Source organism: Chryseobacterium sp. NFX27, assembly GCF_049887855.1.
In the GTDB taxonomy this organism is placed as follows: domain Bacteria; phylum Bacteroidota; class Bacteroidia; order Flavobacteriales; family Weeksellaceae; genus Chryseobacterium.
This window is the reverse complement of the sequence record NZ_JAGEKK010000010.1, coordinates 57,672-163,183: the sequence shown is the minus strand read 5'-3', so window position 1 is coordinate 163,183 and position 105,512 is coordinate 57,672. Positions and strand designations below refer to the sequence as shown.

Here is a 105,512-nt window from a genome sequence, read left to right as displayed (position 1 = left end):
GGATTATAAAACTATATTCGGGGTGACTAAACCCCCCCCCGATTCTCTGATATATTTTATTCTTTAATTATTGATTCTGATCTTACGTGAATAAGTCTTTTTGTCTTTCGTTTCTACGGTCAGGATATAAACTCCTTCAGGCTGTGGAGAAGATAACTCAAAGGTTTTGGAGCGAAGGGTAGATCTGTGTACCTCTTTGCCGGAAGTATTTCTTAGGGTAACTTCAGACCCCTCGAATGGAACAGTGCCTCCCAAAGTAATTTGTCCGCCTTTACTGTAAGCCATAATGGTGGAAAGAGGATCCTGGTATGCATAATACACTCTGAATCCGCCACCCAGACTCAGTACGCCACCACTCAGCCTTATTTTAACTGCGTCATATGAGCTGACAGGAACAAATTCAATAGTTGCCCTGGCAGGATTGTCTGAAAGCTTCAGCAAGTTGCCGGTTACCATTTGGCTGTCATTATTGGCTGTTGTTCCGCTTAGTGTTTCTATATATACGCCGCTTAAGAGCTGAACAGTCAGAGGAATGTTATTGGTACCGATGCCGATAACCAATTTAGTATTAAGCCTCACTTCAGGAAATCTCAGCGTCTGTTCAACGCCTCCCAATAAAACGGTACCCATGACCATGGTAGAATAGTTATCTTCGTTATCTCCCAGGGCATTTAAAGGATTCTGTACGGCACAGCCCAGGCATACTCCATACACATTGGAGAGCTGATCATGGGCATAGATCCTGTTTTGGGCCTGTGTATTACCCGATTGAAATAGAAAGGTTAAAAATAATGCGGCCTGAAAAAAACGACCCTTTGAAAATAGAATAGATTTCATGCTGTAGAGTTTTTTGGTTAATGTTCAACCCAAATTTAAGCATAAAAGTGTATATGAGCAATATTATTTCTATTTAATGTGAATTACAAATTGTTATGTAATCTTTAAATATCTCACAAAGATTTATCAGATACTCTCTCTGTTAGCTCATCAGGTTTTCATGAAACCCTTCTTTCAAAGAAATTATTTTTTTCGTCCCTTAATATTAGGAAGAAAAGCAGTTATTATCCCCATTAGAGGCAAAAAGGCACAGATTTTAAATACATATTCAATGCTTGTATCATCGGCTAAAGCACCCAATACCGCAGAACCGATTCCACCCATTCCAAACATAAAACCAAAAAACAATCCCGCTACCAATCCAATTTTGTTGGGTAAAAGGTCTGTGGCATATACCAAAATAGCAGAAAATGCTGAAGCGATAATTAAGCCGATTATAACCGCACATACCACGGTCCATAATAAGGGAAGATAGGGAAGGCAAAGAGTGAAAGGAGCTGCTCCAAGTATGGAAACCCAGATGATTTTCTTTCTACCGTATTTATCACCAAGTCTTCCACCTAAAATTGTTCCGACAGCAACCGCTGCAAGAAACATAAACAAGTACAACTGAGAATCTTTTACTGAAATATGAAATTTATCAATGAGAAAGAACGTAAAATAATTAGTCATTGATGCTAAATAAATATATTTGGAAAATACCAGTGCCAGCAGAACTGTAATAGAAAATATAACTTTTTTGCGGGATAGTTCTACGGTTATAATATTACTGGAATGCTGAGCTGTTTTTTTTAGAGACAACTTTTCGGCATACCAATTCCCAATTCTCCATAATACTATAATTCCTATAAAAGCAGCAATAGCAAAAAGACTCACATAGCCCTGCCCCAATGGGAGTACAACTAAAGCAACCAATAGAGGGCCGATAGCACTTCCTGAATTTCCTCCTACCTGAAAAATGGATTGGGCAAGTCCTTTTTGTCCACCGGACGCCAATTGTGCAACCCTGGAAGCCTCAGGATGAAAAATGGAAGATCCCATCCCGATTAATGCAACTGAAATCAGGATCATATAATATTGATGTGCTGCTGCCAAAAGTAATAGTCCGGCCATGGATAATCCCATTCCTACTGCCAGAGATCTTGGATTGGGCCTTTTATCAGTATAAATCCCAACAAACGGCTGTAAAATAGATGCTGTAAGCTGAAACACTAGTGTAATGATGCCTATCTGAGCAAAAGACAGGCTGAATTCGCCTTTTAGAATAGGATACAATGATGGGATAGTAGATTGTATCAGATCATTTAAAAAGTGAGAAAAACTGATCATAAACAAGATAGGGTAAACAATTTTGTTGGTATCAATGCTCTGCGTTTGTGGATTTTTCATGAATTGTAATTTTAAATTCATCATGTCATCTGATGAATTTTGTTAAAAATTTATTTTAGTATACCCTGTCCACGATAAGTTGGGCAATACGGGCTGCATTTTCAGGATCTTTATTCTCAATAGAACTGTAAAGATCGGCATGTATTTTTTGTGAAAGTTTAAAAGAGTCTGTATTGTTGTTGTGACTGATTTCAAAAGTTCTGAGAATGTGTTTACTTGCGATTTTGTAAATTTCTTTTAAAAGGTTATTACCACAGGCCTCAGCAATAGATATATGAAAGCTGATATCAGCCTGATAGCATTCCAATGCCTGATTTTCTTCTGCAGACTTATTCCTGAGATCCAGATACATTTTAATGGTCTTCAGTTCCTTTTCGCTGCGGTGAACTGCTGCTCTTGCTGCTATCTTTGAGTCTAAGAGAGAACGTACTTCATATACTTCATTGAATTCAGCTTTGTTGATCTGGGTTTCCAGTGATTCCTGGATATTCTTGGACGTAACAAATGTACCCACACCTTGCTGTACACTCAGGACTCCTTTTATCGATAAAATTTTTATGGCTTCGCGGATGCTCGACCGTCCTACGCCATATATTTTCATCAGTTCAGGCTCAGTCGGAAGTTTATCTCCCACTGCATATTCTTCATCGGTAATTCCCTGAATTAATCTTTCTGCGACCTCCTGAGCTAATGTTTTTCTTTGAATCTGCATATACATCTTATCATCTGATGATTGCAAAGGTATAACTTTTTTCATAAATATCTTACCTATTTCCGAATCATATTAAAATATAGAAAAAATTCGAAATTGAATAAGTTCCGAAGTTATATCTGGAAGCTCATCCCTAGGAAAGGGGCTGTCGTAATGGAGAGACAGCCCCGTTAATTGATGTAAATTAAACTAGTTTATTTTTTTAAATTCAATATTTAAGATATTTGCTCCCGATAGCATAAATTGGGTGACTTTATTGTTTTTATCAAACTTAAAATCCAGTCTCCCGAAGTACTCTGTCGTTGAATAGAAGCTTGTAGGATTGAATGGATACAATTCAATGTCACCGTTCAAGGGATGCTTTGCAATAAGCTTATTATTTTCAATAGCTAGCTGGTAGATTGTATTGAATTCACTATTCCTGTAGAAACCTGCGAACTGTTTCAAATCTGTTTTCTCAACTTTAGGAAGATGTAGAATTACCTTTTTGGCGGTGTAGGTAAAATCAGCAATTCTAAAAGTAACTGACTTGCTATGGAAAGTTAAGGTTGCTGTAGGAATAGACATAATCTTAAATTGACTATGCCCGATGAGCTGCAGAGGCTCCTTGTCTTTCTGGTTATAGGTCCCCACATAAAGATCTTTTCCTTTTGTCGATATTTCAAGATAATTTCCGGGATTAAGTTCGTAAACTCCCTCAAATTCCCTGAGTTCAGATAGAGTATAAGCAGTTTTTTGCGGCAGCCCGGGACTTCTCTGTTGATTGGCGAGAAAAAAGTCTACCAACTGATAGGCAATCTGCAAACCTTCAAAACCCTGTTTGTTCCCAAGGAATACAATAGAAAACTGTTCAGAAGGAACATGAAGGATATAGGCACGATATCCAACGGTACCGCCACCATGAAAAACAATATCCAGACCTTTATATCTTTCAGTTTGTAATCCCAGCCCATATTCTATAATTTTGCCTGCATTAAGCACTGTATTCTTTTGCATTTTATCATAAATTTCGCGGTTTCCCTGAGCAGGATTCTGAAAATTGGCTGCCCACTTAGACAGGTCATCCAGTGTTGTATAAATATTGGATGAGCCATCTACCATTTGTGCGATAGGAAACTTCAAAAAAGAGTTACCTTTTAGCCGGTAGGATTCGGCTGTGTTCGGTATGATGGTATCGGGATCATCTATTACCATAGTATTTTTCATTTGCAATGGATCAAAAATAGATTCCTTTGCGATTTGCTTAAAATCCTTTTTATAAACCCTGTGAAGAATTTCAGCAAGTAATGTAAAACCCGTATTGTTATATTGGTAGTTTTCCCCTGGAGAGAAGTTGATGCTTTTAATATTTAGAATCGTCTGGACTCCTTCGTCGTTGGTTAGCTTAAATTCATCTCCAAATCCCTGTAGTTTTTTTATCTCTGTAAAATTGGGTAATCCGTGGGTGTGATTGGCCAATTGACGGACGGTAATTTTATGAGGAAGATGGCTCAGTTCCGGCAGATAGGTTTTAATGTCGTCATCTAATGATAACTTTCCTTCCTGTTCAGCCAAAAGGGCAATGAATGCAGTGAACTGCTTGGAAACCGATGCAATATTAAAGGCTGTGGAATCTGTTACCGGAGTTTTATTTTCCAGGTTAGCCAGTCCATAGGTTTTCTTATAGATTACTTTCCCGTTTTTTATGATGGCAACGGCCATCCCCGGAGCATTTACCTGTTTATAGGTATTTAATAGAGAGTCCGTCCTTCTGATCGGATCTTTTTGTTGGGATTGGGCAGAGTATAGTCCGGAATTCAGCATGGAAAAAAAGAACAGCGCCCATTTGATTGATAGCTTCATGATTACTTTTTAAATGATGAAGCAAATCTGGAAATTTAGAATAGAATAAATATCCGATTATCGGAAGCCGGACTGATTTTGCATCATAAAAACAGTCCGATTTTAAAATCAGACACTGTCTAAAATATTGATTTTCTGTAGTCTGTAGGTGTTAGCTTGGTTTCCTTCTTAAATGCGGTATAAAATGAAGATTTTGAGTTGAAGCCCACTTCATACAGGACTTCCAGTACAGTTAGCTTAGACTGTTCCTTGAGAAGAGTTTTGGCATCATTAATTCTAAATTCATTGATAAAGTCGAAAAAATGCCTGCCGGTATGCTGATTGATTAACGCTGATAATTGCTTTTCAGGTAAATTGATTTGTTCGGCCAGTTTCTGCAAGGTCAGCTTATCATCTAAATAAGGCTTTTCTGTTTCCATAAACTGGAGAAGGTTTTTCAATTGTTCCGGTTCCTGCCTCACTTCACTTTTCTGTTTTACAGTAGTCAGATCCTTATTGATTCCTGCAAACAGATTAGGCCGGTATAAGGCGTTCAGTACAAACCGGGTGATCACAAATAAGACAAACAGGGATGTGAAGGTCAATAAATAGTTATAAACAGTACTATCATTCTCTACAAAACCTCTGATAAGAACGAAGATGTTTCCAATCACAAAAAGTAGAGTGGTTTGCATCAGCCATTTGTAAGTAAGGTGATGATTACTGGAATAATTATCCTGATATAATTGTCTGAAGTTCCTCAACAACAAAAATACAGCAATGATGTAGCAGTAATATTGAATGACAGCTATGACATCAAATACCTGATAGCCTTGTTTTGAAATTCCTGTAATACTGAAGAAACAAAAAAAGAATAAGAACGGGAGTCCGTGCAAAAGATGCTTTTTATGAAGTTTGAAATTATAATAACAGGCTGAGTTGACATATAAATAATAGAGAGGCATCTGCAGCAGAACGCTGGCCAGTTTCCCGCTTTTGATTATTTTAAAGTCTGGTGGTGATATGAAAAGACCGGAAAAATCTATCACAGATATCAGGAGAAAAGCAGCAAATAAATAATAGGGTAATTTTCTTTCGGATTTTGCGGTAATGAGAAAGGCACTCAACAATAAAAACAAAAAAACAATAATCTTACCTAAATCGTTAATAAATGCCATATTTTTTATTTTTGAATAATACAAAACTACAAATTATAGTTTCCCTGCAGAAAATTAATGTACAGATCTGTGACTTTACCGTAATTCTTAATCCAGATCCATATTTATTGAAATGATGACTGAAGCTGAAACAGGTTGAATTTAAAAATGTAAATAGATTTTGGACAGCATCGTATAAGAAGAATTCAAGAACCCCGAAATATTAACAGCAAAAAAACTCTGATAAATATACCAGAGTTTTTGTTTTTAAGTAGCCCGTAGGGGAATCGAACCCCTCTTACCAGAATGAAAATCTGAGGTCCTAACCGATAGACGAACGGGCCATCTATCTAACACTAATAAATTAGCGGGTTAGATTTTTTGTTTTTATAAGTTTCAACTCTTATTAACCACCCGGTTAGCGGTGATTAAGTTTTGTAGCCCGTAGGGGAATCGAACCCCTCTTACCAGAATGAAAATCTGAGGTCCTAACCGATAGACGAACGGGCCTACTATACTTTTACGCTAATTTATTAACGTGCTTTGTTAATTTGCTTTTCAAGTTAGCCGCTTTGTTCTTGTGGATAATATTTCTTTTAGCTAATTTATCCAATAAAGCGATAACTTTTGGCAGTTGCTCTGTAGCAGCAACTTTGTTCTCTTCATTTCTTAAGACTTTAAGAGCAGTTCTAGCAGTCTTGTGATAATATCTGTTACGAACTTTTCTAACTTCGTTTTGTCTGATTCTTTTTAATGCTGATTTATGATTTGCCATATCGTTCAAATGTGAGTGCAAAACTATAAACTTTTTTTTAATCTGCCAAATTATTTTTTAAAATTTTTCAATTTTCTTCTGACAGGTATTTTCTGAGTTTATCTATTGCTTGTTCTATTTTTAAATTCTCTTGTTCTCGTTCTATTTTCTTGATCGTGCTGCTTAGCATGATCATCGCATTGTTCCATTCCCCAGTGGTATTGGTAAAGGAAAGTCCGTCAATTGTTACTTCAAAGGCAACCCTTTCTCCCGTCCTGTAAAGTCTGAAACTTATCTTATCATCTCTGCCTGTAATCCCCTCTTCATTGATTTGTAAATCATAACTTTTTGGGTTAGAGTGGATTTTCTTAAAAAGAAGTTTTGCTTCCTGTATTTTTAAATCCGGCATGATATCAAATTTGGTAGCCTATAGGGGAATCGAACCCCTGTTGCAAGAATGAAAATCTTGAGTCCTAACCACTAGACGAATAGGCCAAATTTTGAGGTTGCAAAAGTAATGATTAACTTTTTAACTTCAAAATTATTTTTTACGTTATTTAAAAACTTTTTGGATAATCGTATTCTTGATTCCCTTGGATTCAAGGTCTTTTTGAAGCTTAACAGCATCTTCTAAAGTAAATACTTTACCATACGTGTAATAAAACACTCCATTGTTTTTATTTCTCTCCACATCTTTCAGTGTCTGAAGAATAAACGAATTGCCATTCAGTTTATCGCCTGTATAGACCTCAATGGTATAATAGCCTGTCAGCAGTTTTTGATTAGGCATAAATCCTACTGCATAAGCATTCCTAAATCCTGCATCTTTGGCTGTTTTAAGGTTGATATCTCTAATCGAAGCCATATTTGTAACCCCGTAGTAATATTTGTACTGTCCGTTATCTTTAATAGGAAGAATATAGTTTAAGCCTTTTAAAGCAGGGTCTCCGTCATTGTACTTGACTGGCGAACTCAGTAATAAAATTCTGAAATCATTTTTTAAAGGAGATTCAGCAGGCTTTTCAGGTTCAGGCTTTCTGGTGGTAATAGAAGATCCGCCAGTTTTTCTGTCAATTGCTTTTTTATAATCGATGATCGCATTATAGATGCTTTCCGAAATTTCGGTTTGTCCCTTGTCAGAAGCTAGATAGTGGCTTTCTTCGGGATGGTTGATAAATCCTGTTTCTATCAGAACAGAAGGCATCGCATTCATACGCAAGACGTGAAGGTTCTTCTGGAAAACGCCTCTTGAAAACCTTTTATCCTTGTTTACAAAATTACCTTCCACCAGTCCGCCAAGGAGCAAACTTGATTCAAGGTATTTATTTTGCTGAAGTTTTAAAGCAATAAGAGATTCCGGAGAACTTGGATTGTAAGATCCGAAGGTCTGTCTGTCTTTTTCATCAAGAAAGATCACATCGTTCTCTCTTTTTGCAACTTCCAGGTTTTCATCATTCTGGTTGGGTCCCTGTACATAAGTTTCAGTTCCGTAGGCTGTAGGTCTCTGTGAAGAATTACAGTGTATAGAGACAAAAAGATCCGCCTTGCTCCTGTTGGCCAGATTGGTTCTGTCCGAAAGAGAAGGGTATTCGTCAAATTTACGGGTATATATAACTTTGAAATCTCTGTTTTTTTCCAACATGGCTCCTACTTTGAGAGTAACGGCAAGTGTTACGTCTTTTTCTGCAACCCTTCCGATATCTGCATAAGTTCTGTTCGCTCCATGGTCACTTCCCCCATGACCAGCATCTAAAACGATAGTAAATTTCTTTTGTGAAAAAATTAAAATGCCCGAAAGAAGAAGGAGAAATGATAAAATTATTTTAAATTTTTGTTTGTACATCTTACAGTTTTAAAAATTATACTAATTTTGAGCCTTAATTAAAGAATAAAATTGGCCAAAACCGTCCTCAAAAATATATTACAAATTTTAATTATCCTAATTTTTAACAATTTTTTAGCACAGAAAACCCCTGAAAAATTGCCTAAAAATGTGGTTAATGATACTATTCCCAAAAAGGATACCATTGTTGTAAAAAAAGAAGCTTTAGATGATGTTCTTCATACAAAAGCAGATGATCAGCGAAGAGATGTTCCGAAAAAAATGACATTTCTGAATAAAAATGCCCAGGTAAAATACCAGGACATGCAGATTGATGCAGATTATATCTCTATCGATGACAACAAAAATCTGATTTACGCCCGCGGAAAACAGGATTCTTTAGGGAAGATTATAGAACCTGTAATTACCACTCAGGCTGGTAAGAAGTATGAGACCAACGAGTTCAGCTACAATACCAAGACCAAGCAGGCCATTGCTTTTAATGCAAGAACAGAAGAAAGTGAAGGGGTGATCACAGCACAGAAAACCAAAAAGTATAATGATTCTGTTTTTGCCATGAGAAATGCAGATTATACAACAGATGAATATTATATCAAGAAAAAAGATACGGCAGCGGATTACTTTATGCGGGCTTCCAATATCAAGCTGATCAAGACCAAAAATAAATCACAGATTGTTACGGGCCCTATCCAGATGTATATAGAACAGGTGCCGACTCCTCTTATTATGCCGTTTGCTATTCTTCCGTTTTCAGATAAAAGGGCAGCCGGTATCCTGATCCCAAGTTTTGGGGAAAGGGAAGATGTGGGTTTTTTCCTTAACGGACTGGGCTATTACCAGCCGATAGGAGAGCATTTTGACCTTAAAGTACTTGCCGATATTTATACCAAAGGAAGCTGGAATTTAAGGCCGCAGATGAATTATCTGAAGAAATACAGGTATTCCGGAACTTTTACAGCGGATGTGGGAACCATGGTGAGGGGAATTAAAGGTTTGGATGATTATACAAAAAACAGTACATACAGAATAGCATGGACGCATACGCAGGACACGAAGGCGAATCCTTTCCTGACCTTCAGTGCATCTGTAGATATTGTTAGTACCAAGTTTTATAACAATTCGCTGAATAACAACTATATTTTCAATCAGAACGTCCTGAATACACAGCAGAGTTCAGCAGTAACCGTTACCAAAAGATTCCTAAAGCTGCCTGCAACTATTACCGGAACAGCATCATATTCTCAAAACTTTGCAACCGGACTGGCAGATCTTCGTCTTCCTCAGATGAATGTGGCGATCAATCAGTTTTATCTGTTTGGTTCGAAAACAGGAGTAAGACAGGGACTTCTTGAAAATATTACGGTAAACACAGGTTTTAACCTGACCAACTTTGTAAGTACGCAGGAAAATGAGCTGTTTACAAAAGCAATGTGGGATAAGATGCAGACGGGTCTGAAAAATAATATTGCATTGGGTACCAATACAACGGTAGCGAAATATTTTACATTCAGCTTAAGTGCGAATATTGATAACGCTTTAACGACGAAAACACTTAAAAAATATTATGATCCTTTAAAGAATGCAGATGTGGACGAAATACAGAAAAATGTTGCCGGATATTCTACATTTTCTTCATCTGCCAGTCTTCAGACCACTCTTTATGGAATGCTGAAGTTTAAAAAAGGTTCTGCGGTAGAGGCGGTAAGACATATGATGACGCCAAGTCTTAGCTTCACGTATTCACCGGATTTCTCAAGTCCCGGGTTCGGATATTATAAAAACTATTATAATGCAGAAGGAGCTTTAACCCCTTATTCTATTTTTGAAAAAGGAATTGTGGGAAGCCCGTCAAGTGGGGTGGTAGGTGCCTTAGGTTTTAATATTGGAAACAATATTGAAATGAAAGTGAAGTCTAAAACAGATTCTACCGGTGTAAAAAAAGTAAAGATCTTTGAATCTCTTAACCTTTCGGGGAATTACAATTTTGCAGCAAAAGATCATCCATGGTCTGTATTCAGCATCAACGGACAGTCTTCTTTCTTCAATAATAAATTAAATGTGAATACCAGTCTTTCACTGGAGCCTTATAAGATCGTCTATGCTCCGGGGGCAACACAGGGGGTAAGAACGGAACAGTTTGGGCATTTCAGTGTACAGGGTTTCAACGTGCAGCTATCATATCCTTTGAGCAGCGAACTCTTTGGCGAAAAAACGGATTATGCTAAAAAATATCCGGCAAAAGGGGAAGTAAGAAATGAAAATTATTACTTTGATGATGATAACTATGCCCATTTTGATCAGGCATGGACTTTAAATATCAATGCCAACTATGCTTATTCAAAAGGACTGTCGGCCCTTGGTACCAAGATTGCTTCGGTAGGTCTGGACGGCAGCATCAAGCTTACCCCGTACTGGAATATCAACGGAAGTACGCACTTTGATCTTGTAACGAAAGATCTTGCCTATACAAGAATAGGGTTTTCCAGAGATCAGCGAAGCTTCACGATCAACTTCAACTGGGTTCCTTTCGGGCAGTATAAGGTATATGACTTCTTTATCGGGATCAAAGCCAATATCTTAAGTGATGCGCTGAAGTACAAAGACAGAAGTTTTACAGAGCCTAGCGCACCTTTCTAATATCAGATTGACAATTGTAAATATAAATTTTATATTTGCAACCAAAATAAATTCTAATGAAATCACTGTTAACTAAATTTGTTGACAAACGAATACATGAAATGGTGATTATAATGACCTTGAAAAAATAAGTATCACATATGAAACAAATAATCAACACAGTTAATGCACCTGCAGCAATCGGGCCTTACTCACAAGCTAATATGGCCAACGGAGTGTTATATATCTCCGGACAGATTCCTGTAGATCCTGCTACTGGTAAGCTGGTAGAGGGAATTGAGAAGGAAACGCATCAGGTAATGAAAAACCTTGAGGCTATTCTTACTGAAGCAGGAATGACGTTTAAAAACGTAGTGAAAGCTACGATCTTCCTTAAAAGTATGGACGATTTTGCAGTAATGAATGATATTTATGCTTCGTATCTTGATGCAGACAGCTATCCGGCCCGTGAAACTGTACAGGTTTCTTGCCTGCCTAAGAATGTTGATATTGAAATTTCTATGATTGCACATCAGGATTAATGAATTTTATAAGAAATACAATTGCGGTTCTTGTAGGCCTTGGAATAGCCGGGCTTATTATTACTCTTGGGATAAGGGTTTTTCCGCAATGGGTCACTTTCGAAGCTTTTGCTCCTTTTGAGCATTGGCAGAGATTTCTTTACAGTATGAGAGGCGATAATGCTTTTTTCGGATTTCTGCTGTTTATTTCAGGGCTGGGGACAACGATAGGAGGAGTTGCTACTGCGCTTATTGTAAAGTATGCCAAGGTGGCATATGCTATCCTTATCGGCTTCATTATGCTGTTCATAGCCATGCTGGATGTTATTGTATTTCCATACCATCCTACATTTTATAAGATCTCTATTTTCCTTACATTTTTCCCGTTTTCGTGGATTGGAGGAAAGATTGTAGAGATTATTTATGAACGGAATAAGAAAAAGAAGATCGCTGATAAAATGAACAAAACCAAATAAAAAAACGCTGCAGATTTGCAGCGTTTTTACTTAGGATATATAGCTGCCTTATCCAATTCAATAGGATTGTTAAATGATCTTATTTTCATTCTTTCACTTTTTTCTGCTGGTTTTAATTGTTCTTTTGTCAAGATTGTGCCATCTTCTAATTGTAACTTTTTTCCTTCGGGAATACTAAGTTTCCCATTTAGAATATATTTGAAAGGGCTTTGGTAAAGCTCTAGTTTCAAATTATTTAATTTTTTATAATTTGTTTTTATCGCTCTGGATTTGAAGCCGTCTAAAGTATAGCTTTGATAATCTTGGGGAATTTTTTCACTTTTTATAAGCTTAAAAATGTAATCTTTTTGAGTGTCGTAAATTTCAATAATAAGCCCTGGAAGACCATTAAATTTATAAGGCCCATACGATAACGGAATTTCTTGAGTGAACCAAGCAATCCATTTTCTTCCTCCAAAATTTGTTTCCGCCCTTTGTACTTTTAATTCATTTATGGTTTTTATACTATCTGAAATTTTCCAGTTGAAAGTTTCAGAGTCGTCTATTTTATAAAAATTAACATCGCCAATATATTCATAACATTCATAAAAAGGTTTTTTAACTTCTTTTGATAAAAACGAAGTTAACTTAAATCCTTCAAAACCATATTTTTTTACATTGGCGAATATAGAATCATTAATGTAATAAAGTCTATTGTAATAATTAATATCATCCTGTGTTATATCTAAATTATAATTTTCTTTTGTAATCTCATAGGTTGTTGAATCCTTCTTAAATTTAATTTCATAGATAAATCGATCATTTTGAGAGTACAATAAAAAAGTATGTAAGCATAGTATTAATGTAGCAAATTGTTTCATAATTGCAATTTAAAAATTTTAATTATCATCTATAATTTCAGATATAAAATATTCAATATCTGATCTTTCATATTCTGAAGGATATTCTAAGTTATTAATGAAAATATTTGGTGTATAATATATTTCATTTTCGTTAAGCAATTTTCTTTGATATTTTAAAATAGAAATTGCTTTGTCTTCATGCTTGAAATATTTAGAATATTGTTTATACCAATTTTCTTTTTTGTTAGTGGCATTATGCAAAATATACCATCCGCCTAAGGCGTTTAAAAACTCATTTTTATCTTCTGCATTATCATAAATTTGGGCTAATTCTATATAAGCTTGATTAATTTCTTTGGGCTGTTTTTCAAAATCTACATCTAATAATATATTAATACTTATTTTTTCTGATAAATGATTAATTATTCTCATAAAATATGGATAAAACAATTTACAATGCTTACAATAAGGATTAGTGACTAGTGTCAAATTGATATTAGAGTTTCTATTTCCATATTTAAATGCTTTTGAAAAATCTTTATTTATTAACTCTTTCTGAATAGATAAGTTGTTTTTAAAAAAAGTAAAATTTTTTCTAAACTTTATATAATTTTTATTTTCATCTTCCAATTTTTGAAATGCTGTAAATTTATTTTTCAAATAATAAAGACCAATAGAAATTGATACAAAGCCTGATAAATAGAATAAAATGGCTATACTATTAAAATTTTTGTAAGAAAATAAAATATATAATGCCAATAACTGAATAGCTATACAACAAATTATGGCAAGACAAATCGGACAAAGTTTTTTAACGATAAAAATTTGATAATACATTGATAAACATGCAGTAGGAATAAAAAGTAAAAGCCCGATTTTATAAATACTAAAAAATGTTTCAGCTTGCTGAAGTAGTGACATCAGAAATAAACAAAAGATTTGGGTAGCAAAAAAAATAATGGAAACTTCTGACAGATCAATGTGTTTTAAAATATTCCATCTTTTCGCGTTGAAAACAAAATCGCAATCAGTTTTTAAAACCTTGTTTTGGCAAACTCCTACAGGTATAATTGTTCCTTTTCCATGTGTTTTCTTATAGGCCTCAAATGCTAAAATTAATCCGATAGTTGTTGTAGAAAAAAATATTGTTTTCAAAACAAGATTGGTTGAATCTAACTTAAAAAGCAACAGAATAGACAAAATAAATATTGTTGAAACTATTTCTATTAGGGGAAGTTTAGGTTTACCTTTAAGTTTTTCTTCAACTCTATTTATTATTAGAACAATATGATCCCAATCCGAAAAGAAGTTATTACTTTCTTTATTTTCGATAAATCTGAATTCACCATTAGCTAACGCAATAAATTTTTCTGGTAACAAATTGATTTCATTATTTGTTACTTGATATGATTTATTTTCAATATTAAAAAATCTTAATGTATCAGAATATGACAATAAAGTAGGAAAGTCTGGATGACCTTGAAGCTGTAATTTAAATTCCTCATCGTCAATATTTATTTTATTGTAACTCAAATATTTTAATAGTGTTTTATAATTTTTATCATTCATCTTTGTTTGTTTTTAATAAAAAAACAGCAACATGTAATAATGTTGCTGTCAGTTTTAAGATTTAATTAGCAGCAATTACTTGCGCTACAATATTTGCTTCCGTCTTTGTTACTATCTGTTACACAAAATGCGGCTACGCAACCACAACCAACGTCTCCTTCTTCAAAAGCAGATTCGTTAGGATTTAATTGAGCTCCAGTTAAAGATTTCATTTCTTTTCTTGAAAGTTGTTTCAAATTTTTCATTTTTAACGATTTTAAAGTTTTTAATAATTAATTTTATCAGACAATTCCCGACATGGAACTGTTGCAGATCTACAATTTATTTTTGTTGTGCGCACAAACAAAACATCACTTGCGTTTCTCATGCAAACATAAATTCTCTAACTATTAAAACTTTAATTTTTTACCCTTAAACTCTTCCTTAAATTACTAAGGGTTAATACTAAGGGTTTGAAATGTGTTGATTTATAGTTTTTAATCTGTAATCGTGTTTTTGTAAATCTTGCTGAGTTCGTGTATTTCTTTTTTACTTTTTATTTCAATTTTCTTATAAATATTAGATAAATGGGTTGATAAAGTTTTTTCAGAGATATTTAACATCTTACTGATTTCAGAATATTTCAAATTTGGATCTTCTAAAAGCAATTTTAGAATTTCTGTTTCTCTTATTGATAGCTTTTCGAAAGGAATTATTTTTTTGATTTCTTTTTTACGAAAAGAATATAAAAAATAATCTACAGCAATAATGAAAAAACCTATACTAAAAAATGTTTGTTCAATGAATTGATTATCTCCAAATAATAATATTGTAAAAGGCAAGGTTATTAATCCGAGAAAACTTAATATTCCCATAAAATCATGGATTTTAAATATAATTTTATTTTGAGCCCTAGCTTTTTTAGTTTGCTGTTTAATAATAATTATAATAGCCACCATTGATATAGCCAAAATAAAACTTAGAAAATATGTTCTTGAAGTTTTCAATGAACCTGTAATTGTATAGGGAAGTATGAATAAAAATATTAAAGCTAGTGTAGCAAACATTCCAATCCCACTCAATGAGACCCTTTTGAAAAAGATTAAATCATATTCACTTTTTATGTAAATAAAATAGTGAACAGCGACTCCTAGACCTATAAGCCATGCAAAAATATTTTGGGAAATAATATTAATCCTAAAGTCTTTGTCTGGAAGTATGCCTTCAATAACATTATAAATTAAACCTGAAACAATTAAAAATAAAAATTTTAAATAGTAATTTCTATCTCTTCTTTTCCAAACGAGAATTAATTGAACAGAAACTATAATAACTAATAATATAAATATCAAAATACAGATAAATGTACTAATGCAAATTTCTGTATTAAACATATTTCAAAAAATAAAGAGGATAATCTAGCTCAAATGTTTCATGAAAAATTTCAAAGCCATTTTGCTTATAAAAATAACAATTTTCGAGTGTTGTCGTTTCAACATATATAAGCTCTTTATGGTAAATCTCTAAAAATTCTTTTAAAAGTTTTGTGCCTATTCCATTCCCTTGTTGGTCCGGAACAACAGCCATTAACCATAAGTGAATAAATTTTTCTTTTGGATGAAAACTTTTCAGAAGTTTTTCGCGTTTTAATATTTTTAGAATATTGTCTAAACCAATACACGTAAATAATAATTTTGCTTCCAGTAAAATATTTTTTATTCCTGAGCCTTCTCTATCCAGATATAAAATACAACCTTTATTATCATTACTGAGGAAAATATTTCCATACAACATTGATTTGTCAAACTGAAATTCCATTAAAGATTTCAGTCTTGTATATCTATTTCCGGAATTTTTAACAACGAAATTGATAGAATTAGGAATCAGAACATCAATGAATGCTCGACATAAAATATCTACAACTTTTTCTCTGTCTTGATAGGTCGCTTTTTTCATACACTTTGTTTTTTCTAAAAGTATGAAAAAAAACAATCTTTTTGCTATTGATATTCAGTTGTTTATGGATTTTTTTGTTGGGCTTCAATATTATTTCGTAATTGATTGTTTTTTTAAACAAAAAGACCATTCTTATTATAAGAATGGTCTTTTATTGTTGAATTATAATAAATAATTTTCTTTAAGGCATCTTGAAACCTTTTGTATAGATTCTTCCGTAGTCATCCACAAATTTCACCTGTACATTGCCCTGATATTTATCCAGGATCTTTTCTATATCTTTCTGTGAATTGACAGGCTTACCGTTGATTTCTATAATGATATAATTGTCCACGATTCCGATTTTAGCCATCTCGCTTCCCTCGCTTACATTTTTAGCAACAACGCCACTGTTTAATCCGTATTCTGTTTTGAATCTTTCATTAAGCGGATCAAAATCGGCTCCTATTTTTTCAGTTACACTCAAATCAGCTTTTGTTCTTGTGGAAGTTCCACCTTTCTGGTCTTTCAGCGTTACTGTAGTAGTGTTTACCTTACCATTTCTTAAATAAGTCACCTGAACTTTATCGCCAGGACGCTTACTTCCGATAGACATGGAAAGATCTGCAAAGTCTGTGATATCGTAGGCATCTATTTTGGTAATAACGTCGCCTTTTTTCAGACCTGCATCCTCTGCACCGCTGTTATCCCCAAATCCTGTTACATATACTCCTGAACCGGCTTTAATATCGGTTTTAAATTGCTTATTATATGCCGTTACCTGCTGATCGTTAGAAAGGTCTAATGACGAAACGCCTAAGAATCCTCTCTGTACAATTCCGAACTTCTTGATATCCTCAACAATTTTTCTTGCTAAATTCGCAGGAACCGCGAATCCGTACCCCTGGTAATATCCTGTAGTAGATTGAATTGCAGAATTGATTCCGATAAGGTCACCATTTACGTTAACCAACGCTCCTCCCGAGTTACCCGGGTTAATGGCGGCATCAGTCTGGATAAAGCTTTCAATAGGATTGGCAGCTTTACCCTGGCTTCCCAGAATACCAATTCCTCTTCCTTTAGCAGATACAATACCTGCGGTTACTGTAGAATTCAATCCAAGTGGATTTCCTACTGCAAGCACCCACTGTCCGACTTCGATATTGTCTGAATTGGCAAAATTTAAATACGGAAGCCCTTTCTCTTCAATCTTAAGTAAGGAAATGTCCGTGTTTGGATCTGTTCCTACAAGAGTTGCAATATAAGATTTCTTATTGCTTAGAACAACTTCCAGCTTATTCGCTCCTGCAACAACGTGATTGTTGGAGATGATATATCCGTCCGGTGAAATGATCACCCCGGATCCCATTCCTGATGGCATATTGTCCGGAACCTGCTGCTTCTGTCTCTGCTGGCCTCTTCCTCCGAAAGGATCTCCGAAGAAAAAGTCAAACAGATCCTGCTCTGAAGCTCTGCTCGTTGATCTGCTCTGATAATTTTTGATGGTAACAACAGCCGGAACCGTAGTTTTTGAAGCCTTTACAAAATCATCGCCTACAGTTCCGGTATTCATGCCTACAAATGAGGCATTAGGGGCTGCTGCTGTGAAGTAAGACTGGTCACCGTTGTTTGAATGCTGACCGAAATATTGTAGTGTCCCAACGGTAGTAGCTCCTGAGACAACTCCCACTACTGCAAATGGTAATAGTTTTTTTAAAGTACTCTTCATTGTATATCTTTCTTTTTTTATTTATTGATTCTTATTTTTGTTTTCTCGCAAACAAATTTAATGCTAAATGAGTAAGCAATTAACATGCTATGTTTCAATTTTAACTAAAATTTAACGGCTATTATATCATTTTATACATTATGTCATAATTTTGAAAGAGGCATTAACAAAACTTAAAAAATTATTAAAGAAAAAATGTCACATTTCGTAAGTCAGAGAAAATGAAACTCACTTTTTAAGGTACAACAATTAATCCAAAAATTCTTCACTGATTAATTTCAGGTTTCATTCCTTAAATCCACATCAGTCTATTCAATTGAAAAATGATTATATTTGCAAAAATATTTTTCTCACTTAAAACGTTTATAGCATGCAACTGTATAACACCTTAAGCGCAGAAGAAAGAGCTCAACTTATTGATGAAGCTGGTAAGGAACGCCTTACGTTGTCTTTCTATGCGTATGCCAAAATTGAAGATCCCAAAAAATTTCGAGACGAATTATTTATAGCCTGGAATGCACTAGATGCCCTTGGCCGTATCTATGTTGCCCATGAAGGAATTAATGCTCAGATGAGTGTTCCTGCAGACCAGTTTGAGGCTTTTCGCAATACACTGGAGGCTTATGACTTTATGAAAGGGATTCGTTTAAATGTTGCAGTTGAGCAGGATGATTATTCCTTTCTAAAACTGACCATAAAAGTCAGACACAAAATTGTCGCTGATGGTTTGAATGATGACACTTTTGATGTTACCAATAAAGGAATTCACTTAAAGGCTCAGGAATTTAATAATTTACTGGAAGATCCCAATACAATTGTAGTCGATTTTAGAAATCATTATGAAAGTGAAGTAGGGCATTTTGAAGGGGCTATTACTCCGGACGTGGAAAATTTCAGAGAAAGTTTACCGATTATCAACGAACAGTTACAGGATTTTAAAGAAGATAAAAACCTGTTAATGTACTGTACAGGTGGAATTCGTTGTGAAAAAGCCAGTGCCTATTTCAAGCATCAGGGTTTTAAAAACGTTTTTCAATTGGAAGGAGGAATTATTGAGTATACCCGTCAGATCAAAGAAGAAGGAATAAAAAGTAAATTCATCGGAAAGAATTTTGTGTTTGACCACCGGTTAGGCGAAAGAATTACAGATGATATTATTGCGCAGTGCCACCAATGTGGAAAACCCTGCGACAACCATACAAACTGTGCCAACGATGCGTGTCATTTATTATTTATTCAATGTGACGCATGTAAAGCTGCCATGGAAAACTGCTGTTCCACAGAATGTTTGGAAACCATCCATTTGCCTTTGGAAGAACAGTTGAAATTAAGAAAAGGGTTGCAGGTTGGAAATAAAGTTTTCAGGAAAGGAAAATCTGACGCACTGAAATTTAAAAAATCTGGCGACCTGCCTAATAAGCCTTTAGCAAAAGCTGAAACAAAGAATATCCGTCAGAAAATAGCCATCAAGAAAGTATTGGTTGGCAAGGCCGAACATTATTATACGAAATCACAAATCGGACAGTTTTTAATTGAAAATAAAGAACTTTCAATAGGTGATAAAGTATTGATTTCAGGCCCGACCACTGGTGAACAGGAACTTACGATTACTGAACTTTTTGCAAACGGAGCGCCTTGTGAAACAGCAAAAAAAGGAGATCAGATTACTTTTGCACTTCCGTTCAGAGTTCGTTTATCAGATAAATTATATAAGATTCTGTAAGCTTAAATCCCGATAATGATGGTAAAAGCAGAACTTAGAAAAAAATATATGCAATTAAGAAAAGCCTTGTCAACTGATGAGGCTTTCTTGTTATCTGAAAGGATTTTTGAAAATTTCGTCAATTATTTTAAGCCTGTTCCGGATCAGAAAGTTCACATTTTCATTCCGATCGAAAAGTTTAAAGAAATAGATACCCAAATATTCATCACCTATTTTTTAAGCCGGAACATCAAAGTTTTTGTGCCTAAAATCGTTGATGGCAAATTAATTTCCGTAGAGATTTTTAATGACACAAAATTTGAAATGAATAATTGGGGAATTTCAGAACCTGTTTCTGATGAAGATTCAGGCTTCTTAGATTTTAATTATGTGATTACTCCTTTGCTGTATTGCGATAAAAAAGGAAACAGGGTAGGGTATGGAAAAGGATTTTACGATGCTTTTTTTGAAATAATTCCTTCTGAAACAAAAAAAATCGGAGTTAATTACTTTAACCCCGATGAAAATATCGATGATGTCTGGGAAAATGATATTCCGCTGGACTATTTGGTAACACCTACTGATGTGCTGTCTTTTTTTAAAGGATCAGAGTAGAAATCTAAGAAGTAAAATTTAAATTCCTTTTTAATCATCGGAGTGGAAAGTAATATATATTGAGCATTTTTCTCAAAAGTTCCCAGAGATTTATTTTTTGAGTCAAAATATTCCAGATTGAATTTAGCATAATCCAGCGTATCTTTTTTATAGAACTCTTTATAAACATTCAGGCTGTTTACTTTCACTGATTTTACTTTTAGACTGTCCAGCTCTTTTAACAGCTTTTTGAACGTCAAAGAATCCGGCTTATGAAAGTAACTTTCCATCTGTGAAAAGATCACCGTATCGATCTCTGTATTTCTGTTTCCGGAAAGATACAGCGTTGAAAGGTCAAGAAGTTCCTGTACTTTCTGCTTGGTGATGGAATTAATGGCCTGCATACTGTCCATCTGTACGGCAGGATAGCTTTTTATATTGGTGCTGTTTCTTAGTTTATCCAGATCACTTACTTCCGTCTTTTTATTATTACAGGAAATAAATGCTAAAAAAAGTACTGCGAAAATTAAAAAATTATTTATTTTCTTCATCTGTGGATGCGATTTTAAATTTAATAGATACTATTTTTCCCTTACTGTCCTTTTTCATCTCTATAACATTGAGATTTTTCAGAGATGTGGTAGGTGTTGTTACCAGTGTAATATATTTTTGCTTGTCGAGCCTTTCTATACCATATGTTTTATTGTCGTACACCTGATAAATAACCGCACTGTTGCTGATCAGGTTTTCCAGTTGGTTTCTTTTCTGTTTAATCAGAGCTACCTGTTCTTCCGGATTACCTCCTTTTACATCTTTAATAGAGAAGTAATAGGCTGCCATTTTGTAGTCATCAGGTTTCAGCTCGATCATTTCCTCATCCGGAGCATTTTCCAGATTTCTGTTGACTTCCAGATACTCATAGAAAGGAGCGCTGATCTGCATTTTGATGTTTTTATCTTTGGTTGAATAATAAAAACATTCCCCTGGTTTTAATTTATAGAGAAGCGGAGATTCATTTTCCTTAATCACTCTTATTTCCAAAGTATTAATGACAGAAACACCACGGTCCTTATCGGTAAAACAATATTTATAAGTTTTTGAAAATATCTGGTCTTTAAATCCAAGCACTCCGGTAATGGCAATTAAAACAGAGGTAACGATAGCCCATGCATTTTTTTTGAGGATATTTTTCCTTGCAGCTGGAGGTTGTATTTCTGTCGGGCTAATTGTTGTTGGGTTATGCGTAATTGTCTGATTTTCATATATTGATTTTTGTAAATCAATGTTCTCCTGCTGCTGGAATTCTATTTTTTTAGGCTGAATTTCAGTTTTTGGTAATTCAGGAGCCGAGGAGACGGTTTTTTCTAATTCCAGAATTTCTTCTTCTTCAAGATCTTCATTTTCCTGCAGCAGTTCTCCGGCAAAAAGATGCTGCTTCTTAAAGTCGTACCATGATTCGTATCCCGCATAAATACTCAATAAATTGAGCATATCGATTCTTGGTAATTTGGTAACCGGCGAAGTCTTAAAATAGGTGTAAAATGACTTTTCGCTGATGTTACCTTTCGCTTTTTTACGAAGGTCTTCCTGGAAATATATAATATCTATCCCCTTCCATTTTGAAATTTCATCATGAGAAGGAGTAGATTTTTTTAAATATTCTGTCTGAACGTCTTTTTTTAACTGTTCAAAGTGCAATAGATCTAAATCTGTCAATTTTTATAAAATAATTAAATTGTTGATTATCAGTATTGTTTTTTTGTAAAACAATTTTACAAATGTATTACAATTATTTTTCATAAACAACTTTTGTATCTGCTCTACCTTTGTCTTGTTCAAATAACAGAACAGAAGAAAATTTATATAAAACAATATTAACAAAATTAAATTTAATTTATTATGAAAAAGTCATTATTCGTAGCTGCTATCGCTGCAATCTCTCTAGTTGCTTGTAAAAAAACTGAAGCTACTTCTACTGAAGGAGCTACTGATTCTGCTGCTGCTAACGTATCTGATTCTGCTGCTGTAGTTTCTGATTCTGCTGCTAAAGTAATTGATTCAGCTGCTAACGTTGCTGTTGACGCTACTAAAGATGCTGCTGCTGCTACAACTGCTGCTGGTGCTGATGCTGCTAAAGCTACAACTGAAGCTGCTGCTGACGCTGCTAAAGGTGCTGCTGATGCTGCTAAAGGTGCTGCAAAAGATGCTGCTAAAGAAGTTAAAGACGCTGCTAAGAAATAATTCTAGCATAAGCTTAACAATAAAAGAACCGTTTCACCTAGTGAGACGGTTTTTTTATGCTTTAAACTTGAATCTTAATCCTCTGTCATTGCAAGCCAAAGGCGAAGCAGTCTCATCGGCTACATAGCAAAGCCCAGATTCTTATCCTTTCTTTTGTCTCAAAGACTCATAGCAGGTAATAGCCACTGCATTGCTCAGATTTAAAGAGTCAATGCTTCCAGCCATAGGAATCAGTGTATTTTTTCCTTTTCCAATCCAGAAATCACTTAATCCGGAATGCTCGGTTCCGAATAATACGGCAGAACGCTGTTTAAAATCTCTTTTATAAAGATCTTCAGCAGTTTCATCCATAAGAGTTGTATAAATATTGAAATTGTTTTTCTGCAGAAATTCAAAGGTTTCTTCATTTTCAGCATCATAAACGTCCATTCCGAAGAGGCATCCGACACTTGAACGTATGACATTAGGGTTGTAAAAGTCGGCTTTCCCGTCTGCTACAATCAGGGCATCAATTCCGAAAGCCTCGCAGCTTCTGAGGATAGCACCAAGGTTACCGGGCTTTTCTACACCTTCTACAATGATGATCGTAGAATTTTCTTTCGGAATAAATGATGAAAGAAGATTCTCTTTTGTTTTATAAATTCCTATAATTCCTTCAGAGCTCCCCCTGTAGGCTATTTTTTCATATACTTTTTCACTTACAAAATGAATCTTACTTTCCGGGAGCTTTCCTTTAAAAATATTTTCACAGATAAAAAATTCTGCAGGTTCAAAATCGTACTGTAAAGCTCTTTCATTTTCCTGCTGTCCTTCAACCACAAAAACTTTTGATTTTTTACGGAACCTGTTGTCCGCCAAAAGCTTGGTTACGTTTTTTATTTTATCGTTTTGAAAACTTTCTATCAACATGCTGCAAAATTATGCAAAATTTGTGATTACATCTGCTTGGTTTTAATGAAAAGGTTTTTTGCGGTAATTTGAAAAGGTATTTTATTCCTGCGTTTATTGTAGATAACCAAGGCTATAATGAGTAAAATAGATAAGATTTTAAATAAATTTCCATACATATTGCCTGAAACATTGTCCGAAACATTAAAGATTTCCCAGTACAGATTCATGAAAAGATGAAGAAAAATTGCTGTCCAGAGATTAAAATCAGTTTCAAAATAAACCCATGAAAAAAAGACTGAACCTAAGAATGTGATGAGAAATATTTCAGTAAGCTCCATGAAACTGCTTCCCTGGTATAAATGTACCTGAGCAAACAATAATGATCCAAATAAGGCAGAAGTAATGAATCCCAGTCTGGTAAATCTGTATAGAATCCCTATAAGAAATCCCCTGAAAATAAGTTCTTCAAAAAAAGGGGATGAAATGCTGTTAATGATGAGGGATTGAAAATTAATACTTTGTACCAGCTTGAAATACATAAAATAGCCCGCAAGCATCGGGAGCGTGCCTATAAAAGATAGCGAAAAGCCTTTTAGAACGGGCTTGTTGATCGAGAAAAGACTGGTCATATTCTTCTTCGGAAATATGATTTTTAAGGTAATGATAAGTGGAAGTATTGTGATACAGTATGCAGCAATATGGGCGAAAGCTTTACTCCCGGATAATTCTTTAACGAAGGTTTGAATGCTTTTAAAATATAGGAGATCAACGAAATAGTAGACAGAAAATCCCAAAATAAAAAAGAAGAAGAAAGAAATGGTTTTGTTCATAGCTTATAAATTTTGAACAAAAATGGAGATTGCAATAAAGTCAGCCAAATGAAAGTGATGAATGGCAAAAGAATGTGACGGACGGCAAATATCAGGCTTTTGAAGATCTTAATTTGGGGATAATCAACGAAATGAAACTTCTTGAAACTGGGATCTCAAAATCGATCTGAGAAAGAAAAAGTCTGTAGCCCTGTGCATTTCCTTTAAGATTTTTAACCTGATTTAAATTAACAATATAGGAACGGTGACATTTCTTTATAGAATCTGTCTGCACCTGATCCAAAAGTTTTGAAAGACTTATTCTGATTACATGTTTTCTCACCTGATCATTTTCGGAGAAATAGATTGAACAGTAGTTTTCCATAGACTGCGCACAGATAAAGTTCTCTTCAGGAATCTGAAAATCCGTATTATTTACAGATATACTCAATATTTTATTAAATGTGGCAATGGTTGGATTATTTTGATCTGCAAGCTGACGGGAGACTTCTTCTGCTGTTTTTTCGTGAGTTCTTTTCAAATAAATATACCTCGACAATATATAAATAGTGGAAATAGGAATTCCCAGTGCCAGACAATACAGGAACATATAAAGATAGTTGCCTAGGCTCAGTGTAACTTGACTTATGAATAAAGTATTGTAAAAATAGGACAGGATAGAGGCTAAAAAAAGAATACCTGTTACCTTCAATAATTCGGAACCGATATTCCAGTCTCTGAAACGGATAATACTAAGGTCTGCAGCCAAGAAAGCTGATCCAAAGATCACGGAGTAAGGAAAAAGCAACAGATACTTATACTGATGCCGGAAGTTTTCTGTCCCAAAAGGTTGGAAAACAATCAGGAAAATATAGATCAAGAGACCGGCAGCAATCGATGAAAGCAGGATTTCTTTATAAGATTCAGACTTTGGATAAGAATATGTTGCAAAGGAAGACATATAATTAATCTTTAATTTTTAAAAGTTGGCTCACCGTAAAAGACTCAAACTTCTGAATGACAAAACTTATAATTAAAATGAGATGATTCCTTTTCACGTCATCAGTTTTCCGTTTCCAGAAAGCTACCGTTGTCAATAAGGCTTTGCGGCAGGTCCTTTTTGTTTTTAATCCCCAGGGATTTAAGTTTCTGCGTCTGGATGACAAGGTTGTCATTTCCTGTAGAAAGCTGCTTGTAAGCATCATTGTATACATTCTTAGCCTGATCAAGATTTTTCCCGACTTTCTCAAGGTTTTCAACAAATCCAACAAACTTATCGTACAGCTTTGCCCCGCGATCAGCGATTTCCATAGAATTTCTGTTCTGGTACTCACGTTTCCACAGATCAGCAATAAGTTTCAGGGAAGTAATCAGGTTGCTCGGATTCAGCAGAAGAATTCTTCTTTCATAGGCAAAGTTCCAAAGGTTCTGGTCTGCCTGCATAGCGGCTATATAAGCCGGTTCGCTCGGGATGAACATCATGACGAAATCCAAAGATTTTCCGTAGTCATCATAAGCTTTCTGACTCAGCTGAAGAATATGATTTTTGATAGATCCCAAATGCTGATTAAGCTTCATCGTATAAACATCCTGATCGTTTTCATCTACCAGTTCTGTAAAGGCGGTAAGAGATACTTTGGAATCAATGATTACATTTCTCTCATCCGGATATTTGACAACGGCGTCAGGACGCATTTTTTTACCGGAAAATTCAGAGAACAGGGCTTTATTGTCTTCATCGCGGAGTTCATGCTCGAGAAAATATTCCCTTCCTTTTACAAGTCCGGATTTTTCAAGAATGCTTTCAAGAATCATTTCGCCCCAATTTCCCTGGGTTTTGCTTTCCCCTTTTAAAGCTCTTGTCAGCTTTTTCGCGTCTTCTGAGATCTGCTGATTCAGTTCAGCAAGCTCTTTTACTTTTTCTGCCAGAGAAAAACGCTCTTTATTTTCCTTTTCATAAGCTTCGTTTACCCTGTTTTTAAGGTCGTTAATCTTTTCCTGGAAAGGTTCAAGGATATTTTTTAAATTATTTTGATTTAAAGTCGTAAACTTTTCTGTTTTTTCCTCTAGAATTTTATTGGCAAGGTTTTCAAACTGCAGTTTTGATTCTTCCTGAATTTTAATGATCTCTTCTTTTTGGTTATCAAGAGACTGCTGCAGGCTGTCATTTTTAGCGGTAAGCTCTGAATTTTTAGCAAAAATATGCTGCTTCTCAGAGATCAGATTCTCTATTTGGGAAGTTTGTTTTGAATTAAGCTGTTTCTGTTCTAAAAACTGAGCATTTAAAGAAGCATGTTCTGCCGAAATTTTTGCATACTCATTTTTCAGATCGTTCAGGAGGTCGGTCTGCTGTTGGTTCAGTTCCTTTTCTCTGTTTATATTTTGGCTCAGCTCCTGAACTTTCAGATTAAGATTTTCCAGATCTGAATTGTTTTTGATATGCAGATTATTCAGGTCGTCATAAGAATTTCTTGAAACCATAGACGATTTTAGCGCGAAATACAAAATAACGGCTCCCAGAATTCCGCCGGCAATAAACCCAATAATTAAATATGTCATCTCCATGTTTCAAAATTACAAAAAGAAAAATTGATTTCTTTTATGGGAACCCTTAAGAATTTTAATTTATTGAAGAAGTTTTTCCTCCTGGAGTCCCGGTTGATTTGCAGACATTAGTTTTACTTTTTCTGATTTTAAGATAGTATCCAGCAAAAAAAGTGAGCCGGAAGCTCACTTTATTTTTATTGATCAGATTATGGAGTGATAATAACCGGATCTGGAAAAGGTTCAAGAACCAATGGTTTGCACCTTGCAGCCGGTTCGCATCTTCCTCCCATGCATATAAAATTGGTCATGGTGGTTGAGCCGTCAGGACATCTGATCATGGCTTCACCAGGGCATCCTCCGGGACATTGTGCCGGATATAAATTTCCGCCGAATACATCTTTAAGTTCTGTTCTCGAAAGTTTTGATACGTTCATTTTTTTCATGGAATTAATTTTTTGATGGTTTAGTTTGTATAAATCTGAAAATGAACCTCTAAGATAATAAAAAATAAATCGCTATGCGGTTACATAATGATTTATTTAGATTGATATTTTTAAGGAAGATATTTATGGATTTCCCTTTGATATTTCTTCGTGATGTTTTAAATACAAAGGCAGTGCTGCAGAACCATACCAGGAGAAAATTTCATATCCGAAGACACCGGCGAGTACTGCAGGATCAGTCTTTACCCATTGTTCAGCTTCCTCTTTGGATTTTGTATTGAAAATAAACATACCGCGGTAGTTTTCCTTGTTTTGCTCCAGAAAAGGTCCGGCTACAACAAGTTTTCCTTCATCAGCCAGCTTTCCGATGTTTGTCATATGGCCTTTCATCAGTTCTCCCATTTTGGCCTTATCATCAATTTTTGTGCTGCCGGTAGTGAGCATCACAATCGTGTAGGCCTTCATTCCGTATTTGTCGGCACCAAGAGATGTTGCTAATTCCTGGTTAAATTTTGGTTTTTCTGCTTTCTTCTCCTGGGCAAAAGATAAAGCTGCCAATAAAAGAGTGAGGGATAAATAAATTTTTAATTTCATAATAATTGCTTTATTATTTATAAGTCAGAGATCTGAAATCTAAATTTAATCTTTTATTCTTAAAAACTCTTTGGCGAGTTCAATCATTTTAGGATCGCCGGTATATTTTCCGTGCTCGTCGGAAAGCTTAACTGTGGCAATCCATTCTTTGTTCGGGGCCTGTACTCCGATCAGTTTCATGACGATATTCATTGGTTTTAATCCGACATCGTTGGTGAGATTGGTTCCGATCCCGAATGATACACCGATCTTTCCTCTGCAGTAATTGGTAATTTCTTCCACTTTTTCAAGGTTTAAAGCATCAGAAAAAATAATGTATTTAAATAGAGGATTAATTCCGTTATTGATATAGTGGGCGATTGTTTTATCTGCAAATTCCAATGGGTCACCGCTGTCATGACGTACGCCGTCAAACAGCTTGGCGAACTTCTTGTCGAACTGCTGGAAGAAAACATTGGTAGTGTAAGTGTCTGAAAGCGCTACTCCAAGATCACCTCTGTAAACATCTACCCAATGTTCCAGAGCCAGCTCATTGGCCATTTTGAATCCGTATTCAGCAGCATGAAACATAAACCATTCGTGTGCGTGGGTGCCAATAGGTTTTACGCCGTATTTCATGGCGAAATGAACGTTGGAGCTTCCGATGAAAGTTGATTCTTTACTGTGTGTTAAAGCCTCCATTACCAGGTTCTGTACCTTATAAGAATGTCTTCTTCTGGTCCCGAATTCTGCGAAATTTACCCCTAATCTCGCAAGGGAAGCCGCTTTTTCAAGTGTTCTGTTCATAACGATCTCATTGGAATCTCTTTCCATATGATTCATTTCGTAATGAAGCTCACTGATCAAAGCAAGAAGGGGAACTTCCCAAAGGATGGTTCTGTACCAAAGTCCCTCAACGGTTACAGAAAGCTCATTGCCTTCCTGGCGTATTTTCACCTCAGACGGATCATAATGATAGCCTTCTAAGAAATCTAGATAGGGGAGGTCTATATAGGGGCAGGTTCTGGCCATGAATTTTTTTTCTTCCTTGGTCAGCTTTAATTCTGCCATTCTGTTGACTGCTTCTTTTAAAGCAATGTCAAAACCTTCCGGAAACTCATGCTTTCCTCTGTTGATGAATTCATATTTTACAATGGAGCTTGGGAATAGTTTTACCACTGCATTCTGCATTGTTATTTTATAGAAATCGTTATCCAGGATAGAGTTTAATCGAACATCGTGCATAATATGTGTAATTTTAACGCAAATATAGTCATTTAAAATAAAAATCGTCTAAATGTAAGACGATTTTTTTATTATCATTTGATTTTTGCCGGTTACTTCCCTAAATAAGAATTGTACATCCATACTTCTTTTTCCTGCTCTGTAATATAATCGCTCATTTGGGAATTGGTTCCTTCATCTCCTGCGGCATCTGTGATGTCGAGAAGTTCTCTCTGCAGATCGATTACTACTTTGAAAGAATTCAGAATAAGTTCAACGCTTTTATTTGCATCCGTTACTTCTTTGCTTTCTTTAATGGTAGCAACTTTTAAATAATCTGAGTAGTTATGGGCCGGGGTAGCACCTAGTGTAAGAATTCTTTCAGCGATCTCATCGATCTTCAATACAAGGCTGTTGTACAGTTCCTCGAACTTAGGATGAAGGGTAAAGAACTGATCTCCTTTGATGTTCCAGTGTGAACCTCTTGTATTTTGATAAAATATTGAATAATTGGCCAAAAGGATATTAAGTTTTTCCGAAATATTCTTACAGTCAGCCTCTTTTAAGCCGATAATGCTTGCATTTTTCATATGTTTATTTTTTATGATAACAAATTTAGGAAATATTATGCCGAAAACACAGGTTTACGATTGATGATACTTATCTTTGATATTTTTATAATTGATCTTAAAAAATGCAGTCATTCCGAAATTTAGGGCTAAGAAGTTTTTTTACATCGTTTGCTGTTTTTTTTACGGTATGTTTACTATACTATATAAATTCGGTTTCAAAAACAGGAGGTCATTATATATATCTTCTGGATGACGCCTATATTCATCTAGCCGTGGCGAAAAATTTCGCGATCCATCAGGTCTGGGGAATTACGGAATATAAGTTTTCTTCCGCTTCTTCTTCACCTTTATTTACATTTCTTCTCAGTATTTTAATTAAAATAATTGGGAATAATGATCAGATTCCGTTGTATTTTAATGCTGTTTTTAGTGTTGGGATTATTTATTTTCTTAGCCAATATTATGGAGATATCTTTAATGATGTAAAAAAGACATCTTTAGCGGTTATTTTTACTTTATTCTTCACTGTTCTTCATTTACAGTTGCTTGCAGGAATGGAGCATGTCTTTCAGCTATTTCTTTTTGTAGTTAATATCTTTTGTTTTTTCCGAAAGGATAAAAATAAATGGGCACTTATTGGGTTTTATGGAACTATTCTGCTGATGGGGCTTACACGTTTTGAAAGTATGTTTTATTTTGCAGCGATAGCTTTTGCTTTAATTTTACTTAAAAAATGGAGGAATGCTGTTGGAGTACTGTTTGCTGGATTTATCCCGATTATTATTTTCTGTTATTTTAATAATCAGCAGTCTGGCTACTTCTTTCCCAATTCTGTGGTGGTCAAAGGAACAAAACTGAATTTCGATTCAGATATCCTGATCCAGCTTAAAGCCATCGTATTCGATAACTTTCTATTGAATACCAGCTTTTATAAAATAGGTCTATTTCCTATTTTGTTGTGTATACTCTTTATAGGTAGAGATTTAAAGAGCAAAACATTCCAGGAAGCTGTTGAAAATAATTTTTTTCTTATTGTATTTTCTTTAACGACGATTTGTCATTCTATGTTTGCAGATTTTAAAGGGCTTTTTCGCTATGAGGCTTATCTTCTTGTGGGGTTCTCAATGGTGCTTATTCCAAAAGTTAAAGAACTTTTCTCGGATTTTAAAAGGTATTGCAGAAAAGAAATTCTTATCAGTGTACTGATTGCCATGAATGTTTTTCTTTTAGTTTACAAAGGCTGGATTGCTCATAAAGTAATGGATAACGGAGGAAAAAATATTTATGAACAGCAGATACAGTCTGCGAGATTTTTACATACTTATTATAACAACTCCAAAATAGTGGCTAATGATATCGGAGCGATTAGCTATTATACCGATATTCATTTGTTGGACATTGTTGGTTTAGGCTCTGAAGAAACCATTGTTTTTAATGATAACAGAAAAACTTTTGATCATAAGTTTGAAGATTTTCTTACCCGTTACTGTTTGAAAAACCAATACGATATAGCAGTAGTATACGATGGATGGCTTCAGGGGCATATTCCAAAAAATTGGAAGAAAGCAGCTGTGCTGAAGATTAAGAATAAAGTAACTGTGGCCAGACTGGAAGTATCTATATATTCTATTAACAGAGATAATTTTCAGCTGCTCAAACAAAATATAAGGAATTTTAACTGGGATAAAAATGTAACCGTCATATTGATGGAGTAAACGTAACTAGCTGTTAATTAAATTTTAGCAGGAAATATTATTTATACCTAAGTGTTTGTTAATTAAAAAAATATTCCTATTTTTGCACCCTAAAATAAAAAGCAATTAAATGCCTACTATTCAACAATTAGTAAGAAAAGGAAGAGCCACGCTTGCCAAGAAGAGCAAATCGGCTGCCCTTGATTCTTGTCCACAAAGACGAGGTGTATGTACGAGAGTATATACTACCACTCCTAAGAAACCTAACTCTGCACTTAGAAAAGTAGCAAGGGTAAGACTTTCTAACGGGAAAGAAGTCAACGCCTACATCCCGGGCGAAGGACATAATCTTCAAGAGCACTCGATAGTATTGGTAAGAGGCGGAAGGGTGAAAGACCTACCGGGAGTACGTTACCACATCGTAAGAGGTGCTTTAGACACTGCAGGTGTAAATGGAAGAACACAGAGAAGATCGAAGTATGGAGCTAAGAGACCTAAGCCAGGTCAGGCAGCTGCTGCACCAGCAAAAGGAAAGAAAAAATAATCATTAAATAAGGTACAGAAGCAATGAGAAAGACAAAAGCGAAAAAAAGACCGTTGTTACCAGATCCGAAGTTTAATGATCAATTGGTAACTAGATTCGTAAACAACCTAATGCTTGACGGTAAAAAGTCAATCGCATTCAAAATTTTCTATGATGCATTGGATATCGTAGAAACTAAAAAAGGAGATAGCGAAAAAACTGCACTTGAAATCTGGAAAGATGCACTTACTAATGTAATGCCTCACGTAGAAGTACGTTCTAGAAGAGTAGGTGGAGCTAACTTCCAAATCCCTATGCCAATCAGAGCTGACAGAAAAATTTCTATGGCAATGAAATGGTTAATCAAATATTCAAAAGCTAGAAATGATAAGTCTATGGCTTTGAAATTAGCTAATGAAGTGGTAGCTGCTTCCAGAGAAGAAGGTGCTGCTTACAAAAAGAAATCTGATACTCACAAAATGGCGGAAGCTAACAAAGCTTTCTCACACTTTAAATTCTAATTAGAAATGAGTAGAGATCTTAAATTTACAAGAAATATTGGTATTGCCGCTCACATTGATGCTGGTAAAACTACCACTACAGAAAGGATTTTATTCTATACAGGGGTAAACCACAAAATTGGTGAAGTTCACGATGGTGCTTCTACAATGGACTGGATGGAGCAGGAAGCAGAAAGAGGTATTACCATTACTTCTGCTGCAACTACTTGTTCTTGGAACTTTCCAACTGATCAAGGGAAGCCTGTAGCTGAAACTAAACCTTACCACTTCAACATCATTGATACACCGGGACACGTTGACTTCACTGTAGAAGTAAACAGATCTTTGAGAGTATTGGATGGATTGGTATTCTTATTCTCTGCAGTAGATGGAGTAGAGCCTCAGTCTGAAACAAACTGGAGACTTGCTGACAACTACAAAGTAGCAAGAATGGGATTCGTAAACAAAATGGACAGACAGGGTGCTGACTTCTTGAACGTTGTAAAACAAGTAAAAGAAATGTTAGGATCTAATGCAGTTCCAATCGTTTTACCAATCGGTGCTGAAGAAGATTTCAAAGGTGTTGTAGACTTAATTAAAAATAGAGCGATCATCTGGGATGAAGCTGGACAAGGTGCTACTTTCGAGGTAGTTCCAATTCCGGAAGACATGAAGGATGAAGTTCTTGAATACAGAGAGAAATTAGTAGAAGCTGTTGCTGACTACGATGAGACTTTGATGGAGAAATTCTTCGAAGATCCGGATTCAATCTCTGAAGACGAAATCAACGAAGCTCTAAGAAAAGCTACTATCGATTTATCTATTATCCCAATGACTTGTGGTTCTTCATTCAAAAATAAAGGAGTACAGTTTATGTTGGATGCAGTATGTAAATACTTGCCTTCACCATTGGATAAAGATGATATCAAAGGTACTGACCCTAGAACTGACGCTGAAATTACAAGAAAACCAGACGTAAACGAGCCTTTCTCGGCTTTAGCATTTAAGATTGCTACTGACCCGTTCGTGGGAAGACTAGCATTCTTCAGAGCATACTCTGGAAGACTGGATGCAGGTTCTTATATCTTGAACACCCGTTCAGGTGATAAAGAAAGAATCTCAAGAATCTATCAGATGCACGCTAACAAGCAAAATCCTGTAGAATACATTGAAGCAGGAGATATTGGTGCAGCGGTAGGTTTCAAATCTATCAAAACAGGTGATACAATGTGTGACGAGAAAAACCCAATCGTTTTAGAATCGATGGTTTTCCCTGATCCGGTAATTGGTATTGCTGTGGAGCCTAAAACTAAAGCTGACCAGGATAAAATGGGTAACGCTCTAGCTAAACTAGCTGAAGAAGATCCAACATTTACGGTTAGAACAGACGAGGCTTCAGGACAAACGATTATCTCTGGTATGGGTGAGCTTCACCTTGATATCATTGTAGATCGTATGAGAAGAGAGTTCAAAGTAGAAGTAAACCAAGGACAGCCTCAGGTAGAATACAAAGAAAATCTTACAAAAGTTGCTCAGCACAGAGAAGTTTACAAAAAACAGTCTGGTGGTAAAGGTAAATTTGCGGATATAGTATTCGAACTTGGACCAGCTGACGAAGGTAAAATAGGTTTAGAATTTATTAACGAGATCAAAGGTGGTAACGTTCCTAGAGAATTTGTTCCTGCTATTGAAAAAGGCTTTAAAGCTGCAATGAAAAACGGTCCTTTGGCTGGTTTCGAAGTTGAAGGTATTAAAGTAGTTCTTAAAGACGGATCTTTCCACGCAGTGGATTCTGATGCACTTTCTTTTGAAATGGCTGCTAAATTAGGATTTAAAGAAGCGGGACGTGCTGCTAAGCCAGTAATCATGGAGCCTATTATGAAACTGGAGGTTGTAACTCCGGAAGAATATATGGGTAATATCATTGGTGACCTTAACAAGAGAAGAGGTACCATCAGTGGTCAGGAAGAGAAAAACGGAGCTGTTGTAATCAAAGGTTCTGTTCCACTTTCTGAAATGTTTGGATATGTAACCACTCTAAGAACACTTTCATCAGGAAGAGCTACTTCTTCTATGGAATTAGAGAAATACCAGGCTACTCCACAAAACGTTGCTGAAGAAATCATTGCTAAAGCAAAAGGTTAATTTTTTAAACTAAAGAAATGTCACAAAGAATCAGAATAAAACTAAAATCTTACGATTACAACTTGGTAGACAAGTCTGCTGAGAAAATCGTAAAAACGGTAAAGGCTACTGGTGCTGTTGTAAACGGACCAATTCCATTGCCAACAAATAAGAGAATCTTCACGGTGTTGAGATCTCCACACGTAAACAAGAAAGCTAGAGAGCAGTTCCAATTATCAGCTCACAAGAGACTGATGGATATCTACTCTTCTTCTTCTAAAACTGTTGATGCTCTAATGAAATTAGAACTTCCTTCAGGAGTTGACGTTGAAATTAAAGTGTGATAATTGCATACTTTGCAATAATTATAGAATCCGTTCCTTTTTAGGAACGGATTTTTTGTTTAAAAGAGTCAAATCTAGAAATAAAGGGCCTTTGCTTTTATAGTTCAGACCTTCAGGATGTACCTTTTTATCATTTATTTTTTTATAGAGATAAGTCTACTTTTTCTAGGTACCTTTTAATGATGCTCTGGTATTGGTAAGAGATCTCTACAACATCTTTAGGCTCACTTATAATCTGATAATGTTTAGTCATATCAAGGTGAGATATGTCAGTTTGATTTATTTATTTAGAATGAATAAAAATAATAATTTTGCAAAAAATTGACAGATGAATAAAGTAGTATCCTTTTCTCTGCTTGTATTGGGTGGGGTTTTTGTAAACGCACAGCAAGTGAATGATTCTATAAAAAAATCAAAAGAGATTGAAGAAGTAGAATTATTTGGTGAAAAAAAGAAACAGCCGGTAGGTTTAGAAGCTATTACAAGGCTTCCTTTGAAAACCAGAGACCAGATCCAGAGTATTTCAGTGATCTCCCATAAAGCGATTGAAGAGCTGGGAGCTCTTACCGTAACTGATGTGGCTAAAAATGTACCCGGTGTCACCCTTTTCTCAAGCTATGGCGGAGGAAATGAAAGTATGTCTATCAGAGGATATCGTGGAGTACCGGTATTGAAAAACGGAGTTCAGATGGATTCGGATTTCCGTACGGCGGGTATGATCACAGATATGCAGGGTGTTGAAAGCATTCAGGTCATTAAAGGATCTGCAGCTGTGAGCCAGGGAATAGGAAACGGTTTGGGTTCAGCAGGAGGTGTGATTAATGTGGTGACCAAAAGACCGCAGTTCATAGACCAGACCAAGGTAGGATTCCGCTACGGAAGCTGGGATTTTTACAGACCGACAGTAGATTTCCAGAGAGTTCTGGATTCTCAGGGTAAAGTGGCTGTAAGGTTCAATGGGGCTTATCAGAAAAATAATTCTTTCAGATCACATGTTGAAGGTGAGAGAATTTACATCAACCCATCCGTATCTTACCGTCCGGACGATAAAACTGAAATCAATGTAGAGATGGATTATCTTCATGATAACCGTACGCCCGACAGAGGAACTATCAATACAGCACCTGGTGATGTGGAAGCATTGTACCATATGCCGAAAGGTAAATTTTTAGGATATACTTCTGACTATTCAAAAACAGAAACCTTTAATTTTGCCACAACGGTGGTTCGCAAGCTTAATGATAAATTAAAGGTAAGAGCTGCATTCATTAATTCCACAAGCAGTTCAGACAGCGAGGCCTCTTCCATATCATTACCGACAAACGAAACGAACTATAATATCAGGCAGCACACCATTGGGAAATCTCAGGGAGAAGATATCAATAAAGTCCTGCAGTTGGATTTCATTGGGGAGCAGATAAAAACAGGATTCATCAACCATACATTCCAGGTTGGATTTGACTGGCGGGAAACTGAAACATCTACCGTTACCTATGAAGCCTACAAAAACTCCATTGCTCCTGAAAACTTAATTACTGCCCGCCCAACAAAAATTGGAGCGATAACGTATGATGCCAATCCTCTTGATATTTTCGATGTGGTTAACGGGACGATACCGAACCAGATTCCTGTAAATGTAATTTATAAAAACCTTGGACGTTCAAACCCTGTTCTGACGCCAAGCATTGGTGCTATGGCCCAGGATGTCATGTCAATCGGGAAATATGTAAAAGCCCATCTGGGAATCAGGTACAGCAGATTGAACGGTTCTTCCAATGAAACCGTAGATACATGGAACCCGTCTTTTGGATTGATCATTTCACCAATTCAGAATATCAATGTTTTCGGATCCTATACAACGACTACCTCTTTAAGGGCATCTAATAATATTCTTCAGGCAGGAGGATTGGTAGGTGCATCACACACCAAGCAGTGGGAAGCGGGTATTAAATCCGACTGGTTTAATGAAAGATTGAGATTTAATGTTACCTTATTTGATATTAATACAGATAATCTGTCATTCCAGATCCTGGATAAAAACTACCAGCCAATAAAAGATAATAAAAATAATATCCTTTACGGACTTGCCGGTAACCTCAGAAGAAAAGGAATGGAAGTAGAGCTTATCGGAAGAATTCTCCCAAACCTTCAGGTAATGTCCGGATGGGCATATCTGGATGCTCAATATCAGGAGAGTCCGGCCTATATGAACGGTTCTGCTCCAATGAATGCTCCGAAGCATACCGCAAACGGATGGCTGAACTACAAATTTATTACAGGTAAACTAACGGGTCTTGATGTAGGAGCCGGAATCTATTATGTAGGAAAAAGACCGGTTGACGAATGGACTCAGAAGACATTTACAGCAGGGCATCTTAACAGTGTGAAAGCTGGAGATAAGCCTTTTGATATGCCGGAATATACTACCGTAGATGCCCAGGCAGGATACACTCTTAAAAACGGATTGGGACTAAGAGTATTCTTCAATAACATCTTCGATTCTGTGGGATACAGTTCGTACTTCAGAGGTGGGTATATCGATCAGATCCAGCCTAGGAATTTTGCCGTACAGGTCAACTACAAATTCTAATCCTCAAAATTATTTATTATGAAAAGCATCAAAATAATATTCTATGCTATGGTTTTTGGAATAGCTGCAGTATCCTGCTCTTCCGATACAGAGCTTTCAGAAGAAGAATTGAAGGCTGCCAATGAGGCAATGAAATATAATACAGTCAACAGTCCATACCATTGGAATTATATGAATAATACCTGGTCGCAAAATACCTGGAATAATGGGATGCCCGGTATAAAGAAAATCCAATTCGGAAAAGATTTACCTTTAATCAGTACAAAAACAATTGATTAATCTGAAGAAATAATCTTCGGAAGAAAAATAATAAACATTCATTCATATCAAATTTTAATTAGAAAACATTAAGGCAGTTCTTCTGTCTTAATGTTTTTGTTTTTTACCATTACCTCTTATTTTAACGATATATTAAAAAAACAAATCGGAACAATTCCGGCAAAAATATTTTTCCTTATTTGCTCCGTTTCAGGTTAATTCTATAAATTTATTATTTAAAAGAATTGATATCATGAACCATAAGAACAATAATCTTTTTGAGAAGTTTTCAGACTGGGCAACCAAATTTACAGGAAGTTCACATGCATTTATCGGAGCTGTACTCATCGTTGTGGTATGGGCAGCTTCAGGACCTGTTTTTGATTATTCTGAAACCTGGCAGCTGGTTATTAATACCGGAACTACCATTATTACCTTTTTAATGGTCTTTTTAATTCAGAAAGCTCAGAACAAAGACTCAAAAGCAATACAGATTAAGCTGAACGAACTTATTGCCGCTCACGAAAAGGCAAGCAACAGAATTGTAGATATTGAAGACCTGACAGAAAAGGAGCTCGATCAGCTTCACTGCTATTATGAAGAACTCGCTAAGTTTGCGAAAGAGGATGCTGATATCCACACCTCACACTCAATAGATGCCGCCCACAGAAACCAGGATTATAAGTTTGAATTCTTTAAACATAAACATGAAGAATGGCTTCAGAAACAGCAAGAAAAAAAGGAATCATAACGATTCCTTTTTCTTTTGTATACAGGTTGAAAATTATCTTTTCAGGAAATATCCGAAATAGCTGCAGCTTCCTGCCAATCCTTTCATGGTTTCCGAATCTGCATACTGGGATTTCAGCTGTGCAAAATACGTTCTGTATTTCTGATTCCTGATATTATTGAGTTCAGTCTGGTGAGCCTGTTCCTTTTCAGAATACTGAGGATCCGAATAACTGATAGTCGCAGTATTTTTTGCCTCATACTGATAATACTTTCCTTGTTCTGCGCTGGCCATCTGGAAAAGGACTCTTGCTCTCTGTTCTTTGTCTTTCGACAGCTTCAGGGTCTTTTGATAATAATTGATCGCGAGGTCAAAATTATCAGGCTCCACGTAGGTAGTATAAAGGAAATTCTTATAATAATATTGATAAGGATTCTTTCTGTCCGTATTCCAGAAATCGTATTTTCCACCGTTGGTGTTATCAATGTCCATCACAAACAGCTGTCGGTAATATCCCAGGCTGGAAGTATTGTACAGTAGGTTTCCGATAAGCTGGCTGGCTTTGGCTGCCTTTTCATCTGTTCCGCTACCGATTTTTTTAAGCTGGATGAGTGCATCCGCAAGTTCCAGTTTATTCATGCTGGCTTTAATGAAAGGGAATGCAGAATAATCTTCAGCTTCCATACTTTCAGTTTCCGGGCTTCCGAAACTTTCCCATACATTGTGCCCGAAAACAAGATTCGAAATATCCCGGAATCCGTTATATTCTCCGGCTGCATACTGTTTCGGAGTAATTTTTTCACCTTTGTCCGACCAGTCGTAATTCATCCTTGGAATTCCTGCAAAGCCCTGGGCTTTTTCATAATAAGACTTAGCCTTTTCAAAATCTGCCTGTTTCATGGCTCTGTCGCCGTAGATCATGCTGAAGAAAGCATCTATATTGCCTACATTATCCATGTTCTTGGCAATGATCTGCTGTTCAAACTGCGTTTTATTCGGTTTTTTGTAAAAATCTTCAACACTTTTTACCAGACTGGAATTCGGGTTATACTGAAGATCCGAAAGCTTATTGCTCATCAGGAACGATTTTCCGTCTTCACCCTGCAGGAAATAGCGGTTGGCAAGAACATCTTTAAGGAAATCTGCCGTTGACGGAGTTTCCCCATAATAATCATAATCAGATACGGCAGTACTGTCTTTTTTAACTTCTTTTTTCACGAAATAATCAGCATAATCTTTCATCAGATGATCTTCAAATTCTGCATCAATCTTAGGATGCGAAACGATATCATTCAGAACTTTCATTCTTTTTATTTCTTCCAGGTATTCTGGATTTGTTGTTTTGATATCCTCCAGAATCTCCGAACTTGCTTGGTAATCTTTTTTCAGGAACTTGAGATAGGCATCTGCGATCTGCCAGTATTCATCCTTAGATACCTTTTTAGTTTTTTCTGTGAATTTTTCCAGGTCGTCCAGATAATCTTTGGTTTTTTCGTCGTATCCGTAACTAGCTTTTGTATAGAAAGGAATCCTGTCCGGATTGTTCAGCAGTTCATCATCACTCTGATCATTTTTTTCTCCGGCTACGCTGTCAGACTTTGATCCCCCGAAAAGGTTTTTGAAGAACCTTACAATCTTCTGCCAGAAAGAAAGTTTTTCTTCTTTTTTCACTTCAGCAGGTTCAGCCTTTACGTCCTTGGAAGTGGTGCCGTGGTCATCAGCATTTCCTTTCTGCATATACACATTGTCTGAAGCATCCGAAGTATAATAATAGATGGGCAGATAGCTTCTTTCCAGTTCATTGATGCTTCTTACTGCCATCACTTTCAGGATCTCAGAATCCGGATTGATGTCATACATCTTTTCCATGATAGGAATAGGATTCGTAAAGCCTTCATAACCCAATAAGAAATAAGCCATATTCTTTTCATCATTCGTACCCGCCCTCTTCATAATATTGCTGAAAGAAGCCGTATCCGAAAGTTTCATTGATACAAAAGCAGATTCCTTACGGTCTTTACTGTTCATAAAAACCTGGAAAAAGTTCCAGTTCGCATCACTGTTCATTTCCTTTCCCCTTTGAGCGCCTGCAAGCTGGTCCAGAGCCATAAAGTATACCGTACCTTTCTGTTTGATCGGTTCTATATACGTTTTGAAAGCCTCCAGCGCTGCATCGTAATTTCTCGTATAATGATTAAAACGTACCAGCTGGTATCCGTAACGTTGCTTGATCTCCGGATTTCTTGCTGCATTGTATAAAGAAGTCAGTGCATTGACTGTTTTGGCATAATCAATAGAAGTAGCATTTTGTTTCTTTGAAGGACCATAGTTGTAAAACGAGTCCGGACTCTCAACATAATTGATGCTCATATAAGGTTCCAGATATTTAGCTTCAATTAAATAATCGATGCCTTCCCTGTATTTTGGGTAGAATCCTGTTCCTAATTTCTGCAGCAGAGGATGGGTTGGGGCTCCGTTTTTTAACGCATTCAGATCATTCATGCTGATCTTGTATACCAGATTTTCCGTTTCTGCGTAGTTCAGCTGGTTGTTAAAAAACTTTTTCCAGGTTTCAATATTGTCGTCAGGAATCGGGTTGCCTTTGTAGTCTCCGTAAAACCTGTTGGAATAGGTAAGCAGGAAAGGCAGATAAGATTTATCCTTTATAATACTTTGTGTAAAAAGATTGAAATATTCATAATCCGGATCTGACCACGCACAGGCATCAGATTTAGTATAGAAAAGCGATAGGACCGCCAGCGAAAGAATATACTTTTTCATATAGTTGATGGGTGTTTTTATTTTTGTAACTCAGTTTCAACAGGAATTAAATGTTCATAAACTGCTCAATCAGCAGAAGATAAAATTTAAAAATTCCTGTTACTTACAAATTTACTATCTAATTGATAATAAATTATATTAAAGTCATGTATTTTTTTCTCCAGAAAACGGGTGACATCCTGCAGCTGGTCATCTGTTATTTCTTCAACCTTTATCCTGAATCCTTTACTCAGGAAGCTTCCGAAATAGAAACCGTCTCTGATGATTTCAACTTCATTATCCGAGATTTTTTTAAATCCAGGGTTTTCAAGGTCTTTTCTGGATAAAGCATTAATTAGTTTATGCTTTTCAAGATGATTGGTAACAATTCCCCAGGAGTAGATCGGCAGTGCGACTTCAATTTTTTTAACAGGATAATCTTCCAGTTGGGAAAGATAGCTTTTTAATACCGTTACATCCAGAATAGAATTTTTATTGGAGTTTTCTAGCGGGGAAGAAGTAGAGTAGCACATCAGATATACTTTCTCTACCGGTGGAATTCCGGTCTGGCTTTTATCTTTTACCTGATGAAGACGCAACGTGCAGGTAATTTCTTTTCCTGAAATTCTTTTCAGTTCTTTTAAAAATTTAAAATAATCATTCCTGGTCCCGGCTGTCCAGTCACAGTCGATCTGAATTTCATTATTAATCCTTAAATTATATTCTTTGGCTTTCTTCTGAACCAGATCATGAATGTTTTTTGCAAGAAACCTGATTTCTTCCGCTGAAATATGATACATAGACTGATTTGTGATAAAAACAGTCGGCACAATTTGCTTATCCGTCTGAAAACTCTTGTCTTTTGTGATCACGGCAACCGGTATGAATTTCCCGCCAGCTTTGTCAATGTCAAAAAAACGGGTGTATACATAAGGAACTGAAGCCTTGTCCAAAGCTTTTTTCTCTTCCTGATCAAGCTTAAGATGGGTCTGCCAGTAATAAAAAGTATAAGGATGGTTCTTTTTCCCGCTGCACGAAACAATGAGAAGAAGGAGAAGCAGGAGCTTTAATGCTTTCATCGCTTATATAGTTCGCTTTCGCAGGTACAGATATCCTGTGTCCCGCTTTCCATGCTGGAGCAGCAGTCTTCAGATTTCAGGATGTTTCCGTCCTTATCTGTCAGATAGATATTATCCTTGTCAAATTTCACATAAAAGTTTTCACCATATGTTTTGAAATCTACCTTCATTACTTTGGGGTTGTATTTTCCGGCATTGACTTCCTCGGTGGTTTCGGTCCTGTCCGCCTGATTTACCTGAACAAATCCGAAATAAACATCACCGTTTTTCTTTACATCCAGATAATAGGCAGGCGTTCCCGATCCACTGAATCCTTCAATGATATTAAAACTTCTGTATCCGACAAATGGCGTTTTTGTCTGCGCAAAAGATAAAATACTGATAAACAGGATTATTAAGCTGAAAATCTTTTTCATATATTTTTTTTCAAAAGTAAAAATATTTAAGCAAAAATTAAACCGTAAAAACCCTGAAATTGGCTATTGGAGGCAATTATAGTTTTTTTTAACCACAAAAGTTACAAAAGATTTTTAAACACTTTAGTTATTTTAAAGTTAAATAGATTACGCATATAAAATACACTTTAATTTTTATGAAAATCAAAGATTTTCTATTGATGTGATCTTAGCATTTTCAGCATGAAAAACTTTTGTGGCTTTTGTGATTTAATATTCATCAATGTAAAACAGAAAACCACTCCAAAAAGAAGTGGCCTTTGTATAATCAAGTTAAGACATAGATTAGAAAACAGTGGCTGCCAGCTGAATTCTTGCATATTTATTGGAAGGATTCCACATGGCCATCATAGAAACCGGAAGACTGTAATGTTCCGTAATTTTAACGGTCTTGCCGGCTTTTACTCCTATATTAACGATATCAAAGCTGTTTTCACCGTTGCCATAAAGGAAATGTTTGTCGTTGAGGGCAAATCCGGCTCCAATAAAAGCATCCAGATTCACTTTCTTCCCGGCAATGACCGGATAGCTTGCCTGAATATAGGTAGAATACTTATTCTTTTTATAGCTGCCGTCAGATTCCAGAACCACTTCACCTGCATTGGCCCCTCCGTACAGCATGATATCCGCCTCAATATTCAGTGGGAATGATGGCCCGAAAGTATAATGGGTTCTAAGGTCAATGATATGGGCAGTTCTTCTCTGTGAGTAACTGAAAATGTCGTCTGCAGCGACAGCAGTATTGATGTTTCTGGAATTATACAAATCCCACAATCCAATATAAAAACGGTTATGAGAGTATTGAATGTAATAGTTGATCTCCTTATAATGGGTACCATCTTTATCGTCTGCCAATGCCGAGGCGCCCCAAATACCAATTTTCCATTTCTTTTCAGAATCTAAGGCATAAGAAAGATTTCCCATTACTACAGGTTTGTCTGTAATAATCAATCCCCTCCACAAATGGTTGTTCTGAATATTGGCAGTAAAATCAAGTCTGTTGCTTTCCTTAGGTTCTGCGTTCTCCTGAGAGAATAGCTTTCCTGTGCCTAAAATAATCAGGCATGCAATTTTTAAAATTTTCATCGGGTATTTTTAATGTATTATTCCAAAAAGAACGGCAGCGATAACAGCGCCCAATATTGGTCCTGCAACCGGAATCCATGCATATCCCCAGTCACTGCTTCCTTTTACAGGCAGTACGGCATGCATAATCCTAGGAGCCAAATCTCTTGCAGGGTTAATGGCATAGCCTGTAGTTCCTCCTAATGATAAGCCTATGGCCCAAACCAGAAAGGTAACAGGAAGTGCTCCTACAGAACCGAGTCCTACTTTGGCAGCCGGATCTGCATTCAGGGAAATACTGGGATCCGAAAAATGAAAAATGACAAATACCAGAACAAACGTTCCGATGGTCTCGCTGATTAAATTGGAGAATGTATTCCTGATGGCCGGCCCTGTACTGAAACAGGCAAGTTTAGCGCCTTCATCTTCCGTAATGGCAAAATGGTCTTTATTGAAAAGCCAGACCAGGAAAGCGCCAAGCATTCCACCGAGCATCTGTGCAGCAATATAAGAAGGAACCAGGTCCCACGAGAATTTTCCTGCAGCAGCCAGGCCGATCGTTACGGCCGGGTTCAGATGAGCACCACTTGCAGGACCTGCAACGGTGACCCCTACAAAAACTGCCAGAGCCCAGGCTGTCGTAATAACAATCCATCCTGAATTATTTCCTTTAGTATCCTTTAAGACAACATTGGCTACAACGCCGTTGCCTAATAATATAAGAAGCATTGTTCCTACAAGTTCTGCGGTAAATGGAGTCATAAGTAGTTTTTTATTATTAAAGATTTAATCTTCGATCCAGCTTTGTGAACGCTTTACAGCTTTATTCCAGAAATGAATCATGTTATCTGCTTTTTCTTTATCCACTTTCGGATGGAAATCTTCGTCTACAACCCATTGAGATTGTATTTCATTAATGTCCTTCCAATATCCTACTGCTAAACCTGCAAGATAAGCGGCACCTAACGCTGTGGTCTCAAGCGTTTTTGGTCTTGTGATCTTAAATCCGAAAAGGTCAGACTGTATCTGCATCAGAAGATCACTTGCAGAAGCTCCGCCATCTACTCTGAGTTCCAGACTTGGTGTTCCGGAATCTGCCTCCATAGATTTTACAATATCATAAACCTGGAATGCTATGCCTTCCAAAGTTGCTCTTGCGATATGTCCGTTAGTGGTTCCACGGGTTACCCCTACAATAGTTCCTCTTGCATATTGATCCCAATAGGGTGCTCCTAATCCTGTAAGTGCAGGGACAAAGTAAACACCTCCGTTATCTTCAACACTTGCTGCCAGATCATTCACTTCTTCTGCGGAACGGATAAGTTTCAGCCCGTCTCTCAGCCACTGTATGGCTGCACCGCCTACAAATACACTTCCTTCCAGTGCATAGTTTACTTCTCCATTGATCTTCCAGGCAACTGTTGTTAACAGGTTATTTTTTGAAGAGACCGCTTCTGTTCCTGTATTCATTAATAAGAAACATCCTGTTCCGTAGGTATTCTTTACCATTCCGGGAGTAATGCACATCTGTCCGAATAAGGCGGCCTGCTGATCCCCGGCAATTCCAGCGATCGGAATTTTAGTAGAGAATAAAGTGGTGGCGGTTTCTCCGTAGATTTCGCTGCTCTGTTTTACTTCAGGAAGAACAGATCTTGGAATATCAAATAGATCCAGAAGATCCCGATCCCATTCTAAGGTATGAATATTCAGAAGCATGGTTCTGCTTGCATTGGAAACATCAGTAATGAACATTTTTCCGCGGGTAAGTTTCCAAACCAGCCATGTATCAACTGTTCCGAAACATAATTTTCCTTCTTCAGCTTTTTCCCTTGCTCCTTCTACGTGATCCAGGATCCATTTCAGTTTGGTGGCTGAAAAATAGGCATCCAGGACAAGTCCGGTTTTTTCTTTAATGATTTCGGCATGCCCCTGCTCTTTTAATTCGTCACAGTATTTAGACGTTCTTCTGTCCTGCCAGACGATAGCATTGTAAATAGGCTCACCGGTTTCTTTGTCCCAAACAACGGTTGTTTCGCGTTGATTGGTGATGCCGATGGCCGCTACTTCCAATCCGGAAATGCCTGCTTTAGCGATAATTTCTGCGGCAACGGATATCTGGGAAGACCAAATTTCGTTGGGGTCATGTTCTACCCATCCCGGAGTAGGGTAGATCTGTTCAAAATTTTTCTGGGAGATGTATTCTATAGCTCCGTTGTGATTGAATAAGATGGCTCTAGAGGAAGTTGTACCCTGGTCTAAAGCGAGAATCAATTTTTCCTTCATACTGCAAAGTTTTAATTATGAGTAATAGTTTTGGGAGAGTAAGGGGCTAATAAATACCCTTGTGCTAATTCAATGAATTCTTTTTCCTGTTCAGTGGCCCATTCCTGGGAATATCCTTTTTCTTGGGCGATAAGCTGTGCGATGGTATGTGCACTGTCAATTGCGGCTCTTGCATCTAAAAATAAAAGACGGACTCTTCTTGCGAGAATATCTTCAATGGTTTCTGCCATTTCGTGTCTTATGGCCCAGACTGCTTCTGCAATAGTAAAAGCATGGTCAGGATGGATCTTTTGGGAATACTGAGGGGCACTGCTCTGCAACGATTTTATGGCTGGAATGTCTGATCCGTAAACATACAGATGGCTGGTACGGTCTACGAGTTCTGCTCTCATGTTACCGTGAATAGACATATTTTCTGTTTGGGAAGGTCCTCCGTTTAAGTGAAGAATCTCTACAGCTTTATCAATGGTGTCTTCCGCCATTTTACGGTAGGTGGTCCATTTTCCGCCGATGATGGAAACCAATCCTGTATCGGAAGTGATAACTTTATGGCTGCGGGAAACTTCTTTGGTGCTTTTGCCTCCTTCTTTGGGAGCGGCAAGCGGTCTCAATCCGGCGAACATAGATTTTACATCTTCTCTGGTTGGCTTCTTGGCTAAATATTGTCTGGCTGTATTTAAAACGAAATTAATTTCAGACTCTAAAGCATGCGGCTCAAAGCTCGGGCTTTCCAGAAGGGTATCTGTAGTTCCCACCAATGCTCTGTCGTGCCACGGCACAACAAAAAGAACCCTGCCGTCTGATGTTTTTGGAATCATAATGGCATCATCACTTTTCAGGAAAGATTTATCCAGGACTAAATGAATACCCTGGCTTGGAACAACAAATTTACCGTGCTTAGGATTATTCATATTCAGAATATCATTTGTGAATACGCCTGTTGCATTAATGACTGCTTTTGCACGAAGCTCATACTGCTGGTTGGTAAACTGATCCTCTGCTTTGACTCCGTTTATTTTTCCGGAATTATTTTTCAGAAGTCCGGTTACTTTCATATAATTAACGGCGCTTCCCCCTTTTTCGATAAGAGTCTGGGTTAAATTGATGGCTAATCTTGCGTCGTCAAACTGTCCGTCCTGATATACTACACCACTTGCCAGGTTATGCTGTTCAATGGTTGGCAGTTTTTCAACCGTTTTGGATTTGCTGATGTATTTTGTTTTTCCAAGACTAAGCTTTCCGGCAAGGAAATCATAGATGGACAATCCTATTTTATAGTAAATACCTCCCCACCAGGTATAATTAGGAATGATAAAGGACTGGTTTTTTACCACGTGTGCCGCATTTTGAGCTAAAAGCCCTCTTTCTTTCAGGGCTTCTTTTACAAGTCCTATATCTCCCTGTGCAAGATATCTTACACCACCATGTACCAGTTTGGTGCTTCGGCTAGATGTTGCTTTTGCAAAATCATGGGATTCAAGAAGCAGGGTTTTAAATCCTCTGCTGGTTGCATCCAATGCTGAACCCAGGCCACTGGCTCCACCTCCGATAATGATGAAGTCCCATTCCTGAACACTGGATAATTTATTAATTTCTTCGTTTCGTTTCATAAATGTTTCGTTTATGTTTCGTTTTCAAATTTATAAATTAAAAATGAAACTAAAAAGAAAATAAATGAAATTTTATCGGTCTCGAAAAAAAATGGTATTTTTGATGAAAGAATCAGAATGGAAAAGTTAATACCAAGGCACGATGATATTCTAAAGGAACTGGATGAAAAAGGGCATGTTCTCGTACAGGATCTGTGTGAGAAGTTCAATGTATCTTCAGTTACGGTCCGAAAGGATCTGAATTATCTCGAAAGCTTAGGATTGCTTTTCCGAAACCATGGAGGAGCAAGCAAGCATGTACGGTATGCCTACGAAAGGAATGTGGACGAAAAAGAAAACATTAATGTAGAAGCCAAGCAGAATATTGCGAAAGCGGCTTTACAGCTTATCCAGGAGAATGACTGTATTATTTTGGCTTCAGGGACTACCATGCATTATCTGGCCAGGATGCTGGTGAACTTTGGCCCTCTTACGGTTTTGACCTCTTCTTTAAGGGTGGCTATTGAACTGTGTAACAATCCTAATATTAATATTATACAATTGGGTGGCGAGGTCCGAAAAAGCTCAACTTCCATTGTAGGTTCCATTTCTGAAGGAATTCTCAAGCAGTTTTCCTGTAACAAACTTTTTCTGGGGGTAGATGGGATTGATATTGATTTTGGGATCAGTACTTCGAATGCTGCAGAAGCTCATCTGAATCAGCTTATGATAGAATGTTCCGAAAAAGTGGTCATTCTTGGTGATTCTTCAAAACTTAATAAAAAAGGATTCGGGAAGATTGCTCCTCTGGATAAAGTTGATTATCTGATCACGGACAATGGTATCTGTGCTGAAGATAAAGTGGCATTAGAAGAAATAGGAGTTTCCGTTATTGTAAAATAAACTTCTTTTTTAATTATTTTTCAAAATTCAAAATGATTTCGCTGAAAATTTCGTCTGGATTTTTTCAAAATTAGCTAATTGATTAAAAATCAAAATATTTTACTCAAAATATTTGTCAGTTCTAAAAATATTCATAAATTTGCACACTCCATTTTAGGGGCGTAGTATGCCTATATCAAAAGTAGAAATTACTTCAGACCTCCTAAAAAATGTGGAAATTAGAAAGATAAATTTTATTTAATATAAACAATGTCAGGTATTATTGGTAAAAAAATCGGTATGACGTCTTTGTTTAACGAAGAAGGAAAGAACATTCCTTGTACAGTTATTCAAGCTGGTCCATGCTCGGTTTTACAGGTCAGAACCATAGAAAAGGACGGCTACAAGTCAGTTCAGTTAGGTTTCGATGACAAGAGTGAAAAGAACGTAGGTAAAGCGTTAGCTGGCCATTTCAAAAAGGCTGGTTCTGCTCCAAAAGCTAAGTTGGTAGAATTCTACAGAGAATTCGTAGACGAAGTAAAAGTAGGAGAAGAAGTAAAAGTTGATTTATTCGCTGAAGGTGAATATGTTGACGTAACAGGAACTTCAAAAGGTAAAGGTTTCCAGGGTGTTGTTAAAAGACATGGCTTTGGAGGTGTAATGCAAGCTACTCATGGTCAGCACAACAGACTTAGAGCTCCAGGTTCTATCGGTGCTGGATCGGATCCTTCAAGAGTATTCAAAGGAATGAGAATGGCGGGTAGAATGGGAGGTAAGCAGGTAACTGTACAAAACCTTCAAGTATTAAAAGTGGATCAAGAACAAAATCTTTTAGTAGTAAAAGGTGCTGTTCCGGGAGCTAAAAATTCTTATGTAATTATCAGAAAATGGAACTAGTAGTATTAAATACATCAGGAAAAGAGACCGGAAGAAAAGTAACTCTAGACGAATCAGTATTCGGAATTGAGCCAAATCAGCACGCGGTTTACTTAGAAGTTAAACAGTACCTTGCAGCACAGAGACAAGGGACTCATAAATCAAAGGAAAGAAGCGAAATTACTGCTTCTACTAAAAAACTTAAGAAGCAAAAAGGATCTGGTTCTGCTAGATATGGTGATATCAAATCTCCAACTTTCAGAGGGGGAGGTAGAGTATTCGGACCAAAACCAAGAGACTACAGATTCAAATTGAACAAAGCTCTTAAGAGATTAGCTAAAAAATCTGTTTTATCTCAGAAAATGAGAGACAACAGCATCAGAGTAATGGAAGATATGAGCTTAAATGCTCCTAAAACTAAAGATTTCATCTCTATCTTGAATGCATTGGCATTGAACGATAAGAAGTCTCTATTTGTTCTTCCTGAAGCTAACAAGAATGTGTATTTATCTTCAAGAAACTTACCTAAAACTAAAGTAATGAACTTCAACGAAATTAGTTCATATGACTTAATGAATGCAGGTGAGATCGTATTCTTAGAAGGTGCAGTTGAAAAATTCCAGGAAAATTTAAAGAAATAAATCATGTCACTTATTATTAAACCAGTTATCTCAGAAAAGGCTAATTACCTTACAGATTTAAGAGGTTCTTATTCTTTCTTAGTAGATCCTAAGGCTAATAAGATCCAGATTAAAAAAGCTGTTGAAGCAGCTTACGGTGTAAAAGTAGCAGACGTTAACACAATGATTTATGCTCCGAAGGTTTCTTCAAAATACACTAAAAAAGGTCTTCAAGTAGGAAAGACAAACAAATTGAAAAAGGCGGTAATCAAGCTTGTTGAAGGTGAAGTTATCGATATTTTTGCTGTAAATTAATTATTAATTATAAATAATAGTAATGTCTGTTAGAAAATTAAAACCTATCACCCCAGGACAGAGATTCAGAATTGTAAACAATTTTGAGGAAATTACTACCAACAAACCAGAGAAATCTCTAACAGTTGGTATTAGTAAGTCAGGTGGACGTAACCAAACTGGTAAAATGACCATGCGTTACACCGGAGGTGGACACAAAAAGAAATACAGAATTATCGACTTCAAAAGAAACAAGCATGATGTTGAAGCAACGGTAAAAACTGTAGAATATGATCCAAACAGAACTGCATTTATCGCTTTATTAGAGTACGCAGATGGAGAGAAGAGATATATCATCGCTCCAAACGGTATCAAAGTAGATCAGAAAGTAGTTTCAGGAGAAAGCGTTGAACCAAACGTAGGTAACGCAATGAAATTGAAAAATATTCCATTGGGTACTGTAATTTCTTGTGTTGAAATGAAGCCTGGACAAGGTGCTATTTTAGCAAGAAGTGCTGGTTCTTCAGCTCAATTAACTTCAAGAGACGGGAAATATGCGATCATCAAATTGCCTTCAGGAGAATCAAGAATGATCCTTACTGAATGTTATGCAATGATTGGATCTGTTTCTAACTCTGATCATCAGTTAACTGTTTCAGGTAAGGCTGGTAGAAGCAGATGGTTAGGTAGAAGACCTAGAACTAGACCGGTAGTAATGAACCCTGTAGATCACCCAATGGGAGGTGGTGAAGGACGTTCTTCTGGAGGTCACCCAAGATCTAGAAACGGTATGCCGGCTAAAGGTTACAAAACCAGAAAGAAAAACAAAGCGTCTAACCGTCATATCATATCTAAAAGAAAATAATTATGGCAAGATCACTTAAAAAAGGACCATTCATTCATCATACTTTAGATAAGAAGGTTCAGACAAACATAGAGTCTGGTAAGAAGACAGTTATTAAAACTTGGTCTAGAGCATCGATGATCTCTCCGGACTTCGTAGGACAAACTATTGCAGTACACAACGGGAAATCGTTTATCCCTGTTTATGTTACAGAAAACATGGTAGGTCACAAGTTAGGCGAATTTTCTCCAACAAGATCTTTCAGAGGTCATGGTGGTAACAAAAATAAAGGAAGCAGATAATCATGGGATCAAGAAAACAAGATAGTTCAATCGCAAGAAAAGAAGCTAACAAAGACGTTGTAAAAGCTTCATTAAATGACTGCCCATCATCTCCAAGAAAAATGAGATTAGTTGCTGATATCATTAGAGGAGAGCAGGTAGATAAAGCTCTTTATATCCTAAAATATTCTAAAAAAGAAGCCTCTAACAAATTAGAGAAATTACTTCTTTCTGCTATGGCAAACTGGCAGACTAAAAATGAAGGTGCTGATATTGAAGAAGCAAACCTTATCATTAAAGAAATCTTCGTGGATAGTGCAAGACAATTGAAGAGACTAAGACCAGCTCCGCAAGGTAGAGGGTATAGAATCAGAAAAAGATCTAACCACGTTACATTAATCTTAGGTAATAAAGAAAATTAATCAAGGTATGGGACAGAAGACAAATCCAATTGGTAACAGATTAGGTATCATCAGAGGATGGGATTCTAACTGGTTTGGTGGTAAAGATTATGGAGACAGAATCGCTGAAGACTACAAAATCAGAAGATACCTTGAGGCTAGATTATCTAAAGGTGGTATTTCAAAAATTTATATTGAAAGAACACTGAAATTAGTAACAGTAACGATCACTACTGCTAGACCGGGACTTATCATCGGTAAAGGAGGTCAGGAAGTTGATAAATTGAAAGAAGAATTGAAGAAACTTACAGGTAAGGATATTCAAATCAACATTTTCGAAATCAAAAGACCTGAACTTGATGCAGTATTAGTGGCTGACAGCATCTCTAAGCAAATTGAAAACAGAATTTCTTACAGAAGAGCTGTTAAAATGGCAATGGCTAGTACAATGAGAATGGGTGCTGAAGGTATCAAAGTTCAAATCTCTGGTAGATTGAACGGTGCTGAAATGGCAAGAAGCGAATCTTTCAAAGACGGAAGAATTCCTTTGTCTACTTTCAGAGCTGATATCGATTATCACTGGGCTGAAGCTCACACTACTTACGGTAGACTAGGAGTGAAAGTTTGGATCATGAAAGGGGAAGTTTACGGTAAAAGAGAACTTTCTCCATTAGTGGGACAACAGAAAAAAGGAGGTCCTTCAGGAGGCGGAAACAGAGGTGGAGACAGAGATAACAGAAGACCTAGAAAGAATAATAACAATAATAACAATAATAATTAAAAATTTTAGGTTAGAAATTTTGAATTTTAAATTACCGTTACTTTTTTAAAATATAAAAAATCTAAAATCTAAAATCTAAAATCTAAAATTTAGAAATTATGTTACAACCAAAAAGAACCAAATTCCGTAGAGTTCATAAGATGAAGATGAAGGGGATTGCTCAAAGAGGTAATCAACTGGCTTACGGAACATTTGGAATCAAAGCTATAGAAGGTGCTTGGATCACTGCAAGACAAATCGAAGCTGCTCGTATCGCTGCGACAAGATATATGAAGAGAGAAGGCCAGCTATGGATCAAAATCTTCCCGGATAAGCCTATTACTAAAAAACCAGCCGAAGTACGTATGGGTAAAGGTAAAGGTGCTGTGGAATACTGGGTAGCTGTAGTAAAACCAGGTAAAATTATGTTCGAAATCGGAGGAGTATCTTACGAAATCGCTAAGGAAGCTTTAAGACTTGCTGCACAAAAATTACCGGTAGTTACTAAATTCGTAGTTGCTAACGATTTTGTTAAACCTCTATAATCTTTGAACAATGAAACAAGCTGATATTAAAAATTTAAGCGCGGGTGATATTCAAGCAAAACTTGCTGAATTGAAAACTCAATATTCAAAACTGAAATTGGCTCACAAGATCAGTCCAATTGAAAACCCGATTCAAATCAGAGATTTGAGAAGATCGATCGCTAGACTAAACACTGAGTTAACCACTAAACAACAATAAGATTTTCATACATTATGGAAAGAAACTTAAGAAAAGAAAGAATCGGAATAGTTTCCAGCAATAAAATGGAAAAGACCATTGTTGTAAGTGAGACTACGAGAGTGAAACACCCGATGTACGGTAAATTCGTTTTGAAAACGAAAAAATATACTGCACACGACGAAAACAACGAATGCACAGAAGGTGATACAGTTCTTATCCAGGAAACTAGACCTTTGAGCAAGAGCAAGAGATGGAGATTAGTAAGAATCATTGAAAAAGCTAAGTAATAATGTTACAAACAGAATCAAGATTAAAAGTTGCTGATAACACAGGTGCAAAAGAAGTACTAGTTATCAGAGTTCTGGGAGGAACCAGAAGAAGATATGCTTCAGTTGGTGATAAAATCGTTGTTACTATCAAGGATTCTACACCATCAGGAAACGCTAAAAAAGGTCAGGTATCTAAAGCTGTAGTAGTAAGAACTAAAAAAGCAGTTAGAAGAAAAGATGGTTCATACATCAAATTCGAAGACAATGCTTGTGTATTACTAAACGCAGCAGGAGAAATGAGAGGAACACGTGTTTTCGGACCGGTTGCTCGTGAGTTGAGAGACAAAGAATATATGAAAATCATTTCATTAGCTCCTGAAGTACTTTAATTTTTAAAATTTTTAAAAGAAAATGTCAAAGTTAAAAATAAAAAGAGGAGATAACGTCATCATTACTACTGGTAAGAAAGATATCAAAGGTAAGACTGGTGAAGTTATTGAAGTGATCAAAAAAGAAGGAAAAGACCCAAGAGTAATCGTTGCAGGACTTAACATCGTTAAAAAACACGTTAAGCCTTCAGCTTCTAACCCTCAAGGTGGAATTACTGAAAAGGAAGCTTCTATCCATATCTCAAACGTAGCTCTAGTTGGTAAAGACGGAAAAGCTATCAAAATCGGTTATAAAATCGATGGAGATAAGAAAGTAAGAATCGATAGAAAAACGGGTGAAACTTTATAATTTGAATTAACACATGGAATTTATAGCAAGACCCAAAAATATATACAGAGAGAAAATTGTTCCTGCAATGATGGAAGAATTTGGGTACAAATCTGTAATGCAGGTACCTAAATTGGAAAAAATCATCCTATCTCAAGGATTAGGTGATGCCACTGCAGACAAGAAAATCATTGATTATGCTGTAGAAGAATTAACAATGATTACTGGCCAGAAAGCAGTAGGTACTATCTCTAAGAAAGACGAAGCGGCTTTCAAATTGAGAAAAGGTATGCCTGTAGGTGCTAAAGTAACATTGAGAGCTCATAAAATGTATGAATTCTTAGACAGACTTACTTCTTCTGCTTTACCACGTATCAGAGATTTCTCTGGTATCAAGGCAGACGGGTTCGATGGTAGAGGTAATTACAACTTAGGTATTACTGAGCAGATTATCTTCCCTGAAATCGTAATTGACAAAGTGAAAAAAATCCAAGGGATGGACATTACTTTCGTAACAAGTGCGAAAACAGATAAAGAAGCGAAAGCTTTATTAACTCACTTCGGTTTACCATTTAAAAAGAACTAAGAAATGGCTAAAGAATCAATGAAAGCGCGTGAGCGCAAAAGAGAAGCACTAGTTGCTAAATACGCTGACAAAAGAAAAGCTTTAAAAGAAGCTGGTGATTATGAAGGACTTCAGAAATTACCTAAAAATGCTTCTCCTGTAAGATTACACAACAGATGTAAACTAACAGGTAGACCTAGAGGATACATGAGAACGTTTGGTATTTCCAGAGTAACTTTCAGAGAAATGGCAAACAACGGTCTTATCCCGGGAGTAAGAAAAGCCAGTTGGTAATAATTACTAATTAATCGGGACAATTAAGTTGTCTGGATACTAAAGAATAAAAATATCAGACCCAAGATTTTCTGAAGTCTGATATTTTAATCTTCAAGTCCTTTCAATACTGATTGTCTTTAACCAATAATTTAAAATAGAAAAATGGTAACAGATCCAATTTCAGATTTCCTAACAAGAGTAAGGAACGCACAAAGCGCAGGCCACAAAGTGGTGGAAATTCCTGCATCGAAAATCAAAAAGGAGATTACTAAGATCTTATTTGACCAAGGGTATATCTTAAACTACAAGTTTGAAGATAACGCTGTTCAAGGAGTGATCAAAATCGCTTTAAAGTATGACAAGCAAACTAACAAACCGGCTATCAAGTCTATTCAAAGAGCTTCTAGACCAGGTTTAAGACAGTACAAAGGTTCTACTGAACTTCCAAGAGTACTGAACGGTTTGGGTATAGCTGTTATCTCTACTTCTAAAGGAGTAATGACTGACAAGAAGGCTAGAGAAGAAAAAGTAGGCGGTGAAGTAATCTGCTATGTTTATTAATTTTTAATCAGAGGAAAATGTCAAGAATTGGTAAAGCAATTATAACAATTCCAGCTGGAGTTACTGTCACTGAAAATAACGGTGTTGTAACAGTTAAAGGTCCTAAAGGAGAACTTTCTCAGGAGCTTACAGCAGGAATTACTTTAGAACAGAAAGATGGTGAACTTAACGTTAACAGACCATCTGAATCTAAACAACACAAAGCACTTCACGGTCTATACAGAGCGTTGATCAACAACATGATTGTTGGTGTTGAAAAAGGTTTCGAAAAGAAACTAGAACTAGTAGGGGTAGGATACAGAGCTTCACACACAGGTCAAAAACTTGAGTTAGCTTTAGGATTCTCTCACGGTATCGTATTAGAACTTCCAAGCGAAGTAAAAGTAGATACATTGACTGAAAAAGGTAAAAACCCAATTATTACTTTAGCGTCTCATGACAACCAACTTCTAGGAATGGTAGCTGCAAAGATCCGTTCTTTCAGAAAGCCTGAGCCTTACAAAGGAAAAGGTGTAAGATTCCTTGGAGAAATTGTTAGACGTAAAGCTGGTAAATCTGCTTAATAAATTATAAGTATTATGGCATTAAGTAAATTAGAAAAAAGAATAAGAATAAAAAGAAGAGTAAGAGGAAAAATCTCTGGATCTTCTGAATTGCCAAGATTATCTGTATATAAAAGTAATAAGGAAATTTACGCTCAGTTAATCGATGATAAAACTGGTACAACTTTAGTTGCCGCTTCTTCAAGAGAGAAAAGTGTTGACGCTAATGGTACCAAGACTGAAGTTTCTGCTGCTGTTGGTAAAGCTATCGCTGCCAAAGCTATCGCTGCAGGAATCGAAAGTATTGTATTTGACAGAAACGGTTTCGTTTACCATGGAAGAGTGAAAGCTCTTGCTGATGGAGCGAGAGAAGGAGGACTTAAATTCTAATCATAAAAATTTCGGAAAATATGTTAGGACTAGATAATATAGAAAGAGTAAAACCGGGAGGATTAGAATTAAAAGATCGTCTCGTAGCTGTTAACAGAGTAACAAAAGTAACCAAAGGAGGTAGAGCTTTCGGATTTTCTGCTATCGTTGTAGTAGGAAACGAAGACGGAGTAATCGGTCACGGTCTTGGAAAATCTAAAGAAGTAGCTTCTGCAATTGCTAAAGCTGTTGAAGATGCTAAGAAAAACCTTGTGAAAGTTCCTGTAATGAACCACACAATCCCTCACCAGACTACTGCCAGATATGGTGGTGCAGATATCTTCATGAGACCTGCTTCTCACGGTACAGGACTTATCGCCGGTGGTGCGGTAAGAGCGGTATTGGAGTCTGCTGGTATTCACGATATCCTTTCAAAATCTAAAGGATCTTCTAACCCTCACAACGTGGTGAAAGCTACTTTCAAAGCGTTATTGGATATCAGAAGACCTGAAGAGATCGCTAGAATGAGAGGAGTTTCTCTAAGTAAAGTGTTTAACGGTTAATATTAGAACAATGGCAACAATCAAAGTAAAGCAAGTAAGAAGCGCTATTGGAAGAACAAAAACCCAAAAGAGAACGCTTGAAGCATTAGGATTTAAGAAACTTCACCAAGTTGTAGAACACGAAGCTACTCCTTCTATCTTAGGAATGATAGCTGCAGTTAGTCATTTACTTGAAGTTCAAAAATAATTTTTAACAAAAGAAATTAAAATGAATTTAAATAACATAAAACCTGCTGCAGGATCTACTTTCAATTCAAAAAGAATTGGTAGAGGTCAGGGTACAGGAAAAGGAGGTACTGCTACGAAAGGTCATAAAGGTCAGAAAGCTAGAGCCGGTTATTCTCAGAAAATCGGTTTCGAAGGTGGACAGATGCCTTTACAAAGGAGATTACCTAAATTCGGTTTCAAAAATGTAAACAGAAAAGAGTTTAGAGGAGTAAACCTTGATACTATCCAAATTTTAATCGAGAACAAATCCATCACTGGAGATATCACGAAAGAAGTTTTAGTAGAAAACGGTTTAGTTTCTAAAAACGAATTAGTGAAAATTATGGGTAGAGGAGAATTGAAATCTGCGGTTTCAATCTCTGCTGACAAGTTCACTAAATCTGCTGAAGAGCTTATTGCTAAAGCAGGTGGAAAAGCAATTACCTTATAATACTTACTAATGAAAGAATTTATACAAACCCTTAAAAATATTTGGAGCCTAAAGGAATTAAGAGATAAAATTCTCTTTACGTTAGGTATTATCCTTGTGTATAGATTCGCATCTTATATCTCGCTTCCCGCAATTAACCTTGCAGAAGTGGGAGATCTCTTAGAGCATTATAAAAATCAAGGCGGTAACAAGCAAGGAGCAGGTCTCCTTGGCTTGCTTTCGTCGTTTACGGGGGGAGCTTTCAGCCACGCTTCCGTAATGGCGTTGGGAATCATGCCTTATATTTCTGCTTCTATTATTGTTCAGTTGATGGGAATGGCTATTCCTTATCTTCAGAAACTTCAGAAGGATGGAGAGTCTGGTAGAAATACATTGAATCAAATTACTAGATGGTTAACTATTGGAGTTTGTCTTGTACAGGCCCCTTCTTATTTAACGTCTATTACTCAATTATTCTTACCGTATGCTCAGTTCCAGTCTGCATATTATGTAGAGCCGAATTCCATCATGTTCTGGTTGCCAAGTATTGTAATCTTGGTTGCTGGTTCAGTGTTCGCAATGTGGTTAGGTGAGAAAATCACCGACAAAGGTATCGGAAACGGTATTTCTATCCTTATTATGGTGGGAATCCTTTCAAGACTACCTGAAGCATTCGTACAGGAAATGGCAGTGCAGAACGGAAAAGGAGGAATGGGATCTATCATGATCCTTATAGAAGTAATATTCTGGATGCTGGTAGTTCTTTTAGCAGTAGTATTATCTGTTGCTGTCAGAAAAATTCCAATTCAGTATGTAAGCAGAGCTCAAGCAAGAGGAGGTGTAAACAGAAATCTTATGCAGGGAGCAAGACAGTGGATCCCATTGAAAGTAAATGCTGCTGGTGTAATGCCGATTATCTTTGCTCAGGCATTGATGTTCGTACCAGGATTATTAACTAAATTCGATGAGTCCAATACTTTTCTTGCAGGTTTCAAGAATGTTTTTAGCTGGCAGTACAACGTATTGTTCGCGCTATTAATTATTATCTTCTCATTCTTCTATACTGCAATTACGATTCCGGTAAACCAAATGGCTGATGATTTGAAGAGAAATGGAGGTTTAGTACCGAAAGTAAGACCCGGTAAAGAAACGGCTGATTATTTAGATGATATTTTATCAAAAATTACCTTGCCAGGTGCAATATTTTTGTCTATCTTTGCAGTCCTTCCGGCAATAGTGCATGGAAGCTTTGTTCAGACGGATGCGTTCGCCCTATTTTTCGGGGGAACATCACTATTGATTATGGTTGGAGTTATTTTAGATACCGTTCAACAGATTAATACATATCTGCTGAACCATCACTATGATGGCTTAATGCAGTCTAAATTATCAAGAACGACTGGATATTAATTTATGGCGAAACAAAAACATATTGAACAGGACGGCGTTATCACGGAAGCACTTTCGAACGCCCAGTTCCGTGTAGAGCTGGAGAATGGGCATATACTTATCGCTCATATTTCCGGTAAAATGAGAATGCATTATATTAAACTTTTACCTGGAGACAAGGTGAAACTAGAAATGTCTCCCTATGATTTATCGAAAGGGAGAATCACATTTAGATATTAATACAAACGCCAAATGGAATGTAGGTTCCATTTGGCTCTTGTTGAAAAATAAATACTATCAAAATGAAATCGTAAGATTCATTGGTCAGTAAAAAAAATAAATATTTCAAATGAAAGTTAGAGCATCAATTAAAAAAAGAAGCGCTGATTGCAAGATTGTACGCAGAAAAGGTGTACTATTCGTAATCAACAAGAAGAACCCAAAATTTAAACAAAGACAAGGCTAACATTAAATTATGGCGAGAATTGCAGGTATTGATTTACCAAAAAACAAAAGAGGTGTTATCGGTTTAACTTACATCTACGGAGTTGGAAGAAGTACTTCTTCCGAAATCCTTAAAGCTGCCGGTATCAGCGAAGACAAGAAAGTCAACGAATGGAATGACGATGAATTGGCTGCAATCAGAACATATATCTCTGACAACGTAAAAGTAGAAGGAGAATTAAGATCTGAAGTGCAATTGAACATCAAGAGATTGATGGACATAGGATGCCAACGAGGAATACGTCACAGACTAGGACTACCTTTAAGAGGCCAGAGAACGAAAAACAACTCTAGAACCCGTAAAGGAAAGAGAAAAACTGTTGCTAACAAGAAAAAGGCAAGTAAATAATCGTTAGGAATTATGGCAAAACAAACTAAAGTAGTTAAAAAAAGAAAAGTAAAAGTTGAAGCTATTGGTGAAGCGCATATTCAGGCTTCTTTCAATAACATCATCATTTCTTTAACAAATAAAAGCGGAGAAGTTATCTCTTGGGCTTCTGCCGGTAAAATGGGTTTCAGAGGTTCTAAAAAGAATACTCCATTTGCTGCTCAAATGGCGGCTGAAAATTGCTCTAATGTTGCTCACGAAGCTGGATTAAGAAGAGTAAAGGTGTATGTGAAAGGTCCTGGTGCAGGTAGAGAATCTGCAATCAGAACAATCCACAATTCAGGTATTGAAGTTAGCGAAATCATTGATGTGACTCCTATGCCGCACAATGGATGTAGACCACCGAAAAGAAGAAGAGTTTAATTTTTAGAATTTACCCATTATGGCAAGATATATTGGACCTAAAACTAAGATTGCTAGAAAGTTTGGTGCTGCAATCTACGGAGATGACAAAAACTTCGAAAGAAGAAAAAACCAACCGCCAGGACAACACGGTCCTAACAAAAGAAGAGGTGCTAAAAAATCTGAATATGCAGTTCAGCTAGCTGAAAAGCAAAAAGCTAAATATACTTACGGTATTTTAGAAAAGCAGTTTGCTAACTTATTTGAAAAAGCACACAGAAGTAAAGGTGTAACAGGTGAAGTTCTATTACAGCTTTGTGAATCAAGATTGGATAACGTAGTATTCAGATTAGGTTTTGCTAAAACAAGATCTGCTGCTAGACAGTTAACTTCTCACAGACACATTACTGTGAATGGGGAGATCCTTAACATTCCTTCTTATTTAGTAAAAGCAGGTGATGTGATCGCTGTAAGAGAGAAATCTAAATCTCTTGAGGTTGTTACTGATTCATTAGCTTCTAAAGCTAATTATGAGTGGTTACAATTCAACGATGAGAAGAAAGAAGGTACTTTCGTTTCTGCTCCTGAAAGAATCCAGATTCCGGAGGACATCAAGGAACAGCTTATCGTCGAACTTTACTCTAAATAATTTTTTAATCAAATTTTTGCTCAACCCAATAATATGGCAATTTTACAATTCATAAAACCCGATAAAGTAATTTTACTTAACTCTGATGAATTTAAAGGTCAATTCGAATTCAGACCATTAGAACCAGGTTTCGGGCTTACTATCGGTAATGCTTTGAGAAGAGTGTTGCTTTCTTCTCTGGAAGGATATGCTATTTCATCTATCAAAATAGAAGGTGTAGAGCACGAATTTTCAACTATTCCAGGAGTAATCGAAGACGTTACCGAAATTATTCTTAACCTTAAGCAGGTGAGATTAAAAGCTTCAGCAGAAGGCCAGGCCAACGAGCAGGTAATTGCTAAAGTTTCAGGTCAAACTGTTATTACTGCTGGTGATTTAGGGAAGTCTATCAACGGATTTGAGGTGCTGAACCCGGATCTTTTGATCTGCAACCTAAACAGTGATGTAACTTTCGAAATTACTTTCAATATTGAAAAAGGAAGAGGGTATGTTCCTTCAGAACAGAATAAGTCAAACAATGCACCGGTAGGTACTATTGCTATTGACTCTATTTTCACACCAATTAAGAAAGTACAATACAGCATTGAAAATTATCGTGTAGAGCAAAAAACAGACTACGAAAAACTTGTATTAGATATAGAAACTGATGGTTCCATCAGTCCTCAAAATGCTTTAACTGAAGCTTCTAAGATATTAATTTATCACTTCATGTTGTTCTCTGATGAGAGAATCACTCTTGAAACAGAAGCTGTAAAAGCATCTATCCAATATGACGAAGAGACACTTCATACAAGACAATTACTTAAGTCTAAATTAGCAGATATGGATCTTTCTGTAAGAGCCCTTAACTGTCTGAAAGCAGCTGAAGTAGAAACTCTTGGAGAACTGGTTTCTTACAGTAAGTCTGATTTGATGAAATTCAGAAATTTTGGTAAAAAATCTTTGACAGAACTAGAAGAATTAGTGCATTCAAAAGGTCTTAACTTCGGTTTCGACGTTGCAAAATATAAGTTAGACGCTGATAAATAATTAATAATGAGACACGGTAAAAAATTCAATCACTTAGGAAGAACAGCTTCTCATAGAAGTGCTTTACTTTCTAATATGGCTTGTTCTCTAATTGAGCATAAAAGAATCAACACTACTGTAGCTAAAGCGAAAGCTTTAAGAGTATATGTTGAACCTCTATTAACAAAGGCAAAAGAAGATACTACACACAATAGAAGAATTGTTTTTTCATATCTTCAAAGTAAAGAAGCAGTTACTGAACTTTTCAGATCAGTAGCTCCTAAAATCGCTGAAAGAAACGGTGGTTATACAAGAATCATCAAAACAGGTTTCAGACCAGGTGATGCTGCTGACATGGCTCTTATCGAGCTAGTTGATTTCAACGAACTTTACAATCCTAATGCTGAGGAGAAAAAAGCTACAAGAAGAAGCAGAAGATCTGCAACTGCAAAAAAAGCTGAAGCTGTAGTGGCTGAAGCTCCAAAAGCAGAAGAGAAAGTTGAAGAGCCTAAGGCTGAAGCAGCTGACTCTGCAGAAGAGAAAACTGAAGAATAATATTCATTCAGATATAATTGAAAAGCCATCCAGATTCTGGATGGCTTTTTTATTTGCTGGTTTTCTGTGACGGAACAGTAAATTTTGCTTTACAAATGAACAGTGAATTTAAGATTCACAATTCACCATTCATTATTTCTAACCCCCGATCCCGAAATTTATCCGATTAAATTTTCGTCCTCTTCAGCTCAATCACATTATTTCCCTGTTCCAAATGGAGACTGTCACCTTTTACCCTGGCCGTCATGTCATCTTTTTTGTAGATGGTTTCACCGTCTTTTGTTTCTGTTTTAGGTAGTGTAAAAGTCTTTTTGTTGCTGGTAATGGCTACATTACTTTCCTTAGGATCATTTCTGAACACTACTTTTACTAACGTTCCGTCTGTGGCCTTATAAACAAAATCTGTTTTTTCGGTCTTCTGACCGTTCACTTCAATGGTTGAGGAACTTTGAGTGGCAGAATCAATTTTTCCGTTATTATCAGTGATCACAGTTTCCGAACTGTCAGTTTTGAGGATGCTTTTGTTCCCGCTTTCACTTTTTTTGCAGCTGGTTAATAATAATGCGACAGCAGAAGCCGCAATTAAAAGGCTTTTTCTCATGATATTTATTTTTTAATGTGTAGGATTAATTGTTTTTCTATTGTAATAGAATTTTAACTAAATTTAATAGAAACAAAAAACAAACCAATAACCCTGAACTCAAGTCACTAAATTACACAAAAGTGTAATTGATTCCGCCTTATTTTCTTACGAGATTTGTCCTAAACAAAAAAACAATGAGTATTTCCATCGCCATAGTAGAAGACGAAAAGAACTACAACAATGCGTTGAAGAAGGTCATCAATTACCAGAAGGATATGCAGGTAACTGCCCAGTTCTTTAATGGAAAGGAAGCCCTGAAAGAACTTCCCGCTATTTTACCGGATGTTGTGATGATGGATATACAGCTGCAGGATATGCTGGGGATTGAAATCATTGAAAAGCTCAGAAAAGAAATGCCAGAGACACAGTTCATTATGTGTACCAGCTTTGAAGATGATGATAAAATTTTTAATTCATTAAAAGCCGGGGCTATGGGCTATCTTATCAAAGGTGAAAGCATGGACAAGATCCTGTCTTCCATTCGCGATGTATACAACGGAGGTGCGCCCATGAGCCTGTCCATCGCCCGGAGAGTCTTGAGCCATTTTGAGAAAAAACTTCCCGAAATTAAAGATTTTGATGATCTTACAGAACGTGAAAAAGAAATTCTCGAGCTTCTTTCACAGGGGCTTCTCTACAAAGAAATTGCAGACAAAAAGTTCATCAGCATAGATACTGTAAAAAAACACGTAGGAAACATCTACCGAAAGCTGCACGTGGGCAATAAGGTAGAAGCTATAAATAAATTTAACCATTTTAAAAACTAAAAGACATGAGAACAATTTTAAAAAAACAATTATTTTGGTCCCTAATCATATTTTTATCAGTTTTCAGCTGTAAAGATAAAGCAGAGTCACAATCTGTTCATGATGAAAAGAGTGTAGCTGTAACTAAAACGGATGTAAGTCCTGAATTTTTATTTAGAATTACTGACGAAGAAGTTGAGAAAGGTAAAGAGAAATTTAAGATACTTGGACTTAATTCTAAACCTGCGGTAAATCTGGATTATTATGATTTTGAAAAAATTGTAAATAAAGACGGAAAAAAATATGCAAAGTTTTTCTTTCTTCTAGGTGCTGACAAATCTTTAACTTTAGGATTGGCTTTATCAGAAAATGACAGCCTGCAATATAAAAACGATATTCTTTACGTTTTGTCAGGAAATAAATTTATATTAAGTTCTGCCGAATTTGAGACTAAAAAGAAAGAATTTGACGGGTTTAAAAGTATACTGGTTGATACTGTTAGCAAAAATGATCCATGTGATGTGATTGTTTACAAAGTTGAGGACATCAATAATTATTTTAAAATTATAAAATTAATTGAAAGCTTTACAGGATATAAGATTATCGATTTGCAGTTTGACTATATTCTTTTTAAAGACTTTATTAGAAAAGATGGAACCCAAGTAGATTATCTTAAAAACAGGGAGTCGCGAATTTCATTTGCTGTAAAAACCAATTTTGATGAAACTACTGCAAAAAAAAGTTTTCCCAATGACATTATTAATTTTTATTACGATGCAGGAGATCTAAAACCATAACCTCATGTTGACAGGAATTATTTACAAAATTGTACTGTTTTTTCCTTTAATAAAATCCTTTTATTTGGGTAGAAAATATTCTTTTTCTGCCCAAAATTATATTTTTATATATCTTTTGATAACTTTTTCCAATGAATGCACTGCATTTATACGGGATCAGATCAATTCTGATGTAAAAGTAGGGCTTCAGTACAATCTGTATTTTATATTCTGTGTAGTTTTTTTCTATTTTTTTTATTCCCTCGTTTTTAAAAATGTCTTGCAGAAGATTTCTTTATTATCACTTATTCTCTCATTAGGATATATTTTTCTTTTCACAAATTTTTTCGGTAACGATTTCGATAAGCGTATTGGAATATTAATTACTTTGTTTTACATTATAAATTCTATACTCTGGTTTTATCAGAAGATTTCTTTTTTTGATGAACATAAAATAACAGACGATCCTGTTTTTTGGATTTCTACCAGTTTATTGATGTGGAGCTGTTTCTTTATTTTTAGAGTCACTCCAATGTTTTTCTTTGCTAAAAATGATAACGAATTTCTTAATTTTTTAAAAATAGGACAGAATATTATCAACATAGGGATGTATATTATGTTTTATATCTCATTAATAAAATATGAAAAACAAATGAAATTATGACTCATATTCAGGATGATATAAAATTAGCTTACATTATTGCTATTTCAATAATGATGCTTTTTGTTTGTTTTATTGTTTTTGTAGTCCTGATGTATAATAAAAGACAGCTTCTGTATCTTAAAGAACAGCAGCTCCAACAGGCAGAGCACCAAAACCAACTCCTTCAGAAAGAGCTCGAAAAACAAAAATCCATAGAACAGGAACGGGAGCGTATTTCCCATGATATGCATGACGATCTGGGAGCCGGGATTTCAGCATTAAAGCTTCATGCAGAATTTCTGAAACAGAAAGCGGAAGACGGAGATCTGCAGAATGATATCGATGAACTCCTGAAAACCTCAGAAGAAATGAATCTTTCCATGCGCGAAATGCTTTGGAGCCTGAACTCAGGAAATGATACTCTGGGAAGTTTTATAAACTATGCCATACAGTATACCGGTAACTTTCTGAAAAGAACAAAAATTAAACTTTTGTCAGAAAGTGAAGATATTATATCAGAAACACCAATTTCAACGGAACTGAGGCGTAATATGTTTTTATGCTTAAAAGAGGCTTTGAATAATGCTTATAAACACAGTCAGGCGAATTCTTTAAAGCTTTCCTTTGTTCAGGAAAAAAACATCTTCACAATGAAAATTTCGGATGACGGTCTCGGAATTCAGGAAGAGCATACCGAAGGAAATGGGCTGCGGAATATGAAGAGAAGAATGCAGGAGCAGAAAGGCGAATGTCATATTCTGAAAGAAAGTCCGGGAACCCACATCATTTTTAAAGTGACAATATAGGCTTCAGAAAAAATTCAATACATACAATTTTTTTGGAGAACTGTTTTTAATACAAAATGAATGGCACAATTGAAAATGTTATTTAAACAGATAATTAAACCTTAATTCTCCGGTGTTATAAAAAGCACTGGATAATTTTTGAATTATTACCAAATATTAAAGCCCAGTTTTTTCATCAGGTTAGTTTTTTCATTAAATTTGTGATCAAGTATAATTTTAATAATAAACAACTTGAAGCTTTTGCGGACGGTTTAAAACTAAACAATATGAGTGCAATTTCTTTCATAGAAGCGAGACAAATTTTGGATTCCAGAGGTAATCCTACCATTGAAGTAGATGTATTTACAGAAAGCGGGGCCATGGGGCGTGCTGCCGTACCTTCAGGGGCATCTACAGGTGAACATGAAGCAGTGGAATTACGTGACGGTGGTTCAGATTATATGGGTAAAGGAGTCCTGAAAGCTGTTGAAAATGTAAAAGAAGTAATTGCAGAAAACTTAATCGGTCAGCCGGTTTTTGAGCAAAACTTTATTGATCAGATCATGATCGATCTTGACGGAACTCCAAACAAGGGGAACCTTGGTGCTAATGCAATTCTAGGCGTTTCTTTAGCCGTAGCCAGAGCGGCGGCTGCTGAACTGAGAATGCCTTTATACAAATATGTAGGCGGTGTTAATGCCAACACGCTTCCTGTTCCAATGATGAACGTGATCAATGGAGGATCTCACTCTGATGCTCCTATCGCATTCCAGGAATTTATGGTAATGCCGGTAAAAGCAGATTCTTTCTCTCATGCTTTGAGAAAAGGAACTGAAATTTTCCATAACCTGAAATCTATTCTTCATTCAAGAGGCCTTTCTACAGCAGTAGGGGACGAAGGAGGTTTTGCTCCTACCTTCAAAGGAACTGAAGATGCATTGGATACTTTGCTTCAGGCGATTGAAAAAGCAGGCTATAAGCCGGGTGACGATATTATGTTGGCACTGGACTGTGCTGCTTCAGAATTTTATAAAGACGGAATTTACGACTACAGAAAATTCCAGACTCCGGATGCCGCTCAGTTTTCCAGCAGCGAGCAGGTTTCTTATCTTGCTGAATTAGCAGCCAAATATCCTATCATCTCTATTGAAGACGGAATGCAGGAAAATGACTGGGAGGGATGGAAAATGCTTACCGATAAAATCGGCGACAGAGTACAGCTTGTGGGAGATGATTTATTCGTAACCAACGTAGAAAGATTGTCAAGAGGAGTAAAAGAAGGTATTGCCAACTCAATCCTTGTAAAAGTAAACCAGATCGGTTCTCTTTCTGAAACAATGGATGCTGTACAAATGGCTCAGAATAACAAATTTACTTCAGTAATGTCTCACAGATCTGGTGAAACTGAAGATTCTACAATTGCTGATTTGGCAGTGGCCATGAACTGCGGACAGATCAAAACCGGATCTGCTTCAAGATCAGACAGAATGGCGAAGTACAACCAGCTTTTAAGAATTGAAGAAGCATTGGGTGATACTGCATTTTTCCCTGGTTTAGACGCATTTAAAATCAAAAGATAATTGAATTTATAAATAACGGCAAGCGATAATTTTTGTTTGCCGTATTTTGTAATAAGTAGTATATTTAGAAAAAAATAAATAAATGTCAGACAACAAAGTAATATTGAATTACGACGGTAATTCATATGAATATCCAATCGTGGATAGTACTATCGGAGACAGAGGGATTGATATTTCAAAATTAAGAGACCAGACAGGTTTAATCACTCTGGATTTAGGGTACAAAAACACCGGAGCTACTCTTAGCGACATCACTTACTTAGACGGAGATAAAGGAGAATTATTCTACAGAGGTTATCCAATCGAGCAGATTGCTGAGAAATCTAACTTTACAGAAGTAATGTACCTTTTATTAAACGGTGAATTACCTACTCAGGAACAATTCGGTTCTTTCAATAACAACATCAAAAAATATAACTTTATAGCAGAGGAGATGAAAAAAATCATCGATGCTTTCCCTCGTTCTGCTCATCCTATGGGAGTTTTATCTTCTTTAACTTCCGCTTTGACCGCTTTCAACCCGAAAGCAGTTAACGTAAACTCTAAAGAAGAAATGGATCATGCTGCAGAATTAATGATTGCTAAATTCTCTCACCTTTGTGCATGGACCTACAGAAAAACTCAGGGTCTTCCGCTTAACCACGGAGACAACAGCCTGAATTATGTAGAAAACTTCTACAAAATGGCATTCAGATTACCGAATGAGGAATTTGAAGTAAATCCGGTTATTGTAGATGCTCTTGATAAATTATTAATCCTTCACGCTGACCACGAACAAAACTGTTCTACTTCTACAGTAAGAATGGTAGGTTCGGCTCATACAGGTCTTTTCGCTTCTATTTCTGCCGGTGTATCTGCACTTTGGGGACCTCTTCACGGAGGTGCTAACCAGGCTGTTATCGAAATGCTTGAGCTGATCGATAAAGATGGAGGAGACGTTAATAAATGGGTAGCAAAAGCTAAAGATAAAAATGACAGCTTCCGTCTGATGGGCTTTGGTCACAGAGTATATAAAAACTTTGACCCAAGAGCGAAGATCATTAAAAAAGCAGCTGATGATATCCTTAGTGCATTGGGAATCCAGGATAAAGCGCTTGATATTGCTATGCAGTTAGAAAAAGTAGCACTTGAAGACGAATACTTCGTAGAAAGAAAACTATATCCAAACGTAGACTTCTATTCAGGTATTATCTACAGAGCATTAGGAATTCCTACAGAAATGTTCACTGTAATGTTTGCATTGGGAAGACTTCCTGGATGGATTTCTCAGTGGAAAGAAATGAGAATGAAAGGAGATCCTATCGGAAGACCAAGACAGGTGTACCAGGGTGCTCAGAAAAGAGATTATATCGATATTACAAACAGATAATCCCTGTTTTTATCATAAACAAAATCCCAAGGCTTGCTTTGGGATTTTTTATTTTAAACCTTGATTGCTATTAAGATTCTTTACTAATATCTAATAAAGTATTTACGCCATAAATCATAATCATAGATGCTTTGTCTGTTTCTACAAAATAAGATAATCTTTCACCTGTCGCTAACTCCACTTCGCCTAAAGTATATTGATCAGTTTTATTTTTAAATTCTCCACACCATTTATTTTTAGCATTCATCATGCTTCCAGATTCTATATTTCCTTTATTATTTGTTACTAGTTTTCTTGTGGTTAAGATACTGTAGTTGTCAGGATCAATAATAACAGAACAAATAATCAATTCTTCTTCCTCGAAATCAATTGGGAAATTTTGAAAAAATAATTTTGTATTGAAATCTGAATCATACAACTGAGTCCATTGGAAATTATAGGGTTTTATTGTCTTTCTCTTTATCGAAGCAATACAGATATTGTAAAGTGATTGATCAGATTTTTTCATTGATTTAAGAATAGTCTAAAATACAAAAAATTAAAGTGAATATTTTATTATATTAATTTCAATCTGAACACAATAATTTATTAAATTTACTGGCATAAGTAGATCAATTTCAATAAGTTTAGGCTAATATTGGCAAACCATTTATAGCCTTTGTACAAAAATAAAAGCAGTTACAATGACTTTCGGACAGCAGATGTTATTTTTCTTTAGTGCGGTAGGAGCCTTTAATGGTTTGCTGCTCGGGATCTATCTTCTGTTTGTCAAAAAGCTCAAATACATTCCGGATTTCTTTTTAGGCTTGATTTTATTGACTTTAAGCATCAGAGTGGGGATTTCTGTCTGTATCTATTTCTATCCGGACTGGCCGCGAATTATTCCACACCTTGGGTTGTCAGTGCTGTTTTTCACAGGACCGGCTTTATACTATTATATCAGATCGTCATTTCAGAAAGAAGAATTTGATTTAAAGCAAAGCAGAACATCTTTCGGTGTATTGACATTGATTCTTGGAGCAGCCGGGTTGCTGTATTTGTTCTTTCCGGTGACCTGGGACAAATATTTTGGGACCTTTATTTATACGGTTTGGTCTGTATCTGTCCTGCTTGCCGTATACCAATATAGTATTTTTTCAAAACAGACCCCAAGAAATCCTAACAAGTTTCTCCTTCCCGTACTGATTAGCAATGTGATCATTTTCGTGGCGTATCAGTTAATTTCTACCGGCTGGGTACAGATTTATTGTGCTGGAGGAAGTCTTGTGTTTTCATTTGTGCTGTATGCCAATTTTTTAATTCTCTTCAGTAAAAAGAATGATGAAGATTCTGTAAGAGAGCTTCCTAAATATACCAATAAAAAGATTTCAGAAGAACTTGCAGACAGTTTTGTTTCAAAACTTGAACGGTTGATGGATTCTGAAGAATTATACAGAAACCCAAACCTGAAATTAAGCGATCTGGCAGCAAAGATGAACATGTCTGCCCATCAGCTTTCCCAATTGCTGAATGATAATCTCGGTAAAAGCTTTTCAACGTACATTAATGAATACAGGATCGGCGAAGCCTGTCAAAAAATAGAAAGCGGCTCATTCCTTAAAATCGAAGAGATTGGTTATGAAGTAGGGTTCAATTCCAAATCTACTTTCTTTTCTACATTCAAAAAAATTAAAAATACGACACCGCTTTTGTATAAACAGTCACAAATCCCTTCTGAAGCCCGGTTTCAGAGTTCAGAATTATAATTTCGTACTGCGGAATTTAAACTTCAAAACCTTAATTTTTCAATAGCCTGCTACTTTTGATTTCATAAAATTAAAATTTATGAATATCAGATTATGGATTTTCCTGCTGCTCTTATTTATTTCCTGTTTCGGAAAAGCTCAGGAATCAGTAAAAGGAAAGGTTGTGGATTCAGAAACTAAAAATGCTGTTTTTGAGGCTGAAATATCTCGGTTAAAAAAATCAGACCAAAGCCTTCTTCAAAAAGTTCAGACAGATTCCTCAGGTGTTTTCCGGCTGAAGAATGCTGCTGCTGGCTCTTACTTTGTCATCCGTAAAAAGGGATATGAAATGAAAGAACTGGATAAAGTGGAAGACCTTTCTTTAATTGAGTTAAAACCCGTAGCTGAAAATATCTCAGAAGTAGTGATCCGTGCAGTGCCCAGAAGTATCAGGCTGAATGAAGGAAATATCGTCATGAGTGTTTCAGGAAATAAAGACTTTAAAACCTCTGCGAATCTTTTTGAGGTGTTAAGAAAGACACCGGGTGTTTCCGTAGATCAGGAAGGCGGCATTTTTATTGGTGGAAGAATTACCCCTGCTGTGTTTATTGACGGTAAACCGGTCACCATGAGCAGCCAGGAACTGCAGGCCTATCTCCGCGCCTTACCGCCTGAAATGGTAGAATCTGTTGAAGTAAATGCCAATCCTTCTTCAAAATATGATGCGGAATTTAAAGGAGTTATCGATATCAGGTTGAAAAGAAACGCAAACCTCGGCTGGAAAGGAAACTACAACGGGAATGTACATGTGAATAAGTTCAGCTACAGGGAAAACTCTTTAAACCTTTCCTATAATACAGAAAAAACAGCCTATAGTCTGCAGGCAGGCTATAATAACGGTATTTCCACTTACCGATATAATGCATTGCAGAAACTGGCAAACACTAATGTCATGCGAACCAATACCTATCAGGAAGATGAAGGAAAGGTGTACAGTATTCAGACCGGAGCAGATTTCAGGATCAATGATAAAAACAGGGTGGGCATTAATGTAAGAGGAAATTTCAGAACCAGCGACAGGGTCCGTTCAGGCTCACTGTATACCACTAATAAGGATGAATCACAGCTGATCTTTAACACCGAAAGTAGAAACCCTACAGATTATTCCCAGGAAAATTATGGGGTAACTGCAGATTATTCATTTCAAAGTAAAGGTTTTAAAATGAGTTTTTTAGGGAACTACCTTTCTGTTAAAAATAGTCAGAAGGATGATTTTATCAATAAAGACAAATCTACCTCTCAACTTTTATCCTACTGGAAGTCCGACCTGCTTAATAAAATTGATATTCAGACCGCGCAAATTGATATTTCGCAAGAGATAGGTAATGCTGACCTTGAGGCCGGAATGAAATACAGCCGTTCCAATACCCATAATAATATCCGCTACGATACGCTGTCTGCCAATGACCGTTTTATCTTTGATCCGGAGCGCAGCAATATGTTTTCGTATAGAGAGAAAATATGGGCCGGATATGTTTCTTACAGGCAGAAGTTTGGTAAGCTTCAGATCAATGCAGGACTGAGATTTGAGAACACAGAGAGTATCTCGGATGCTGTTACCAAAGATTCTGTGGTTTCAAGAAATTATCTTGAATGGCTGCCGTCTTTCAGTACAGCCTATACGTTCAATAAATCTAGTGAATTATCACTTTCTTACAGCAGAAAGATAACTCGGCCTGTGTTTTCCCAGCTCAATCCGTTCCGCGTTTATTTCAGCCCGCTGAATTACTGGATAGGGAATCCTTATCTGCAGCCTTCTTTTACCAGCCAGATAAAACTTACGTATCGGTATAAGAATTGGGTAACCAGTTTTATAGCAGGTAAAGAAAAAGATGTGATGACCCGGTATCCGCTTTACAATCCCAAAACCAATGTTCTGGAATATCTTGGAACCAATCTTCCCTACCGGAAATTTGCGTCCATAGAAACCAGCTTTCCTGTGAAACTGACGAAATGGTGGAATATTACCAGCCAGATCGCCGGATACTATAACGATGAGTTCAGACCCTATCTGGGTGAGGTATTTGCTTTGAAAGTATATAATTATGAAATCCGGGTAAATCAGGTTTTCACTTTGCCTGAAGGATATACCGTTAATCTCTTTGCAAATTATGAGTCTAAAACCGGAAACAGTCTCTATATCATAAAACCAAGGTATACAGTAGATCTGTCTGTACAGAAGTCATGGTTTAGCAACACATTGAATACAAAGATCAGCTATAATAATATTTTTGATTCCTACGACCAGCGTTTGGAATTCAGGCATAAACAGATCATGGACAACCGTTTTACACATTGGTGGGACAGTAATCGTCTGATCCTTTCTATAGGATATAGCTTCGGGAATTCAAAATATCAGGCCAAAGAACTCCAGAAAACAGAAGAAGAAAACAGAGCCAGATAAAAGAAAACCTGCTTATCAAAAGCAGGTTTATTATTTTTAATTATGGACAAACACAGTTACCACACGTCCAGATGGTACAGTTTCCGTTTTCGTCCCACTCGCAGCAGTATCTGGGTCTGGTTATCCCTCCTCCTGTGATTAATTTCTGCTCGCTTCTTCCTAATTTTTGTGCATTTTTCAGCACTGAATTTTTCTTGTTCATGATTTTGATTTTTTGATGTTAATAGTTAAATTTTAATTTATAATTCAATTGAAATTATATCACTAAGATATGAATTTATTTTGTAAAATATACTGTTTTTTATTTCTTATGTAGATGAAAAATAGTCAGTTGTAGATTTATTGTGCTGCTGGATTTAATGTGCTGCCTTGATCAACAGAAAGTATTATGAAGAGAAATAAAGCCTGTTCTCTAATATTATACCCCATTAAAATCAAATTTGAGATATAAAACAAATCAAATGTTTTCCAGATAGAGACCTTTACTTATATTTGTAGTATTGCATAAATCTTTATGAAACTAAACATTAAAAACGAAACGGGCAGGCTGAAATCAGTTGTTCTAGGTCAGCCTAATTCAATGGGAGCTGTTCCCACGCTAGAGGAGAGTTATGATGCCAAGTCATATTACTCTATCGAACACAATATGTATCCTAAAGAAGAGGATATTATCAATGAAATGAATGCTTTTGAAGCGGTATTGAAGAAATATGACGTAGAAGTATTCCGTCCAAGCATTATCAAAGATTATAACCAGGTTTTCGCAAGAGATGTGGCTTTTGTGATTGACGATAAAATGATCATCTCAAATGTGATCGCCGACAGAGCTGATGAGCAGGATGCTTACAAGAAAGTTTTTGAAAAAGTAGCGTGGAGAAAGATCATCAATCTTCCGGAAACAGCACACATTGAAGGAGGTGACGTCATTGTATGGGATGATTTTCTTTTTATAGGAACATGCTTCAGTGAAGATTACAGAAACTATAAAACAGCGAGAACCAACGAATATGCTATCGAAATTCTAAAAGAATATTTTCCGAAGAAAAGAATCATCGATCTTGAATTGAAGAAAAATGATAAAATTCCGTTTGAAGGGATCTTACATCTGGACTGCACATTCAATCCGGTAGGAAAGGATAAATGCCTCATCTATAAAAACGGATTCGTGGATGAAAGCGATTACCGCCTGATCATCGATATCTTTGGGGAAGAAAACTGTTTCCATCTTAACGATGAAGAGATGTTTGAAATGTTCCCGAACATCTTTTCCATTTCTCCTGAAGTTGTTGTTTCGGATAAAACATTTACAAGAATGAACAATCACCTGAGAAATGAATGGGGAATGACTGTAGAAGAAATCCCTTACAGAGAAATTTCCAAAATGGGTGGCCTCTTGAGATGTTCCACAATGCCGCTGGTAAGAGAGTAGAAGAGTTATCGTGTTTTAGGGTAGGAGTGTTATATTTGTTAAAATAAAGTGTGCATATGCCAACAGTTAAATTTCATCAGGATTTAAAAGTTTTTCAAAAGTCTTTTGAAATGGCTATGCAGATTTATGAACTCACAAAAACCTTTCCTAAAGAAGAACAGTATTCTCTTACGGATCAAATCAGAAGATCATCACGATCCGTTTCCGCTAATATAAGTGAAGCTTGGGGAAAAAGAAAATATGAAAATCTTTTATTGCCAAATTAACTGATTCTGAAGGTGAGGCACGAGAAACTCAGACATGGCTTCAATTTGCTCTCGCCTGTAATTATATCAGTGAAGAACAATCTAATAATTTAAATAGCCAATACAATCAAATAATAGGAATGTTGGTGAGTATGATAAATCAGTCAGAAATGTGGTGTACATTTTCTCCGGAAAACAAATCTGGAAAAAACTTCTAAATACAAAAACACTCCGACTCTCAAACACTCCGACTCAAAAAACACAGTTACAATGCAAACAACAGATACAGTATTAATGATAGAGCCGATTGCATTCGGTTATAATGCGGAAACCGCAGAAAATAATTACTTTCAGGTAGAACAGAAAGGTTCCGATATTCAGTCTAAAGCTTTGGCAGAATTCAACACTTTTGTTGGGAAACTGAGAAGCAAAGGGGTAAATGTGATCACTATAAAAGATACATTGGATCCTCATACTCCGGATTCTATTTTCCCGAATAACTGGGTAAGTTTCCATAAAGATGGGAAAGTTGTCCTATATCCGATGTTCGCCTCAAACAGAAGAGTGGAAAGAAGAGAGGATATTATTGAAAGTATCAAAAATCAGGGATTTGAAGTTGCAGAAATCGACGACTGGTCATTTCCTGAAACCCAGGGTCATTTCCTGGAAGGAACAGGGAGCATGATCTTCGACCATGATAATAAGATTGCTTATGGCTCGGTTTCTCTAAGGCTTGACGAGAATTTGTTCAGAGAATTTTGTGATAAGTATGGATTTACACCCATCGTTTTCCATTCTTACCAGACTGTAGGTGCAGAGAGACTTCCAATTTACCATACCAATGTTATGATGTGTGTGGCTGACCAATTTGTGGTGATATGCCTTGACTGTATTGATGATGAACTGGAAAGACAAAAGGTAATTGAAACCATAAAAAACTCAGGCAAAGAAATCGTGGAAATTTCCGAAGAGCAGATGCAGCAGTTTGCAGGAAATATGCTTCAGGTTCAGAACAAAGACGGGCAGAAGTTTTTGGTGATGAGCCAGACCGCTTATCAGTCCTTAACATCTGATCAGGTGGCAGCCATAGAAAAATACTGTGAGATCATTTATTCAGATCTGAATACTATTGAAGTGAATGGAGGAGGAAGTGCGAGATGTATGCTTGCTGAGGTTTTCCTTCCAAAAAAATAACAGTTTTAATAACAATTGATTTAAATATTCTTCCGGTTTTGTTTTCAAGGCCGGAATTTTTTTAACCTGCTTCATTTTTTCAAATTGAGACAAAAGACAAAAAAGTTAACTAAATTTGTTCTTTAAGAATAAAACTATGAAGATACAGCAGTACTTTTTATCATTCGCTGTTCTGTTGGGAATATTCGTTGGTGCCCAGCAGAAGACATTCTGTAACCCGATTAATATTGATTATGGCTATACGCCGTTCGAAGCTTTCTCGAAACAGGGAAAACACCGTGCTACCGCCGATCCGGTAATCGTTAATTTTAAAAATAAGCTATTCCTTTTTTCTACCAACCAGGAAGGATACTGGTACAGCGATGATATGCTGGACTGGAAGTTTGTGAAGAGAAAATTTCTGAGAGACAATAAATATATCCACGATCTGAACGCGCCCGCTGTTTGGAAAATGAAAGATACCCTTTACGTTTACGGATCTACCTGGGAACAGGATTTTCCGATCTGGAAAAGTACCAATCCTACCAAAGACGACTGGAAAATTGCGGTGGATACTTTAAAAGTTGGGGCATGGGATCCTGCATTCCATTATGATGAGGACAAAAATAAGCTGTACCTCTACTGGGGATCCAGTAATGAATGGCCGCTTCTGGGAACCGAAGTGAAGGTTAAAAACCTGCAGTCAGAAGGTTTTGTAAAACCTATTATAAAACTGAAGCCTGAAGATCACGGTTGGGAAAGGTTTGGAGAATATAATGACAATGTTTTTCTTCAGCCGTTTGTGGAAGGCGCATGGATGACGAAACACAACGGAAAATATTATATGCAGTATGGAGCTCCGGCTACCGAATTCAGTGGATACTCCGATGGAGTTTATGTCAGCAAAAACCCTCTGGAAGGCTTTGAATATCAGCAGCACAATCCTTTTTCCTATAAACCCGGAGGTTTTGCAAGAGGAGCAGGCCACGGAGCCACTTTTGAAGACAATTACAAAAACTGGTGGCATGTATCAACGATCTTTATTTCCACTAAAAATAATTTTGAAAGACGGCTGGGGATCTGGCCGGCAGGATTTGATAAGGATGATGTAATGTATACCAATACGGCTTACGGAGATTACCCCACCTATCTCCCGCAGTTTGCTCAGGGAAAAGATTTTTCAAAAGGTCTTTTCGCAGGATGGATGCTGCTGAATTATAATAAGCCGGTTCAGGTTTCCTCCACTTTAGGCGGCTATCAGCCGAATCTAGCGGTAGATGAAGATATCAAGACCTACTGGAGTGCGAAAACAGGTAATTCCGGAGAGTGGTTTCAGACAGATCTTGGCGAAGTTTCCACAATCAATGCAATACAGATCAACTATGCGGATCAGGATGTTGAATTTTTGGGCAAAACATTAGGCAAAATGCATCAGTACAAGATCTATGGATCTAATGACGGAAAGAATTGGAATGTTGTCGTAGATAAAAGTAAAAACACCAAAGATGTTCCCCATGATTATATAGAGCTCGAAAAGCCTGTCAAGGCAAGGTTTCTGAAAATGGAAAACCTGAAAATGCCTACTGGGAAATTTGCATTGAGCGGTTTCAGAGTCTTCGGGCAAGGAGCAGGAGAAAAACCAAAGAAAGTGGAAGGATTTGTTCCTTTAAGAGCTGACCCTAAAAAATACGGTGAAAGAAGAAGCATCTGGATGAAATGGCAGCAGAATCAGGATGCAGACGGATATGTGATCTATTGGGGGAAATCTCCGGATAAACTATACGGAAGTATCATGGTATACGGAAAGAATGAATATTTCTTTACCGGAGCCGACCGGACTGATTCTTACTATTTCCAGATCGAAGCCTTCAATTCGAATGGAATTTCGGAAAGAACGGAAACCGTAAAATCTGAATAAAAAATAAAACGCTTTGAGAGTTTCAAAGCGTTTTTATTTTTCACCGGTCTGTTTAAGGAAAGCGGCAATTTTATCGATCAGGAATTCATCATTAGGAGCTTGGTCCCAATCCAGATGGCCGCCGTTGAATTCGTAGGTTTCATGCCTTACTTTATGTTGAATCAAAGCAGAATCTAATTTTCTCATTTGAGATAAAGGAATCACCTGATCTCTGTTGCCATAAAAAGAGAGCGTAGGCGGAGATGTTTCATTAATCCAAAAAATAGGATTCGGGATATCTAAACTGGTAATATCTGTTGGAGTTGGCTTTGATGAATCAATCATATGTTTTTCAACAAAAGAATAGTCAGAATAATTTTTAAAATCAGCATTATTTAAATCAGCAGGTCCTACAATGTTGACAATTGCCTTCACTTTTGTTCTGTGCTTATGGTCGAAAATTCTATTATATCCGTATAACATCGATAAATGTGCACCTGCGCTGTTCCCAAGCAAAATAAATCTAGGCTTACACTTCATTTCCACAGATTTTTTAACTAATAAATCTAAAGCATTATCAATGTCTTTTGTTTGATTGGGAAGAATAAAAGAATGCTTATCTGCCAATCTGTAATTCATATTGGCAAAAGCATAATCAGGAAACTTTTTCATCATTGAAAGGGTAAAGAAGGTAAGCTGGGATTTGTCTCCGCTTCGCCATCCTCCTCCATGAATAATAATAAAGACACCCTTTATTGAGTCTCTGTTTTGAGGAATATAGAGATCTAATTTTTGTCCGGGATCATCTCCATACCGGATATTTTCTTCTTTTTCAAAAATAATGTCTTTAGCCAAAGCCACTGTTTTTTCTTTGCAGCCGGTCCAAAGAAGGCAGATTGAAAAAAAGCACAGAATGGTTATGAAACTACTTTTATCCATAATGATAAAGATAGAAAACCCGCCGGAATTTCCGACGGGTCTTACCACAAAAATAATTGATATGAAGAATGATGTTTTTTATTTTGTCCTGTTTTTAATATCATCGGCAGCCGTTTCGATATTTCTTACTTTTTTAACCTTTTGGTTTCCAAAGTTGTAAACAATACTGAAGGTCATGCCAAAATTATATCTGTTTTGATGGATGTAGTTATAATTGCCGTTTTTTTGATAATCTTCAATTTCAACGATATTGGTTTTTAAAATATCATTTACATTTAAAGCAAACGTCCACTCATTCCATATTTTCTTTAAACTCATATCCAAACTCATTAGATTTTTAAGAGTCCCAAGCTCAATCTGCTGTTTGTCCACGAAGAAATAATTTACTCCCAGGAACCATGTTTTCGCTTTATCTAAGCGGATGGTATTATTGGTTTGGATAACAATACTGGTAGACTTGGTTTTGTTGGTATATGAAAGCTGATTACCGTCTTTATCCCAGAATGTATCGCCTGTTGTTGGGTCTACGGATAATGAACCGTTGTTAATATTATGCTGTACTCCTACATTAAAGTTGGTCGTTAAATATTGTTTAAAGAATGACTTTTGCATTCCAAGCATGGCAGACATTTCCTGTCGGTCCCCGAAGTTGGTTCGGATATATCGCAGAACATAATTTTTACTCAGAGTGCCATCCGGAGATTTGGCAAATCCTTGTAATGGTACCTGGGTACTTACATCTTTAATGTATGAATGATTCAAAATCAGGAAATATGAATTCTTAAGCATATAAGTAAGTTCCTGATTATAGTTGGAGGAAGCTTTTACAAACGGGTCATTCTGTGTGTAGTTGTTCTCTGTCAAGATATTTCTCACAGGATTTATTTCCCAGAAACTCGGTCTTCTCATTCGGCTTGAAAATGCGTAGGATATATTGTTATTTGTATTAATAGCATAATTAAGACTTAGATAAGGAAGAAGGTTATTATACTTTCTTTCAATTCTGCGCAGTTCTGCACTCGGTGCATTGTCGGAAGTTCCTAAGCTGTTTGTAATTTCATACCTGGTTCCTATTTTTCCTGAAAGCTTGTCAGAAAATTTCTTTTCCAATGTTAGATAACCCCCATAGATATTTTCATCATATATAAAATGATTGGGGTATAAAGTTGTTGTTACCGTAATAGGATTATATTTATAGGCATAGGTGAAATTCTGGGTGTCATTGTCTGTTTTGGTTTTATTGTAGTTTCCTCCCAGCGATACGGTGAAATCATTTTTAAATTTTTTAATATAATCTACAGTCCCTGAAAAATTATTGATCAGCTGTGGTAAATCCTGGATAACCTGCTGTTTAAGGATAGTATATTTTTCCATGTCATCTTGTATCCAGGTACCATTATCAGTATATTGTAATCTTTTGTAGTTTAAATAAGCCGCATTAAGATTAAGTTTACTGCCTAAAGAATCTATTTTCCATTCGTAATTCAGGTTTACAGAATTGTTGTATGAACGGGAATTATCTTTATTTCTTGAATTTGTAAAGCTGGTTACATACTCCTTTTTGTCTTTATCATATGCTATTACTGTGTTTAGTAAATCTACTGTAGAATTATAGCTCTTGCTGGCCCATGTATTCCATGTTAAAGCCAGATTGCTATTATCGTTCAGCTGGTAATCGACATTAAGGTAACCTCCTATATTCTTGTTTGGATCATTAATATCTCCCGTACTTTCATTAGAATATTCACTGTACCCGTTTTTCAAAGTATAAGTTTGGGCTTCAATATTTTCACTGCCATTGAGGTTAGCGCTGATGCCCAATTTATCTTTTCTGTAATTAGCTGAAAAGCTTGCAGAGCTTCCATTGAATTTATTTTGGGAATTTGCCATCCTCATATTACCGTTTATACCGTCACTCATCTTCTTTTTCAGAACAATATTGATAATTCCGTCTGATGATTCCACCTGAAATTCACTTCCCGGAACAGTAATCACTTCTATTTTCTGAATATTTTCAGCCGGTGTATTTTTCAGGAACTGAACCAGGGATTCGGCATCCATATTGGTTTTTCTACCATTGATATAGATCAGTGCATTATTTTTTCCGGCAATCTTTAATGTTTTGTCATCCGTTGAGGAAAGAAGAGGAGTCTGCTTCAGCAGATCAAAAGTGGTATTTCCTTTGGCAACCGGTGAGGCTGCAACATCGTATACAAAACGGTCGCTTTGTTTCTTAAAAACCTGCTTTGTAAGAGTAATTCCTTCTATTGATTTTGCTTTTACCGTGTCGGATTTTTTTTCCTGCGCAAAAATGACACTTCCTGATATAGCTGCTGCCAGTATAATGATCTTTTTCATGATTCTTCTATTTAAATGCTGTTGTGATACGGAGTGGTTGTGGTGATTGTAATTTTAAAACTTAAGTTCTTGACTTTATAGCATCGTTGGCCGATTTCATTTCTCTTGCCTTTTTCAGTTTCTGATTTCCGAAATTGTAGGTTACCCCGATGTTCAGAATTCTTGGATATTCGAAATTGACAACATTATTATAGCTTCCGTTAGGCTGTATTCCCTGTATGCTGTTATAGTTTTGGTTAAATACGTCATACACTTCCGCTACAAAGGTCCAGTTACCCATAATTTTCTTTAAGCTCACATCAAAGCTCTGTCTTACGCCTAATGTCCCGCTTTCAATTTTCACTTTGCTGCCGTAGTAATAATTAACGCCCAGGAACCAGTCTTTCTTAGATGAAAGACGGACGGTATTATTGATATTACCGGATATATTGAAGTTTTTGAAATTGATAATATAAGGTTCAACAACTTCTGTCTGGTCTGCTACAGGAACCGAAGTAGGATCTTCCGTTACAGAGCCTTTATAGATATTATAGCCCAGATTCACTGAATAATTGGTTGTCCAGATATCCTGAAACCAGGATTTGTTCATTCCCAAGGTCAATCCAAACTGTTTGTTGTCACCATAGTTCGTTCTTATATATCTTAAGAACCTTCTGGTAGTAATTACGGTGTTTCCATTTGCATCCTTTTCCGGCCCGGTTACAGTTCCCTGCAGTGGTATTTGGTTGGAAGCATCTTTTACATAATTGAAGCTCAGATTGGCAAAAAAAGCATTCTTGTACATATAGCTGAGTTCCTGATTGTAAAACTTAGAAGCAAGAATGAAAGGATTGTTCTGTGTGTAATTATTAGGCGTAAAATATGTTCTCGAAGGATTCAGCTCCCAAAATCTTGGCCTTCTGATCCTGCTCGAAAAACTATAGGTAAGATTATGATCAGAGTTAATGGCATAATTTAAATTAAGATAGGGAAGAAGGTTATTATAATTTCTGTCGAAGCTTGTTTTACCAATAATCTCGCCGCTGCTTCGGGTCATTTCATAACGTGTTCCTACTTTTCCTGAAAGTTTTTCACTTAGCTTTCTTTCATACGTAAGATAGGCACCCAAAATTCTTTCTTTATAAATGAAATGATTGGTCTGATTCACATTATTGATGATCACTCCATTTACAATATCATCCTGTCTCGTATCATTATCCGTATTGGTGTGGTTGTAACTTACGCCCATCAGCCATGTACTGCCTTTAACTGTTTTTTTCAGATAGTCGATATTCGCGGCATAATTATTAATGATCTGAGGGACCGACTGTTGCAACGCACTGTATATATTTTTCTTATCTTTATTGAGCGGAAAGCTTTCATTCATACTCATTTTATCCCTGTTGAACCATAAATAAGAAATATTAGAAGTAAGTTTACTTCCGATAGAATCTGTTTTGATTTCATAATTCAGATTGAAAGAGTGATTTCTTGTCTGGGCGTTCTCATTATTGACGGTTCTGTTGACAAGTGCGCCGTTTTGCCAGTTCGTTACATCAAGAATTGAATTGAAACTCTTATTGTATCTCATGTTGTAGGTGAATCCTAAACTGTGGTTCTTATTGATCTCGTAATCAATATTCACGCTTCCCCCTATATTTTTGTTTGGATCATCATTATATCCGAAAGACTCATTTCTAAAAGTGGAATCTCCGTTGGATAAAGTATATCTTTCGCGGTCTGTCCAGCTTCCCGTATTGAAATTAGAATTCACAGACCACTTGTTTTTTCTGAAATTGAATGAAGCTCCTGCAGAAGGATTATTGTAGTAAGCCTGCTCATTATTCATCTTCAAAGTTCCGTTGTAGCCGTCACTTTTCTTTTTTTTCATGACAATATTGATGACCCCTTCATTGGACTCTACCTGGAATTCACTTCCCGGTGTTGTGATCACCTCTATTTTCTGAATATCTTCAGATGGAGTTCCCTTCAGCATTTCGATCAGGGCTTCAGCATCCATATTGGACTTTTTATTGTTGATGTAGATCACCACATCAGATTTTCCCATAATCTTTAAAGATTTCCCGTCAATGCTTGAGAGCATTGGAGTTTGTTTCAAAAGATTGAATGTATTGGTTCCTTTTGCAATAGGTGAGGAGGCTACATCATAAATGAAACGGTCGCTTTGTTTTTTGAAAACCTGCTTCTTGATATTGACAGCTTCAATGTTTTTTACTTTCAGGGTATCTTTTGACTGCTGGGCAGCTGCCAGTCCGCTGAAAAATAGGGCGGCAATTAGAATCTGAGTTTTCATGATTATTATTTTTTGTGGTTTAATAGCTTGTATCTGTTATTATTTAACATTGCAAAGATATATAATAAAAACAGTATCATGCAATACAAAGTACTTAAAACATTTTTAATATGAATTTAACGTACTGATTTACAAGTGTTAAAATTTTAAATTAAAATTCAAATACTTTTGAGTTTATACACAATAAGACAACTGCAACAAGAATTTTGTTACAGCAAAACAGAAAAATTTATAAAAAAAATATTATTCCCGGTCGAATCGGGCCAGTTTTTTGTCTATCCAGATGGTAGCAAAAGGGAAAAATGCAGCAATTAAAGCGAAGACGCTGTCTTCATCATCCCAAGTGTATATTTTTCTTATAGCAGGTAAAAAGATGAGGTAAAGCGTAAAAAAGAATCCGTGAATGCTGCCGATAGTACTGATATATACAATAGGAAAAACTCCTTCCGGATCAATGCGTATCCAGGTCATTGCTGTGAATAGGAAAAACCACGAAATAGCTTCAGCCAAACAGATTTGTTTGAACCATTTAATGACTTTTTCCTGAGGGTATTTTGAGAAAAATTTTTCGATGAATTCCATGTCTTGAATTAAGTTAAAAGATGATAATAGCAGTATTTGAAACGATCAGTTTCTAACTTCTGATATCCAGCTTCTAATTTCTATTTGTAAAATTACTTATAAAAACTGCTTCCGTCCAAATATTCAAAGACTTCCGGAGGAAGCATTGGGCGTACATTCTTGCCTTCTTTAATCATATTTCTGATTTCCGTGGCGGAAAGTTCAATAACCGGAGCCTTAATGATAGAAATATTTTCGTGCTGGAGATATTCAGAATCTTTCTTTTCTCCTTCAAAAACACGTGGATAAACAATAATATGGTGATTTTTGATCAAAATATCGGAGTTTTTCCATTTATGAAGATTGTCCAGGTTATCTTCGCCCATAATCAGGCTGAAGGAACAGTTGGGATATTTTTCATGAAGATACGTAAGTGTATCAATGGTATAACTTGGTTTAGGAAGTGAAAACTCTACGTTTGAAGCCCTCATTTTCGGATAGCTTTTTACGGCAAGCTGTACCATATCCAATCTGTTATGATCTTTCAGTAGAGATTTTTTATCTTTAAAAGGGTTTTGCGGACTTACAACAAACCACAGTTCATCCATATCAGAATTTTCCAGGATGTAATTAGCCAGAATTAAATGTCCGATATGGATCGGGTTAAAAGAACCGAAAAATAAGCCAATTTTTTTCATGAGTGTCAGGGCTTAGATTTAAGAGATTAGGGATTAGGGTTGGATTGTAACTTTGTAATAATAGCGTTGAGCATTTAGAACTGAAGAGCGTCGGATCTGGCTTGTAAGAGCATAAATTTCTTCTTTTGGAAAATTTTTGATACAAGTATAAATTTCAGTTACAAAATGTACTGATTTTTGCCATACCAATAATTCTTTATAGTTCCCCATGAGCCCTAATCCCTGTTTACTGATTCCTAATCTCTGAATTTCACATCCTTTATATTCAAATAATGCGTTACATTTCCTTTCCAGTGATTTTCCTCTAAGGTAAAGGCAAGATCAAACTTTTTATTTTTAAAATCTTCCACATACTGTCCAAGCTTAAAGCCCACACATTCTATATTTCTGCCGGTAGATTCCTGTTTGATGTAAAACTTCAGGTGATTGTTGTCTTTTCCCATTGTTTTTACATAACCGGACAGTTTTTGGTCAGTCAGCGTAAGAATAGGTTTCATATTGTGAGGACCGAACGGTGCCAGCTTTCTATGGAAATTGATAAATTCCCTGTTGATCTCGTCAACTTTGATCTCAGAATCTATCGTAATAGAAGGTTCCTGCTGATGCTCCTGGATCTTTTCAGAGACTATTTTCTCAAATTTTATTTTGAAAGCCTCAAATTTGTCCTTTTCCATAGAAAGTCCTGCCGCGGCATGATGCCCGCCAAACTTAAGGAAATATTCAGAACACATATCAAGGGCTTCATGTACATCGAAATCAGAAACGGATCTTGCAGAAGCCACCATTTCCCCATTATTACCGTCAGTAAATACCAAAGTGGGCTTGTAATAAGTCTCAATAAGTCTTGACGCCACAATACCGATCACCCCTTTATTCCATTCAGGATGGTAAACAATGGTGGAATACTTCGTTTGCTGCTGAGATTCAACAATCTGATTCAGTGCAGAAAGCGTGGAATTCATATCAAGCTCACGCCTTTCGTCATTAAGGTCCATAATATCGCTGACGATCTGGTTGGCGTGTTTCAGGTTGTCAGAAACCATAAGCTCTACGGCTGCCTTTCCCTGGGAAATTCTCCCTGCAGCATTAATTTTTGGAGCAATTTCAAACACAATATTTGAAATTTCAAAATGAGAAAGTTTATCTTCAGGAATTAATAATCTTAATCCAAGGTTTCTTGTTTTTCTGAGAACTTTTAATCCCATTTTAGCTAAAACCCTGTTTTCTCCGGTCATTGAGACAATATCCGCTGCTATGGAAATAGCCAGAAGATCAGTCAGCTCAAATAATTCGGCTTCAGGAATTTTGTAGATGGTATTCAGTCCCTGGCAAAGCTTAAAGCCCACACCACATCCTGAAAGTTCTTTAAAAGGATATCTGCAGTCGTTTCTTTTCGGATCCAGAACAGCTACTGCATTGGGAATCTCTTCACCCGGAAGGTGATGGTCGCAGATAATAAAATCAATACCCTTGTCCTGGGCATATTGTACCATATCGGTCGCTTTGATACCGCAGTCTAAAGCAATGATCAGGGAGAAACCGTTTTCTTTGGCAAAATCAATACCTTCGGTAGAAATTCCGTATCCTTCAGAATTCCTGTCGGGGATATAATAATCTAAATATTTTTTTTCAACAATTTTGCTGAGGTAAAGGTACATCAAAGCAACAGCCGTAGTTCCGTCTACATCATAATCTCCATAAACCAGTATTTTCTCGCCATTTTCAATTGCAGTTGCGATACGTTCTACAGCTTTCTGCATATCTGCCATTAAAAACGGGCTGTGAATATCGTTGAGGTTAGGTTTAAAAAATTCTCTGGCCTTTTGATAATTGTCAATCCCTCTTAGAACGAGGAGTTTAGATTCAAAAGTACCAAAACCAAGTGACGAACTTAATCTGTCCACAACTTCCTCATCGGGCTCGGGCTTGTAAATCCATTTCTGACTCATTTCACAAAAATAAGGAAAAAAAATAGCATTTTGAAATGATTAAGGTTGAACTTGACTTACTGATTGTTGAAAAAAATTTCTATCTTCGCGGTCCAAATTAAAAATAATCATGAAAAAAATCACACTCTGCCTTTTATTCTTAGGCGCTATGAATGCAGTATCAGCACAGAAAATTAATCTTGGAAAAGCGGCTGGCGTTGTTTCTAAAGGAGCAAAAGCTTTTACTTTTACCAATGAAGACGCTGTGAAACTGTCAAAAGAATCGGTTGACTGGATGGACAAGAACAATCCGGTTGCAGGACCTAAAGATCCTTATACAGTGAGACTTAATAAGCTTTTCGGAAAACATAAATCCCAGGACGGGCTTGCTTTAAACTATAAAGTTTACAAAGTAAAAGATATCAATGCCTTTGCCTGTGCAGATGGAAGCGTTCGCGTATTTTCTTCGTTAATGGATATCATGACGGATGATGAATTATTAGCAGTAATCGGACACGAGATCGGACACGTAAAAAATCAGGATACAAAAGATGCCATTAAATCTGCTTACATGAAGGCAGCAGCATTAGATGCAGCATCATCTGCATCGGGAACTGTGGCAGCATTGAATGAAAGTCAGGTAGGGAAGATGGCCAATGATTTCTTGGATGCTTCACACAGCAAAAAGCAGGAGTCTCAGGCGGATACTTATTCTTATGACTTTATGAAAGCTAATAATTACAATGTAGTGGGAGCCTATTCTGCATTCAAAAAGCTGGCTTTGCTTTCAGAAGGGAGTACTCAGACAGGCTTTGAGAAAATGTTCAATTCTCACCCTGACAGTGAAAAAAGAGCGCAGGCGATTAAGAAGAGAGCTGAGAAGGATGGGGTATGGAAAGACCCGGGAACAGTTGCTATTCCTAAAACGAAGCTTACCAAATAATTCAATCTTCATAAAATAAAAATTCCTCAAAGTTAACTTTGAGGAATTTTTTTATTTTAGGTTTAATGTTCTTAAAAAATTAAGAATACATTTTCTCTCTGATTTCCTTTACTTTTTTGTCTGCAAGATACTCATCATAAGTCATTTCTCTGTCAATGATACCAGATGGAGTCAGTTCAATGATTCTGTTACAGACTGTCTGAAGCATTTCGTGGTCATGAGATGCCAATAAAAGGTTTCCTTTGAAGTTAGACAGGGAGTTGTTTAAAGTCGTGATACTTTCAAGGTCAAGGTGGTTAGTTGGTTCATCCAATAACAGAACATTAGCTTTCTGAAGCATCATTCTGCTGAACATACATCTCATTTTTTCACCTCCTGAAAGTACTTTACAGGATTTTAAAGCTTCATCACCGGAGAAAAGCATTCTTCCCAGGAATCCTCTTACAAATTCTTCATGACGCTCTTCATCGTTTTTGGTAAATTGTCTCAACCAGTCCACTAGGCTTAGATCTTCCTGGAAGAAATTGGTATTATCTAACGGCATGTGAGATTGGTTTGTAGTAACTCCCCAAGCCACTGTTCCTTTATCTGCCTGAACGTTTCCTGCCAGAATCTCAAAAAATTCTGTGATCGCTAAAGAGTTTTTAGACAACACAGCCACTTTATCACCTTTCTTAAGATTTAAATCGATGTTTGAGAATAAAAGTTCTCCGTCTTTTGTTTTCTCAAGTCCTTTTACATCTAAGATCTGATCTCCGGCCTCTCTTTCCATTTCGAAAATAATGGCAGGATATCTTCTTGAAGAAGGTTTAATATCGTCGATGTTCAGCTTGTCGATCATTTTCTTTCTGGCAGTAGCCTGTTTCGCTTTTGCAACGTTAGAGCTGAATCTTGCGATGAAGTCCTGAAGTTCCTTCTTCTTTTCTTCTGCTTTTTTATTAGCCTGAGCTCTCTGTCTTGTTGCCAGCTGAGAAGCCTGGTACCAGAAAGTATAGTTACCTGTATAAAGGTTAAGTTTGGCATAGTCTAAATCTCCGATGTGCGTACAAACCGTATCCAGGAAGTGACGGTCGTGAGAAACAACAATTACTGTGTTTTCATAGTCAGCAAGGAAATCCTCCAACCAAGAGATCGTATCAATATCAAGGTCATTCGTAGGTTCATCCAGGATCAGTACATCAGGATTTCCAAAAAGAGCCTGAGCCAGAAGAACCTTTACCTTGTCCTTGTTCTCAAGTTCACCCATCATCTGCCAGTGCATATCATCTTTAATCCCAACATTTGAAAGCATCGTCTGAGCATCAGATTCTGCCGTCCATCCGCCCATTTCATCATAGATCACACCAAGCTCACCCGCCTTGATTCCGTCTTCATCAGAAAAGTCTTCTTTAGCATATAAAGAATCCATTTCTTCTTTTATTTCGTATAATTTCTTATTTCCTCTTAAAACAGCCTCAAGAACGGTAAATTGATCATAAGCAAAGTGATCCTGCTCCAAAACTGACATTCTTTTCCCCGGCTCCAAAGATACATGCCCTGTAGTAGGATCCTGCTTTCCTGTTAATATTTTAAGGAATGTAGATTTCCCCGCACCGTTTGCTCCGATAATCCCGTAGCAGTTTCCTTTGGTAAACATAATATTTACCTCGTCAAAAAGAACTCTTTTCCCGAATTGTAAAGATAAGTTAGATACTGTTAACATATAGTTTTGTAAATTTGGCGCAAAATTACGAAAAGAATTTGGGTATTTCGTAATAATGTAATAGTCAAGTTTTTAAATATGGGGTATTTTTCCTATATTTCATTAACAAAATAAATAGAGCGAAGTCCCAAAGGGGCGGTTTAATGAAGATTGAACGTAACCCTATCAATATAATCACGAATTTTTACAATGAAGATCGAAAAAACAGTTAGCATATTAAACAGAAGAGCCCGTTTCGAATATGAAATCCTTGAAGAATATGAAGCAGGGATGGTTTTAACGGGTACAGAAATAAAATCTTTACGCTCGTCCAAAGCATCTATTACAGAATCCTTTTGTCAGTTTATTGATGGGGAGTTATACATTATTAATATGATGATTGATGAGTATAAACTGGGAACTTTTTACAATCACAAAACAAAAAGGGAACGGAAATTGCTGTTGCACAAAAAAGAATTGCAGAAACTTGAAAAAAAGTTAAAGGATGCTGGTAACACAATTATACCTCTTAAATTATATATCACAGACAAGGGTAAAGCAAAGGTGCTCATTTCGCTTGCCAGAGGGAAAAAACTCTTTGATAAAAGGGAGGCGATAAAAGATAGAGAAAATAAACGTAACCTGGACAGAATATTAAAGAAAAGTTAAAAATCATTCAAAAAACTTTGTATATAAAGAAAAATTATATTTATTTTGCATTATCAATTATTTAATCATTTAATTCTATGAAAAATCTAAAATTAGGAATTTCAGCATTGGCGCTTACTGTTGCCTCTACTGTCTTTGCCCAGACTACCAATAATCCGTGGTTGATCGGAGTTGGTGCTCATGCGGAAAATCACAAGGCACAGAGAAACAACTTTAGTAATACGTTCTCTGCTAATAATTTAACGAAGACGATGTTCAATATGAACAACTTCTCTATTACACCTCCATTATCTAAATTAACAGTTGCTAGAAACATCGGTAAAGGTTTAGTTATCGACTGGCAGACTTCTGTAGGTAATGTAGACAATAAGAGATTCAACATGGGAAAAGAATTTTTCCTAATGACAGGTCTTGGTTTCCAGGCTAAAGCAGCTGGTCTTCTATGGAATGAAGAATCTTGGTTCGATCCATATTTGAGAGTTGGTGCTAACTACCTGAGACATGATTATACTGCTCTTACTTTCCCAAGAAACGACTACAGAGGTGAAGCTATTTCTAACGGAGACGGTGGTAACGAAAACGGTAAAGCTAACCACTTTACAGTTTCTACAGGTGCTGGTGCTAACTTCTGGGTAACTAAGAACTTCGGTCTTGGTGTTCAGGGTGATTATGTATCAACTCCAGGTGACAAATCTACAGTTGCTAACTTCTGGCAAGCTTCTGCATCAATCTTATTCAGATTCGGTAACAGAGACAGAGATAAGGATGGTATCCTAGATAAAGATGACCTTTGTCCAGATACTCCTGGTTTACCAGAATTCCAAGGATGTCCTGATACTGACGGTGACGGAGTTCCAGATAAAGACGATCAATGTCCAGAGGTAGCTGGTCCAGTTGAAAACAACGGTTGTCCTTGGCCAGATACAGATGGTGACGGTGTTATCGACAAAGATGATGCTTGTCCTACAGTAGCAGGTCCTGCGGAAAACAACGGTTGTCCTTGGCCAGATACAGATGGTGACGGAATCTTAGATAAAGATGACGCTTGTCCTACAGTTCCAGGTCTTCCAGAATACAACGGATGTCCTAAGCCTAAGAAGCAAACTGCTATTGAAACTACAGAAGCACTTAAAGGTATCTTCTTTGATTTCAATAAAGCGACTATCAGACCAGAATCTAGCGCTAAACTAGATAATGCTGCTAAAATCATCAAAACTGACGGAGGTAACTACCTAGTTGAAGGTCAAACTGATGCTAAAGGTGCTGCTGAATACAACTTGAAACTTTCTAGACAAAGAGCTGCTTCAGTAGTTTCTGCTCTAGAAGCTAGAGGTGTTGATGCTAACTCTCTTAAATCAATCGGTGTTGGTGAAACTAAAGCTACAGTTTCTGAAAAAGCTTCTGATGCAGAAAGACAAGCTGACAGAAAAGTTGTTGTAACTGCTGTTGAAGATGCTAACGAGTGGAATGCAATCGCTAAGAAAGATTACGCTGATGCTCCAGTGAAAAAAGCTACTAAAAAATCTACTAAGAAAAAAGTAGTTAAAAAAAGAAAATAATTAATTTTTCTAAATAATAAATACCTCCAATTTTTTGGGGGTATTTTTTTTTTGTTGACTTTTAGTTAATTTTGTTGAAAATTTAAAAAATTAAAATGGGAAGAGCATTTGAATATAGAAAAGCTTCTAAAATGGCCAGATGGGATAAAATGGCCAAAACTTTCTCTAAGATCGGTAAAGATATTGCCTTGGCAGTGAAAGCCGGAGGAACAGATCCTGAAGCTAACCCTGCTTTAAGAAGATGTATCCAGAATGCCAAGGGTGCCAATATGCCCAAAGACAATGTAGAAAGAGCGATCAAAAAAGCAAGTGGTGCTGATGCGGAAAACTACGAAGAAGTGACTTACGAGGGATACGGACAAGGCGGTGTCGCTTTCTTTGTTGAATGTACAACCAACAATACAACAAGAACTGTTGCCAATGTAAGAGCAATTTTCAATAAGTTTGACGGTAATCTGGGTAAGAATGGTGAATTGGCTTTCATCTTCGACAGAAAAGGAATCTTCAGCCTGGATCTTTCTCAAATCAAGATGGATTGGGACGATTTTGAAATGGAAATGATTGATGGTGGTGCTGAAGACGTAGAAAAAGATGAAGATGAAGTAATGATCACTACAGCTTTCGAAGATTTCGGCTCCTTGTCACATAAATTAGATGAACTGGGGATTGAAGCAAAAAGCGCAGAACTTCAGAGAATTCCTAACAACATCAAAGAAGTCAATGAAGAGCAGTTCAAAGCCAATATGAAAATGCTTGAGCGTTTTGAAGATGATGATGATGTGCAAAACGTTTATCACAATATGGAAATCACAAATGAGCTGATGAACTCACTGTAAAAATAATATAGCATTCATATACAGTTAACTTTCAATTAGTTTCTTTGTATAAAACTATGAAAAGAAACGTTGAGCTAGTTGTCATATCGGATGTTCATTTGGGAACTTATGGATGTAAGGCTAAAGAACTGTTGCGGTATCTCAATTCTATCCAGCCTAAAACGTTAGTTTTGAATGGTGATATTATTGATATCTGGCAGTTTAAAAAGTCTTACTTCCCTAAACCTCATTTGAAAGTGATCAAAAAGATCCTTTCATTGGCTACAAAAAATACACAGGTCTACTATATTACAGGTAACCACGATGAAATGTTCCGAAAGTTTACGGATTTTGAATTGGGGAAACTGAAGGTCTGCAACAAGATATGTCTTGATATTGATCAAAAGAAAACCTGGATATTTCATGGAGATGTTTTTGATGCGTCTGTTCAGCATTCCAAATGGATTGCGAAGCTTGGAGGGAAAGGCTATGATCTCCTTATTGTCATCAATAATGTGGTCAATTGGTTTCTAGAGAAAATGGGTAAAGAGAAATATTCGTTTTCCAAGAAGATCAAAAATAATGTAAAAAAAGCAGTTAAATATATCGGTGACTTTGAATTGACTGCTTCCGAACTGGCCATAGACAATCAGTATGATTATGTAATCTGCGGGCATATCCATCAGCCACAGATCCGCGAAGTCATCACTAAAAAAGGATCCTGTACTTATCTTAACTCAGGAGATTGGATAGAAAACCTCTCGGCCCTCGAATATCATGATAAAGAATGGAAAATATTTTATTATGACGACCACAAAGATTCACTTAAAGATGACGAAGCAGAAGAGATCCAGGACATGGACAGTTCCGAGCTTCTGAAAATAGTAACCAATTTTTCTTAAATGAAAGTACTGTATGCTTTTCAAGGGACAGGAAACGGGCATGTTGCCAGAGCACAGGAGATAATTCCCATTCTCAAAAAATATGCTTCGGTTGATACATTGATCAGTGGCCACCAGTCACAATTAAAGGCTGATTTTGACATTAATTTCCAACATAGAGGTATTTCTCTTCTTTATAACAAAACAGGCGGTTTATCCTATCGCAAAACGTTTACCGAAAATAAATTTCTTGAAGCTGTAAAAACAATCAGAGAGCTGGATCTTTCACAGTATGATCTGATCATCAATGATTACGAGCCTCTGACCGGCTGGGCCGGTAAGCTGAAGAAGCTGCCAATGATTGAACTGAGCCATCAGGCTTCCATGAGCTTTCCTGAAACACCCAAGCCTGAAAAGAAAGATTTTCTGGGTGAGCTGATCCTGAAATATTATGTTCCCAGTGAAAGGAAAATAGGTTTTCATTTTGAAAATTACCATCCTCAGATCAAAAAACCGGTCATCAGGCATAAAATCCGAAACCTTAACCCGGATAAAAAAGGATATTATCTCGTTTATCTTCCCAGCTTTGCGGATGAAAATATCATCAAGGTTTTAAAGCAGATTCCTGTAGAGTGGAAAGTATTTTCCAAGCACAGCAAAGTACAGGTTAAAGTAAAAAATGTAGAAGTTTTCCCTATTGACGAGGTTCAGTATCTGAAATACTTTGAAAGCTGCGATGGCATTTTGTGCAATGCAGGCTTTGAGACTCCCGCAGAAGCGCTTTTTCTGGATAAAAAACTGTTTGTAATCCCTATTCATAACCAGTATGAACAGGAATGCAATGCCAGCGCATTGGACCTTATGGGGATTCCGAATTCTAAAGTGTTAAACCTTCAGGAAATTATGGAATGGGTTGCTTCAGACCATCACTTAAAAGTAGATTACCCGGATGATATTGAGGAAATTTTGGTCAACGAAGTTTTAATTCTTTAAAAAGACATCATCTACATTGCTCATCCTTGTCATCACAGCTCTTGCATAGGAACAGTGGGGATATACTTTCCAGTTATTTTCTCTGGCAAATTTTATAGCTTCTTCAACGAGATATTTACCCATTCCCCGGCCCTCAAATTCCGGATGAACCAGTACAAAGGAAATAATAAACCTATTTTCTTCCGGAAAAATAGTATAGGTAAGTCTTCCGACTTCTTTTATTTCATTGTTCAGCGTAAGGACGCCGCCGTTTCCTGATTTGTTGTTTTCAAATTTCATAATTCAAACTTTGTTTTAAAGATGCAAAAATTGCACCGATGGATCATGTTAACGGTGAATAGTGGATGGTGAATAGTGAATTTGCTTCGCAGTCAATTTTAAACTTTATTAAGTACAGAAAATATTTTTTAACATTACCAATTAAACCATTTACTTGCGAAGCAAATTGATCATTAGAAATATCAGTTATCCTTCCCCGTATAGTAGTTATAGTCCTTAATTACCACATTGATAAACTGTCTCTCCGTCATCTTCCTGGGATCTATTTCCAGTTTTAAAATACTTTTGATCTTATCCGAAAGCCGGCTGATGATCTGGCGGTCATCTACTTTCAGAGCTTTGGTATAATTATCCTTAATGATCCGCATATCATTATCACTTAACGCAATGACCTGAGGAAATGAAGGGATATAGTCTTCATTAATGTTTTCTAAAATGGTATGGGAAATATTAATGTTATTCTTTAATGAGATCACTGCTGTACCGGACGCAATATCGCCCAGCCGTTGGTTATTTTTGGAAACAATCATAGAGATCAGGCCGACAACACCGGCTGCAGATGTGTCGATCAGTCTGAAAACCCACCGGATCAGATAATCACCGAAGCTCGCCTGGTAGCCATCAATTTTTACTACCCGGATCTTCATCAGTTTTTTTCCGGGCGTCTGTCCTTCCATCAGGCTTTCTAAAACAACGGGATAAATATACACAGGAAATGTGAGAACAATATAAACTGCCATGACAGACCATTGATCCAGTCCGGACAATAAATACCCGAGATCAAAAATATTGAAAAAAAGATAAAATATGATAACGGCATAAGCAACCTTTATCAAAAGATCGATAATGAAGGCAAGCATTCTTTCTCCAACACTGGCAATATTAAAGTTAATATTTACATTTTGTGAGGTATTTATCGCAATTTGAGACATAATTTTTATTATTTTAGCCTTACAATTATGAGAGAAGTTTATTTCATTAAACAAAATAAAGAAAAATGGTTGGGAATTGAACAGGTTATTCAAGGGAAAATAAAAAAAAATCCTGATGACCTGTCTTCGTTGTATATCAACCTGATCAATGATCTTTCATTTGCACAGACCTATTATCCTAAAAGTAATACAACGGTATATCTGAATCATCTGTCTTCACAAATATACCAGAAGATCTATAAAACCAAAAGGGTAGAAGAGAACAGGTTCATCTATTTCTTCAGGACAGAAGTTCCCTTGCTGGTACATCAATACAGAAGATATCTTATGTATGCTTTTCTGTTTTTCACTCTGTTTACCTCGATTGGAGTACTTTCCGGAGCATATGATAAAGACTTTGCCAATATCATTCTTGGAGAAGACTATGTCAATGAGACCATAGAGAATATTAAAAAAGGTAATGCTGTAGGGATCTACCAAAGTGGTTCTACATGGGGAAGCACAATCGGAATTATTTTCAACAATATTGGAGTAGGTGCGAAATTATATATTTATGGCATAATGGGAGGAGTAGGGACACTGTTTGCTCTGCTTTCCAACAGCGTTATGCTGGGATCCTTTCAATATTTTTTCTATGATTACGGTGCTTTGAAAGACAGTGCAAGAGGAATCTGGCTTCATGGTGTTTTCGAGATCTTTGCAATGGTTGTAGAAGCTATGTGCGGTTTGATCCTGGGAGCAAGCATTCTGTTTCCGAGAACATTTTCAAGATTTAATTCCTTTAAAAAAGGGTTTAAGGACTCCTTTAAAATCTTCCTCAGTACCATTCCGTTTACCATTTGTGCAGGAATTATCGAAGGTTACGTCACCAGGCATGCTTTGAAAATGCCGCTGGTGGTAAATTTAGCCATAATCATCAGCTCACTTGCCATTATAGGGTTTTACTACTTTGTTTATCCTTCGGTGGTTTATAAAAAAATTAATAATCACAACCATGATGCAGTTTTATAAAAAAAGAGAATTTGGGGCTTTTATCAGTGACAGCTTTAATTTTTTCAAATTATACGGAAAAAACTATTTTAAAAACTATATCCTGATCAACGGGCTGCTGTTAATCTTAACAGTTGCTGTCGTGATTTTTGGCTTTAGAGAAATTTTCGGGCAGCTTGTCGGCTCTAATATCAGTGGCGAAAGCTATTATTTCGAAAGGTATTTCTCAGAGAATGCAGGAATGCTGATCGTCGCAGGAATACTGGTCTTTGTACTTTTTGTCCTTTTGGGAATAGTCAATTATCTGTATCCGGTTTTCTATCTGAAAAGGATTACTGAAGGAGCCCAAAAGGTAAAGACAGATGAGATTCTGGGTGATTTCAAAAGAAATGCCGGAAGAATTGCTAAAATGTGCATAGGAATGCTGTTTATCGTGCTTCCTATAATGATGATCCTGATAGGTTTCTCTTATGTATTGATGTTGATTATCATTGGTTTTTTCCTGATGCTGCTTGTTTATCCTACAGCATTCAATGTCTCTGCATTTCTGATGTATGATTATTTTAACACAAAAAGAGGTTTTATAGAAAGTTTGAGCTATTCCATAAGATCGCAGTTCTCTTATCCGAACGGGAACGAAAAATCTCCCTACTGGAAATATTGGGGTGCCTCTATTATCATGTTTGTTATTATGTACATGATTACTTCTGTATTTACATTTATTCCTTTGTTCTTTGTTTACGGATCACTTCTTACATCTGCTCCAAATGGGAGTTTTGAAGAGAACCCTTTTTCAGGAGCAGCGGGAATCATTTTCTTTATATTCTATGGATTTTCAATGCTTGCATCGTTACTCCTTTCCAATCTGATGTATATCAATGCGGGACTGATGTATTATGACAGCAGGACGGATCTTCACCAGAAAGTTGAACTTGAAGAAATAGAAACCATAGGCATTAATGAATAAACTTCTTTTTTTTCTGCTGCTTTTTATCTCCATTGGTCCTGTTCATGCACAGAATGGGCATGAACCTGCAACGGTAGAAGACTATATTGCAGACTCTTTGGGAACCGGGCATTATAGAAATATGCTCCGGGCAGATTCGGTACTGATCAGAAAACCGGTTACAGAAAACAAGATTTATCCAAAGAAGTTCAGAGAAAATATTCAGTCAAGATATAAAGGAAATGAATTTGATTATTCAGTTTCAAAACCGAAAGAATCTTTCTTTCAAAAACTAATGAGAAGAATAGATAAGTTTCTGCAAAGCATTTTTGGAGAAACCGTTTTTACTAATTCTGCAAAAATAACCACCATTCTTATCCGGCTTTTTGCCATTATTCTGGTAGGATTTCTTCTTTATTTTATCATTAAATACCTGATAAGCAAAGATGGAAATTTTTTCTTCGGCAAGAAAAATAAAAAAGTGGATATTAATGCACAAGAGCTTCATGAGAATATTCACGAGATTAATTTTCCCGAAAGTATTGTGAAATTTGAAAGGGAGAAGGATTATCGTTCAGCGGTTCGTTACCAGTTTTTATTTGCCCTGAAAAAGCTGAGCGATAAAAAGCTGATCAGCTGGAATCCTGAAAAAACAAATAAGGATTATATGATGGAACTTAAAGCAGAACATCTTAAAAATGAATTTTCAGGACTGTCTTATATATTCGACTATGTTTGGTACGGAGAATTCACTATTGATGAAAAGGCTTACCAGAAATTTAAAGACCAGTATCAGGCATTTAAACCGTAATTAAACAATTAACCATGAAAAAGACCTTCAAAATATATGCTGTGATATTCATCGTTGTGATGCTTATTCTGGCGTTGCTTGAAGTCAATAAAAAAGAAACAGTCAACTGGCGTAAAAATTTTAATATCAACGAAAAATCTCCGTTCGGCCTGTTTGTTTTTAATAATGAAGCGAAAGATCTGTTTAAAAATAATCTGAAAAAAACAGAAGAAGCCCCTTATGATTATTATAGCCAGAGAAAAAAAGCCCCGCATAATATCATCGTTATAGAAAAAGACCTGGATAAAGAATCCTGGAAGAAAATCCTGGATCAGGTAACAAACGGTTCAGATGTGATGATTCTGATGAGCCGGGTTCCAAAAGATATTTCAGACAGTATAGGCTATCACAGCTCAGATATTTCTTTTGAAGAGGAAAATGTACTGAAGCTTACGGATAAAGAATACCAGAACGATTTTATTAAACTAGATAAGTTTCCGTCGGGCAGAGGTTTTTCTTACATTAAACCTAAAGTGGAAGTACTGGGTAAAACAGTGGAAAAAAATAACTCTGATCAGGCGAATTTTATTAAGGTCAGCTTTGGAAAAGGAACAATTTATGTCCATAGTGAACCTCTTTTCCTAACCAATTATTATCTTTTAAAACCTGGAAGTTTAAAATATACACAGGATGTTTTTTCGTATCTTCAGGATAGGGAAACCATCTGGTTTGTGGAAAATGATACCAAAGTTTCCCGTTTTTTCATGAGGTTTGTCCTGTCCAACCCCGCATTGAAGTATGCATGGTGGATATTTTTAGGAGGACTTGTACTGTTTATTTTCTTTAATGCAAAAAGAAAACAGCGGATAGTCCCTGTTTTGGAACCGCTGAGGAATACTTCGGTGGATTTTGTGAAAAGCATTGGAAATCTTTATCTTCAGGAAGGAAATTTCCATGATATGATGGCTAAAAAAGCCCAGTATTTTCTGAATAAAATAAGAATGGACCTGTTGATCGATACCCAGAATCTGGATGGAGAATTTGCTAAAAAACTTCATTTAAAAACAGGAAAACCAATAGAAATGATTGATGAAGCTATAGCTTTGGTCAAAAAAGGACAGGATCCTTATGCAAGCGTAATGAAAGAAGATCTTGTAAGAATGAATAAACTCCTCGATGAAATACTCAAATAATATAACAGACTAGTATGTAACAATGGATCAATAGATTACAGGATAAGCAGATATATTGACTGCCGATAAAAATACTGACTGTTAAGTCGTTACATTGTTGTTGAAAAAAAATATAATTATGGAAAACCTTGAAAACCAGAATGTAGAAAATCAAAGTTCTATCAATTTAAATAAAAACGAAGACCAGTTTCAATCGAGAATTGACATGATTGAGCTGCGTGCCAGCCTAGACAAAGTAAAAGCTGAAATAGCCAAAGTTATTGTTGGACAGGAAAGCATGGTCGAGCATCTTATTGCAGCCCTTTTATCAAACGGACATGTACTGATTGAAGGTGTTCCGGGGGTGGCGAAAACTATTACAGCCAAGCTTCTGGCAAAAACTATTGACGTAGGTTTCAGCAGGATCCAGTTTACACCGGATCTTATGCCTTCCGATATTCTGGGAACCTCTGTTTTCAATGTGAAAAACTCTGAATTTGAATTTAAAAAAGGCCCTATTTTTTCCAGCTTTATATTAATTGATGAGATCAACAGATCGCCGGCGAAGACCCAGGCAGCATTGTTTGAGGTAATGGAAGAAAGACAGATCACCATGGATGGAACCCGCTACATTATGGATGAGCCATTTCTGGTAGTGGCTACCCAGAATCCTATAGAGCACGAAGGAACCTACAGGCTTCCCGAAGCACAACTGGACCGTTTTCTGTTCAAAATCAATGTAGGATATCCGAATCTTGAGCAGGAAATAGCCATTATCAGAAACCAGCACGAAAGCAAAAAAGAAGATAAAACCGAAGGCGTCAACCATGTCATTACTGCCGAGCAGCTGAAAAGCTATCAGCACCTGGTAAAAGAGATCATCGTAGAATCCCAGCTCATGGAATATATTGCCAAAATTATTGTCAATACAAGAGAAAACCAGTTCTTATATCTGGGTGCTTCTCCAAGAGCTTCACTGGCCCTGCTTACGGCTTCCAAATCTTTTGCAGCCCTTAGGGGAAGAGACTTTGTAACACCCGAGGACATCAAAGAGGCAAGCTACGCCGTATTAAGACACAGAGTGATCGTTTCTCCGGAAAGAGAGATGGAAGGCCTTACAGCAGATGAAATTATACGCCAGATCTTAGAGGGAATAGAGATTCCGAGATAGATCATAGGGATTAGGATTTAGGGATTAGGTATAACAGGTAATTATTTATCACAGTTGATTCCCTAATCTCTAAATCCTATCCCCGAATCCCTAGCAAAAAATGAAAAACCTATACATCAATACACGATTTTTCTTTTCGCTCATCGGAGTGGGGATACTGTATGTCCTTGCATTTTTCTTTCCGGTTCTGATGTGGGCGGCTCATATTCTGTTGCTGCTGTGCTTTCTTGCGGTAATGGTAGATTATCTTTTACTGTTCAACCAAAAGAATGCAGTGCTGGCTCAAAGAATACTGCCGGAGAAGCTGTCCAACGGAGATGAGAATTTTGTAAAAATCGACATTAAAAATAATTACAGCTTTAAGATCAGTACAAGGATCATTGATGAAATTCCGTTTCAGTTCCAGAAAAGAGACTTTCTGATTACAAAAAATATTGAATCAGGTAGAAATACCTACTTCCAGTACAGCCTGGAACCAAAAGAAAGAGGAGAGTATAGCTTTGGAAACCTGAATGTTTATGCTTCTTCACCATTAGGCTTTGTGGCCAGAAGGTTTAATTTCCAGAAAGATGCTATGCTGCCTGCTTACCCGTCTTTTGTTCATCTCAGAAAGTATGAGCTGATGGCACTGCAGAGCGAGTTTATGCTGGGAGGGATCAAAAAGATAAGAAAACTGGGACATACCATGGAGTTTGAGCAGATCAAAGAATATGTTCCCGGAGATGACATCAGAACAATCAACTGGAAAGCCACCTCTAAAACGAACCGGTTGATGGTCAACCAGTTTCAGGATGAAAAATCTCAGCGTATTTTCATTCTGATTGATAAAGGAAGGACGATGAAAATGCCTTTCAATGGATTAAGTCTGCTTGATTACTCTATCAATGCAGCTATGGCTCTTTCCCATATTATCCTGAAAAAAGGCGACCGGGCCGGAATGATGACCTTTTCAAAAAAGACGGAGAATAAAATCGCGGCTGAAAATAAATCAGGTCAGCTGAAAAAGATCTCAGAAGCCCTGTACAATATTAAAACTGACTTTTTTGAAAGTGATTTCAACCGTCTGTATCAGGATATAAAATATTCTCTGAACCAGAGAAGCCTTGTTTTGCTTTTCACCAATTTTGAAACTCTTGACGGATTAAACCGGCAATTGAAATACCTCCGGGGTATTGCCAAAAACCACTTGTTGGTTGTTGTGTTTTTCAAAAATTCAGAACTGCATACTCTTATCCAAAAAAATCCTGAAAGCATGCAGGAAATTTATGACGAAATTATCGCTGAAAAATTTGAGTTTGAAAAGAAGCTAATCATTCAGGAACTTAGGAAATATGGGATCTATACGGTGTATACCCTGCCTGAAAACTTGAATATTGACGTTATCAATAAATATCTTGAGATAAAAGCGAGAGAAATTTTATAATTTTGCTTAATAAACCTGAGGGTTCAGTTATTCTGAACGGAGTAGAGGAATCTTACAATAAAATTTAAAAATGAAAATAACACTCAACCGACTCAACGACGATTTTTTATTTGAATGTACCAATTCCCAAGGGAATTCTATCCTTTTGGACAATACCTCTCAACCGGGAGCTAAGGGCGTTTCTCCTATGGAAAGTGTACTCATGGCTGTCGCCGGATGCAGTGGAATAGATGTAGTGGCTATCCTGAAAAAACAACGTCAGGAAATCACCGGTTTCAAAGCAGAAGTAGAAGGTGAAAGAATTCCTGTAGAAGATGCAAAACCATTCAAAGCTATCAAAGTGAAATTCCTTCTGGAAGGGAATATAGACCCTAAAAAAGCATTGAAAGCAGCTCAGCTGTCCTTTGAGAAATACTGTTCCGTATCAAAAACTTTAGAACCCAATGTAGAGATCGGGTATGAAGTTCTGGTAAACGGCGAGAAAGTTTAACTCAAGAAAATAAAAAGCAAAACCCCGGACATCTTATCCGGGGTTTTGTTTTATTATAAAATATCCTCTCATTGAATGAAAGGGTAAAATATGGAAAATGATTTTTTTAGTTTTTGATGATTTTTTTTGTAAATGTTTCTTTTTCTGTAATTATTTTGAAAATATATATTCCGGAAGTATTACCCTGAATAGAAACTTTTGTAGTTTGGGAATTAATTTCTGTTTGTTTCTGAATAATTTTTCCCTGCGCATCATAAATTTCAATTGAATTGATCTTAGAATCAGCAGTGACGTTCACATCTCCCTTTGTAGGACTAGGAAAAATATTTACAGTGTCTTTGTCTTTTGAAATATTATGTGTTGATAATACTGGCCCGGTAGTGCTGCAGTCTGTGTAAACAGCGCACGTAGTATTATTCATTATATCCAGTTGATCCTGCATGGCGACAGCCTCGCTTGCGTCACAACAGATAAATTGGCTTGGTGATGCAATAAAATAATCGATAGTTTCATTCACTCCATTTTTGATATATAACCTTTCCAATACAGAAGATGCTAAGAAGATGCTTTGCATGTTGGGACAATTATTTACGTTCAGACTTTTTAAATAATTATCGCCATTTGGAAAAGGCATATTAGTATCATAAAATTCATTGTAGCTATAGTCTTTTATGAGAATTGATTGTAGTTTTTGATGACCGTTGAAATTTAGATCAATAAATTTATTATAGCCAAGTGCTATAAGTTCCAGATTGGGAATATTATGAATATTTAATGCTGTTAGACTGTTATTATAAATATGCAGTTTTTTTAACTTGTTTGAATACCCTTGAATATTGGTCAATACATTGGCAGTACAGTCAAGTATTTCTACACTGGGTATTTTAGATAGGTCTACATTTGTAATTCTGTTAGCGGTTACCGTTAATATTTTAATATTGGGACTGTTGGCCATTAAGATATTATCTGTAGTAGTAAGTTGACCTTTATAGGCTTTGATTTCTTCTAAAACTGGGCAGTTTTTAACGTTCAGATTAGTTAGCATAGTTCGGCTTACATTTGTAGAGATCAAACTTGAGCAACCTTCAAGATTTACATCTTGTAAAGCAAATGTTTTTGGTGATGCGAGATAATTATCCCCATTATATCCATCATTAGTATGATTGAATTGTATTAAAGACGTGCAATTTTTTAAATTGACTCTTTCAAGAGCATTCTGATATTCTAAGCCGATATAATTTAAAGAACTGCAGTTTTCTCCTTTTAGATATTTCAGTCTCATCCCGGATTCAGGAAAATTAGCTGGACTGGAAAAAGGGACTTCTATATTTAAACTCAACATAGTTAGATGAGGCATATTACTTATGTCAATTCCTCTCAAAGGTTGATCATCAAATAGAATAGATTCCAAATTTGGAGATCCTTTTAGATCAACATCATATAGATTTCCCCAAAAATGGGTAGAAATTCCCCCATAATTTTCCTGTCCCGCCCCAGTGTATTTAATTTTCTTCAGGTTGCTCATTCCAAAGCTATTAATGGAACTTAGATGCATAGGAGTATTATAATAAGCTTCATTCAGATCTAATTCTTTGATTTGAGAGAGCTCAGACAATTGTAAAATACCATCTCCGTTTGCATCAATCCTGAAGTATTGGTTACTAAGGTTTTTTGCAACCATATTGGTCGGAGAGGCATAAAGCAATGCCGTTGTAAATGCCGGGTTCATATAAGGAACGTCATAAGTATTTTGAGAAATACTTCCTGTCGAAGGCAGAATATCTGAAACATCTTTACAAATGGTTGTAAGTAAAGGATTGTTCGTAACATTCAAAGACTGAATATTTACTGTTGTGCCGTCTTGAAAAGAAAGACCACTCAGGTGATTTCCGGATAAATTTATATTACTTAAACTTATAAGGTTCGCAAGATTGATATATTCGATAACATTATTGCTCAAATCAAGGTTCTTTAAACTCGGATTGTACTGCAGATACACTTCCCGAAGTTGATTGTTATTTGACTTTACAGTTTCAAGATTTTCTAACCCCTGGAGTTCCAAAAACATTAGATTATTATTTGAACAATCTAATTTTGCAAGATTCTTAAAATGAAAAATACTATTAAGTTCACCAATTCCTGAGCTTTGGATATTTAATTCTGAAACCTGTTCTGCTTCGTTCTTGTCAATATCGCCATCGCCATCAGCGTCTACGGCAAAATAATTTCCGGATAAATTTTTAGCAATGGTATTGCTGGCTGATGAAGAAAGGAGTTTTGCTTTAAAATTTCCACTAGTCTGAATACTTTGCGCTTTTAATCCTAACAGGATCATCAGGAAAGAAAAAAGAAATAATTTTGTTCTCATTATGTAATTGTATTGTGTTTTAATTTTGGATGATTTCTCACCTCATTTGAGATAAAAAATAATTATACCTGATAAAAATATCATCAGGAAAAAGAGTACAGTAAATAGTGGTTAAATAATTGTTTTAAATGATTTTTCTGAAAGTGAAAAAGAAGCCAGATGTAGGTAATAACAGAGAAACAGAGTATTCTGGTTCAGTTTCCCTAATAAGAGTATTAGGAAAGTAAAAGGGAATTTTGCTTTCATTTGTGTTTTTGTGGAGATAAATATAATTAAAATTATTAAGAATCCCCGCTCATCAATTAATTGATAACTAAAAGAATTGAAAAAGCCCCTTAAAAAAGAGGCTTTGAATTATATAGTCATTCTTG

General features: G+C 36.4%; 114 protein-coding genes and 3 tRNA genes (1 of these 117 only partly in view). 68 read left to right on the top strand and 49 right to left on the bottom strand.

Annotated features, from left to right (window positions below; genetic code table 11):
* Positions 1 to 63: 63 nt before the first annotated feature.
* The 11 genes from J4Q03_RS13430 to J4Q03_RS13380 form a co-directional block, all read right to left on the bottom strand.
* On the bottom strand, positions 64 to 837 hold the full coding sequence (locus J4Q03_RS13430) for a T9SS type A sorting domain-containing protein (protein ID WP_426048642.1): 774 nt from the start codon (positions 835 to 837) through the stop codon (positions 64 to 66).
* Between the two features lie 183 nt (positions 838 to 1,020).
* Complete coding sequence (locus J4Q03_RS13425) at positions 1,021 to 2,226, bottom strand: MFS transporter (protein ID WP_426048641.1); 1,206 nt, start codon at positions 2,224 to 2,226, stop codon at positions 1,021 to 1,023.
* A 55-nt stretch (positions 2,227 to 2,281) separates the two neighbouring features.
* Complete coding sequence (locus J4Q03_RS13420) at positions 2,282 to 2,983, bottom strand: FadR/GntR family transcriptional regulator (RefSeq protein WP_426048640.1); 702 nt, start codon at positions 2,981 to 2,983, stop codon at positions 2,282 to 2,284.
* Between the two features lie 144 nt (positions 2,984 to 3,127).
* Positions 3,128 to 4,780 carry a serine hydrolase domain-containing protein gene (locus J4Q03_RS13415; RefSeq protein WP_426048639.1) on the bottom strand — a complete coding sequence of 551 codons (1,653 nt, stop codon included), beginning with the start codon at positions 4,778 to 4,780 and terminating at the stop codon, positions 3,128 to 3,130.
* A 119-nt stretch (positions 4,781 to 4,899) separates the two neighbouring features.
* A complete protein-coding gene (locus J4Q03_RS13410) occupies positions 4,900 to 5,937 on the bottom strand; it encodes a helix-turn-helix domain-containing protein (protein WP_426048638.1) in 1,038 nt (345 codons plus the stop codon).
* A gap of 251 nt (positions 5,938 to 6,188) precedes the next feature.
* Positions 6,189 to 6,260 (bottom strand) — tRNA-Glu (locus J4Q03_RS13405).
* A gap of 94 nt (positions 6,261 to 6,354) precedes the next feature.
* Positions 6,355 to 6,426, bottom strand: a tRNA-Glu gene (locus J4Q03_RS13400).
* A 10-nt stretch (positions 6,427 to 6,436) separates the two neighbouring features.
* Positions 6,437 to 6,691 (bottom strand): 30S ribosomal protein S20, encoded by a 255-nt coding sequence (gene rpsT, locus J4Q03_RS13395; protein WP_426048637.1) that lies wholly within the window; start codon positions 6,689 to 6,691, stop codon positions 6,437 to 6,439.
* Positions 6,692 to 6,758: 67 nt separating this feature from the next.
* Entirely contained in the window at positions 6,759 to 7,079 is a 321-nt protein-coding gene (locus tag J4Q03_RS13390; RefSeq protein ID WP_111957012.1) for a hypothetical protein, read from the bottom strand.
* An 11-nt stretch (positions 7,080 to 7,090) separates the two neighbouring features.
* Positions 7,091 to 7,165, bottom strand: a tRNA-Glu gene (locus J4Q03_RS13385).
* Positions 7,166 to 7,223: 58 nt separating this feature from the next.
* Positions 7,224 to 8,513 (bottom strand): N-acetylmuramoyl-L-alanine amidase family protein, encoded by a 1,290-nt coding sequence (locus J4Q03_RS13380; RefSeq protein WP_426048636.1) that lies wholly within the window; start codon positions 8,511 to 8,513, stop codon positions 7,224 to 7,226.
* Between the two features lie 51 nt (positions 8,514 to 8,564).
* Between J4Q03_RS13380 and J4Q03_RS13375 the strand changes: the two genes are divergently transcribed.
* From J4Q03_RS13375 to J4Q03_RS13365, 3 genes are all read left to right on the top strand, one after another.
* Positions 8,565 to 11,150: a putative LPS assembly protein LptD gene (locus tag J4Q03_RS13375; RefSeq protein WP_426048635.1), complete on the top strand. Its 2,586-nt coding sequence runs from the start codon at positions 8,565 to 8,567 to the stop codon at positions 11,148 to 11,150.
* 140 nt (positions 11,151 to 11,290) lie between these two features.
* Positions 11,291 to 11,671, top strand: coding sequence for a RidA family protein (locus tag J4Q03_RS13370; protein ID WP_062700765.1), 381 nt, complete (start codon positions 11,291 to 11,293; stop codon positions 11,669 to 11,671).
* Positions 11,671 to 12,126, top strand: a complete 456-nt coding sequence (locus tag J4Q03_RS13365) for a hypothetical protein (RefSeq protein WP_426048634.1) — start codon at positions 11,671 to 11,673, stop codon at positions 12,124 to 12,126. Before J4Q03_RS13370 ends, J4Q03_RS13365 begins: the two co-directional genes overlap by 1 nt.
* A gap of 26 nt (positions 12,127 to 12,152) precedes the next feature.
* Here J4Q03_RS13365 and J4Q03_RS13360 read toward each other — a convergent pair whose 3' ends face one another.
* The 6 genes from J4Q03_RS13360 to J4Q03_RS13335 form a co-directional block, all read right to left on the bottom strand.
* Positions 12,153 to 12,986 (bottom strand): GLPGLI family protein, encoded by an 834-nt coding sequence (locus J4Q03_RS13360; RefSeq protein ID WP_426048633.1) that lies wholly within the window; start codon positions 12,984 to 12,986, stop codon positions 12,153 to 12,155.
* A gap of 18 nt (positions 12,987 to 13,004) precedes the next feature.
* Positions 13,005 to 14,537, bottom strand: a complete 1,533-nt coding sequence (locus J4Q03_RS13355; protein WP_426048632.1) for a vitamin K epoxide reductase family protein — start codon at positions 14,535 to 14,537, stop codon at positions 13,005 to 13,007.
* A 65-nt stretch (positions 14,538 to 14,602) separates the two neighbouring features.
* Positions 14,603 to 14,782 carry a bacteriocin-like protein gene (locus J4Q03_RS13350; protein WP_426048631.1) on the bottom strand — a complete coding sequence of 60 codons (180 nt, stop codon included), beginning with the start codon at positions 14,780 to 14,782 and terminating at the stop codon, positions 14,603 to 14,605.
* 231 nt (positions 14,783 to 15,013) lie between these two features.
* Positions 15,014 to 15,910: a LuxR C-terminal-related transcriptional regulator gene (locus tag J4Q03_RS13345; RefSeq protein ID WP_426048630.1), complete on the bottom strand. Its 897-nt coding sequence runs from the start codon at positions 15,908 to 15,910 to the stop codon at positions 15,014 to 15,016.
* A complete protein-coding gene (locus J4Q03_RS13340; RefSeq protein ID WP_426048629.1) occupies positions 15,903 to 16,472 on the bottom strand; it encodes a GNAT family N-acetyltransferase in 570 nt (189 codons plus the stop codon). The genes J4Q03_RS13345 and J4Q03_RS13340 overlap by 8 nt, the downstream gene beginning before the upstream one ends.
* Positions 16,473 to 16,653: 181 nt before the next feature.
* Positions 16,654 to 18,180: a trypsin-like peptidase domain-containing protein gene (locus J4Q03_RS13335; RefSeq protein ID WP_426048628.1), complete on the bottom strand. Its 1,527-nt coding sequence runs from the start codon at positions 18,178 to 18,180 to the stop codon at positions 16,654 to 16,656.
* 370 nt (positions 18,181 to 18,550) lie between these two features.
* On the opposite strand from J4Q03_RS13335, the gene J4Q03_RS13330 reads away from it, so the two are divergent.
* Entirely contained in the window at positions 18,551 to 19,903 is a 1,353-nt protein-coding gene (locus tag J4Q03_RS13330) for a rhodanese-related sulfurtransferase (RefSeq protein ID WP_426048627.1), read from the top strand.
* A gap of 18 nt (positions 19,904 to 19,921) precedes the next feature.
* Positions 19,922 to 20,497: a 5-formyltetrahydrofolate cyclo-ligase gene (locus J4Q03_RS13325; RefSeq protein WP_426048645.1), complete on the top strand. Its 576-nt coding sequence runs from the start codon at positions 19,922 to 19,924 to the stop codon at positions 20,495 to 20,497.
* Here J4Q03_RS13325 and J4Q03_RS13320 read toward each other — a convergent pair.
* Together J4Q03_RS13320 and J4Q03_RS13315 are read right to left on the bottom strand one after the other, a co-directional pair.
* A complete protein-coding gene (locus J4Q03_RS13320) occupies positions 20,446 to 21,027 on the bottom strand; it encodes a hypothetical protein (protein WP_426048626.1) in 582 nt (193 codons plus the stop codon). The two genes, J4Q03_RS13325 and J4Q03_RS13320, sit on opposite strands and share 52 nt — an antisense overlap.
* On the bottom strand, positions 21,011 to 22,192 hold the full coding sequence (locus J4Q03_RS13315) for a hypothetical protein (RefSeq protein ID WP_426048625.1): 1,182 nt from the start codon (positions 22,190 to 22,192) through the stop codon (positions 21,011 to 21,013). Before J4Q03_RS13315 ends, J4Q03_RS13320 begins: the two co-directional genes overlap by 17 nt.
* Positions 22,193 to 22,375: 183 nt before the next feature.
* Here J4Q03_RS13315 and J4Q03_RS13310 point away from each other — a divergent pair, with 183 nt between their 5' ends.
* On the top strand, positions 22,376 to 22,717 hold the full coding sequence (locus J4Q03_RS13310; RefSeq protein ID WP_426048624.1) for a hypothetical protein: 342 nt from the start codon (positions 22,376 to 22,378) through the stop codon (positions 22,715 to 22,717).
* 141 nt (positions 22,718 to 22,858) lie between these two features.
* Here J4Q03_RS13310 and J4Q03_RS13305 read toward each other — a convergent pair whose 3' ends face one another.
* From J4Q03_RS13305 to J4Q03_RS13270, 8 genes are all read right to left on the bottom strand, one after another.
* On the bottom strand, positions 22,859 to 23,626 hold the full coding sequence (locus tag J4Q03_RS13305) for a TrmH family RNA methyltransferase (protein ID WP_426048623.1): 768 nt from the start codon (positions 23,624 to 23,626) through the stop codon (positions 22,859 to 22,861).
* A gap of 26 nt (positions 23,627 to 23,652) precedes the next feature.
* Positions 23,653 to 24,438: a CPBP family intramembrane glutamic endopeptidase gene (locus J4Q03_RS13300; RefSeq protein WP_426048622.1), complete on the bottom strand. Its 786-nt coding sequence runs from the start codon at positions 24,436 to 24,438 to the stop codon at positions 23,653 to 23,655.
* 91 nt (positions 24,439 to 24,529) lie between these two features.
* Complete coding sequence (locus tag J4Q03_RS13295; protein WP_426048621.1) at positions 24,530 to 25,378, bottom strand: LytTR family transcriptional regulator DNA-binding domain-containing protein; 849 nt, start codon at positions 25,376 to 25,378, stop codon at positions 24,530 to 24,532.
* 101 nt (positions 25,379 to 25,479) lie between these two features.
* Positions 25,480 to 26,982 (bottom strand): DNA recombination protein RmuC, encoded by a 1,503-nt coding sequence (rmuC, locus tag J4Q03_RS13290; protein ID WP_426048620.1) that lies wholly within the window; start codon positions 26,980 to 26,982, stop codon positions 25,480 to 25,482.
* 188 nt (positions 26,983 to 27,170) lie between these two features.
* Positions 27,171 to 27,407, bottom strand: coding sequence for a hypothetical protein (locus J4Q03_RS13285; protein ID WP_426048619.1), 237 nt, complete (start codon positions 27,405 to 27,407; stop codon positions 27,171 to 27,173).
* A gap of 123 nt (positions 27,408 to 27,530) precedes the next feature.
* Positions 27,531 to 28,001 (bottom strand): YciI family protein, encoded by a 471-nt coding sequence (locus tag J4Q03_RS13280; RefSeq protein WP_426048618.1) that lies wholly within the window; start codon positions 27,999 to 28,001, stop codon positions 27,531 to 27,533.
* Positions 28,002 to 28,046: 45 nt separating this feature from the next.
* On the bottom strand, positions 28,047 to 29,225 hold the full coding sequence (gene pncB, locus J4Q03_RS13275; RefSeq protein ID WP_426048617.1) for a nicotinate phosphoribosyltransferase: 1,179 nt from the start codon (positions 29,223 to 29,225) through the stop codon (positions 28,047 to 28,049).
* A gap of 92 nt (positions 29,226 to 29,317) precedes the next feature.
* The gene (locus J4Q03_RS13270; protein WP_116012047.1) at positions 29,318 to 29,794 is read right to left on the bottom strand and encodes a Dps family protein; all 477 of its coding nucleotides are present in this window, start codon (positions 29,792 to 29,794) and stop codon (positions 29,318 to 29,320) included.
* A gap of 104 nt (positions 29,795 to 29,898) precedes the next feature.
* On the opposite strand from J4Q03_RS13270, the gene J4Q03_RS13265 reads away from it, so the two are divergent.
* The 8 genes from J4Q03_RS13265 to J4Q03_RS13230 all read left to right on the top strand — a co-directional run bounded on the left by J4Q03_RS13265 (position 29,899) and on the right by J4Q03_RS13230 (position 38,560).
* Positions 29,899 to 31,491 carry a hypothetical protein gene (locus J4Q03_RS13265; RefSeq protein WP_426048616.1) on the top strand — a complete coding sequence of 531 codons (1,593 nt, stop codon included), beginning with the start codon at positions 29,899 to 29,901 and terminating at the stop codon, positions 31,489 to 31,491.
* Between the two features lie 109 nt (positions 31,492 to 31,600).
* A complete protein-coding gene (gene rpsL / locus J4Q03_RS13260) occupies positions 31,601 to 32,014 on the top strand; it encodes a 30S ribosomal protein S12 (protein ID WP_002983146.1) in 414 nt (137 codons plus the stop codon).
* 23 nt (positions 32,015 to 32,037) lie between these two features.
* A complete protein-coding gene (gene rpsG / locus J4Q03_RS13255; RefSeq protein WP_426048615.1) occupies positions 32,038 to 32,514 on the top strand; it encodes a 30S ribosomal protein S7 in 477 nt (158 codons plus the stop codon).
* 6 nt (positions 32,515 to 32,520) lie between these two features.
* On the top strand, positions 32,521 to 34,638 hold the full coding sequence (gene fusA, locus J4Q03_RS13250; RefSeq protein WP_111957054.1) for an elongation factor G: 2,118 nt from the start codon (positions 32,521 to 32,523) through the stop codon (positions 34,636 to 34,638).
* Positions 34,639 to 34,655: 17 nt separating this feature from the next.
* A complete protein-coding gene (rpsJ, locus tag J4Q03_RS13245) occupies positions 34,656 to 34,961 on the top strand; it encodes a 30S ribosomal protein S10 (RefSeq protein ID WP_002661363.1) in 306 nt (101 codons plus the stop codon).
* Positions 34,962 to 35,289: 328 nt separating this feature from the next.
* The gene (locus tag J4Q03_RS13240; RefSeq protein WP_426048614.1) at positions 35,290 to 37,551 is read left to right on the top strand and encodes a TonB-dependent siderophore receptor; all 2,262 of its coding nucleotides are present in this window, start codon (positions 35,290 to 35,292) and stop codon (positions 37,549 to 37,551) included.
* A gap of 18 nt (positions 37,552 to 37,569) precedes the next feature.
* Entirely contained in the window at positions 37,570 to 37,830 is a 261-nt protein-coding gene (locus tag J4Q03_RS13235; protein ID WP_426048613.1) for a hypothetical protein, read from the top strand.
* A gap of 232 nt (positions 37,831 to 38,062) precedes the next feature.
* Positions 38,063 to 38,560: a low affinity iron permease family protein gene (locus tag J4Q03_RS13230; RefSeq protein ID WP_426048612.1), complete on the top strand. Its 498-nt coding sequence runs from the start codon at positions 38,063 to 38,065 to the stop codon at positions 38,558 to 38,560.
* Positions 38,561 to 38,593: 33 nt separating this feature from the next.
* Here the strand turns inward: J4Q03_RS13230 and J4Q03_RS13225 are convergent, their stop codons facing one another.
* From J4Q03_RS13225 to J4Q03_RS13195, 7 genes are all read right to left on the bottom strand, one after another.
* Complete coding sequence (locus tag J4Q03_RS13225; protein WP_426048611.1) at positions 38,594 to 41,320, bottom strand: hypothetical protein; 2,727 nt, start codon at positions 41,318 to 41,320, stop codon at positions 38,594 to 38,596.
* Between the two features lie 86 nt (positions 41,321 to 41,406).
* Positions 41,407 to 42,378 (bottom strand): hypothetical protein, encoded by a 972-nt coding sequence (locus J4Q03_RS13220; protein WP_426048610.1) that lies wholly within the window; start codon positions 42,376 to 42,378, stop codon positions 41,407 to 41,409.
* Positions 42,375 to 42,794, bottom strand: coding sequence for a hypothetical protein (locus J4Q03_RS13215; RefSeq protein ID WP_426048609.1), 420 nt, complete (start codon positions 42,792 to 42,794; stop codon positions 42,375 to 42,377). The genes J4Q03_RS13220 and J4Q03_RS13215 overlap by 4 nt, the downstream gene beginning before the upstream one ends.
* Positions 42,795 to 43,118: 324 nt before the next feature.
* A complete protein-coding gene (locus tag J4Q03_RS13210) occupies positions 43,119 to 43,919 on the bottom strand; it encodes a hypothetical protein (RefSeq protein WP_426048608.1) in 801 nt (266 codons plus the stop codon).
* Between the two features lie 9 nt (positions 43,920 to 43,928).
* Positions 43,929 to 44,660, bottom strand: coding sequence for an MIP/aquaporin family protein (locus tag J4Q03_RS13205; RefSeq protein ID WP_426048607.1), 732 nt, complete (start codon positions 44,658 to 44,660; stop codon positions 43,929 to 43,931).
* Between the two features lie 24 nt (positions 44,661 to 44,684).
* Positions 44,685 to 46,181, bottom strand: coding sequence for a glycerol kinase GlpK (glpK, locus tag J4Q03_RS13200; RefSeq protein WP_426048606.1), 1,497 nt, complete (start codon positions 46,179 to 46,181; stop codon positions 44,685 to 44,687).
* Between the two features lie 11 nt (positions 46,182 to 46,192).
* Complete coding sequence (locus tag J4Q03_RS13195; RefSeq protein WP_426048605.1) at positions 46,193 to 47,791, bottom strand: glycerol-3-phosphate dehydrogenase/oxidase; 1,599 nt, start codon at positions 47,789 to 47,791, stop codon at positions 46,193 to 46,195.
* A gap of 117 nt (positions 47,792 to 47,908) precedes the next feature.
* Between J4Q03_RS13195 and J4Q03_RS13190 the strand changes: the two genes are divergently transcribed.
* The 29 genes from J4Q03_RS13190 (at position 47,909) to rplQ (ending at position 62,788) form a co-directional block, all read left to right on the top strand.
* Positions 47,909 to 48,673, top strand: coding sequence for a DeoR/GlpR family DNA-binding transcription regulator (locus tag J4Q03_RS13190; RefSeq protein WP_426048604.1), 765 nt, complete (start codon positions 47,909 to 47,911; stop codon positions 48,671 to 48,673).
* 249 nt (positions 48,674 to 48,922) lie between these two features.
* Positions 48,923 to 49,549, top strand: a complete 627-nt coding sequence (gene rplC, locus J4Q03_RS13185; RefSeq protein ID WP_007839520.1) for a 50S ribosomal protein L3 — start codon at positions 48,923 to 48,925, stop codon at positions 49,547 to 49,549.
* Positions 49,540 to 50,169, top strand: coding sequence for a 50S ribosomal protein L4 (rplD, locus tag J4Q03_RS13180; RefSeq protein ID WP_034738785.1), 630 nt, complete (start codon positions 49,540 to 49,542; stop codon positions 50,167 to 50,169). The genes rplC and rplD overlap by 10 nt, the downstream gene beginning before the upstream one ends.
* 3 nt (positions 50,170 to 50,172) lie before the next feature.
* Positions 50,173 to 50,463: a 50S ribosomal protein L23 gene (rplW, locus tag J4Q03_RS13175; RefSeq protein ID WP_034702844.1), complete on the top strand. Its 291-nt coding sequence runs from the start codon at positions 50,173 to 50,175 to the stop codon at positions 50,461 to 50,463.
* A 22-nt stretch (positions 50,464 to 50,485) separates the two neighbouring features.
* Positions 50,486 to 51,307: a 50S ribosomal protein L2 gene (rplB, locus tag J4Q03_RS13170; RefSeq protein ID WP_111957083.1), complete on the top strand. Its 822-nt coding sequence runs from the start codon at positions 50,486 to 50,488 to the stop codon at positions 51,305 to 51,307.
* Positions 51,308 to 51,309: 2 nt separating this feature from the next.
* Positions 51,310 to 51,588: a 30S ribosomal protein S19 gene (gene rpsS / locus J4Q03_RS13165; protein ID WP_034702850.1), complete on the top strand. Its 279-nt coding sequence runs from the start codon at positions 51,310 to 51,312 to the stop codon at positions 51,586 to 51,588.
* A 2-nt stretch (positions 51,589 to 51,590) separates the two neighbouring features.
* Entirely contained in the window at positions 51,591 to 51,989 is a 399-nt protein-coding gene (rplV, locus tag J4Q03_RS13160) for a 50S ribosomal protein L22 (RefSeq protein ID WP_111957085.1), read from the top strand.
* 7 nt (positions 51,990 to 51,996) lie between these two features.
* On the top strand, positions 51,997 to 52,749 hold the full coding sequence (gene rpsC, locus J4Q03_RS13155; RefSeq protein WP_099764898.1) for a 30S ribosomal protein S3: 753 nt from the start codon (positions 51,997 to 51,999) through the stop codon (positions 52,747 to 52,749).
* Between the two features lie 98 nt (positions 52,750 to 52,847).
* On the top strand, positions 52,848 to 53,273 hold the full coding sequence (rplP, locus tag J4Q03_RS13150) for a 50S ribosomal protein L16 (protein WP_034738777.1): 426 nt from the start codon (positions 52,848 to 52,850) through the stop codon (positions 53,271 to 53,273).
* A 10-nt stretch (positions 53,274 to 53,283) separates the two neighbouring features.
* A complete protein-coding gene (gene rpmC / locus J4Q03_RS13145) occupies positions 53,284 to 53,472 on the top strand; it encodes a 50S ribosomal protein L29 (RefSeq protein ID WP_034725985.1) in 189 nt (62 codons plus the stop codon).
* Positions 53,473 to 53,483: 11 nt separating this feature from the next.
* On the top strand, positions 53,484 to 53,741 hold the full coding sequence (gene rpsQ / locus J4Q03_RS13140; RefSeq protein WP_053073319.1) for a 30S ribosomal protein S17: 258 nt from the start codon (positions 53,484 to 53,486) through the stop codon (positions 53,739 to 53,741).
* A 2-nt stretch (positions 53,742 to 53,743) separates the two neighbouring features.
* Positions 53,744 to 54,112 carry a 50S ribosomal protein L14 gene (gene rplN, locus J4Q03_RS13135; protein ID WP_007839504.1) on the top strand — a complete coding sequence of 123 codons (369 nt, stop codon included), beginning with the start codon at positions 53,744 to 53,746 and terminating at the stop codon, positions 54,110 to 54,112.
* Positions 54,113 to 54,134: 22 nt separating this feature from the next.
* The gene (rplX, locus tag J4Q03_RS13130; RefSeq protein WP_111957089.1) at positions 54,135 to 54,461 is read left to right on the top strand and encodes a 50S ribosomal protein L24; all 327 of its coding nucleotides are present in this window, start codon (positions 54,135 to 54,137) and stop codon (positions 54,459 to 54,461) included.
* Between the two features lie 13 nt (positions 54,462 to 54,474).
* Complete coding sequence (gene rplE, locus J4Q03_RS13125; protein WP_034738769.1) at positions 54,475 to 55,026, top strand: 50S ribosomal protein L5; 552 nt, start codon at positions 54,475 to 54,477, stop codon at positions 55,024 to 55,026.
* Positions 55,027 to 55,029: 3 nt separating this feature from the next.
* On the top strand, positions 55,030 to 55,299 hold the full coding sequence (gene rpsN, locus J4Q03_RS13120; protein WP_047376574.1) for a 30S ribosomal protein S14: 270 nt from the start codon (positions 55,030 to 55,032) through the stop codon (positions 55,297 to 55,299).
* Positions 55,300 to 55,443: 144 nt separating this feature from the next.
* Positions 55,444 to 55,842, top strand: coding sequence for a 30S ribosomal protein S8 (gene rpsH, locus J4Q03_RS13115; protein ID WP_111957093.1), 399 nt, complete (start codon positions 55,444 to 55,446; stop codon positions 55,840 to 55,842).
* Between the two features lie 17 nt (positions 55,843 to 55,859).
* On the top strand, positions 55,860 to 56,405 hold the full coding sequence (rplF, locus tag J4Q03_RS13110; protein ID WP_426048603.1) for a 50S ribosomal protein L6: 546 nt from the start codon (positions 55,860 to 55,862) through the stop codon (positions 56,403 to 56,405).
* A gap of 15 nt (positions 56,406 to 56,420) precedes the next feature.
* Positions 56,421 to 56,774, top strand: a complete 354-nt coding sequence (rplR, locus tag J4Q03_RS13105; RefSeq protein ID WP_426048602.1) for a 50S ribosomal protein L18 — start codon at positions 56,421 to 56,423, stop codon at positions 56,772 to 56,774.
* Between the two features lie 20 nt (positions 56,775 to 56,794).
* Entirely contained in the window at positions 56,795 to 57,316 is a 522-nt protein-coding gene (rpsE, locus tag J4Q03_RS13100) for a 30S ribosomal protein S5 (RefSeq protein WP_048501139.1), read from the top strand.
* A gap of 10 nt (positions 57,317 to 57,326) precedes the next feature.
* Entirely contained in the window at positions 57,327 to 57,503 is a 177-nt protein-coding gene (rpmD, locus tag J4Q03_RS13095) for a 50S ribosomal protein L30 (protein WP_007839493.1), read from the top strand.
* Between the two features lie 21 nt (positions 57,504 to 57,524).
* Positions 57,525 to 57,974 (top strand): 50S ribosomal protein L15, encoded by a 450-nt coding sequence (gene rplO / locus J4Q03_RS13090; protein ID WP_111957099.1) that lies wholly within the window; start codon positions 57,525 to 57,527, stop codon positions 57,972 to 57,974.
* A gap of 9 nt (positions 57,975 to 57,983) precedes the next feature.
* A complete protein-coding gene (gene secY / locus J4Q03_RS13085) occupies positions 57,984 to 59,363 on the top strand; it encodes a preprotein translocase subunit SecY (protein WP_034702876.1) in 1,380 nt (459 codons plus the stop codon).
* Between the two features lie 3 nt (positions 59,364 to 59,366).
* A complete protein-coding gene (infA, locus tag J4Q03_RS13080) occupies positions 59,367 to 59,582 on the top strand; it encodes a translation initiation factor IF-1 (protein ID WP_027381317.1) in 216 nt (71 codons plus the stop codon).
* A 109-nt stretch (positions 59,583 to 59,691) separates the two neighbouring features.
* Positions 59,692 to 59,808: a 50S ribosomal protein L36 gene (rpmJ, locus tag J4Q03_RS13075; RefSeq protein WP_007839480.1), complete on the top strand. Its 117-nt coding sequence runs from the start codon at positions 59,692 to 59,694 to the stop codon at positions 59,806 to 59,808.
* Between the two features lie 9 nt (positions 59,809 to 59,817).
* On the top strand, positions 59,818 to 60,195 hold the full coding sequence (rpsM, locus tag J4Q03_RS13070; RefSeq protein WP_047491452.1) for a 30S ribosomal protein S13: 378 nt from the start codon (positions 59,818 to 59,820) through the stop codon (positions 60,193 to 60,195).
* Between the two features lie 12 nt (positions 60,196 to 60,207).
* Positions 60,208 to 60,597, top strand: a complete 390-nt coding sequence (rpsK, locus tag J4Q03_RS13065; protein ID WP_027387198.1) for a 30S ribosomal protein S11 — start codon at positions 60,208 to 60,210, stop codon at positions 60,595 to 60,597.
* Between the two features lie 19 nt (positions 60,598 to 60,616).
* A complete protein-coding gene (gene rpsD / locus J4Q03_RS13060; protein ID WP_034725972.1) occupies positions 60,617 to 61,225 on the top strand; it encodes a 30S ribosomal protein S4 in 609 nt (202 codons plus the stop codon).
* A 33-nt stretch (positions 61,226 to 61,258) separates the two neighbouring features.
* Positions 61,259 to 62,254, top strand: a complete 996-nt coding sequence (locus tag J4Q03_RS13055) for a DNA-directed RNA polymerase subunit alpha (RefSeq protein ID WP_034725969.1) — start codon at positions 61,259 to 61,261, stop codon at positions 62,252 to 62,254.
* A gap of 6 nt (positions 62,255 to 62,260) precedes the next feature.
* Complete coding sequence (gene rplQ / locus J4Q03_RS13050) at positions 62,261 to 62,788, top strand: 50S ribosomal protein L17 (RefSeq protein ID WP_306840421.1); 528 nt, start codon at positions 62,261 to 62,263, stop codon at positions 62,786 to 62,788.
* A 166-nt stretch (positions 62,789 to 62,954) separates the two neighbouring features.
* Here rplQ and J4Q03_RS13045 read toward each other — a convergent pair whose 3' ends face one another.
* Entirely contained in the window at positions 62,955 to 63,389 is a 435-nt protein-coding gene (locus J4Q03_RS13045) for a hypothetical protein (protein WP_426048601.1), read from the bottom strand.
* Positions 63,390 to 63,565: 176 nt separating this feature from the next.
* On the opposite strand from J4Q03_RS13045, the gene J4Q03_RS13040 reads away from it, so the two are divergent.
* The 5 genes from J4Q03_RS13040 to J4Q03_RS13020 all read left to right on the top strand — a co-directional run bounded on the left by J4Q03_RS13040 (position 63,566) and on the right by J4Q03_RS13020 (position 69,330).
* A complete protein-coding gene (locus J4Q03_RS13040; protein WP_426048600.1) occupies positions 63,566 to 64,198 on the top strand; it encodes a response regulator in 633 nt (210 codons plus the stop codon).
* A 5-nt stretch (positions 64,199 to 64,203) separates the two neighbouring features.
* Complete coding sequence (locus tag J4Q03_RS13035) at positions 64,204 to 64,974, top strand: hypothetical protein (RefSeq protein ID WP_426048599.1); 771 nt, start codon at positions 64,204 to 64,206, stop codon at positions 64,972 to 64,974.
* 639 nt (positions 64,975 to 65,613) lie between these two features.
* Positions 65,614 to 66,402, top strand: a complete 789-nt coding sequence (locus tag J4Q03_RS13030; protein ID WP_426048598.1) for a sensor histidine kinase — start codon at positions 65,614 to 65,616, stop codon at positions 66,400 to 66,402.
* A 266-nt stretch (positions 66,403 to 66,668) separates the two neighbouring features.
* The gene (gene eno / locus J4Q03_RS13025; protein ID WP_034703140.1) at positions 66,669 to 67,961 is read left to right on the top strand and encodes a phosphopyruvate hydratase; all 1,293 of its coding nucleotides are present in this window, start codon (positions 66,669 to 66,671) and stop codon (positions 67,959 to 67,961) included.
* An 82-nt stretch (positions 67,962 to 68,043) separates the two neighbouring features.
* Entirely contained in the window at positions 68,044 to 69,330 is a 1,287-nt protein-coding gene (locus J4Q03_RS13020) for a citrate synthase (protein WP_426048597.1), read from the top strand.
* A 70-nt stretch (positions 69,331 to 69,400) separates the two neighbouring features.
* Here J4Q03_RS13020 and J4Q03_RS13015 read toward each other — a convergent pair whose 3' ends face one another.
* Entirely contained in the window at positions 69,401 to 69,838 is a 438-nt protein-coding gene (locus J4Q03_RS13015) for a hypothetical protein (protein ID WP_426048596.1), read from the bottom strand.
* A gap of 175 nt (positions 69,839 to 70,013) precedes the next feature.
* Here J4Q03_RS13015 and J4Q03_RS13010 point away from each other — a divergent pair, with 175 nt between their 5' ends.
* Together J4Q03_RS13010 and J4Q03_RS13005 are read left to right on the top strand one after the other, a co-directional pair.
* Positions 70,014 to 71,075 carry a helix-turn-helix domain-containing protein gene (locus J4Q03_RS13010; RefSeq protein WP_426048595.1) on the top strand — a complete coding sequence of 354 codons (1,062 nt, stop codon included), beginning with the start codon at positions 70,014 to 70,016 and terminating at the stop codon, positions 71,073 to 71,075.
* 79 nt (positions 71,076 to 71,154) lie between these two features.
* On the top strand, positions 71,155 to 73,518 hold the full coding sequence (locus tag J4Q03_RS13005) for an outer membrane beta-barrel protein (protein ID WP_426048594.1): 2,364 nt from the start codon (positions 71,155 to 71,157) through the stop codon (positions 73,516 to 73,518).
* Positions 73,519 to 73,558: 40 nt separating this feature from the next.
* On the opposite strand, the gene J4Q03_RS13000 is transcribed toward J4Q03_RS13005, so the two are convergent.
* Positions 73,559 to 73,720 (bottom strand): hypothetical protein, encoded by a 162-nt coding sequence (locus J4Q03_RS13000; RefSeq protein WP_426048593.1) that lies wholly within the window; start codon positions 73,718 to 73,720, stop codon positions 73,559 to 73,561.
* Positions 73,721 to 74,032: 312 nt separating this feature from the next.
* Here J4Q03_RS13000 and J4Q03_RS12995 point away from each other — a divergent pair, with 312 nt between their 5' ends.
* The 5 genes from J4Q03_RS12995 (at position 74,033) to J4Q03_RS12975 (ending at position 78,283) form a co-directional block, all read left to right on the top strand.
* Positions 74,033 to 74,947 carry a dimethylarginine dimethylaminohydrolase family protein gene (locus J4Q03_RS12995; RefSeq protein WP_426048592.1) on the top strand — a complete coding sequence of 305 codons (915 nt, stop codon included), beginning with the start codon at positions 74,033 to 74,035 and terminating at the stop codon, positions 74,945 to 74,947.
* 56 nt (positions 74,948 to 75,003) lie between these two features.
* The gene (locus J4Q03_RS12990) at positions 75,004 to 75,213 is read left to right on the top strand and encodes a four helix bundle protein (RefSeq protein WP_426048591.1); all 210 of its coding nucleotides are present in this window, start codon (positions 75,004 to 75,006) and stop codon (positions 75,211 to 75,213) included.
* Positions 75,201 to 75,410 carry a four helix bundle protein gene (locus tag J4Q03_RS12985; protein ID WP_426048644.1) on the top strand — a complete coding sequence of 70 codons (210 nt, stop codon included), beginning with the start codon at positions 75,201 to 75,203 and terminating at the stop codon, positions 75,408 to 75,410. The genes J4Q03_RS12990 and J4Q03_RS12985 overlap by 13 nt, the downstream gene beginning before the upstream one ends.
* A gap of 52 nt (positions 75,411 to 75,462) precedes the next feature.
* Positions 75,463 to 76,386 carry a citrulline utilization hydrolase CtlX gene (gene ctlX / locus J4Q03_RS12980; RefSeq protein WP_426048590.1) on the top strand — a complete coding sequence of 308 codons (924 nt, stop codon included), beginning with the start codon at positions 75,463 to 75,465 and terminating at the stop codon, positions 76,384 to 76,386.
* Positions 76,387 to 76,522: 136 nt separating this feature from the next.
* Positions 76,523 to 78,283 carry a discoidin domain-containing protein gene (locus J4Q03_RS12975; RefSeq protein ID WP_426048589.1) on the top strand — a complete coding sequence of 587 codons (1,761 nt, stop codon included), beginning with the start codon at positions 76,523 to 76,525 and terminating at the stop codon, positions 78,281 to 78,283.
* 33 nt (positions 78,284 to 78,316) lie between these two features.
* Here J4Q03_RS12975 and J4Q03_RS12970 read toward each other — a convergent pair whose 3' ends face one another.
* The 7 genes from J4Q03_RS12970 to recJ all read right to left on the bottom strand — a co-directional run bounded on the left by J4Q03_RS12970 (position 78,317) and on the right by recJ (position 87,060).
* Positions 78,317 to 79,201, bottom strand: coding sequence for an alpha/beta hydrolase fold domain-containing protein (locus tag J4Q03_RS12970; protein ID WP_426048588.1), 885 nt, complete (start codon positions 79,199 to 79,201; stop codon positions 78,317 to 78,319).
* Positions 79,202 to 79,279: 78 nt separating this feature from the next.
* The gene (locus J4Q03_RS12965; RefSeq protein ID WP_426048587.1) at positions 79,280 to 81,559 is read right to left on the bottom strand and encodes a TonB-dependent receptor domain-containing protein; all 2,280 of its coding nucleotides are present in this window, start codon (positions 81,557 to 81,559) and stop codon (positions 79,280 to 79,282) included.
* A 61-nt stretch (positions 81,560 to 81,620) separates the two neighbouring features.
* Entirely contained in the window at positions 81,621 to 83,852 is a 2,232-nt protein-coding gene (locus J4Q03_RS12960) for a TonB-dependent receptor domain-containing protein (RefSeq protein WP_426048586.1), read from the bottom strand.
* Between the two features lie 243 nt (positions 83,853 to 84,095).
* The gene (locus J4Q03_RS12955) at positions 84,096 to 84,434 is read right to left on the bottom strand and encodes a DUF3817 domain-containing protein (RefSeq protein WP_426048585.1); all 339 of its coding nucleotides are present in this window, start codon (positions 84,432 to 84,434) and stop codon (positions 84,096 to 84,098) included.
* Between the two features lie 92 nt (positions 84,435 to 84,526).
* Positions 84,527 to 85,111: a nicotinate (nicotinamide) nucleotide adenylyltransferase gene (nadD, locus tag J4Q03_RS12950; RefSeq protein WP_426048584.1), complete on the bottom strand. Its 585-nt coding sequence runs from the start codon at positions 85,109 to 85,111 to the stop codon at positions 84,527 to 84,529.
* Positions 85,112 to 85,144: 33 nt separating this feature from the next.
* Positions 85,145 to 85,321 (bottom strand): four helix bundle protein, encoded by a 177-nt coding sequence (locus tag J4Q03_RS12945; protein ID WP_426048583.1) that lies wholly within the window; start codon positions 85,319 to 85,321, stop codon positions 85,145 to 85,147.
* Positions 85,322 to 85,347: 26 nt separating this feature from the next.
* On the bottom strand, positions 85,348 to 87,060 hold the full coding sequence (gene recJ / locus J4Q03_RS12940; RefSeq protein WP_426048582.1) for a single-stranded-DNA-specific exonuclease RecJ: 1,713 nt from the start codon (positions 87,058 to 87,060) through the stop codon (positions 85,348 to 85,350).
* Positions 87,061 to 87,169: 109 nt separating this feature from the next.
* On the opposite strand from recJ, the gene J4Q03_RS12935 reads away from it, so the two are divergent.
* Positions 87,170 to 87,982: a M48 family metallopeptidase gene (locus J4Q03_RS12935; RefSeq protein ID WP_426048581.1), complete on the top strand. Its 813-nt coding sequence runs from the start codon at positions 87,170 to 87,172 to the stop codon at positions 87,980 to 87,982.
* 79 nt (positions 87,983 to 88,061) lie between these two features.
* On the opposite strand, the gene J4Q03_RS12930 is transcribed toward J4Q03_RS12935, so the two are convergent.
* A complete protein-coding gene (locus J4Q03_RS12930) occupies positions 88,062 to 89,684 on the bottom strand; it encodes an ABC-F family ATP-binding cassette domain-containing protein (protein WP_426048580.1) in 1,623 nt (540 codons plus the stop codon).
* Positions 89,685 to 89,873: 189 nt separating this feature from the next.
* On the opposite strand from J4Q03_RS12930, the gene smpB reads away from it, so the two are divergent.
* The 5 genes from smpB (at position 89,874) to J4Q03_RS12905 (ending at position 94,580) form a co-directional block, all read left to right on the top strand.
* Positions 89,874 to 90,332: an SsrA-binding protein SmpB gene (gene smpB / locus J4Q03_RS12925; RefSeq protein WP_223608803.1), complete on the top strand. Its 459-nt coding sequence runs from the start codon at positions 89,874 to 89,876 to the stop codon at positions 90,330 to 90,332.
* Positions 90,333 to 90,409: 77 nt separating this feature from the next.
* Positions 90,410 to 91,891 carry an OmpA family protein gene (locus tag J4Q03_RS12920; protein WP_426048579.1) on the top strand — a complete coding sequence of 494 codons (1,482 nt, stop codon included), beginning with the start codon at positions 90,410 to 90,412 and terminating at the stop codon, positions 91,889 to 91,891.
* A gap of 95 nt (positions 91,892 to 91,986) precedes the next feature.
* Positions 91,987 to 92,727, top strand: coding sequence for a YebC/PmpR family DNA-binding transcriptional regulator (locus J4Q03_RS12915; protein WP_426048578.1), 741 nt, complete (start codon positions 91,987 to 91,989; stop codon positions 92,725 to 92,727).
* Positions 92,728 to 92,783: 56 nt separating this feature from the next.
* The gene (locus J4Q03_RS12910) at positions 92,784 to 93,608 is read left to right on the top strand and encodes a UDP-2,3-diacylglucosamine diphosphatase (RefSeq protein WP_426048577.1); all 825 of its coding nucleotides are present in this window, start codon (positions 92,784 to 92,786) and stop codon (positions 93,606 to 93,608) included.
* Positions 93,609 to 94,580 (top strand): glycosyltransferase family protein, encoded by a 972-nt coding sequence (locus tag J4Q03_RS12905; RefSeq protein WP_426048576.1) that lies wholly within the window; start codon positions 93,609 to 93,611, stop codon positions 94,578 to 94,580. It abuts the gene before it with no gap.
* Here the strand turns inward: J4Q03_RS12905 and J4Q03_RS12900 are convergent.
* The gene (locus J4Q03_RS12900; RefSeq protein ID WP_426048575.1) at positions 94,569 to 94,859 is read right to left on the bottom strand and encodes a GNAT family N-acetyltransferase; all 291 of its coding nucleotides are present in this window, start codon (positions 94,857 to 94,859) and stop codon (positions 94,569 to 94,571) included. The genes J4Q03_RS12905 and J4Q03_RS12900 overlap by 12 nt on opposite strands.
* Before the next feature lie 182 nt (positions 94,860 to 95,041).
* A complete protein-coding gene (locus tag J4Q03_RS12895) occupies positions 95,042 to 95,791 on the bottom strand; it encodes an RDD family protein (protein ID WP_426048574.1) in 750 nt (249 codons plus the stop codon).
* A 27-nt stretch (positions 95,792 to 95,818) separates the two neighbouring features.
* On the opposite strand from J4Q03_RS12895, the gene J4Q03_RS12890 reads away from it, so the two are divergent.
* The 7 genes from J4Q03_RS12890 (at position 95,819) to J4Q03_RS12860 (ending at position 102,773) form a co-directional block, all read left to right on the top strand.
* Positions 95,819 to 96,802: a stage II sporulation protein M gene (locus J4Q03_RS12890; protein WP_426048573.1), complete on the top strand. Its 984-nt coding sequence runs from the start codon at positions 95,819 to 95,821 to the stop codon at positions 96,800 to 96,802.
* The gene (locus J4Q03_RS12885) at positions 96,786 to 97,748 is read left to right on the top strand and encodes a DUF4013 domain-containing protein (protein WP_426048572.1); all 963 of its coding nucleotides are present in this window, start codon (positions 96,786 to 96,788) and stop codon (positions 97,746 to 97,748) included. Before J4Q03_RS12890 ends, J4Q03_RS12885 begins: the two co-directional genes overlap by 17 nt.
* Positions 97,741 to 98,538 (top strand): DUF4129 domain-containing protein, encoded by a 798-nt coding sequence (locus J4Q03_RS12880; RefSeq protein ID WP_426048571.1) that lies wholly within the window; start codon positions 97,741 to 97,743, stop codon positions 98,536 to 98,538. Before J4Q03_RS12885 ends, J4Q03_RS12880 begins: the two co-directional genes overlap by 8 nt.
* A 14-nt stretch (positions 98,539 to 98,552) precedes the next feature.
* On the top strand, positions 98,553 to 99,710 hold the full coding sequence (locus J4Q03_RS12875; protein WP_426048570.1) for a hypothetical protein: 1,158 nt from the start codon (positions 98,553 to 98,555) through the stop codon (positions 99,708 to 99,710).
* A gap of 118 nt (positions 99,711 to 99,828) precedes the next feature.
* On the top strand, positions 99,829 to 100,860 hold the full coding sequence (locus tag J4Q03_RS12870; protein ID WP_426048569.1) for an AAA family ATPase: 1,032 nt from the start codon (positions 99,829 to 99,831) through the stop codon (positions 100,858 to 100,860).
* Between the two features lie 100 nt (positions 100,861 to 100,960).
* Positions 100,961 to 102,283 (top strand): DUF58 domain-containing protein, encoded by a 1,323-nt coding sequence (locus J4Q03_RS12865; protein WP_426048568.1) that lies wholly within the window; start codon positions 100,961 to 100,963, stop codon positions 102,281 to 102,283.
* 70 nt (positions 102,284 to 102,353) lie between these two features.
* Positions 102,354 to 102,773: an OsmC family protein gene (locus J4Q03_RS12860; RefSeq protein WP_426048567.1), complete on the top strand. Its 420-nt coding sequence runs from the start codon at positions 102,354 to 102,356 to the stop codon at positions 102,771 to 102,773.
* Positions 102,774 to 102,879: 106 nt separating this feature from the next.
* On the opposite strand, the gene J4Q03_RS12855 is transcribed toward J4Q03_RS12860, so the two are convergent.
* Positions 102,880 to 105,141, bottom strand: a complete 2,262-nt coding sequence (locus tag J4Q03_RS12855) for a T9SS type A sorting domain-containing protein (RefSeq protein WP_426048566.1) — start codon at positions 105,139 to 105,141, stop codon at positions 102,880 to 102,882.
* A 354-nt stretch (positions 105,142 to 105,495) separates the two neighbouring features.
* Positions 105,496 to 105,512, bottom strand: the end of a protein-coding gene (locus J4Q03_RS12850) for an MGH1-like glycoside hydrolase domain-containing protein (protein ID WP_426048565.1). The gene runs 2,599 nt beyond the window's last position; 17 of the gene's 2,616 nt are visible here — the last part of the coding sequence; the start codon falls outside the window, past its right edge; it ends in the stop codon at positions 105,496 to 105,498.

What these genes read in the sequence shown, in the direction of transcription:
- nadD (WP_426048584.1), bottom strand. Translation starts at nt 85,111, where the DNA reads ATGAAAAAAATTGGCTTATTTTTCGGTTCTTTTAACCCGATCCATATC.
- J4Q03_RS12875 (WP_426048570.1), top strand. Translation starts at nt 98,553, where the DNA reads ATGAAAAAGACCTTCAAAATATATGCTGTGATATTCATCGTTGTGATG.
- rplD (WP_034738785.1), top strand. Translation starts at nt 49,540, where the DNA reads ATGGAACTAGTAGTATTAAATACATCAGGAAAAGAGACCGGAAGAAAA.
- rpsE (WP_048501139.1), top strand. Translation starts at nt 56,795, where the DNA reads ATGTTAGGACTAGATAATATAGAAAGAGTAAAACCGGGAGGATTAGAA.
- J4Q03_RS13030 (WP_426048598.1), top strand. Translation starts at nt 65,614, where the DNA reads ATGACTCATATTCAGGATGATATAAAATTAGCTTACATTATTGCTATT.
- J4Q03_RS13015 (WP_426048596.1), bottom strand. Translation starts at nt 69,838, where the DNA reads ATGAAAAAATCTGATCAATCACTTTACAATATCTGTATTGCTTCGATA.
- J4Q03_RS12905 (WP_426048576.1), top strand. Translation starts at nt 93,609, where the DNA reads ATGAAAGTACTGTATGCTTTTCAAGGGACAGGAAACGGGCATGTTGCC.
- J4Q03_RS13215 (WP_426048609.1), bottom strand. Translation starts at nt 42,794, where the DNA reads ATGAAAAAGATTTTCAGCTTAATAATCCTGTTTATCAGTATTTTATCT.
- rplO (WP_111957099.1), top strand. Translation starts at nt 57,525, where the DNA reads ATGAATTTAAATAACATAAAACCTGCTGCAGGATCTACTTTCAATTCA.
- rplX (WP_111957089.1), top strand. Translation starts at nt 54,135, where the DNA reads ATGTCAAAGTTAAAAATAAAAAGAGGAGATAACGTCATCATTACTACT.
- infA (WP_027381317.1), top strand. Translation starts at nt 59,367, where the DNA reads ATGGCGAAACAAAAACATATTGAACAGGACGGCGTTATCACGGAAGCA.
- rplR (WP_426048602.1), top strand. Translation starts at nt 56,421, where the DNA reads ATGGCATTAAGTAAATTAGAAAAAAGAATAAGAATAAAAAGAAGAGTA.
- J4Q03_RS12995 (WP_426048592.1), top strand. Translation starts at nt 74,033, where the DNA reads ATGAAACTAAACATTAAAAACGAAACGGGCAGGCTGAAATCAGTTGTT.
- J4Q03_RS12990 (WP_426048591.1), top strand. Translation starts at nt 75,004, where the DNA reads ATGCCAACAGTTAAATTTCATCAGGATTTAAAAGTTTTTCAAAAGTCT.
- J4Q03_RS13040 (WP_426048600.1), top strand. Translation starts at nt 63,566, where the DNA reads ATGAGTATTTCCATCGCCATAGTAGAAGACGAAAAGAACTACAACAAT.
- J4Q03_RS13270 (WP_116012047.1), bottom strand. Translation starts at nt 29,794, where the DNA reads ATGAAAAATGCAAGCATTATCGGCTTAAAAGAGGCTGACTGTAAGAAT.
- rplC (WP_007839520.1), top strand. Translation starts at nt 48,923, where the DNA reads ATGTCAGGTATTATTGGTAAAAAAATCGGTATGACGTCTTTGTTTAAC.
- J4Q03_RS12865 (WP_426048568.1), top strand. Translation starts at nt 100,961, where the DNA reads ATGAAAAACCTATACATCAATACACGATTTTTCTTTTCGCTCATCGGA.
- rpsL (WP_002983146.1), top strand. Translation starts at nt 31,601, where the DNA reads ATGCCTACTATTCAACAATTAGTAAGAAAAGGAAGAGCCACGCTTGCC.
- rpsN (WP_047376574.1), top strand. Translation starts at nt 55,030, where the DNA reads ATGGCTAAAGAATCAATGAAAGCGCGTGAGCGCAAAAGAGAAGCACTA.
- rplP (WP_034738777.1), top strand. Translation starts at nt 52,848, where the DNA reads ATGTTACAACCAAAAAGAACCAAATTCCGTAGAGTTCATAAGATGAAG.
- J4Q03_RS13205 (WP_426048607.1), bottom strand. Translation starts at nt 44,660, where the DNA reads ATGACTCCATTTACCGCAGAACTTGTAGGAACAATGCTTCTTATATTA.
- rpsG (WP_426048615.1), top strand. Translation starts at nt 32,038, where the DNA reads ATGAGAAAGACAAAAGCGAAAAAAAGACCGTTGTTACCAGATCCGAAG.
- fusA (WP_111957054.1), top strand. Translation starts at nt 32,521, where the DNA reads ATGAGTAGAGATCTTAAATTTACAAGAAATATTGGTATTGCCGCTCAC.
- eno (WP_034703140.1), top strand. Translation starts at nt 66,669, where the DNA reads ATGAGTGCAATTTCTTTCATAGAAGCGAGACAAATTTTGGATTCCAGA.
- J4Q03_RS13225 (WP_426048611.1), bottom strand. Translation starts at nt 41,320, where the DNA reads ATGAAAAAGTATATTCTTTCGCTGGCGGTCCTATCGCTTTTCTATACT.
- rpsC (WP_099764898.1), top strand. Translation starts at nt 51,997, where the DNA reads ATGGGACAGAAGACAAATCCAATTGGTAACAGATTAGGTATCATCAGA.
- J4Q03_RS13370 (WP_062700765.1), top strand. Translation starts at nt 11,291, where the DNA reads ATGAAACAAATAATCAACACAGTTAATGCACCTGCAGCAATCGGGCCT.
- J4Q03_RS12885 (WP_426048572.1), top strand. Translation starts at nt 96,786, where the DNA reads ATGATGCAGTTTTATAAAAAAAGAGAATTTGGGGCTTTTATCAGTGAC.
- J4Q03_RS13035 (WP_426048599.1), top strand. Translation starts at nt 64,204, where the DNA reads ATGAGAACAATTTTAAAAAAACAATTATTTTGGTCCCTAATCATATTT.
- rplE (WP_034738769.1), top strand. Translation starts at nt 54,475, where the DNA reads ATGGAATTTATAGCAAGACCCAAAAATATATACAGAGAGAAAATTGTT.
- rmuC (WP_426048620.1), bottom strand. Translation starts at nt 26,982, where the DNA reads ATGGAGATGACATATTTAATTATTGGGTTTATTGCCGGCGGAATTCTG.
- rpsM (WP_047491452.1), top strand. Translation starts at nt 59,818, where the DNA reads ATGGCGAGAATTGCAGGTATTGATTTACCAAAAAACAAAAGAGGTGTT.
- J4Q03_RS13415 (WP_426048639.1), bottom strand. Translation starts at nt 4,780, where the DNA reads ATGAAGCTATCAATCAAATGGGCGCTGTTCTTTTTTTCCATGCTGAAT.
- rpsD (WP_034725972.1), top strand. Translation starts at nt 60,617, where the DNA reads ATGGCAAGATATATTGGACCTAAAACTAAGATTGCTAGAAAGTTTGGT.
- J4Q03_RS13335 (WP_426048628.1), bottom strand. Translation starts at nt 18,180, where the DNA reads ATGAAGAGTACTTTAAAAAAACTATTACCATTTGCAGTAGTGGGAGTT.
- rplB (WP_111957083.1), top strand. Translation starts at nt 50,486, where the DNA reads ATGTCTGTTAGAAAATTAAAACCTATCACCCCAGGACAGAGATTCAGA.
- J4Q03_RS12930 (WP_426048580.1), bottom strand. Translation starts at nt 89,684, where the DNA reads ATGTTAACAGTATCTAACTTATCTTTACAATTCGGGAAAAGAGTTCTT.
- J4Q03_RS12935 (WP_426048581.1), top strand. Translation starts at nt 87,170, where the DNA reads ATGAAAAAAATCACACTCTGCCTTTTATTCTTAGGCGCTATGAATGCA.
- J4Q03_RS13280 (WP_426048618.1), bottom strand. Translation starts at nt 28,001, where the DNA reads ATGAAATTAAAAATTTATTTATCCCTCACTCTTTTATTGGCAGCTTTA.
- J4Q03_RS12955 (WP_426048585.1), bottom strand. Translation starts at nt 84,434, where the DNA reads ATGGAATTCATCGAAAAATTTTTCTCAAAATACCCTCAGGAAAAAGTC.
- J4Q03_RS13210 (WP_426048608.1), bottom strand. Translation starts at nt 43,919, where the DNA reads ATGAAAATTTTAAAAATTGCATGCCTGATTATTTTAGGCACAGGAAAG.
- J4Q03_RS13045 (WP_426048601.1), bottom strand. Translation starts at nt 63,389, where the DNA reads ATGAGAAAAAGCCTTTTAATTGCGGCTTCTGCTGTCGCATTATTATTA.
- rpsH (WP_111957093.1), top strand. Translation starts at nt 55,444, where the DNA reads ATGGTAACAGATCCAATTTCAGATTTCCTAACAAGAGTAAGGAACGCA.
- J4Q03_RS12920 (WP_426048579.1), top strand. Translation starts at nt 90,410, where the DNA reads ATGAAAAATCTAAAATTAGGAATTTCAGCATTGGCGCTTACTGTTGCC.
- J4Q03_RS13300 (WP_426048622.1), bottom strand. Translation starts at nt 24,438, where the DNA reads ATGAACAAAACCATTTCTTTCTTCTTCTTTTTTATTTTGGGATTTTCT.
- J4Q03_RS12870 (WP_426048569.1), top strand. Translation starts at nt 99,829, where the DNA reads ATGGAAAACCTTGAAAACCAGAATGTAGAAAATCAAAGTTCTATCAAT.
- J4Q03_RS13325 (WP_426048645.1), top strand. Translation starts at nt 19,922, where the DNA reads ATGGTAAAAGCAGAACTTAGAAAAAAATATATGCAATTAAGAAAAGCC.
- pncB (WP_426048617.1), bottom strand. Translation starts at nt 29,225, where the DNA reads ATGCACGATGTTCGATTAAACTCTATCCTGGATAACGATTTCTATAAA.
- J4Q03_RS12890 (WP_426048573.1), top strand. Translation starts at nt 95,819, where the DNA reads ATGAGAGAAGTTTATTTCATTAAACAAAATAAAGAAAAATGGTTGGGA.
- smpB (WP_223608803.1), top strand. Translation starts at nt 89,874, where the DNA reads ATGAAGATCGAAAAAACAGTTAGCATATTAAACAGAAGAGCCCGTTTC.
- J4Q03_RS13295 (WP_426048621.1), bottom strand. Translation starts at nt 25,378, where the DNA reads ATGTCTTCCTTTGCAACATATTCTTATCCAAAGTCTGAATCTTATAAA.
- rpmJ (WP_007839480.1), top strand. Translation starts at nt 59,692, where the DNA reads ATGAAAGTTAGAGCATCAATTAAAAAAAGAAGCGCTGATTGCAAGATT.
- glpK (WP_426048606.1), bottom strand. Translation starts at nt 46,181, where the DNA reads ATGAAGGAAAAATTGATTCTCGCTTTAGACCAGGGTACAACTTCCTCT.
- secY (WP_034702876.1), top strand. Translation starts at nt 57,984, where the DNA reads ATGAAAGAATTTATACAAACCCTTAAAAATATTTGGAGCCTAAAGGAA.
- J4Q03_RS13055 (WP_034725969.1), top strand. Translation starts at nt 61,259, where the DNA reads ATGGCAATTTTACAATTCATAAAACCCGATAAAGTAATTTTACTTAAC.
- J4Q03_RS13420 (WP_426048640.1), bottom strand. Translation starts at nt 2,983, where the DNA reads ATGAAAAAAGTTATACCTTTGCAATCATCAGATGATAAGATGTATATG.
- J4Q03_RS12880 (WP_426048571.1), top strand. Translation starts at nt 97,741, where the DNA reads ATGAATAAACTTCTTTTTTTTCTGCTGCTTTTTATCTCCATTGGTCCT.
- J4Q03_RS13320 (WP_426048626.1), bottom strand. Translation starts at nt 21,027, where the DNA reads ATGAAGAAAATAAATAATTTTTTAATTTTCGCAGTACTTTTTTTAGCA.
- J4Q03_RS13000 (WP_426048593.1), bottom strand. Translation starts at nt 73,720, where the DNA reads ATGAACAAGAAAAATTCAGTGCTGAAAAATGCACAAAAATTAGGAAGA.
- J4Q03_RS13390 (WP_111957012.1), bottom strand. Translation starts at nt 7,079, where the DNA reads ATGCCGGATTTAAAAATACAGGAAGCAAAACTTCTTTTTAAGAAAATC.
- rpmC (WP_034725985.1), top strand. Translation starts at nt 53,284, where the DNA reads ATGAAACAAGCTGATATTAAAAATTTAAGCGCGGGTGATATTCAAGCA.
- J4Q03_RS13005 (WP_426048594.1), top strand. Translation starts at nt 71,155, where the DNA reads ATGAATATCAGATTATGGATTTTCCTGCTGCTCTTATTTATTTCCTGT.
- rpsT (WP_426048637.1), bottom strand. Translation starts at nt 6,691, where the DNA reads ATGGCAAATCATAAATCAGCATTAAAAAGAATCAGACAAAACGAAGTT.
- rpsS (WP_034702850.1), top strand. Translation starts at nt 51,310, where the DNA reads ATGGCAAGATCACTTAAAAAAGGACCATTCATTCATCATACTTTAGAT.
- J4Q03_RS12960 (WP_426048586.1), bottom strand. Translation starts at nt 83,852, where the DNA reads ATGAAAACTCAGATTCTAATTGCCGCCCTATTTTTCAGCGGACTGGCA.
- J4Q03_RS13365 (WP_426048634.1), top strand. Translation starts at nt 11,671, where the DNA reads ATGAATTTTATAAGAAATACAATTGCGGTTCTTGTAGGCCTTGGAATA.
- J4Q03_RS13190 (WP_426048604.1), top strand. Translation starts at nt 47,909, where the DNA reads ATGGAAAAGTTAATACCAAGGCACGATGATATTCTAAAGGAACTGGAT.
- rplV (WP_111957085.1), top strand. Translation starts at nt 51,591, where the DNA reads ATGGGATCAAGAAAACAAGATAGTTCAATCGCAAGAAAAGAAGCTAAC.
- J4Q03_RS13355 (WP_426048632.1), bottom strand. Translation starts at nt 14,537, where the DNA reads ATGAATGATAAAAATTATAAAACACTATTAAAATATTTGAGTTACAAT.
- J4Q03_RS13230 (WP_426048612.1), top strand. Translation starts at nt 38,063, where the DNA reads ATGAACCATAAGAACAATAATCTTTTTGAGAAGTTTTCAGACTGGGCA.
- recJ (WP_426048582.1), bottom strand. Translation starts at nt 87,060, where the DNA reads ATGAGTCAGAAATGGATTTACAAGCCCGAGCCCGATGAGGAAGTTGTG.
- J4Q03_RS13340 (WP_426048629.1), bottom strand. Translation starts at nt 16,472, where the DNA reads ATGAAAAAAGCGACCTATCAAGACAGAGAAAAAGTTGTAGATATTTTA.
- J4Q03_RS12910 (WP_426048577.1), top strand. Translation starts at nt 92,784, where the DNA reads ATGAAAAGAAACGTTGAGCTAGTTGTCATATCGGATGTTCATTTGGGA.
- J4Q03_RS13020 (WP_426048597.1), top strand. Translation starts at nt 68,044, where the DNA reads ATGTCAGACAACAAAGTAATATTGAATTACGACGGTAATTCATATGAA.
- J4Q03_RS13350 (WP_426048631.1), bottom strand. Translation starts at nt 14,782, where the DNA reads ATGAAAAATTTGAAACAACTTTCAAGAAAAGAAATGAAATCTTTAACT.
- J4Q03_RS13380 (WP_426048636.1), bottom strand. Translation starts at nt 8,513, where the DNA reads ATGTACAAACAAAAATTTAAAATAATTTTATCATTTCTCCTTCTTCTT.
- J4Q03_RS13265 (WP_426048616.1), top strand. Translation starts at nt 29,899, where the DNA reads ATGCAGTCATTCCGAAATTTAGGGCTAAGAAGTTTTTTTACATCGTTT.
- J4Q03_RS12970 (WP_426048588.1), bottom strand. Translation starts at nt 79,201, where the DNA reads ATGGATAAAAGTAGTTTCATAACCATTCTGTGCTTTTTTTCAATCTGC.
- J4Q03_RS13425 (WP_426048641.1), bottom strand. Translation starts at nt 2,226, where the DNA reads ATGAAAAATCCACAAACGCAGAGCATTGATACCAACAAAATTGTTTAC.
- J4Q03_RS13360 (WP_426048633.1), bottom strand. Translation starts at nt 12,986, where the DNA reads ATGAAACAATTTGCTACATTAATACTATGCTTACATACTTTTTTATTG.
- J4Q03_RS12900 (WP_426048575.1), bottom strand. Translation starts at nt 94,859, where the DNA reads ATGAAATTTGAAAACAACAAATCAGGAAACGGCGGCGTCCTTACGCTG.
- ctlX (WP_426048590.1), top strand. Translation starts at nt 75,463, where the DNA reads ATGCAAACAACAGATACAGTATTAATGATAGAGCCGATTGCATTCGGT.
- rpsK (WP_027387198.1), top strand. Translation starts at nt 60,208, where the DNA reads ATGGCAAAACAAACTAAAGTAGTTAAAAAAAGAAAAGTAAAAGTTGAA.
- J4Q03_RS12895 (WP_426048574.1), bottom strand. Translation starts at nt 95,791, where the DNA reads ATGTCTCAAATTGCGATAAATACCTCACAAAATGTAAATATTAACTTT.
- rplN (WP_007839504.1), top strand. Translation starts at nt 53,744, where the DNA reads ATGTTACAAACAGAATCAAGATTAAAAGTTGCTGATAACACAGGTGCA.
- J4Q03_RS13310 (WP_426048624.1), top strand. Translation starts at nt 22,376, where the DNA reads ATGAAAAAGTCATTATTCGTAGCTGCTATCGCTGCAATCTCTCTAGTT.
- J4Q03_RS13240 (WP_426048614.1), top strand. Translation starts at nt 35,290, where the DNA reads ATGAATAAAGTAGTATCCTTTTCTCTGCTTGTATTGGGTGGGGTTTTT.
- J4Q03_RS13305 (WP_426048623.1), bottom strand. Translation starts at nt 23,626, where the DNA reads ATGTTGATAGAAAGTTTTCAAAACGATAAAATAAAAAACGTAACCAAG.
- J4Q03_RS12855 (WP_426048566.1), bottom strand. Translation starts at nt 105,141, where the DNA reads ATGAGAACAAAATTATTTCTTTTTTCTTTCCTGATGATCCTGTTAGGA.
- J4Q03_RS12915 (WP_426048578.1), top strand. Translation starts at nt 91,987, where the DNA reads ATGGGAAGAGCATTTGAATATAGAAAAGCTTCTAAAATGGCCAGATGG.
- rplF (WP_426048603.1), top strand. Translation starts at nt 55,860, where the DNA reads ATGTCAAGAATTGGTAAAGCAATTATAACAATTCCAGCTGGAGTTACT.
- J4Q03_RS12945 (WP_426048583.1), bottom strand. Translation starts at nt 85,321, where the DNA reads ATGGGGAACTATAAAGAATTATTGGTATGGCAAAAATCAGTACATTTT.
- J4Q03_RS13220 (WP_426048610.1), bottom strand. Translation starts at nt 42,378, where the DNA reads ATGAAAGCATTAAAGCTCCTGCTTCTCCTTCTTCTCATTGTTTCGTGC.
- J4Q03_RS13330 (WP_426048627.1), top strand. Translation starts at nt 18,551, where the DNA reads ATGCAACTGTATAACACCTTAAGCGCAGAAGAAAGAGCTCAACTTATT.
- J4Q03_RS12860 (WP_426048567.1), top strand. Translation starts at nt 102,354, where the DNA reads ATGAAAATAACACTCAACCGACTCAACGACGATTTTTTATTTGAATGT.
- J4Q03_RS13345 (WP_426048630.1), bottom strand. Translation starts at nt 15,910, where the DNA reads ATGTTTAATACAGAAATTTGCATTAGTACATTTATCTGTATTTTGATA.
- J4Q03_RS13195 (WP_426048605.1), bottom strand. Translation starts at nt 47,791, where the DNA reads ATGAAACGAAACGAAGAAATTAATAAATTATCCAGTGTTCAGGAATGG.
- J4Q03_RS13010 (WP_426048595.1), top strand. Translation starts at nt 70,014, where the DNA reads ATGACTTTCGGACAGCAGATGTTATTTTTCTTTAGTGCGGTAGGAGCC.
- J4Q03_RS13410 (WP_426048638.1), bottom strand. Translation starts at nt 5,937, where the DNA reads ATGGCATTTATTAACGATTTAGGTAAGATTATTGTTTTTTTGTTTTTA.
- rpsJ (WP_002661363.1), top strand. Translation starts at nt 34,656, where the DNA reads ATGTCACAAAGAATCAGAATAAAACTAAAATCTTACGATTACAACTTG.
- rplW (WP_034702844.1), top strand. Translation starts at nt 50,173, where the DNA reads ATGTCACTTATTATTAAACCAGTTATCTCAGAAAAGGCTAATTACCTT.
- J4Q03_RS13235 (WP_426048613.1), top strand. Translation starts at nt 37,570, where the DNA reads ATGAAAAGCATCAAAATAATATTCTATGCTATGGTTTTTGGAATAGCT.
- J4Q03_RS12965 (WP_426048587.1), bottom strand. Translation starts at nt 81,559, where the DNA reads ATGAAAAAGATCATTATACTGGCAGCAGCTATATCAGGAAGTGTCATT.
- J4Q03_RS13285 (WP_426048619.1), bottom strand. Translation starts at nt 27,407, where the DNA reads ATGAAAAAAATGAACGTATCAAAACTTTCGAGAACAGAACTTAAAGAT.
- rpmD (WP_007839493.1), top strand. Translation starts at nt 57,327, where the DNA reads ATGGCAACAATCAAAGTAAAGCAAGTAAGAAGCGCTATTGGAAGAACA.
- J4Q03_RS13430 (WP_426048642.1), bottom strand. Translation starts at nt 837, where the DNA reads ATGAAATCTATTCTATTTTCAAAGGGTCGTTTTTTTCAGGCCGCATTA.
- J4Q03_RS12975 (WP_426048589.1), top strand. Translation starts at nt 76,523, where the DNA reads ATGAAGATACAGCAGTACTTTTTATCATTCGCTGTTCTGTTGGGAATA.
- rplQ (WP_306840421.1), top strand. Translation starts at nt 62,261, where the DNA reads ATGAGACACGGTAAAAAATTCAATCACTTAGGAAGAACAGCTTCTCAT.